General features: G+C 59.2%; 105 protein-coding genes and 2 pseudogenes (1 of these 107 only partly in view). 58 read left to right on the top strand and 49 right to left on the bottom strand.

What is annotated here, in order from left to right; genetic code table 11:
* The 4 genes from OSJ75_RS08980 to dld form a co-directional block, all read left to right on the top strand.
* On the top strand, positions 1–756 hold the 3' portion of the coding sequence (locus OSJ75_RS08980; RefSeq protein ID WP_267227649.1) for a sugar ABC transporter substrate-binding protein. The gene continues 327 nt to the left of window position 1, outside the view; 756 of the gene's 1083 nt are visible here — the last part of the coding sequence; the start codon falls outside the window, past its left edge; it ends in the stop codon at positions 754–756.
* An 81-nt stretch (positions 757–837) separates the two neighbouring features.
* Positions 838–2379, top strand: a complete 1542-nt coding sequence (locus OSJ75_RS08975) for a sugar ABC transporter ATP-binding protein (protein WP_250015809.1) — start codon at positions 838–840, stop codon at positions 2377–2379.
* A gap of 26 nt (positions 2380–2405) precedes the next feature.
* Positions 2406–3410: an ABC transporter permease gene (locus tag OSJ75_RS08970; RefSeq protein WP_267227648.1), complete on the top strand. Its 1005-nt coding sequence runs from the start codon at positions 2406–2408 to the stop codon at positions 3408–3410.
* A gap of 86 nt (positions 3411–3496) precedes the next feature.
* The gene (dld, locus tag OSJ75_RS08965; protein WP_267227647.1) at positions 3497–5191 is read left to right on the top strand and encodes a D-lactate dehydrogenase; all 1695 of its coding nucleotides are present in this window, start codon (positions 3497–3499) and stop codon (positions 5189–5191) included.
* A 151-nt stretch (positions 5192–5342) separates the two neighbouring features.
* Here dld and OSJ75_RS08960 read toward each other — a convergent pair whose 3' ends face one another.
* Positions 5343–6278: a LysR substrate-binding domain-containing protein gene (locus tag OSJ75_RS08960; protein ID WP_267227646.1), complete on the bottom strand. Its 936-nt coding sequence runs from the start codon at positions 6276–6278 to the stop codon at positions 5343–5345.
* A gap of 145 nt (positions 6279–6423) precedes the next feature.
* Here OSJ75_RS08960 and OSJ75_RS08955 point away from each other — a divergent pair, with 145 nt between their 5' ends.
* Positions 6424–7563 (top strand): epoxide hydrolase family protein, encoded by a 1140-nt coding sequence (locus tag OSJ75_RS08955; RefSeq protein WP_267227645.1) that lies wholly within the window; start codon positions 6424–6426, stop codon positions 7561–7563.
* A 265-nt stretch (positions 7564–7828) separates the two neighbouring features.
* On the top strand, positions 7829–8221 hold the full coding sequence (locus tag OSJ75_RS08950) for an ester cyclase (RefSeq protein WP_267227643.1): 393 nt from the start codon (positions 7829–7831) through the stop codon (positions 8219–8221).
* 280 nt (positions 8222–8501) lie between these two features.
* Here OSJ75_RS08950 and OSJ75_RS08945 read toward each other — a convergent pair whose 3' ends face one another.
* Positions 8502–9254, bottom strand: a complete 753-nt coding sequence (locus OSJ75_RS08945) for a helix-turn-helix transcriptional regulator (RefSeq protein WP_267227642.1) — start codon at positions 9252–9254, stop codon at positions 8502–8504.
* A 143-nt stretch (positions 9255–9397) separates the two neighbouring features.
* On the opposite strand from OSJ75_RS08945, the gene argE reads away from it, so the two are divergent.
* From argE to OSJ75_RS08930, 3 genes are all read left to right on the top strand, one after another.
* Positions 9398–10564, top strand: a complete 1167-nt coding sequence (argE, locus tag OSJ75_RS08940) for an acetylornithine deacetylase (RefSeq protein ID WP_267227641.1) — start codon at positions 9398–9400, stop codon at positions 10562–10564.
* A gap of 25 nt (positions 10565–10589) precedes the next feature.
* Positions 10590–11501, top strand: coding sequence for an amidohydrolase family protein (locus OSJ75_RS08935; RefSeq protein ID WP_267227640.1), 912 nt, complete (start codon positions 10590–10592; stop codon positions 11499–11501).
* Between the two features lie 289 nt (positions 11502–11790).
* A complete protein-coding gene (locus tag OSJ75_RS08930; protein ID WP_267227639.1) occupies positions 11791–13056 on the top strand; it encodes a mechanosensitive ion channel family protein in 1266 nt (421 codons plus the stop codon).
* Between the two features lie 109 nt (positions 13057–13165).
* Here the strand turns inward: OSJ75_RS08930 and OSJ75_RS08925 are convergent, their stop codons facing one another.
* The 3 genes and pseudogenes from OSJ75_RS08925 to OSJ75_RS08910 form a co-directional block, all read right to left on the bottom strand.
* Positions 13166–14806, bottom strand: coding sequence for a BCCT family transporter (locus OSJ75_RS08925; protein WP_267227638.1), 1641 nt, complete (start codon positions 14804–14806; stop codon positions 13166–13168).
* A 626-nt stretch (positions 14807–15432) separates the two neighbouring features.
* A pseudogene (locus tag OSJ75_RS08915) lies at positions 15433–15642 on the bottom strand (helix-turn-helix domain-containing protein); the annotation flags it as partial.
* Positions 15643–15791: 149 nt separating this feature from the next.
* The gene (locus OSJ75_RS08910) at positions 15792–16544 is read right to left on the bottom strand and encodes an ABC transporter substrate-binding protein (RefSeq protein WP_267227637.1); all 753 of its coding nucleotides are present in this window, start codon (positions 16542–16544) and stop codon (positions 15792–15794) included.
* Between the two features lie 245 nt (positions 16545–16789).
* Between OSJ75_RS08910 and OSJ75_RS08905 the strand changes: the two genes are divergently transcribed.
* Positions 16790–18337 carry a Fic family protein gene (locus OSJ75_RS08905; protein ID WP_267227636.1) on the top strand — a complete coding sequence of 516 codons (1548 nt, stop codon included), beginning with the start codon at positions 16790–16792 and terminating at the stop codon, positions 18335–18337.
* A gap of 235 nt (positions 18338–18572) precedes the next feature.
* On the opposite strand, the gene OSJ75_RS08900 is transcribed toward OSJ75_RS08905, so the two are convergent.
* Positions 18573–19586, bottom strand: coding sequence for an NADP-dependent oxidoreductase (locus OSJ75_RS08900; RefSeq protein ID WP_267227635.1), 1014 nt, complete (start codon positions 19584–19586; stop codon positions 18573–18575).
* A gap of 216 nt (positions 19587–19802) precedes the next feature.
* Here OSJ75_RS08900 and OSJ75_RS08895 point away from each other — a divergent pair, with 216 nt between their 5' ends.
* The 14 genes from OSJ75_RS08895 to OSJ75_RS08830 all read left to right on the top strand — a co-directional run bounded on the left by OSJ75_RS08895 (position 19803) and on the right by OSJ75_RS08830 (position 33411).
* Positions 19803–21149 carry an LLM class flavin-dependent oxidoreductase gene (locus OSJ75_RS08895; RefSeq protein WP_267227634.1) on the top strand — a complete coding sequence of 449 codons (1347 nt, stop codon included), beginning with the start codon at positions 19803–19805 and terminating at the stop codon, positions 21147–21149.
* Positions 21150–21161: 12 nt separating this feature from the next.
* Positions 21162–22007, top strand: coding sequence for an ABC transporter permease (locus OSJ75_RS08890; RefSeq protein WP_267227633.1), 846 nt, complete (start codon positions 21162–21164; stop codon positions 22005–22007).
* Positions 21983–22726 carry an ABC transporter ATP-binding protein gene (locus OSJ75_RS08885; protein ID WP_267227632.1) on the top strand — a complete coding sequence of 248 codons (744 nt, stop codon included), beginning with the start codon at positions 21983–21985 and terminating at the stop codon, positions 22724–22726. The genes OSJ75_RS08890 and OSJ75_RS08885 overlap by 25 nt, the downstream gene beginning before the upstream one ends.
* A gap of 9 nt (positions 22727–22735) precedes the next feature.
* Positions 22736–23776: an ABC transporter substrate-binding protein gene (locus OSJ75_RS08880; protein ID WP_267227631.1), complete on the top strand. Its 1041-nt coding sequence runs from the start codon at positions 22736–22738 to the stop codon at positions 23774–23776.
* 341 nt (positions 23777–24117) lie between these two features.
* A complete protein-coding gene (locus tag OSJ75_RS08875) occupies positions 24118–24966 on the top strand; it encodes a substrate-binding domain-containing protein (protein ID WP_416362547.1) in 849 nt (282 codons plus the stop codon).
* Positions 24967–25131: 165 nt separating this feature from the next.
* Positions 25132–26649, top strand: coding sequence for a sugar ABC transporter ATP-binding protein (locus OSJ75_RS08870; RefSeq protein ID WP_267227629.1), 1518 nt, complete (start codon positions 25132–25134; stop codon positions 26647–26649).
* Positions 26646–27608, top strand: a complete 963-nt coding sequence (locus OSJ75_RS08865; RefSeq protein WP_267227628.1) for an ABC transporter permease — start codon at positions 26646–26648, stop codon at positions 27606–27608. Before OSJ75_RS08870 ends, OSJ75_RS08865 begins: the two co-directional genes overlap by 4 nt.
* 18 nt (positions 27609–27626) lie before the next feature.
* Positions 27627–28571, top strand: coding sequence for a sugar kinase (locus tag OSJ75_RS08860; protein ID WP_267227627.1), 945 nt, complete (start codon positions 27627–27629; stop codon positions 28569–28571).
* A 1-nt stretch (position 28572) separates the two neighbouring features.
* On the top strand, positions 28573–29853 hold the full coding sequence (locus OSJ75_RS08855; protein ID WP_267227626.1) for a D-tagatose-bisphosphate aldolase, class II, non-catalytic subunit: 1281 nt from the start codon (positions 28573–28575) through the stop codon (positions 29851–29853).
* A 110-nt stretch (positions 29854–29963) separates the two neighbouring features.
* Positions 29964–30977: a LacI family DNA-binding transcriptional regulator gene (locus tag OSJ75_RS08850; protein WP_267228028.1), complete on the top strand. Its 1014-nt coding sequence runs from the start codon at positions 29964–29966 to the stop codon at positions 30975–30977.
* 233 nt (positions 30978–31210) lie between these two features.
* Complete coding sequence (locus tag OSJ75_RS08845; RefSeq protein ID WP_267227624.1) at positions 31211–31411, top strand: type II toxin-antitoxin system VapB family antitoxin; 201 nt, start codon at positions 31211–31213, stop codon at positions 31409–31411.
* Positions 31408–31791, top strand: a complete 384-nt coding sequence (locus OSJ75_RS08840; RefSeq protein ID WP_267227623.1) for a type II toxin-antitoxin system VapC family toxin — start codon at positions 31408–31410, stop codon at positions 31789–31791. Before OSJ75_RS08845 ends, OSJ75_RS08840 begins: the two co-directional genes overlap by 4 nt.
* A gap of 191 nt (positions 31792–31982) precedes the next feature.
* The gene (locus OSJ75_RS08835; protein ID WP_250015838.1) at positions 31983–32222 is read left to right on the top strand and encodes a DUF982 domain-containing protein; all 240 of its coding nucleotides are present in this window, start codon (positions 31983–31985) and stop codon (positions 32220–32222) included.
* A 202-nt stretch (positions 32223–32424) separates the two neighbouring features.
* A complete protein-coding gene (locus OSJ75_RS08830; RefSeq protein WP_267227622.1) occupies positions 32425–33411 on the top strand; it encodes an aldo/keto reductase in 987 nt (328 codons plus the stop codon).
* 21 nt (positions 33412–33432) lie between these two features.
* On the opposite strand, the gene OSJ75_RS08825 is transcribed toward OSJ75_RS08830, so the two are convergent.
* Both OSJ75_RS08825 and OSJ75_RS08820 read right to left on the bottom strand, forming a co-directional pair.
* Positions 33433–34443 (bottom strand): alpha/beta fold hydrolase, encoded by a 1011-nt coding sequence (locus tag OSJ75_RS08825; protein ID WP_267227621.1) that lies wholly within the window; start codon positions 34441–34443, stop codon positions 33433–33435.
* A gap of 566 nt (positions 34444–35009) precedes the next feature.
* Entirely contained in the window at positions 35010–35609 is a 600-nt protein-coding gene (locus OSJ75_RS08820; protein ID WP_267228027.1) for a TetR/AcrR family transcriptional regulator, read from the bottom strand.
* 79 nt (positions 35610–35688) lie between these two features.
* Here OSJ75_RS08820 and OSJ75_RS08815 point away from each other — a divergent pair, with 79 nt between their 5' ends.
* Positions 35689–36666: an alpha/beta fold hydrolase gene (locus OSJ75_RS08815; RefSeq protein ID WP_267227620.1), complete on the top strand. Its 978-nt coding sequence runs from the start codon at positions 35689–35691 to the stop codon at positions 36664–36666.
* Positions 36667–36764: 98 nt separating this feature from the next.
* On the opposite strand, the gene OSJ75_RS08810 is transcribed toward OSJ75_RS08815, so the two are convergent.
* The 5 genes from OSJ75_RS08810 to OSJ75_RS08790 form a co-directional block, all read right to left on the bottom strand.
* Positions 36765–37400, bottom strand: coding sequence for a phosphoribosyltransferase family protein (locus OSJ75_RS08810; RefSeq protein WP_267227619.1), 636 nt, complete (start codon positions 37398–37400; stop codon positions 36765–36767).
* Positions 37397–38071, bottom strand: coding sequence for an energy-coupling factor transporter transmembrane component T family protein (locus tag OSJ75_RS08805; RefSeq protein WP_267227618.1), 675 nt, complete (start codon positions 38069–38071; stop codon positions 37397–37399). Before OSJ75_RS08805 ends, OSJ75_RS08810 begins: the two co-directional genes overlap by 4 nt.
* Entirely contained in the window at positions 38068–39585 is a 1518-nt protein-coding gene (locus OSJ75_RS08800) for an ABC transporter ATP-binding protein (protein WP_267227617.1), read from the bottom strand. The genes OSJ75_RS08805 and OSJ75_RS08800 overlap by 4 nt, the downstream gene beginning before the upstream one ends.
* A gap of 81 nt (positions 39586–39666) precedes the next feature.
* The gene (locus tag OSJ75_RS08795) at positions 39667–40242 is read right to left on the bottom strand and encodes an aminotriazole resistance protein (protein ID WP_250015844.1); all 576 of its coding nucleotides are present in this window, start codon (positions 40240–40242) and stop codon (positions 39667–39669) included.
* Between the two features lie 294 nt (positions 40243–40536).
* Positions 40537–40941 carry a barstar family protein gene (locus OSJ75_RS08790; RefSeq protein ID WP_267227616.1) on the bottom strand — a complete coding sequence of 135 codons (405 nt, stop codon included), beginning with the start codon at positions 40939–40941 and terminating at the stop codon, positions 40537–40539.
* A 249-nt stretch (positions 40942–41190) separates the two neighbouring features.
* Here OSJ75_RS08790 and OSJ75_RS08785 point away from each other — a divergent pair, with 249 nt between their 5' ends.
* A complete protein-coding gene (locus OSJ75_RS08785) occupies positions 41191–45414 on the top strand; it encodes a DUF4781 domain-containing protein (RefSeq protein WP_267227615.1) in 4224 nt (1407 codons plus the stop codon).
* Between the two features lie 81 nt (positions 45415–45495).
* Here the strand turns inward: OSJ75_RS08785 and OSJ75_RS08780 are convergent, their stop codons facing one another.
* From OSJ75_RS08780 to OSJ75_RS08770, 3 genes and pseudogenes are all read right to left on the bottom strand, one after another.
* Positions 45496–45858, bottom strand: a complete 363-nt coding sequence (locus tag OSJ75_RS08780; protein ID WP_250016070.1) for a nuclear transport factor 2 family protein — start codon at positions 45856–45858, stop codon at positions 45496–45498.
* Positions 45859–45978: 120 nt separating this feature from the next.
* Positions 45979–46167: pseudogene (locus tag OSJ75_RS08775) on the bottom strand (putative quinol monooxygenase); the annotation flags it as partial.
* Between the two features lie 37 nt (positions 46168–46204).
* Positions 46205–46582: a nuclear transport factor 2 family protein gene (locus OSJ75_RS08770; RefSeq protein ID WP_250015848.1), complete on the bottom strand. Its 378-nt coding sequence runs from the start codon at positions 46580–46582 to the stop codon at positions 46205–46207.
* Positions 46583–46649: 67 nt separating this feature from the next.
* Here OSJ75_RS08770 and OSJ75_RS08765 point away from each other — a divergent pair, with 67 nt between their 5' ends.
* A complete protein-coding gene (locus tag OSJ75_RS08765; protein ID WP_267227614.1) occupies positions 46650–47228 on the top strand; it encodes a TetR/AcrR family transcriptional regulator in 579 nt (192 codons plus the stop codon).
* A gap of 101 nt (positions 47229–47329) precedes the next feature.
* Entirely contained in the window at positions 47330–47608 is a 279-nt protein-coding gene (locus OSJ75_RS08760; protein WP_267227613.1) for a helix-turn-helix domain-containing protein, read from the top strand.
* Positions 47609–47614: 6 nt separating this feature from the next.
* On the opposite strand, the gene OSJ75_RS08755 is transcribed toward OSJ75_RS08760, so the two are convergent.
* Positions 47615–48160 (bottom strand): NAD(P)H-dependent oxidoreductase, encoded by a 546-nt coding sequence (locus OSJ75_RS08755; protein ID WP_267227612.1) that lies wholly within the window; start codon positions 48158–48160, stop codon positions 47615–47617.
* A gap of 92 nt (positions 48161–48252) precedes the next feature.
* Between OSJ75_RS08755 and OSJ75_RS08750 the strand changes: the two genes are divergently transcribed.
* The gene (locus OSJ75_RS08750; RefSeq protein WP_267227611.1) at positions 48253–49146 is read left to right on the top strand and encodes a LysR family transcriptional regulator; all 894 of its coding nucleotides are present in this window, start codon (positions 48253–48255) and stop codon (positions 49144–49146) included.
* 632 nt (positions 49147–49778) lie between these two features.
* Here OSJ75_RS08750 and OSJ75_RS08745 read toward each other — a convergent pair.
* A complete protein-coding gene (locus tag OSJ75_RS08745) occupies positions 49779–51173 on the bottom strand; it encodes a S8 family serine peptidase (protein ID WP_267227610.1) in 1395 nt (464 codons plus the stop codon).
* Between the two features lie 204 nt (positions 51174–51377).
* Between OSJ75_RS08745 and OSJ75_RS08740 the strand changes: the two genes are divergently transcribed.
* The 6 genes from OSJ75_RS08740 (at position 51378) to OSJ75_RS08715 (ending at position 56796) form a co-directional block, all read left to right on the top strand.
* A complete protein-coding gene (locus OSJ75_RS08740) occupies positions 51378–51920 on the top strand; it encodes an RNA polymerase sigma factor (protein WP_267227609.1) in 543 nt (180 codons plus the stop codon).
* On the top strand, positions 51917–52645 hold the full coding sequence (locus OSJ75_RS08735; RefSeq protein WP_267227608.1) for an anti-sigma factor family protein: 729 nt from the start codon (positions 51917–51919) through the stop codon (positions 52643–52645). The genes OSJ75_RS08740 and OSJ75_RS08735 overlap by 4 nt, the downstream gene beginning before the upstream one ends.
* A gap of 76 nt (positions 52646–52721) precedes the next feature.
* Positions 52722–53438, top strand: a complete 717-nt coding sequence (locus OSJ75_RS08730; protein WP_267227607.1) for a DUF6065 family protein — start codon at positions 52722–52724, stop codon at positions 53436–53438.
* 181 nt (positions 53439–53619) lie between these two features.
* A complete protein-coding gene (locus tag OSJ75_RS08725) occupies positions 53620–53967 on the top strand; it encodes a hypothetical protein (protein WP_267227606.1) in 348 nt (115 codons plus the stop codon).
* A 30-nt stretch (positions 53968–53997) separates the two neighbouring features.
* Positions 53998–55476 carry an SLC13 family permease gene (locus OSJ75_RS08720; RefSeq protein ID WP_267227605.1) on the top strand — a complete coding sequence of 493 codons (1479 nt, stop codon included), beginning with the start codon at positions 53998–54000 and terminating at the stop codon, positions 55474–55476.
* 144 nt (positions 55477–55620) lie between these two features.
* Positions 55621–56796 (top strand): glycerate kinase, encoded by a 1176-nt coding sequence (locus tag OSJ75_RS08715; protein ID WP_267227604.1) that lies wholly within the window; start codon positions 55621–55623, stop codon positions 56794–56796.
* 33 nt (positions 56797–56829) lie between these two features.
* On the opposite strand, the gene OSJ75_RS08710 is transcribed toward OSJ75_RS08715, so the two are convergent.
* The 7 genes from OSJ75_RS08710 to OSJ75_RS08680 form a co-directional block, all read right to left on the bottom strand.
* Entirely contained in the window at positions 56830–57609 is a 780-nt protein-coding gene (locus OSJ75_RS08710; RefSeq protein WP_250015871.1) for an SDR family oxidoreductase, read from the bottom strand.
* A 10-nt stretch (positions 57610–57619) separates the two neighbouring features.
* Positions 57620–58768 carry a galactonate dehydratase gene (dgoD, locus tag OSJ75_RS08705; protein WP_267227603.1) on the bottom strand — a complete coding sequence of 383 codons (1149 nt, stop codon included), beginning with the start codon at positions 58766–58768 and terminating at the stop codon, positions 57620–57622.
* A gap of 13 nt (positions 58769–58781) precedes the next feature.
* Positions 58782–60407, bottom strand: coding sequence for a GMC family oxidoreductase (locus tag OSJ75_RS08700; protein ID WP_267227602.1), 1626 nt, complete (start codon positions 60405–60407; stop codon positions 58782–58784).
* Positions 60408–60415: 8 nt separating this feature from the next.
* A complete protein-coding gene (locus OSJ75_RS08695; protein ID WP_267227601.1) occupies positions 60416–61321 on the bottom strand; it encodes an aldose 1-epimerase in 906 nt (301 codons plus the stop codon).
* Positions 61322–61327: 6 nt separating this feature from the next.
* The gene (locus tag OSJ75_RS08690) at positions 61328–62335 is read right to left on the bottom strand and encodes an ABC transporter permease (RefSeq protein WP_267227600.1); all 1008 of its coding nucleotides are present in this window, start codon (positions 62333–62335) and stop codon (positions 61328–61330) included.
* Between the two features lie 12 nt (positions 62336–62347).
* Positions 62348–63871: a sugar ABC transporter ATP-binding protein gene (locus OSJ75_RS08685; RefSeq protein ID WP_267227599.1), complete on the bottom strand. Its 1524-nt coding sequence runs from the start codon at positions 63869–63871 to the stop codon at positions 62348–62350.
* 78 nt (positions 63872–63949) lie between these two features.
* A complete protein-coding gene (locus tag OSJ75_RS08680; RefSeq protein ID WP_267227598.1) occupies positions 63950–64921 on the bottom strand; it encodes a substrate-binding domain-containing protein in 972 nt (323 codons plus the stop codon).
* Positions 64922–65132: 211 nt separating this feature from the next.
* Here OSJ75_RS08680 and OSJ75_RS08675 point away from each other — a divergent pair, with 211 nt between their 5' ends.
* The 5 genes from OSJ75_RS08675 to OSJ75_RS08655 all read left to right on the top strand — a co-directional run bounded on the left by OSJ75_RS08675 (position 65133) and on the right by OSJ75_RS08655 (position 71839).
* Positions 65133–65903: a FadR/GntR family transcriptional regulator gene (locus OSJ75_RS08675; protein ID WP_250015885.1), complete on the top strand. Its 771-nt coding sequence runs from the start codon at positions 65133–65135 to the stop codon at positions 65901–65903.
* A gap of 104 nt (positions 65904–66007) precedes the next feature.
* Positions 66008–66988 (top strand): arabinose ABC transporter substrate-binding protein, encoded by a 981-nt coding sequence (locus tag OSJ75_RS08670; protein ID WP_250015886.1) that lies wholly within the window; start codon positions 66008–66010, stop codon positions 66986–66988.
* Positions 66989–67063: 75 nt separating this feature from the next.
* The gene (araG, locus tag OSJ75_RS08665) at positions 67064–68569 is read left to right on the top strand and encodes an L-arabinose ABC transporter ATP-binding protein AraG (RefSeq protein ID WP_267227597.1); all 1506 of its coding nucleotides are present in this window, start codon (positions 67064–67066) and stop codon (positions 68567–68569) included.
* Positions 68570–68585: 16 nt separating this feature from the next.
* Positions 68586–69539 (top strand): L-arabinose ABC transporter permease AraH, encoded by a 954-nt coding sequence (araH, locus tag OSJ75_RS08660; protein ID WP_267227596.1) that lies wholly within the window; start codon positions 68586–68588, stop codon positions 69537–69539.
* Between the two features lie 131 nt (positions 69540–69670).
* Positions 69671–71839: a TonB-dependent siderophore receptor gene (locus OSJ75_RS08655; RefSeq protein ID WP_267227595.1), complete on the top strand. Its 2169-nt coding sequence runs from the start codon at positions 69671–69673 to the stop codon at positions 71837–71839.
* Between the two features lie 143 nt (positions 71840–71982).
* On the opposite strand, the gene OSJ75_RS08650 is transcribed toward OSJ75_RS08655, so the two are convergent.
* The 4 genes from OSJ75_RS08650 to OSJ75_RS08635 all read right to left on the bottom strand — a co-directional run bounded on the left by OSJ75_RS08650 (position 71983) and on the right by OSJ75_RS08635 (position 75918).
* Positions 71983–72363, bottom strand: coding sequence for a hypothetical protein (locus tag OSJ75_RS08650; protein WP_267227594.1), 381 nt, complete (start codon positions 72361–72363; stop codon positions 71983–71985).
* Positions 72364–72528: 165 nt separating this feature from the next.
* Positions 72529–73518 carry a TRAP transporter substrate-binding protein gene (locus OSJ75_RS08645; protein ID WP_267227593.1) on the bottom strand — a complete coding sequence of 330 codons (990 nt, stop codon included), beginning with the start codon at positions 73516–73518 and terminating at the stop codon, positions 72529–72531.
* A 221-nt stretch (positions 73519–73739) separates the two neighbouring features.
* Positions 73740–74711 (bottom strand): cupin domain-containing protein, encoded by a 972-nt coding sequence (locus OSJ75_RS08640; RefSeq protein WP_250015894.1) that lies wholly within the window; start codon positions 74709–74711, stop codon positions 73740–73742.
* Between the two features lie 262 nt (positions 74712–74973).
* Positions 74974–75918 carry a 2-hydroxyacid dehydrogenase gene (locus OSJ75_RS08635; protein WP_323748359.1) on the bottom strand — a complete coding sequence of 315 codons (945 nt, stop codon included), beginning with the start codon at positions 75916–75918 and terminating at the stop codon, positions 74974–74976.
* A gap of 421 nt (positions 75919–76339) precedes the next feature.
* Here OSJ75_RS08635 and OSJ75_RS08630 point away from each other — a divergent pair, with 421 nt between their 5' ends.
* The gene (locus OSJ75_RS08630) at positions 76340–77467 is read left to right on the top strand and encodes an iron-containing alcohol dehydrogenase (RefSeq protein WP_267228025.1); all 1128 of its coding nucleotides are present in this window, start codon (positions 76340–76342) and stop codon (positions 77465–77467) included.
* A gap of 39 nt (positions 77468–77506) precedes the next feature.
* Positions 77507–78253, top strand: coding sequence for an SDR family oxidoreductase (locus OSJ75_RS08625; RefSeq protein ID WP_267227592.1), 747 nt, complete (start codon positions 77507–77509; stop codon positions 78251–78253).
* 91 nt (positions 78254–78344) lie between these two features.
* On the opposite strand, the gene OSJ75_RS08620 is transcribed toward OSJ75_RS08625, so the two are convergent.
* The 7 genes from OSJ75_RS08620 to OSJ75_RS08590 form a co-directional block, all read right to left on the bottom strand.
* Positions 78345–79157, bottom strand: coding sequence for a type II secretion system protein GspK (locus OSJ75_RS08620; protein ID WP_267227591.1), 813 nt, complete (start codon positions 79155–79157; stop codon positions 78345–78347).
* Positions 79158–79260: 103 nt separating this feature from the next.
* Positions 79261–79821, bottom strand: a complete 561-nt coding sequence (locus tag OSJ75_RS08615) for a prepilin peptidase (protein WP_250015898.1) — start codon at positions 79819–79821, stop codon at positions 79261–79263.
* Positions 79818–81899: a type II secretion system secretin GspD gene (gene gspD / locus OSJ75_RS08610; RefSeq protein ID WP_267227590.1), complete on the bottom strand. Its 2082-nt coding sequence runs from the start codon at positions 81897–81899 to the stop codon at positions 79818–79820. The genes OSJ75_RS08615 and gspD overlap by 4 nt, the downstream gene beginning before the upstream one ends.
* Positions 81900–82101: 202 nt before the next feature.
* Positions 82102–82353, bottom strand: a complete 252-nt coding sequence (locus OSJ75_RS08605; protein WP_267227589.1) for a DUF1007 family protein — start codon at positions 82351–82353, stop codon at positions 82102–82104.
* A gap of 13 nt (positions 82354–82366) precedes the next feature.
* Complete coding sequence (locus tag OSJ75_RS08600) at positions 82367–83644, bottom strand: TRAP transporter large permease (RefSeq protein WP_267227588.1); 1278 nt, start codon at positions 83642–83644, stop codon at positions 82367–82369.
* Complete coding sequence (locus OSJ75_RS08595; protein ID WP_250015902.1) at positions 83641–84186, bottom strand: TRAP transporter small permease; 546 nt, start codon at positions 84184–84186, stop codon at positions 83641–83643. Before OSJ75_RS08595 ends, OSJ75_RS08600 begins: the two co-directional genes overlap by 4 nt.
* Positions 84187–84398: 212 nt before the next feature.
* The gene (locus OSJ75_RS08590) at positions 84399–84689 is read right to left on the bottom strand and encodes a DUF1330 domain-containing protein (protein WP_250015903.1); all 291 of its coding nucleotides are present in this window, start codon (positions 84687–84689) and stop codon (positions 84399–84401) included.
* Between the two features lie 210 nt (positions 84690–84899).
* Here OSJ75_RS08590 and OSJ75_RS08585 point away from each other — a divergent pair, with 210 nt between their 5' ends.
* The 5 genes from OSJ75_RS08585 (at position 84900) to OSJ75_RS08565 (ending at position 89082) form a co-directional block, all read left to right on the top strand.
* Positions 84900–85709, top strand: coding sequence for an IclR family transcriptional regulator (locus OSJ75_RS08585; RefSeq protein WP_250015905.1), 810 nt, complete (start codon positions 84900–84902; stop codon positions 85707–85709).
* Between the two features lie 86 nt (positions 85710–85795).
* Positions 85796–86380, top strand: coding sequence for a DUF2796 domain-containing protein (locus tag OSJ75_RS08580; RefSeq protein ID WP_267227587.1), 585 nt, complete (start codon positions 85796–85798; stop codon positions 86378–86380).
* Between the two features lies 1 nt (position 86381).
* Positions 86382–87104: an ABC transporter ATP-binding protein gene (locus OSJ75_RS08575; RefSeq protein WP_267227586.1), complete on the top strand. Its 723-nt coding sequence runs from the start codon at positions 86382–86384 to the stop codon at positions 87102–87104.
* A complete protein-coding gene (locus OSJ75_RS08570; RefSeq protein ID WP_267227585.1) occupies positions 87101–88357 on the top strand; it encodes an ABC transporter permease in 1257 nt (418 codons plus the stop codon). The genes OSJ75_RS08575 and OSJ75_RS08570 overlap by 4 nt, the downstream gene beginning before the upstream one ends.
* Positions 88354–89082 (top strand): DUF3299 domain-containing protein, encoded by a 729-nt coding sequence (locus OSJ75_RS08565; RefSeq protein WP_267227584.1) that lies wholly within the window; start codon positions 88354–88356, stop codon positions 89080–89082. Before OSJ75_RS08570 ends, OSJ75_RS08565 begins: the two co-directional genes overlap by 4 nt.
* Before the next feature lie 121 nt (positions 89083–89203).
* On the opposite strand, the gene OSJ75_RS08560 is transcribed toward OSJ75_RS08565, so the two are convergent.
* The 4 genes from OSJ75_RS08560 to OSJ75_RS08545 all read right to left on the bottom strand — a co-directional run bounded on the left by OSJ75_RS08560 (position 89204) and on the right by OSJ75_RS08545 (position 93979).
* The gene (locus OSJ75_RS08560) at positions 89204–90889 is read right to left on the bottom strand and encodes a GspE/PulE family protein (RefSeq protein WP_267227583.1); all 1686 of its coding nucleotides are present in this window, start codon (positions 90887–90889) and stop codon (positions 89204–89206) included.
* Positions 90890–90970: 81 nt separating this feature from the next.
* Positions 90971–92371, bottom strand: coding sequence for an NAD(P)(+) transhydrogenase (Re/Si-specific) subunit beta (locus OSJ75_RS08555; RefSeq protein ID WP_267227582.1), 1401 nt, complete (start codon positions 92369–92371; stop codon positions 90971–90973).
* 10 nt (positions 92372–92381) lie between these two features.
* Positions 92382–92750, bottom strand: a complete 369-nt coding sequence (locus OSJ75_RS08550) for a proton-translocating transhydrogenase family protein (protein ID WP_267227581.1) — start codon at positions 92748–92750, stop codon at positions 92382–92384.
* Positions 92750–93979, bottom strand: coding sequence for a Re/Si-specific NAD(P)(+) transhydrogenase subunit alpha (locus OSJ75_RS08545; protein WP_267227580.1), 1230 nt, complete (start codon positions 93977–93979; stop codon positions 92750–92752). The genes OSJ75_RS08550 and OSJ75_RS08545 overlap by 1 nt, the downstream gene beginning before the upstream one ends.
* Positions 93980–94400: 421 nt before the next feature.
* Here OSJ75_RS08545 and OSJ75_RS08540 point away from each other — a divergent pair, with 421 nt between their 5' ends.
* The 11 genes from OSJ75_RS08540 (at position 94401) to OSJ75_RS08490 (ending at position 104500) form a co-directional block, all read left to right on the top strand.
* A complete protein-coding gene (locus tag OSJ75_RS08540) occupies positions 94401–95468 on the top strand; it encodes a PilN domain-containing protein (protein ID WP_267227579.1) in 1068 nt (355 codons plus the stop codon).
* A complete protein-coding gene (gspM, locus tag OSJ75_RS08535; protein WP_267227578.1) occupies positions 95465–96076 on the top strand; it encodes a type II secretion system protein GspM in 612 nt (203 codons plus the stop codon). The genes OSJ75_RS08540 and gspM overlap by 4 nt, the downstream gene beginning before the upstream one ends.
* Positions 96073–96567, top strand: a complete 495-nt coding sequence (locus tag OSJ75_RS08530) for a hypothetical protein (RefSeq protein ID WP_267227577.1) — start codon at positions 96073–96075, stop codon at positions 96565–96567. Before gspM ends, OSJ75_RS08530 begins: the two co-directional genes overlap by 4 nt.
* Before the next feature lie 2 nt (positions 96568–96569).
* Positions 96570–97778, top strand: a complete 1209-nt coding sequence (locus tag OSJ75_RS08525; protein WP_267227576.1) for a type II secretion system F family protein — start codon at positions 96570–96572, stop codon at positions 97776–97778.
* A gap of 44 nt (positions 97779–97822) precedes the next feature.
* Positions 97823–98230 carry a type II secretion system major pseudopilin GspG gene (gene gspG / locus OSJ75_RS08520; protein ID WP_267228024.1) on the top strand — a complete coding sequence of 136 codons (408 nt, stop codon included), beginning with the start codon at positions 97823–97825 and terminating at the stop codon, positions 98228–98230.
* On the top strand, positions 98211–98693 hold the full coding sequence (locus OSJ75_RS08515; protein WP_267227575.1) for a hypothetical protein: 483 nt from the start codon (positions 98211–98213) through the stop codon (positions 98691–98693). The genes gspG and OSJ75_RS08515 overlap by 20 nt, the downstream gene beginning before the upstream one ends.
* Positions 98690–99058 (top strand): PulJ/GspJ family protein, encoded by a 369-nt coding sequence (locus OSJ75_RS08510; protein WP_250015929.1) that lies wholly within the window; start codon positions 98690–98692, stop codon positions 99056–99058. Before OSJ75_RS08515 ends, OSJ75_RS08510 begins: the two co-directional genes overlap by 4 nt.
* On the top strand, positions 99055–99705 hold the full coding sequence (locus OSJ75_RS08505; RefSeq protein WP_267227574.1) for a PulJ/GspJ family protein: 651 nt from the start codon (positions 99055–99057) through the stop codon (positions 99703–99705). Before OSJ75_RS08510 ends, OSJ75_RS08505 begins: the two co-directional genes overlap by 4 nt.
* A 309-nt stretch (positions 99706–100014) precedes the next feature.
* Entirely contained in the window at positions 100015–101013 is a 999-nt protein-coding gene (gene araD1, locus OSJ75_RS08500) for an AraD1 family protein (RefSeq protein ID WP_267227573.1), read from the top strand.
* A gap of 566 nt (positions 101014–101579) precedes the next feature.
* A complete protein-coding gene (locus tag OSJ75_RS08495) occupies positions 101580–103319 on the top strand; it encodes an FAD-dependent oxidoreductase (RefSeq protein WP_250015935.1) in 1740 nt (579 codons plus the stop codon).
* Between the two features lie 254 nt (positions 103320–103573).
* Entirely contained in the window at positions 103574–104500 is a 927-nt protein-coding gene (locus OSJ75_RS08490; protein ID WP_250015937.1) for a LysR family transcriptional regulator, read from the top strand.
* 300 nt (positions 104501–104800) lie between these two features.
* Here the strand turns inward: OSJ75_RS08490 and OSJ75_RS08485 are convergent, their stop codons facing one another.
* The 9 genes from OSJ75_RS08485 to OSJ75_RS08445 form a co-directional block, all read right to left on the bottom strand.
* On the bottom strand, positions 104801–105718 hold the full coding sequence (locus tag OSJ75_RS08485) for a peptidoglycan DD-metalloendopeptidase family protein (protein WP_267227571.1): 918 nt from the start codon (positions 105716–105718) through the stop codon (positions 104801–104803).
* Between the two features lie 229 nt (positions 105719–105947).
* Positions 105948–106574: an FMN-binding negative transcriptional regulator gene (locus tag OSJ75_RS08480; protein WP_250015942.1), complete on the bottom strand. Its 627-nt coding sequence runs from the start codon at positions 106572–106574 to the stop codon at positions 105948–105950.
* Between the two features lie 16 nt (positions 106575–106590).
* On the bottom strand, positions 106591–108024 hold the full coding sequence (locus tag OSJ75_RS08475) for an amidase (protein ID WP_267227570.1): 1434 nt from the start codon (positions 108022–108024) through the stop codon (positions 106591–106593).
* 38 nt (positions 108025–108062) lie between these two features.
* Entirely contained in the window at positions 108063–109625 is a 1563-nt protein-coding gene (locus tag OSJ75_RS08470) for an ABC transporter substrate-binding protein (RefSeq protein ID WP_267227568.1), read from the bottom strand.
* A 37-nt stretch (positions 109626–109662) separates the two neighbouring features.
* Entirely contained in the window at positions 109663–110529 is an 867-nt protein-coding gene (locus OSJ75_RS08465; protein ID WP_267227567.1) for an alpha/beta hydrolase, read from the bottom strand.
* Positions 110516–112192 (bottom strand): ABC transporter ATP-binding protein, encoded by a 1677-nt coding sequence (locus tag OSJ75_RS08460; protein WP_267227566.1) that lies wholly within the window; start codon positions 112190–112192, stop codon positions 110516–110518. Before OSJ75_RS08460 ends, OSJ75_RS08465 begins: the two co-directional genes overlap by 14 nt.
* On the bottom strand, positions 112189–113007 hold the full coding sequence (locus OSJ75_RS08455) for an ABC transporter permease (RefSeq protein WP_267227565.1): 819 nt from the start codon (positions 113005–113007) through the stop codon (positions 112189–112191). Before OSJ75_RS08455 ends, OSJ75_RS08460 begins: the two co-directional genes overlap by 4 nt.
* Positions 113004–113948, bottom strand: a complete 945-nt coding sequence (locus tag OSJ75_RS08450; protein ID WP_267227564.1) for an ABC transporter permease — start codon at positions 113946–113948, stop codon at positions 113004–113006. The genes OSJ75_RS08455 and OSJ75_RS08450 overlap by 4 nt, the downstream gene beginning before the upstream one ends.
* A gap of 4 nt (positions 113949–113952) precedes the next feature.
* Positions 113953–115119: a C45 family autoproteolytic acyltransferase/hydolase gene (locus OSJ75_RS08445; RefSeq protein ID WP_267227562.1), complete on the bottom strand. Its 1167-nt coding sequence runs from the start codon at positions 115117–115119 to the stop codon at positions 113953–113955.
* Positions 115120–115343 lie beyond the last annotated feature (224 nt).

Here is a 115343-nt window from a genome sequence, read left to right as displayed (position 1 = left end):
CGCTACAATCAGAAGAAAATCCCGGTAGCCATCATAGACACGCCGGCCGATGGCGGCGACGTTGCCATCACTGTCAGCTTTGACAATCATCTCGGGGGTGTCATGGCGGCACGCGAGATCATAGATCGTCTGACGAAGAAACATGGCGCCCCGCGTGGCAAGGTGCTGAATTGCTTTGGCTCCCTGGCGAGCGTCGCGTGGCGTCAGCGCAAGGAAGGCATGGACGAAGAATTCGCCAAGTATCCTGATATTACCTATATCACCCGTCCGACCGAAGGTCAGCTCGACCTGATGTTATCCGTTACCTTGGCCACACTGTCGGAGCACCCGGATCTCGATGCTGTTCACGCGCCAAGCGACTCTCCCGCTCGCGGTATCGCCACGGCCCTTCAGCAGAAGGGGCGCTGGAAGAAGGTCGGAGAAGAAGGCCACGTAATCTTCGTGACGATCGACGGTGAGCCCGTTGCGGTAAAGCTGCTGCAGGAAGGCTACATGGATGCCTGCGTTTCGCAGGATCCGATCGCCTATGGCGAGATCGCTGTCGAGATGCTCGAGAAGCATTCCATGAAGGGCGAGGCGGTTCCGACCGGCACCTATGAAAACAAGAAGTATTTCTGGGAGAAGGGCGAAATCGTCGCGGGCACTACCGGCCCGACGCTGATCATTCCGCCATTCATCATCAATGGCGAAAACGCCTCTGACAAGCGCCACTGGGGCTATGTCGCTGAAAAGGAATGGGGCGTTCCTTACACGTGATATACGGCGGTTGCCTGGCCGCTCCGTTTTGGCGGCCGGGTTACCGTATCGAACGGTAGGAGATGTAGGGAGGAGGCCGAATTGAGAGTCGAAACGACCAAACACAGGACAATGGGCGCTGCAGCGAGCACTGCGCCTGACGCCGAGTTTGTCTTGCGTGTCGAAAATGTAAGCAAGGTGTACGGCCTCTTCTATGCACTCCGCTCCGTCAGTCTCAATATTCGCCGCAGCAGCATTCATGGCCTGCTCGGCGAAAACGGTGCAGGGAAAAGCACGCTGGTCGGGATTATCTCCGGCCAGAGAGCTCCCAGCAGCGGCGCCATTTACCTGGATGGCATCAATGTAGCCGACGCCGACGTGCGCGCCATGGAGCAGGCTGGTGTGTTCCTCGTCACGCAGGAGCCCATGATCATTGATCACATGTCCGCCGCGGAAAACCTCATGCTCGGCATCTGGCCAGCAAAAGGCGGCTTCGTACGCTGGAGCAAGCTGAAAGCGGACGCCGCGCGCATGCTCAAAGATTCGGGTATAGACCCTGACATTAACGCCGGTAGGCTGAATGCCGTTGCGCGCCGCAAGCTCAACATTCTGCGTGCCATGTTCTCAGGCGGCAAGGTCATCATTTTGGACGAACCAACGGCTGCTTTGACCGTTCCGGATCGCCGTCAGCTTTTCGATTTCATGCGTCAGCTGAAGAATGACGGCGTTACGTTCATTTTCATTTCCCACTACAACGACGAAATCCTCGAGATTTGCGATGCCGTATCGGTCTTGCGCGACGGTTCTCTTGCTGGTGGCAGCGAGGACATTGGGTCGATGACGTCGGCGCAACTTTCGGAACTTGTGCTTGGACGTGGTCTGGTTTTGTTCCAGCGAGAGCGGCGGAGCTTCGAAGCCGAACCTGTGGCCGTTAGTTTACACAACGTCGTTGCGGACGATGTCGATCTTGACCGTCTTGATATCAGGAAGGGAGAAATCGTCGGTTTCACTGGACTTCCCGGTGCTGGTGCGAAGGAGCTTGCCAAGGCCATCTTCGGCCTGAATCGTTCAAGATCCGGAAGCATCAGCTTCGAAGGGAAGGCCGGGCAGGGGTTGCCGAACCATCCGCAGGCAGCCTTCGACAACGGTATCGCCTATCTATCGGACGACCGACGCAGGGACGGTGTCGTGGGACATCTTTCCATCGCTGAGAATATTGCTCTTTCGTCGCTCCAGCGCCGCGCGCTATTCGGCTTCATACAGCGCGGCGAGGAAGCGAATCTCTGTGACGGCTATTTTTCCAGCATGGGGATCAAGGCGCCAAACGCTGCAGCCGTTGTGAACACGCTCAGCGGTGGCAATCAGCAGAAGGTTTGCCTGGGTCGTGTGCTGGCGACGGAGCCGCGGCTTCTGATACTTGACGAACCAACAAGAGGCATCGACGTCGGCGTCAAGCAGGATGTGCTGCGCATTATCGATGCATTGAGCAAGACCGGCGTCAGCGTCATCATCGTCTCGACCGATACGGACGAGCTGGTGCGCTCCGTCGATCGCGTCTGCGTATTTCGAAACGGCGCCATCTACGAAACCCTAACTGGCGATGACATTACAACCGAAAGTTTGCGCCGCCTCGCGCAGGTGTGATCAAGCAACGGTAGAGGAACAAGAGAATGAGCACTGTCACGACCACATCCATACCGAAGGAAGCAGCCGCCGAGAAAAATGCGGGGATGCACAAGATGATCGGCTGGATTCTGCATAACGTGGTCTGGATATGGTTGGTAGCACTTGTCATCGGCTTCGGCATGTTCAACGAATTTTTCCTGACCGTGCTGAACATGCAGAACATCACCGTGCAGGCGACAGTTCTCGGCATGCTTGGACTCGCCGTTGCCTTGCCCCTGCTGGTAGCCGAGATCGATCTTTCGATCCCGGCAAATTTGGGCTTTTCGTCTGCGATCGGTGCACTTGCCTACTCGGACCTGGGAATGCCCTGGTTCCTGGCAATGCTGGTTGGTGTGGGCGTCGCCACACTGGTCGGTTTCTTTAACGGGCTTTGCATCACCAAACTGCGCATGGTGTCGCTGATCCAGACACTGTCGATGATGATCATTCTACAGGGTGCGCTGCTCGCGCTGACGCAAGGCAAGACGTTAACTAACCTTTCCGACGGTTACGTCTGGATTGGCCAGGCTACGACGTTGGGCGGATGGCCGCTGATGCCGTTGATCCTGGTGATCGCACTTGCAGTTATTGGCATCATGTTGCGCATGACAATTCTCGGCCGGTCGATCTATGCGGTGGGCGGCAATCCGCTTGCCTCGAACTCGGCCGGCATACGCGTCAACCGCATCAAGATCATCACCTATACGATCGCCGGTTTCCTGGCGGGCGTGGCCGGCTTTCTCCTCGCATCCTGGCAAATGGCGATAACGTCCAACCAGGGTTCGAGCTATCTGCTCTACGCAATCGCCGCGCCCATCATCGGCGGTGTGAGTGTGTTTGGCGGACGCGGCAATGTTGTGGGCATTCTCGGTGGCGTGCTTCTTCTGACCGTGATCCAGGTTGGTCTCGCGATTACCAATGTGCCATCCTTCTATGTCGGCATGATCGGCGGCTTCATGATCTTCATCGCCGTGGCCATCGATGCCATCCGAGTACGTTACTTCGCCTGATACTCTCCCAAGCCAAATTGCGGAGCCGACCGTTGCGCACCTTCTGAAGGTCAATGGCGGACCGACCAATAGACCGAGCTGAGCACATGAACGATTTTCTTGAGCAACTTCGCGCGGTCGTCGGCCGCCGGCATGTCTTGACGAGCGATGCTGAGACGCGTCGGTTCCGGCTGGGCTATCGCTATGGAGGCGGCGACGCGCTGGCGGTTATCCGACCAGGAACGCTGGTGGAAATGTGGCGCGTCCTTCAGGCTTGCCACAAGGCGAAAATGATCATCATCTTCCAGGCTGCCAATACCGGCCTGACGGGCGGATCGACCCCAGCCACCGAAGGTTACGATCGTCCCGTCGTCATCATCAGCACGCTACGGCTTCGTCGGCTCGATCTATTGAAAGATGGTGCCCAAATTGTCTCGCAACCGGGCGTCACCCTCGATCAGCTTGAAAAGAGACTGCGTCCTATCGGGCGGGAGCCCCACTCGGTCATCGGTTCAAGTTGCATAGGTGCGTCGGTAGTCGGCGGTATCTGCAACAATTCAGGCGGTTCTCTCATAAGGCGCGGACCGGCGTTCACGCAATTTGCCCTGTTCGCCAGAATTGATGCCGCCGGAGAACTCAAACTGGTGAACAATCTGGGTATTGAATTGGGCGCCACGCCAGAAACTATCCTGGCCAGGCTGGACGAGGGGAGGATTTCTGACTCGGATATCGTCATGTCGGATCTCCATGCTTCGGATCATGAATATTGCAACCACGTGCGTGACATCTCGGCGAATACACCGGCGCGCTTCAACGCTGACCCGCGGCGGTTGTATGAAGCATCGGGTTCTGCCGGCAAAATTGCCGTGTTCGCGGTGCGGCTCGATACGTTTGCAACTGACGAGAAGAGTCAGGTTTTCTACATTGGCAGCAACGACCCCTCTGAACTCGAGGCAATCCGGCGGGACATCCTAAGCGGTTTCAACTCGCTTCCTATCGCGGGCGAATATATGCATCGCTCCGCCTATGATGCCAGCAAGCGCTATGGCAAGGACCTGTTTCTGTTCATCCAGGCTTTCGGTACGGACAAGGTTCCGCTCGCCTTTGCGCTGAAAAGCCGCTTCGACGGGATCAGCGAAAAGCTTGGCCTGGGTGGAGCGGTGAGCGACCGGATACTACAGCTCATCTCCGATGTGCTCCCAAATCACCTACCCCGACGTCTCAATGAATATCGCGACCGATACGAACATCACCTTCTGCTGAAAATGGGCAATGACGGCATCGATGAGGCCCGCAGCTACCTTGCATCTCGTTTTCCATCGCAACAGAGCGGCTATTTTGAGTGCACCCAAAAAGAGGGGCAGGCGGCTTTCCTGAATCGCTTCGCGGTTGGCGGCTCGATCGTACGCTACCGTGCCGTGCATCCAAGGACAGTCGAAGACATAGTCGCGCTCGATGTCGCACTTCCGCGCAACACCATCGACTGGTTCGAAAACTTGCCACCCGAAATCACGCAGAAGATCGACTTTACCATGTATTGCGGGCATTTTTTCTGCCACGTCCTGCATCAGGAGTATCTCGTCAAGAAGGGCGAAGATTGTGACACGGTCAAGGATGCGATCCTGTCGCTGCTTAAGGCGCGCGGCGCCGAATATCCGGCCGAGCACAATGTGGGCCACCAGTATGAAGCGACCGACAGTCTAAAGAGTTTCTATCGCCAGCTTGATCCAACCAATTCGTTCAATCCTGGGATCGGCAAGACTTCGCTGCGGCTCGATTGGAAAGATCCCAGCGAACGCTGACCCGGACAACAGAATTTTGCCATCTGGGTTGACACGCCCCTCCTTCGAACAAGGTAGCGGCATGCAGCCCCCGCCTCGATAAATCGGGAGCTCATAAGGAATGCGTGTGCAGAGGACCGGGAGTACGTTCATCCGTCAGCTTCGGAATTTGCTAGGTGGATTCGTCATCCGGACGCACAGGGCGCCCTGTGCCGAGCAGGCGAGAGTGTTCTACGAGGTAGTCGATAAAGCACCTGACGCGCGCCGGCGTGTGCGTGCCACCGACGAACACCGCATGGATTTCTTCGACGTCTCCGGGATTGAAATCCTCGAGAAGCGGCACGAGCTGCCCCGATCGGATCGCATTCTCCACCGTCTGGGTTCCCACACGCGTGATACCTACGCCGTCGGCGGCAAGTTGTCCTAGGGTCTCGCCGTTGTTTGCCTCCACGCTGCCTTTGATGGTCAGTGGATAGTCGCGCCCGTCTTTCCGAAACGGCCATGTCGGAGCAGCACGCTTGAAGTTGAAACCAAGGCAGTCGTGGTCATGCAGGTCCTCCGGCACTCTCGGTATGCCCCGACGCGCAAGGTATTCTGGCGAAGCGACAATCACTTTGCGAGTTTCGCCGAGCTTTCGCGCCGTCAGTGGCCCGTCTGCAAGCGGCCCAAAACGGATACCGACGTCCGCCTGCCCGGCAGCGATATCCACGACCGCGTCGGTAAGGTTGACGTCGAGCATGATGTCGGGATAACGCCGAATGAACTCGCCAAGGAGCGGAACCAGTGACAGCCTCCCAAACTGTATGGATGTTGTCACCCGCAGGCGCCCGCGCGGAGAACTCCGGTCCGAAATCATTTGCTCGGTTTCCCTGAGGTCCGCAAGGATTCTACGGGCAGCAGACAGATATGCCATGCCTTCCGGGGTAATCGTCAGCAGACGGGTGGTCCTCAGCAACAGGCGAACGCCGAGCCTTGCCTCGATGCGATCGACGATCCTCGCGATTGAAGAGGGCGCAAGACCAATGCGGCGGCCAGCAGCGGAAAAACTTCCCGCAGCGGCGACAAGCGTAAACACCTCGAGATCATCGATTACTTCCATCCCGGCCATTTGTGCGTCCTGTGCAAAAGTGTTTGATAGAAACAAGGCTTACATACGGCGGAAAAAATGTCCATCTTTGCATCTGACAGGTCAATGGAAATTACTTGCCCGCTGGGCTTTCCCGTCGGGCAATTGAATTGAAGCGGAAAATACGATGATCTCGCCCTTTACGATCCACATACCCGATGAACGATTGTCGGCCATCCGCACGAAGGTCGAGGCGTATGACTGGTCCCAGCTTACCGATGCAGGCGGCTGGTCGGCCGGCGTCGGGGTGAATGACCTCAAGCGCCTGGTGGCTTACTGGCTCGACACATATGACTGGCGCGAGGTCGAACAGCGTCTTAATCAACTTCCCAATTTCAAAACCAATGTCGAGGGCGAAGGGATACATTTCCTGCACGCCAGGGGCGACGGAACGAGGCCACCCCTCCTTCTCCTGCATGGGTGGCCGGGCTCCTACCTCGAATTCGAACGGCTTATCGATCCGCTCGTCGCGGACGGTCATGACGTCGTCGTTCCGTCCCTGCCTGGATTCGCATTCTCGCAGCCGATCACCGGCGTCATCGGACCGCGACGGGCAGCCGAACTAATGCATGTACTAATGACACGGCTGTTTCCGAGTCGCCGATACGTCGTCCAGGGAGGAGATTGGGGAGCAGGGATCGCGAGTTGGATGGCCTACAGCCAACCGGACGCGCTGCTCGGTTTTCATCTAAACATGGTCAGCGTCATTGCCAAGGACGCTGAACCGACGACTCCAGACGAGAAGGACCTGTTCAGGAGGCGCGCTGAAATACTCGACTGGGAGACAGGCTACAATCACGAGCAGGAAACCCGCCCGCAGACGCTGGGGGCAGCGCTCGCCGACAGCCCGGTCGGCACGGCGGGGTGGATACTGGAAAAGTTTGGCAAGTGGGCCGACCTGGGCACGACGACAAACGGCAGTCCGGATATCTGGAGCAAGTTCTCGGAAGATGAACTGCTCACAAACATCATGCTCTACCTGGCACCGTCCTCTGTCGTCACGTCGACCTGGATTTATCACGGCAAACGACTGGAAGGATCGCAGACCTTTCCAGAGGGTACGCGCATCAAGGTCCCGACGGGCGTAGCGGCGTTTCCCGATCCAGTATTCCTTCCACCGCCGAGGTCGTTCGCCGAGAAGACCTATAATATCGTTCATTGGAGCGACATGCAGAAGGGTGGCCATTTCGCGGCGCTCGAGCAACCGGAGTTGATGCTTGGGGACCTGCGCGCATTCATCGCCAAGATTGAGGGCGGTAGGCGTTGAGGGCGACATAAATGACTTCGACACGGACCGCGAATACCGAGACCTTGTCCGTCGCCTACCTCGAATATGGCGTGGCTGACGGATGGCCGGTGGTCCTTTTGCATGCGCGTTTGATGACGTCGCACCGATATTGGCGCAGGCCGGGGCGCGGGTACACCGCGTCGCTGACGCGGCTCACAACGTGCCGCAGGAGCGGCCCGAGGATTTCGCGAGCGTTGTCATCAGGGTCCGAGAGCAGATCACTTGAAGCAAGGGAAAAACCAAGATGACGATTGCACTTGCCGATTTGTACCAAGAATACATCGACTGTCTCAATACTCAGGACTGGGACAGCCTTGGAAAATATGTCGGCACTGAAGTTGCCTATAATGGAGAGACGGTCGGTCTTGCGGCCTACCGACAGGCCCGGATGAGGGAATTTCGCGAGATCCCCGACCTGCATTTCAAGGTGAGCATTCTGGTGTGCGATCAGAATACGTTGGCAAGCCGCCTCGAATTTGACATCAGTCCAAGCGGGGAGTTCCTCGGCCTTCCCGTCAACGGCAAGCGCGTGAAGTTTTGCGAAAACGTCTTCTATGAATATGAAGGCGGAAAGATAGTCAGAGTATGGTCAGTGCTCGACAAAGCGGCGATCGAGGCCCAGCTTTCGAACTGTTGAGAGAAGCCTAGTGTGAGTCTTCGGCATCAAATCGGCTAAGGGGCTGATATCATTCGAAACGTTTGCTAGCCGGATAGACATTTCCGATTTCGTATATGCCTTCCACGCGTTAGGCACGCCTGACTCATCGCTGAGAGGTGCCACATGCGAGCTTCCGGTAAAGTATTCGATATCCTCAGTGTACACCGCTATTCGTCCCGGTATATTACTTCCTTGTTATCAACTTTATATTTCTTTTTCAAACGGTTATCTATCCTCTGACGAGGACGATCGCGTCCGTTCAGATCAGTCCGCGCTTCATGGCGAGCGCAGCAGCATGAGCTTTATTCGCCGCTGCCATTTTCCTCATTGCCTTCTGCAGATGGTATTCGACCGTCGGTTTGCTGCGTCCGATGATCTGCGCGATTTCCCAGGCCGTCTTGCCCAGCGAGGTCCATTTCAGGCAGACCCGTTCGTGCTCGGTGAGCAACACATCGGGAGGTGTATCTTCCCGTCCAAACGTCAGGCTATATGCATGGACGAAGGGCGCGACCGTCATTAGACCTTGGTAGACGGAGCTCGAGGGATCGGCCAGTTCTGGCAGGCTTTCTTTGTTCGCCACGCTGAATAGTCCGAATTCACCCTGCGGTCCATGGACGGGGATGGTGAAGCCTTCGCCGATGCGGTGGTCGCGGGCCTCGATGAACAAGCGCCGTTCATTGGCCGATAGGCCGTCCAGATACTCCCTGCTTCCCCACCTGAACGGTAGCACGGCCCGGCTCCCCTGCGTCATCACAGGATCGATATGATGATAGGATTCCTGCCGGTAGAGCCGCTGCCAGCTCGGCGGGTAGTTGGTGATGACCAACCCTTCGGAGCCGCCGCTCCACGAGGGCATGGTGGCGTAGGAGAAATACTCGAAGCCCATGGCCTCAACGAATTCCGAAAGGTAGAGTTCGGCGGCGGTTTCGGCTCCGGCGACATGGCCGGTCAGGCCGGCAATCAGGGAGTGGACCGCCCCTTGCTGTGAAGATAGAGTATGAACGTCTTTCACCTGTGCCTTTCCTCACCTTGATGAGTCGCCCCACGGACTATCACATTCAATAGTATGCGAATTTCATCACTGCGTATAGCATCAGCGGGTGATCCATCAAGCTGGCCGGCGAAGCCGCCATTGTTTGCCGACGAGGTAGATTCTTGAGCACCAATTCCGCTCGTGCCGTCGAAATCCTGGAGCGACTGGTTGCCTTCAACACTGTCAGCCATCGTTCCAATCTGGAGCTGATCCACTATGTCCGCGACTATCTCGACAGTCACGGCATGAGTTCGACCATCATTCCCGACGCCTCGGGCCAGAAGGCGAATATCTTCGCCACTATCGGCGATCCCGCACAGGCTGGCTACGTCCTGAGCGGCCACACGGACGTCGTTCCGGTCGAGGGACAGGAGTGGCAGCGCGATCCTTTCAAGCTCACCCGCGAAGGCGGACGGCTCTACGGTCGCGGAACCACCGACATGAAGGGCTTTGTCGCCTGCGCGCTGGCGATGGCGCCAGCGTTGAAGACCGCGGGGCTGCGGACGCCGATCCATCTGGCCTTTTCCTATGACGAGGAAGTCGGCTGCCTTGGCGTCCACGGTCTGGTCGATCATTTGAACAAAGCCGTCGCCAGGCCTCGCGCCGTTTTCGTCGGCGAGCCGACCGCGATGCGCGTGGTGGACAGCCACAAGGGCAGCTGTGGCATGCTGACCAAGGTCACCGGCTTTGCTGCTCATTCCTCGCGCGTCGACCTTGGTACCAATGCTATATTCGCGGCGGCGACGATCATCGAGGAACTGCATCGCTGCGCCGACCAGCTGGCGAGTGAGCCCGAGCCCGGTTCCCGCTTCGTGGTGCCGTACAGCTCGGTCAGTGTCGGCGTCATCAATGGCGGTACAGCGCGCAACACGGTCGCCGGCGACTGTTCGTTCCAATGGGATATACGTGCAACCCGCCTCGGCCTGACCGACGAAGTGCAGGATCGCATCGCCGCCTTCGTCGATAGCTCGGTGCTGCCCGGCACGCGCGCACGCCACAAGGACGCGCGGGTGGACACCAGCGTGGCATACGACGTCCCGCCGCTTGTCGCGGCTCCCGGTTCGGAAGCGGAAGCCCTGGCCAAACGGTTCGCAGGCACGAACGAAACCATGGTCGTCGACTACGGGTCCGAAGCCGGCATTTTCCAGAAGGCCGGCATGGCCACGGTGCTTTGCGGCCCGGGACAGGATTCGGAAGCCCACATCACCGATGAATGGATCGCCCTCGAGCAGATCGATCGCTGCATGCGGTTCCTCGAAGTGCTGGCGGACCATGCCCGTGCCGGCTGACCTCTGAACCTGGACGGAGAAATGTATGATGGCAAAGCTCTATGACGGCCCGATCGTGGATGCCCATCATCACCTGTGGGACCTTTCCATGGGCAAGCACCCATGGCTGACACCCTCGGATTCGGCGGTCCCGCTTCCCGGCCTTGAGAACCTGATGCATAACTATCTCGTCGCCGATTATCTGCGCGACAGCGCAAGCCACGATGTCGTCGCCACCGTGCACATCGAAGCACTGTGGGATGCCGCCGATCCGGTTGGCGAGACGCGCTGGCTGGAAGCGCTGGACAAGTCCAGTTCGGTGGCCGCCCGCTACATTGCGGGCGCAGCGCTGGGCACTCCGGCGGCGGCAAGCCTGATCGCCGCGCAGGCCGCTTATGACCGCGTGATCGGTGTGCGCGGCATTCTCAGCTTCCATCCGCACGCGCCTGCGAAGTCCTTTGTTTCGCGGCCTGATCTAGCATATGATGCGGATTGGCGACGCGACGTCGGCCTCGTCGATGATGCTGGGTTGCATCTCGAACTCATGATGTATCCCTACCAGGCCGATGCAGTCTTCGACCTGGCCGGTGCCTTTCCTGATTTGCGGCTGGTCATCAACCATTGCGGCAGCCCGATCGACCGCGACGAAGCCGGAATGCAGCGGTGGCGCGACGGCCTGAAGCGGATCGCCGAACGACCGAACGTGCTTTTGAAAATCTCCAATCCCGGGGCCTACGATCCCGAATGGACCTTCGAAAGCGTCGAAGGCGTAGTGCTCGACTGCATTGCGGCATTCGGACCACAGCGCTGCATGTTCGGCACCGACTATCCCGTTGCCCGCCTGCAGATGAATTTTTCCGACATCTACGACAACTTCAAGCGATCGGTCGCCCATCTGCCATCTGCCGATCAGCGGGCACTTTTTCATGACAATGCCGTGCGGGTCTACCGCCTCTGACAAGGGCGAATGAGGATGTGATGGGGTTGCATCGCTGTCTCAGCTGCTGCGTTGTCCACATTGAAGGCTCGTTACGCGAAGCTCCATCATGCGGCGGATAATGTCGACCGCGAAGACAACCATGCACCCGGCAGCGTCGTTTCAACATCAGAATGCTTGACACCCCACGTGCGATTGGACAACTCCATCACATCCTGTGGTTCAAATGCAGTTCATTTTCAGGCTATAGTTGTTGTTTGCGACCTGCTCGCAATCTTTCCCCCATCGATCAAAGGAGAACACCGGAATAATGACGGAAACGCTGGAAGCATTCCTCGCCGCCTATCCGTGGATTTACACACTGATTGCTTTATCCGTATTGGTCCTTGCAGCCCTTTTTGCCAATTTTGTCCTCAAAAAGATTTTGCTGCGCGTCGTCAATCGCTTCCTTGGCCGCACCGCCTACGGGCGTGACGAAGAGTTGCGCCGATATGGCGTCATCGAACGCCTCGCCAACATCATGCCCGCTTTCGTGATTGCCTCCGGTATCGCGCTCGTGCCGCATCTGCCAGCCGCCGCCGTGACAGTGGTGCGCAACGTGTCAAACGCCTTTATCATCCTGACGCTTGCAATGGCGCTGGCCGCAGCCCTGAACGTGGTGGACACCATTTACCATCGAAGGCCGGAAGCGAAGCTGAAGCCGATCAGGAGCTATATCCAGATTGTCAAAATCGCCATTTATGCGATTGCCGCAATCCTGATGATCGCAACCCTCATCGACCGTTCGCCGCTCATTCTCCTGTCCGGCTTGGGCGCAATGGCGGCGGTCCTCATTCTGGTGTTTCAGGATACCTTGCTGTCGTTGGTGGCAGGCATTCAGATTTCGTCCACCGACATGGTGCGCGTGGGCGACTGGATTGAAATGCCCGCCCTGAATGCGGACGGCGATGTGATTGAGATCGCGCTGCATACGGTTCGCGTCCAGAATTGGGACAAGACCATTACGACGATCCCCATTCGCAAACTGGTAACGGAATCATTCAAGAACTGGCGCGGGATGCAGGAAGCAGGCGGGCGGCGCATCAAGCGCTCGATCTATCTCGACCAGACCAGCATTCGTTTCCTGACACAGGAAGAAATCGAAAAGCTGGGTCGTTTCCGCCTTCTGGAAAATTACCTGCAACGTAAGCAGGAAGAATTGAAGGAATGGAACGGCAAGCTGGGCGACAAGGGAAGCATCACCGCCAATACCCGCCGCATCACCAATATGGGCACGTTCCGCGCCTATGTGGAAGCCTATGTGCGGGCGCACTCGCAGGTTCACCAGAACATGACGATTCTGGTGCGCCAGCTTCAGCCGGGACCGGAGGGGCTGCCGTTGGAGATCTATTGCTTCACGAAAACCATTGCGTGGCACGATTACGAGGCGATCCAGTCCGACATTTTTGACCACCTGTTTGCGCTGCTGCCGGAATTCGGCCTGTCGGTGTTCCAGAACCCAAGCGGCGCGGATTTCAAGGCATGGCAGGTGAAACGGCCTGCCTTGCCCGCTCCGTCGCAGGGGATCGAAGCGTAATAGGCCCTACCAAATCGGTCGGTCATAAAGTCGCCTTTTTACAGGGGGCGGCTTTATATCACGATATGACGCTGTCAGAGTTACGGCAAAAGCCGCCGACGGCACCCTTCTATCGTGGTTCCGCCACAAGTCCTTTCACCAGCGCCACGCAGGCACCGAGAAGGACAATCGCGAACGGAAACCCCGTAGAAACGGCCATGGCCTGCAATGCGGCCAAGCCACCACCCAAAAGCAGGGCGATAGCCAGGAGTCCCTCGAAAGTGGCCCAGAATACGCGCTGCGGAGTGGGCGCATTTATCTTGCCGCCCGCGCTGATCGTGTCGATTACAAGGGAACCGGAATCGGATGAAGTCACGAAGAACACGACGACAAGAATGATGCCTATCAGCGACGTGATGGACGTAAGCGGCAATCCTGCTAGCATTTGGAACAGTTGCAGTTCAAGCGCCGCCGATTGTACCGCAGTCATACCCTGATCGACCACTTGGCTGATGGCAGTACCGCCAAGCGCTGTCATCCAAAGCGTTGACACGATGGAAGGTATGAGAAGCACGGCAATCACGAATTCGCGCACCGTACGGCCACGGCTGACGCGGGCGATGAACATTCCGACGAAAGGTGACCAGCTTATCCACCATGCCCAATAAAAGGCTGTCCAGCCATGGCGGAAATTATGATCCGTCCGCCCGACCGGATTGGACAGAGCCGGGAGATATTCCACATAAGCGAGCAGGTTCTTGAAGAAGCCCGTGAAAATCTGTTGCGTCGGGCCAACAAGAATAATGAAAACGAGAAGCAGGAGGGCCAGCGCCATATTGATTTCGGAAAGACGCTTGACCCCTTTATCCATCCCCGCAACGACTGATGCGGTCGCAATCGCGGTAATGAGAATAATCAGGATCACCATTTCGCCTTGGCTAGACGGAATATTGAATAGAAATTCCAGTCCGGCGCTCGCTTGCTGCGCGCCGATTCCGAGCGATGTGGACAATCCGAATATCGTAGCGAAGACGGCTAGAATGTCGATGATATGTCCCGGCCAACCCCAAACCCTTTCGCCGAAGATCGGGTAGAAGACAGAGCGCAAGGTCAAGGGCAATCCCTTGTTGAAGGTAAAGAGCGCCAGAGAAAGTGCGACAATGGCGTAGATGGCCCAAGGGTGCAGCGCCCAATGGAATATGGTCGCCGCCATCGCCAGACGCCGCGCCCCTTCTGCATCGCCAGCCATGCCATTCAAGGGCGACCAATCCGTGCGCAGGCCGTCAGGGCCTGTTACCGGCCCTTGCATGGCGGCGGTAAAATTACCGAGCGGCTCTGACACGCCATAAAACATCAGCCCGATGCCCATGCCAGCGGCAAACAGCATCGAGAACCACGACACATAGCCATAGTCCGGTGTGGCTCCAGGCCCGCCAAGGCGAATTTTACCTAATGGAAGCACGATCAGGGCAATGCAGAGCAAAACAAACACATTGCCCGCAGCAAGAAAGAACCAGTCGAGATTGGATGTCAGGAAATCTCGCAATTCCGCGAAAAATGAACCAAGCGTGTTCTGGAAGGCGAGTGTAAGAATCGTGAACGCAACGATACCAATGGCAGATACACTGAATACAATATTGTGAATATCGAGTTCAAAAACGAACCGACGCCGATAATTAATGTTGTCCTGACCGATTTCATAGTCAGTATCGATGATCTGGGTTGCGCCTTCCGGCTGAGGAATTGCCTCTGAATTGATTTCGTCTTGCACACTTGTTTCTGTCAATAATCCGCCCTCGGTCCCTCATGTTTTTGGCATTGCTGCCGGATTGAGATGGTGAGCTGCGCGACAATCTAGAGATTGCGTTGAACGGCAGCATGAATCCTTGAGAAACTAAAGAATTTTTCCAGAAGGCTCAACTGTGTGAGGAATTTCAAGTGGGACGGCTGATTGCCGCGAAGCACTTCACTTGATTCCGGTCCTTTCGCAGCGGGAATCACGGCAGAGCCGAGGAAGGTTGTGGTGCAATTTTTAGAATTGACGTGGTCTGCGAGCTTCTTGACGGAATTCACGCGACGATTGCCTCGAATTGCTCTTTCGGTGTCGGGGCACGATTGAAGGCAAAACGCCCTTGGCGCTGATCTGAACCTGTGGGTTCTATTTCAAATGCAACGGCGGGTAGGACAGGTTATTCCGGCAGCGATACAATTTCAACAAGCTGCTCCCTGAACACTTCCGTTGGTGTCCTGTAGCCGAGACACTTTCGAGGTGTCGTGTTCAGCCGCTCGCAGATCGATCGCACGCATTGATGGGGAAGGGACAGGAGATCGGTGTCGCGCGGCAGATAGCGTCTCACTCGTTTGGTTCATATTCTCTACAGAGCCTTTCTGCCAGGCTCGCGCCATGTCGTTCGCCGTTACACAATAGTATCCGTTGAGATCCGGTATCTGCGCATCGATGAAACGATTGCGCGTGAGCTCGCGGAAAATCGTCGAACGATGACGACCAAGCTTCTCGGCAATGATATCGACATTGACACCGGCTGTTCGCCAGCGCGCAATCTTGCGCCGTTCATCCATGTCAATCTGGGAGTAGGTGCGCTCCATGACGGGTTCCTTGCAAGTGATAAGCCATTGTTATCTATCGCAAGTCGCACTTCATCCTTGAACCCACCCACTCAGGCATCAAAGTCAGATAAGATAGGTTATGGAACCGACTAGCCATCCGGTGGCTTCACCGGATGGCTAGTCGCAGATCAATAGATATCGAACGGAAAATACTTCGCTACGATTTTCTTGTATGTTCCGTTGGCTACGACGGCGTCGATCGCCTTGTTAAACTTGGCACGGAGTTCGGCGTCGCCCTTGCGTATGCCGATACCGGCCTCCGTTTCTGTTCCCGCAACATCTCCAAGCATCTTGCAGCATTCCTTGCCGGCATTGTTGAGCCAATCGGCTACCACGAACTTGTCGGAAATCAGTGCATCGATCCGGCCATTCTGCATGTCGGCAGCCGCTTCGTCCTGCGTTGGATAAAGTTTCACGTCCGCGCCGTTCTTGCCGTAACTGTCGGTGGCGTAATTGCCTTGCGTCGTGGATGCCTGTGCGCCGACGACCTTGCCCTTCATGTCTTCCACGGATACGCCGGCAAGCGTGCTGTCCTTGGGAACCACAACCGCAAGTGGTGTCGTGTAGTACTTGTTGGTGAAGTCGATCTGCTGCTTGCGCTCTTCCGTGATGCTCATGGACGCGACGATCGCATCGTATTTCTTGGCCATCAGGCCCGGAATGATGCCGTCCCAATCTTGCGCGACTATGGTGCACGTCGCTTTCATTTCGGCACACAGCGCATTGGCAATGTCGACGTCGAACCCCTCGAGCGTACCATCGGCTTTAAGGGAATTAAACGGCGGGTAAGCACCCTCGGTTGCGATGCGGATCTCCTGAGCGCCAGCACATGATGCAAAAGCGACAGCGGCCAAAGCAGTTACCAATATTAGTTTCTTCATGTTCCATCCTCTTTTGGTGAAGCATCTTGTGCTTCCTCGCCAGCGTAGCGAAAGTCGCGGACTTGCCCAGAGATTTTTCAGATTTGTCCTGCTCCTCGGTCCGACCACCGGCGAGCGGCGGCGCGAGGACCCGGAGAATCAATATTCGTAAGTTCGTCCTTGTTGTCATCGAAATTCATTGCCAATGATCGATTTTCATGAGACCTTACGCCCAGACACAGTTTCCGAAGCAAATACCAGGATTCATGGAACAGGGACAAAAAAAGCCGTTTTCAGGCGCGGTCAGCATCTTTCACGGCCGCGGCATGCCAGAATCCGCCATCCCTGTCGGCTATGCCGCCCTGATTGATGCTTTTGAACTATCCGTACCAGTGCCAATGACCCTGTCAGCGATAGGCCCACGCCACAAAGTCTATCAGGCCGAGAATTGGAATATTTATACCCCGCGCCACCAACCGGACAACGGTCTCGTTGGGCATCTGACCTTCGCGTTGCGCTATGAAGGGCTGGACCTTGCGGTTCTGAAAGCTCTTTTCCGGGAAACAGGTCCTGAGCCAATCGCTGACCTGGTGCGCGCAGCGCCTACTGGCGCCTATGCGCGGCGGCTGTGGTTTCTTTACGAATGGCTGCTTGATACACCTCTCGATCTGCCCGACGCGGCACAGGGCACCTATGCCCTTGTCGTCGATCCAGATCGCCAATTCGCGGTAAGTGGAACGAATTCGACGAGACATCGGGTGAAGAACAATTTGCCCGGGACACCAGCCTTCTGCCCGATGATCTTCCGCACGCCCGCACTCGCGGCGTTCGTTGCGCGCGGGCTTGGTGACGAAGCGCGGCGGTTGATCGCCGAAGTGCCGGCAGACCTGCTTGCGCGCACCGCTGCATTCCTGCTGCTCAAGGATTCGCGCTCGAGCTTCCAGATCGAGGGAGAAACTCCGCCACAAGATCGCATCCAGCGTTGGGGCCAGGTGATCGGCGAAGCCGGCCGCCGGCCGATAGACCGTGCCGAACTGGAGCGGTTACAGCGTATTGTCATCGGCGATGCCCGCTTCGTCCATCTCGGCCTGCGTGTCGACGGTGGCTTCATTGGCGAGCACGATCGCCAGACGGGCGCGCCGATCCCCGATCATGTCAGCGCCCGACACGAAGATCTGCCCTCGCTGATCGACGGCCTGGCCTCTTTCGACAGCGGCGCGGCACAGCGGCTCGATCCTGTACTCGCCGCCGCAGCTATCGCCTTCGGCTTCGTCTACATCCACCCTTTCGAGGACGGAAACGGCCGATTGCACCGCTATCTGATCCATCATGTTCTCGCCGAGCGCGGGTTCAACCCTCCCGGTCTCGTCTTCCCGGTCTCGTCAGTCATCCTGGATCGCATCGATGCCTATCGAACCGCATTGGAAAGCTACTCAAGGCGCCTTTTGCCGCTTATTCGTTGGCAATCAACGGACCGTGGCAATGTCGCAGTGCTGAATGACACCGCCGACTTTTACCGCTATTTCGACGCAACGCCGCACGCCACGTTCCTGTTCGAATGCGTAGCCCAGACGATCGATGTGGACCTGCCGGCCGAAACGGCGTTCCTTCGCATCTATGACGCGTTCAAGCTTGAAGTACAGCAGATGATCGATATGCCCGATCGCTTGCTGGACCTGCTGTTCCGCTTCCTACGCCAGAACGGAGGGCACCTGTCAGGTCGGGCCCGCGATAGAGAGTTTTCGGCGCTCAGCGACGCAGAAGCCGCTCGGATAGAAACAATTTACGCTGAAATCCAGCGAGCAGAAGGGTGACGCAATGTCATCGACTACGGCTCATCGAAGACCCGGCGACTCAAGGTGTGTTTTCCGATCGCTGCGATATCAGATCCTCGTTTGTTGACGACGGTGGCCATCGGTGTCCATTCGGCAAAACCGAAGCTGGCTGGCGCTCTTCGAAGCCGAATTTGAGAGCATGTTGTCTGCAGCGCTGATCGCGCCACTTGTCCGGTTTGCGGCGGCTTGGCGCAAGCACTGCATACCTCGCAGCCTAGTCGGCGATCTTGACGATCAACTTGCCGAAGTTGCCTCCGGTCAGCATGCCGATGAAGGCTTCCGGGGCGTTCTCGAGCCCGTCGACGATATCTTCCCGGTACTTGATCTCGCCTGCCGCGAGGCGAGGTCCTACTTCACCCAGGAATTCGTCGAAATGGCTGGCAAACTCCGTCTGTATGAAGCCGCGGACGAGCAGGCTGCGGCGCAGGATCGCGGACATCGTCCCCGGCAGTCGGTCGGTCTCAGCCGATCCCGATCCATTGTAATGAGCGACCAGGCCGCAAACGGGGATACGAGCGAACTGGTTGAGCAGCGGCAGGACGGCGTCCCAGACATGCCCGCCGACATTCTCGAAATACACGTCTATACCATTCGGACATGCTGCCTCGAGACCCGAGGCAAATTCCTTCGATCGGTGATCGATGACCGCATCGAATCCGAGTTCGTCCTTCACGAAAGCGCATTTCTCGGGACCACCGGCTATGCCGACGGCTCTGGCGCCAGCCAGTTTCGCGAGCTGGCCGACCATGGAACCCACCGGACCGGACGCGGCGGCGACGACAACCGTTTCTCCTTCTTTAGGTTTCCCGATGAATTTCAGTCCGCTCCATGCGGTAAAGCCGGGCATTCCAAGAGCCCCGATCGCCGTCGTGATCGGCGCGCCGTGAGTTTCGACAGGCTTCAATACATCGCCGCTGACCACGGCGTGACTGCTCCATCCCGTTCGGCCGCGAACGATGTTGCCTGGTGCGAACTTTGTATGTCTGGATTTGACGACTTCCGAAATCGCCTCGCCTTCCATGACGCCGCCGACCGGAACCGGCGCCGCATAGGACTTCGCATCGCTCATGCGACCGCGCATGTAGGGATCGAGCGAGAGGTAAAGCGACCTTACGGTGACTTCTCCCTCGGCCGCTTCCGGCAATTCGAACGTCTCGAGACGAAAGTTTTCCGGACCGGGCTCCCCGGTTGGCCTGCTTGCAAGTGCGATACGACGGACCGATGTCATGGGCTTATTCCTTCAGAAGGTTCGTGCGATTTCGTCCAGACAGGGCGCCATTGCTCAGCGAGAAACGGCTGAAGCAATCGACTTCAAAGCTCCATTCAGCTCCAAACGCCCTGCCCTTTGGAGACATTTGCTCCCTGCATCGACCATAAGGAAAAAAATGTGCCTCGCAAAGTCTATCAACCAAGTCGAGTATAAAAAGATAGATTGGAGGAAGCCATGACCTACACTCGACAGCTCCACCTTAATGCGTTTCTTCGCAATGTCGGCCAGCACGAGGCCGCGTGGCGACTTCCGGAGACCCGCATCGCGTCTGTAACGGATATCGATCACTACCAGAACCTCGCCCGGATCGCCGAACGCGGAAAGCTCGACGCCATCTTCTTCGCCGACCACCCGGTTTTGAAGGATCGAGCCCAAGACAGGCCATGGGACTCGCTCGACCCGTTTACCCTCATCGCCGCATTGTCCGGCGTTACCGAGCGGATCGGTCTGGTCGCGACCGCATCGACCACTTACAACGATCCCTACGGCCTTGCCCGCAGGTTCGCCACCCTGGACCATGTCAGCAAGGGTCGGGCAGCGTGGAATGCCGTCACCACGGCAAACGCCGCCGCCGCCGCCAACTTCAGCCTGGGATATCATCCCGATCCGGACGCCAGGTATGAGAGGGCCGCCGAATTCCTCGAAATTGTCAACCGTCTCTGGGACAGCTGGGACGACGACGCGATCCTGGGAGACAAGGAGGGCGGCACCTTCGTCCAGCCAGACGGCATCCATCGCATCGATCATCACGGAAAGCACTTCGATGTTGCGGGCCCGCTCGAAGTTCCCCGCTCGCCGCAAGGTCGCCCGGTTGTCTTCCAGGCAGGCTCGTCGGAACCCGGGAAGGATCTCGCTGCTCGCTTCGCGGAAGCGATCTTCACCGCGCAGCCGGTACTCGACGAGGCGCAGGCGTTCTACGCCGACGTGAAATCCAGGGTGCGAACCTACGGTAGGGATCCGGACAAGGTCCACATTCTTCCCGGTCTCTCCTTCTTTATCGGCGGAACGGAAGAGGAGGCGAAGCGCCTGCAGGACAAGTTCGAGGATCTGACGCTCCCCACCTACGGGCTGGCACAGCTCAAGCGGATAACCGGTATCGACTATTCGAACCATGATCTCGACGACGTGGTCCGGATACCGCCGCGCGGGGAAATCGCCACTGACCAGAAAAGCCGCCACGATCTCGTGCATCACCTCACCTCCACCGAGACGGTCACGCTGCGGCAGCTGCTTCGCCGTCTGGCCGCAGGCCGCGGACATCGCATCGCGACCGGCACGCCAGACCAGGTCGCGGACACGATCCAGCATTGGTTCGAGAACGGGGCCGCCGACGGCTTCAATCTCATACCGCCGGCATTGCCCACGTCGCTGGCGGCCTTCGTCGACAACGTCGTGCCGATCCTCCAGAACCGCGGCCTGTTCCGTACCGAATATGAGGGGGCGACGCTGCGGGAACATCTCGGTCTCGATCGGCCAAATGTAACGCGGGCGTCGCGTGTCTTCGCCGTCGCGGCAGAATGAGTGAGGCGGAACATGACACTGGTATCGTTTTCTCCGCCGGAAGAGCGTCCCGATAGCGAGGTCGGCCGCGGCGCTCCCACGAGTGTCCGGCTGCTTCCGAAGCCGTCGATCCCCGGTCAGCGTATCCTGGGGCCGGTCCTTGTCATCCACCTATGGTACGTGGCATCCGCCCAGCAGTGGGTGTCGCCTGCCAAGTTGCCCGGGCCGGCCGCCGTCCTCACCGCCTTCAACGAAACGATCGCGACAGGCGTACTGGCGAACGATCTCCTGATGTCGTTGCAGCGTGCCGCATTGGGGCTCGGTATCGGCGTTTTGCTTGGTTTCGTGCTCGCCGTGCTCGCCGGGCTAAGCAGATTTGGCGATTCCGTCATCGACGGCAACGTCCAGGTGAAGCGAGCCATCCCGAACCTCGCGCTCATCCCGCTCTTCATCATCTGGCTTGGAATCGGTGAAACGATGAAAATCATGGTGATAGCGCTCGGCGTCATGGTGCCCATCTACATCAACACGCATGCCGCGCTGCGCAGCATCGATCGGCGTTACGTCGAACTCGGTCAGACCGTCGCGCTTACACGGAAGCGCTTCGTCCGCGACATCGTCATTCCCGCCTCCCTCCCCGGCTTCTTTACGGGTTTGAGGCTTGGCGTCACCGGGGCGTGGACCGCCCTCGTGGTTGTCGAAACCATCAATGCGACAAGCGGCATCGGCTACATGATCAGCCAGGCGCGAACCTATGGCCAGACCGAACTCGTGCTGCTCGGGCTCATCATATATGGCGTACTCGGCTTTTCGTCCGATGCTGCCGTCCGGATCATCGAAAGGAGGGTCCTGTCATGGCGTCAGTCGCTCGAGCAGTAGTCAAAGGGCTGACCCGACGTGAAGTCGCCGTGCGCGCACGGGGGCTCGTCCGTCGGTTCCACGGCAATACGGTCCTGCATGGCGTCAATCTTGAGATCCACAAGGGAGAGTTCGTGGCGCTGCTCGGCAAGAGCGGTTCCGGTAAAAGCACCATCCTGCGTGCGCTCGCCGGGTTGGACGAGGGCGTCGACGGGACGGGCACCATCGCCGTCCCCTCCCGGCGTTCCGTTCTGTTCCAGGACTCGAGGCTGCTACCCTGGAAGAAGGTCATCGACAATGTGACGCTCGGTCTGGACGATCCGGATGCCCGAGCGGCGGCGCTGAGGGCGCTGGAAGAAGTCGAACTCCAGCATCGCACCGATGCCTGGCCCAAAACGTTGTCGGGTGGCGAACAGCAGAGGGTGGCGCTGGCGCGTTCCCTCGTTCGAAGACCTGAGCTTATTCTTGCGGACGAGCCCTTCAGCGCACTCGATGCCCTGACGAGGATACGGATGCAGCGACTGCTTCTCGATCTTTGCAGCCGGCACCAGCCCGCCGTGCTCTTCGTGACGCATGACGTGGAAGAGTCGCTGCGGTTGGCGGATCGGGTTCTGATCATCACTGACGGGATAGTCTCCTATGACGAGAAGACCGAAGACGTCCGGGCATCCCCTACCCGTTTTGAAGCGTACCGAACCGAAATCCTTGAACATCTGGGCGTTCCCCAGCGACAGCACTGAGAGGCCGACATGCAAAGATCCTCGAAAGCATTCCTGGCGGGGATTGCCGCCATTTTCTCCGCATTGGTCGCTACATCGGCCCTGGCGGATGATCCGGCGCTTCCCACGAAAGTCCCGAGCGGCACCAAGATCGTTCTCGCCGACGATGCGAATAACGCCGCCAGCCTCCTGAAGCTCTCCGGCGAATACGACAAGCTCGCCGCCGACGTGTCCTTCGCCAATTTCACGAGCGGCCCTCTCCGCCTCGAAGCCATCCGTGCGGGCGCCGCGCAGGTAGGCGCCGTCGGTGATGTGCCGCCGATCCTGGCCCACTTCTCCGGCGCCGAGGTCGTCATCGTCGGCGTAGTGGTGACGGAAGGCCCCAGCACCATTATTGCGACGTCTCCCGAATCCGGTATCAACGAATTGAAGGACCTCAAGGGCAAGAAGGTCGGCATCAATCCCGGCACCGCCCAGCAGGCGATCGTCTTCAGGAACCTGCGCGCGAGCGGCCTGAAGCCTGAAGACATTCAGCCGGTCAATCTGGGCCTTGCCGAGTTCGCGGATGCTCTGCGTGCCGGCCAGATCGACGCCGCCGTTCTCAAGCAGCCCGATCGAGCGCGCTATCTGAAGTCCGTCGCCGGAACCGGAGCCCGCGAGATCGAAGACGCCGATGGCGGCAACAAGAACCTGAAGATTCTGTATGCCGCCAAGTCCGCGCTCGCCGATCCGGCGCAGGCGGCCGCGATCCGCGACCTCGTCGTCCATTGGTACCGCGCCCATCTCTGGAAGAACAGCAACGCGGAGACCTGGGCCCGGGACTACCTGGTCAAGGACCAGAGGCTGAGCGCCGAGGACGCCCAGGCCGTCATCCATGCCGAGAGCGGCGAAAGCTACATCCCGGACTGGAAATCCGAGATCATTCCGCGCCAGCAGGATACGATCGACTTGCTGAAGGCAGCCGGCACCTTCCAGGGCAAGGCGTTGAAGGCCGAGGATGAGTTCGACCATCGTTTCGATGACCTGAACGACAAAAGCAGATCGGCGGCCGAACTTCACACCGACGGCTGATCCCGATCCCTGATACTGACAGCGAAGAGCGAGCGCCTTGTCGGACGATGAGGCGCTCGTTTCGTTGATGCACCATGCCGTAGCCGCAACGGTCCAAATCCCTCACCCCGCGCCCAGCACCGTTCAGCCCCGTTCCTTCAAGCGGCATGGTTATCGGTCTGATATTTTACGTATGATTTAAAATTTCTTGACGCGCGTAAATTTTAAAGGATATGTTGGAAACATCCGCTGGCAGCTGGAGGCCCGCCCAGATGGATCGTCGCCGTAAACGGGCCTTATGGACTGGGAGGACTAAAATGACCTTTAAGACTATCGCCAACACACTTCTGGTTACCGCCAGCATGGCGTTTGCCGCGGCTGCAGCTCACGCCGAAGGCGTTGGCGCATCGCTGCTAACCCAGCAGCACCCATTTTATAACGAGCTCGCCAAGGCGATCACTGCCGAAGCCAAGGCCAAGAATGTTCCGGTGGAAATCGCGATCGCCAACCAGGACCTGAACAAGCAGCTCGCCGACATCGAAGACTTCATCGTCAAGGGCGTCGACGTCATCATCATGTCCCCGGTCGACAGCAAGGGCGCACTTGCAGCCGTTGCCCGCGCCCAGGCAGCCGGCATCAAGATCATCACGGTCGACGTTCCTGTCGAAGGCGTCAAGGTTTCCTCCTACATCGGCACCGACAACTATGCTGGTGGCGTCAAGGCCGGCGAATTGATGGCCGAGCAGCTCGGCGGAAAAGGCAATGTCGCCATCATTGACTACCCGCTCGTGCAGTCGGTGGTGAACCGCGTCAACGGCTTCAAGGACGCCATCGCCAAACACCCGGACATAAAGATCGTATCGGTCCAGACCGGCATTACCCGTGCAGAAGCGCTGGCCGTTGCCCAGAACATGCTGCAGGCCAACCCGGACATCGCTGGCATTTTCGGCTTCGGCGATGACGCCGCTCTCGCCGCCGCGGTCGCAGTCAAGTCCTCGGGCCTGACCGGCAAGGTCAAGGTCATCGGTTTCGACGGCATGCCGGAAGCCATAAAGGCCGTCGATAGTGATCCGGACATGGTCGGCGTCATCCAGCAGTTCCCGGACCAGATGGGCAAGCTTGCCGTCGATACGGCGCTGGACCTGCAGGCAGGCAAGGACGTCCCCGCCGAACAGCCGATCGTGCCGGGCGTCTACACGAAGAAGCAGTAATCTCCCAAAGGCGATCCATGCGAGGTTGACGCCTGCCGCATGGAGACCGCTTCCGTCCGCAGCCACGCCGATACTGTTTGGTTTTCGGCAGCGATGTGCAGGATCAGGAAGAAGAAGTGTCAGGCCGTTGCGAAACGGCCCGCCCTCTCGGTGAAAGGTGACGTCGTGACGATCTCGGACGACAATCTAATTCTTGAAATCAAGGACGTGACAAAGGTCTTCGGCGCTGTGACTGCGCTGAAAGACATGCAGCTTTCGGTGAAATCGGGTCGCGTTCATACCATTCTCGGTGAAAACGGCGCCGGCAAGTCGACGCTGATGAAGATCCTGGCCGGCGTCTACCAGCCGACCTCGGGTTCGATCCTGCTCGATGGCCAGCCTTACGCGCCGACCAGTCCGCAGGATGCTGCCAGGGCGGGCCTCACGATCGTCTTTCAGGAACTCAGTCTCTGCAACAACATGACGGTTGCTGAAAACATCCTGGCGACGCGCGAGCCTTCACGTGGTGGCTTCATCAACGACAAGGCTCTCGTTCGAAAAGCTGCCGAACTGGTGAAGGAGCTTGGTCTGCCGGTCTCCGTCACGACCAGGGTCGGCGACCTATCCATCGCTCAGCGCCAGTTGGTCGAGATCGCAAAAGGCCTCAGCATCGAGGCCAAGGTCGTCATTCTCGACGAGCCGACCTCCTCGCTCAGCGACAGCGAAGCCGAAATCCTGTTTGAGATCATCGCCCGTTTGAAGGCCCGTGGCGTCGCGGTCATCTACATTTCTCACCGCATGGAAGAAATCATGCGGCTGAGCGACGACATTACCGTCGTGCGCGACGGCAATTACATCACCACGCGCGACAAGACCGAAGTGACCATTGCCGAATTGATCGCCCTGATGGTGGGCCGCGACATGAACGAGATCTATCCGGCGCGTGAGGTTGCCGCACCAGCGACAACCAAGGGACCTGTGCTTGCCGTCAAGGGCCTGTCACGCGGCGACGAGTTCGAAAACGTGTCTTTTGAGGTTCGTTCCGGCGAAATCCTTGGCTTCTTCGGGTTGATCGGCTCCGGTCGCTCAGAGGTCATGAACACGCTGTTCGGCATTGCGCGCGCTTCCGCCGGTACGGTGGCCATCGACGGTAAGGAGGTGACGATTGCCTCGCCGGTCGATGCCATCAGCCGCGGCATCGGTTTTGCCACCGAAAACCGCAAGGAAGAAGGGCTGGTTCTCGGCCATAGTGTCGAAAGCAATATTTCGATGGTGGCGCTGAACCGTTTTTCGAGCCCGCTCGGATTCCTGAAACGCCGCAGCGAGCGTCAAGCCGCCAATGCAGAAGTTGACCGACTGGCCATCAAGACCGCATCGCTCGACATCAGCGCCGGCTCGCTGTCCGGCGGCAACCAGCAGAAGATCGTGCTGGCCAAATGGCTTCTGACCCAGCCGAAAATACTCATCCTCGACGAACCGACGCGCGGCGTCGACGTCGGCGCCAAATTCGAAATCTACAAGATCATCCGCCAGCTGGCGGCAGAAGGCACGGCAATCCTGCTGGTGTCGTCTGAACTTCCGGAAGTCATCGGCATGAGCGACCGCGTCGTCGTGATGAGCGAGGGCAAGGTCACGGCGATCGCCGATCCCGACCAGATGACGCCGGAAAAGATCATGAGCTTTGCCACAGGATTTACATCATGAGTGACAAGAGCGCAGCCAGCGCCGCTTTCAAACAGGTCATGAGACAATATGGCGGTATTTTTCTATCGCTGATCATATTGTGCGTGATCTTCTCCGTCGCCAACCAGCGTTTCATGTCGGTGGCGAACTTCCTGAACATCCTGCAACAGGTTTCGGTCATCGCGATTGCAGCCTTCGGCATGACCTGGGTCATCCTGCTTGGTGAAATCGACTTGTCGATCGGCTCGATCATCGCGGTCGCCGGCATGGTCGGCGCCCAGTGTTTCGCCTTCGGTCTCGGTTTCGCGCCGGCGCTGTTCCTGACACTGGTTGCGGGCGCGCTTCTCGGCCTCGTCAACGGCGTACTGACAGCGAAACTGCTATTGCCGTCTTTTATCGTGACCGTCGCCACGATGGGCATCTATCGCGGCATGGTCAGCCTGCCGACCAATGGCGCGCCGGCAATGATCATGGAACCCAGCTGGACCGCCATCGGCACCCAGAGTTTCATCGGCATCCCGATCGTCATCTGGGTCGTCGCCGTCCTGTTCCTGTTCAACCACATCCTGTTGAGCAAGACCAAGTTCGGCCGCCGCGCCTATCTCACCGGCGGCAACAAGGAGGCGGCGCATTATTCCGGGATCAAGGTCGACAGTTTGAAGATCGTCATCTTCATGATCTCCGGCGTCATGGCGGCGATCAGCGGCATCCTGCTCTCGTCGCGCCTGTTCTCGGCGCAAACCAATGCCGGCATGAGCTACGAACTCGACGCCATTGCCGCAGCCGTTCTCGGCGGCACCAGCCTTGCCGGCGGCGTCGGCACCATGATCGGCACGCTGATCGGTGCCTTGATCATCGGCGTCCTCAACAACGGCATGAACATGCTGTCGGTGCCGTACTTCTATCAGCTCATCGTCAAGGGCCTCGTCATCCTCATCGCCGTCTATCTCGACGTGCGCTCAAAGCGCGCCAAGCAGTAATCAGAGCAAGCAGCATCCATGTCGAAAATCCTCACCATCGGCGAAATTCTCGTTGAGATCATTGCCACTGATCGCGGCAACGGATTTCGCGAAGCCGTGCCGCTGATCGGCCCGTTTCCCTCCGGTGCACCAGCCATCTTCATCGATCAGGTCGGCAAGCTCGGCCAGGAGTGCGCCATCATCTCGCGCGTGGGCGATGACGATTTCGGCTGGGTCAATATCAACCGTCTGACCGAGGATGGCGTTGATGTCTCCGGCATCGAAGTGGCTCCGCTCGCTACGACCGGCAGCGCGTTCGTGCGTTACCGCGAGGATGGTGGACGCTCCTTCGTTTTCAACATCCGCCACAGCGCCTGCGGCACGATCGAACTGTCGGACAAGGCGCTCGCGCTGATAGATGCCTGCACGCACATGCACGTCATGGGCACCGCGCTATATTCCCCAAGCGTCGTCGCCAGCATCCTCACTGCCGTCGAACGCATCAAGGGCGCCGGCGGTACGGTGTCCTTCGACCCCAACCTGCGTGCCGAAATTCTCGATAGCCCCGGGATGCGCGAAGCCCTGCGGACCGTACTGTCGATGACAGACCTGTTTATGCCGAGTGGTGAGGAACTCTTTCTCTTCGCCGAGGCAGGCACGGAAAAGGAAGCCGTCGCCGAACTGCTTGCGAAGGGCATCAAGGCGATCGTCGTCAAGCGCGGCAACAAGGGCGCGAGCTATTTCGACAAGGACACGCAGGTCGACCTCGACAGCTACAAGGTCGAGGAGGTCGATCCTACCGGCGCCGGCGACTGTTTTGGCGCCACCTTCGTCACCTTCTGGCTGAAGGGCATGCCGCCAGCCGACGCGCTGCGCTACGCCAATGCTTCCGGCGCCCGCGCGGTCACCAGGGCCGGCCCCATGGAGGGCGCCTCCACCCGCGCCGAACTCGACGCACTCATTCAAGCGCAAGGAAATGTCTGAAATGCAGAAGAGCTATCTCACCGACATCGCCAATTGGCGGAGTGGTTCGGGCGTCAAGGGTATCCCCTCGATCTGCTCGGCCCACCCTATGGTCATCGAGGCGTCGATGCTGCATGCGCTGAAGCAGGATGCCTACCTGCTCGTCGAGGCCACCTGCAATCAGGTCAATCAGGACGGTGGCTACACCGGCATGACGCCTGCCGATTTCCGGGCCTTTGCCGAGAAGATCGCCAAGAAAGTCGGTTTCCCGCTGGAAAAGCTCATTCTCGGCGGCGATCATCTTGGTCCCAATCCATGGAAAGATCTGGCGGCTGAAGAGGCAATGGCCAAAGCCTGCACGATGATCGAGGCTTTTGTCCGCGCAGGTTTCACGAAACTGCACCTCGATACCAGCATGGGCTGCGCAGGCGAGCCTGTCGCCCTGCCGGACGCGCTGACGGCAGAACGCGCCGCGCGCCTGGCAGTGATTGCCGAGACGGCCGCGAAGGGTTCGGATGGCGTCAAGCCGGTCTATATCGTCGGTACCGAAGTGCCTATACCCGGTGGTGCGATGGAGGAGCTTGATGTGCTCGAAGTCACCAGGCCGGATTCAGCTCGAGAAACCATTGCCATCCACGCCAGGGCCTTCGCGACCGCCGGTGTATCGGAGGCATTTTCTCGCGTCGTCGGTGTCGTCGTGCAGCCGGGCGTGGAATTCGGCAACGAGAACGTCATCCCTTACGATCCGGCGAAGGCCAAGGCCCTCAGCGCCACGCTTTCCGATATGCCGGGCATGGTTTTCGAAGCCCATTCCACCGACTACCAGACTCGTGAGATGTTGCGCCAGCTGGTGTTGGATGGCTTTGCCATCCTGAAAGTTGGCCCGGGTCTTACCTTTGCGCTGCGCGAAGCATTGTACGGTCTGGATCAGATCGCCGAATTCCTGTTTGCCGGCAAGCGCTCCGAAATGCTGATCGCCACCGTCGAACGCGTGATGACCGCCGACCCGAAGAACTGGGACAAGTACTACCACGGCCCGGAAGCCGAAAAGCATATCCAGCGCCACTTCAGCTATAGCGACCGTATCCGCTATTACTGGCCGCATCCTGAAATCGATGCCGCGGTCGAGACGCTTTTCGACCTGCTGGATGGCGTCGAAATCCCTGAAATGCTGATCAGCCAGTATCTGGCCGGCGCCTATGTTTCGGTTCGTGACGGTAAGGTGGAGCGAAAGGCCCGCGCCCTGGCCCTCGCCGCCGTCGACCGCGTACTGGACGATTATTTCGAAGCCTGCCGCGCCTGACTGGTGCGGCTTGCGGGGACTCAGAAGTTTTGATTGAACTGTGTTAAACTGACCAGCAAAACGGGTGGACAGCATTGTCAGACAAACCCATCAATTCGCCCATCAAGACGATGGAGGACTTTTCCGAGTTTGTCGGATTGTCCCGCCCGACCGTATCCAAATATTTCAACGACCCGAACTCGGTACGCCCGAAAACCCGTGGGCTGATCGAGGTGGCGCTGAAGGACAGTGGTTTTCGGCCAAACATGTTTGCGGTCAATCTCAATCGCCGGCGCAGCAATATCATCGGCATCATCATTCCGAATTCCACTGATCCATTCTACATGGCCCTGACGCGCCGTGTCGAACTGATCGCCAATGCCGCCGGGTTTCTGGCCTTCGTGTTGTCTTCGGATGGCAATGCGGAGATCGAAGCGCGGGCGATCGAAACGCTGAAGTCGATGAACGTCGCCGGTGCCGTCATCGCTCCGCTCGGAGTACAGTCGCAACACGAAACGCTGAAGGCGCTCGGGAAATCCATCGCGCTGGTTTACGTCGACTCTCCGCTTGACGACACCTCGCCTTTCGTCGGCACCAATAACCGCCAGAGTTTTCAGCTCATCGTCGATTACCTCGTTCGCTCCGGCGAGCCGCCTTGCTATCTCGGCATGCCGCCGGTCAATACCAATGCCGCGACCCGCGAGACTGCCTATGTCGAGGCTATGCGGCAGCTGAAGATGGAGCCGGTCGTACTGGAGATCAGTCATGACGATGGCTGGGATTTCGAGCGGTTCGGCTATGAGGAAACGAAACGGGTTCTGAGGAGCAGTGGCTTCCCGACCAAGACTATTCTCTGCGCCAATGACCGCGTCGCTTTCGGGGCCATCGCCGCCGCCTATCAGCACGGGCTGAAGATCGGACACTCGGCCGCGAGCGATATCCGTATTGCTGGCCATGACGACCATCCGCTTTCGCTTTACGCATGCCCGCCAATCACCACGGTGGCGCAGAACTACAATGAAATCGGTCGTCTGGCGATGGATCTGCTGTTCCGCAAACTCGATGAGATCGAAGGTGCAGAGGCTGCGGACGGAAGCGAGCGTATCCTGCTCAACGCAGAAATCATGCTGCGAGATTCGGCCTGAGGGGTCTCGTTGGCAGGCAGCCATCATTGCGCTTGTTGCGGTCGATCAGGCTTACGGCATCAATCCAGGCGAGTTCCCCACAACAAGAATGTATGCCAGCGTTCGACAGAAACGGATCGCACGGAAACAGCTACGAACCGTGCGGTTGGCTATTTGTGATGGCACTGCTTCCGCCGGCGTGGATGTTATCACCAAATGGTGCTATTTTTGACGCTTCAAGTGAGGAGCTCATCATGCGGTCGACCATTAATCTCGACGATACACTCATCGAGAAGGCCAGATTCCTGACCGGTACAAAAGAAACTGCGGCCCTTGTGCGCCAGGCATTGGAAACTCTTGTCCGTGTGGAGTCCGGAAAGCGCCTCATCGCGCTCGGAGGAACGATGCCCGATGCCGAGGCAGCGCCGCGCCGCCGGAGCGCAAAGGCGAAGTGATACTCGCAGATACCTCGATCTGGATCGATCATTTTCGTCGCGTCGATGCGGAGCTGCGCAGGATTATCGAAGACGACCTTCTCCTTTGCCATCCAGCCGTGATCGGTGAGCTGGCGCTTGGCGGCCTCAGGGATCGCGGCAGCGTGATCGCTTTTCTGGCAGCGCAGCGCGCGGTCGCCGTCGCGACGCACGACGAAGTCATGACCATGATCGCGCGCCACAGTCTTTTCAGCATCGGCATTGGCTACACCGATGCTCATTTGCTGGCATCCGTCCTTCTTGCCCAGCAAGCGACCTTGTGGACGAGAGACAAGCGGCTGCGAACGGCCGCCGAAAAGGCGGGCGTTTCCCTGCACCTCCCCATAAATCGTCCCAACTAAAACCGTCTGCTCCCTGGACAACGAATTGGGCAGCCAATGCTTGAGCGAGATCGGCAGGATCGATAATCGAGCAAGAAGGCTTGGCTGGCTTCGACTTCCGATCCGCGCGACACGTGGGTCACGTTTGAATCACGGGAAACGTAAATAATTGAAATTCCGCCTGATTCGGTCCCCTCGAACTCGGAAGTGCAATGCCATTCGCATCGGTAACCGTGCTCAACGAACATACGCAAAAGCCTACAATCATCCATTCCATCGAAGAAGCCGCAGAATTCATTCTTTTTGACTGGCCCATAGTGCCAGGCGGCCTGATCACATCGGCCCGGCAAGCCTGTCTCGACGCCCTGCAAGGAAAAGTCGCGGACGAAATCGTGAGAGATTTGTTTATCGCTGCCGCCAGGGAAGCCGGCATACTCATAAGCACCGCATAGTTCAGCCACGGAATTCAGCTTGGGTCATGAAACATGGACCCAACTTGCAGTGATGATGTCGTTTCGTATCATCGAAAAGTCTTGGAAAACATCCGCGTCGTGACGCAAAATTCCAAACTCGCAGGCCATGTCCGGGTATATAACCCGGCAGGTGATCGAAGTTAACGGCGGCCAGTCAATGCCACAAGGAGAACGCCCTGTCATGCAATACAGAAAATTCGGCAATACGGAGCGCAAAGTATCGGAAATCGGCTTCGGTGCCTGGGCGATCGGCGGCTCCTGGGGCGAAGTCTCGGACGCCGGCGCGCGCGCTGCTCTCCATGCGGCACTCGATGCAGGCATGACCTTCATCGATACCGCGGACGTTTACGGAGATGGCCGATCGGAGCGCATCATCGCCGAGGTATTGCGGGAGCGCAGTGGCGACAGGCCCTTTGTTGCTACCAAGGCCGGGCGACGCCTGTCGCCCCATACGGCAAGCGGCTACACGCTGGAGAACCTGACCGCCTTCATCGAGCGTTCGCTGAAGAATCTTGCCACCGACTGCCTTGATCTGGTGCAGCTTCATTGCCCGCCGACCGAGGTTCTTTATCGCCCTGAGGTTTTCGAGGCCCTGGAGGAACTGAAGCGCGCGGGCAAGATCCGCAATTATGGGGTTTCGGTCGAAAAGGTCGAAGAAGGCCTGAAAGCGATCGAGTATCCGGGTATGGCCTCGGTGCAGATCATCTACAATATTTTCAGGCAGCGTCCCGGCAACCTGTTCTTCCGGGAGGCAAAGGCAAAGGGCGTGGCCGTCATTGCGCGCGTCCCTCTTGCCTCGGGCCTGCTGACCGGGAAGATGACCTCAACAACAAATTTTGCCGCCAATGACCACCGTGCGTTCAACCGGGACGGCTCGGCCTTCGACCGGGGGGAAACCTTCGCTGGCGTACCGTATGAGGTCGCGCTGGAGGTTGTCGAAGACATCCGAAAGCTGGTTCCGGACAACGTTTCCATGGCGCAGTTCGCACTGCGCTGGATACTCATGGAAGAGGCTGTCACCGTGGTGATCCCTGGCGCCAAGAACGCGGCACAGGCAGAAGCTAACGCTGCCGCCAGCAGCATCGCCGCGCTTTCGCCCGATACGATGGCTGCTCTGCGTGAAATCTACACGCAGCAGCTAGCTCCCCATGTCCACCAGCTCTGGTGACATCCTGCCGCCTTTCCTGACTTAACTTGATCGCAGCGACTCGAGCAGGGCGTCATGGAATCGATCGGGGTCCTGTATTTGCGGTGAATGGCCAAGATCCTCGAACTCCACGAGCTTGGCGTTGGGGATGGCCGCCGCGGCCGTTTTCCCCAGTTGCGTGTAGTCGCCCAGTTTCTTGGCAATGTCGTCCGGCGCGCGGTTGGCGCCGGGCGCCGTCTTGTCGGTCATGCCGATCATCATTACGGTCGGAACCTTGATCCGATTGAATTCGTGCACCACCGGCTGCGTGAATACCATGTCCGAAGTCAGCGCCTGGTTCCATGCTATAACGGCGCCACCGCTGCCTTGATACATACCGGCGCTCATACCGACCCAGCGGTCATATTCGGGCTTCCACTGACCGGAGTAATAGAATTTCTGCTGGTAGGATTTTATGCTGTCGAAGGTCGTTCTTTTCTCTGCCGCAAAGGCTGCGTCTATCGATTGGTACGGCACCCCCTGGGCTTTCCAGTCCTCGAGCCCGATCGGGTTGACCAGCACCATCCGTCCAGTCGATTCCGGATACATCAGCGCAAAACGCGCCCCCAGCATGCCCCCCATCGAATGGCCGATCACCGTGGCCTTCTCAATGCCCTGCTGCTTCAGCAATGCCTTGGTATTCTCCGCCAATTGATGAAAGCTGAACTGATACCTGTCCGGCTTGCTCGACTTGCAAAAACCGATCTGGTCCGGCGCGATGACCCGGTAACCGGCATCGTTCAGCACCTTGATCGTGGTCTCCCACGTCGCGCCGCAAAAGTTCTTTCCATGCAGCAACACGACTGTTTCGCCATTGGGCTTGTCGGCGGCAATATCCATGAACACCATCTCGAGTGGTTGTCCCTGCCCGGTAAAGCGAAACGTTTCCGTCTTGTAGGGATAATCAAAGCCTTCCAGCCGCGGCCCGTATTCTTGTCGTTCCTCAGCCATTGCGATCATTGAACTGCAGAACGTTAGGGTGCACATAAGGGCAACTAATTTCGTTGTCGGCATGGAGGCTCCTTGGGTTTGGCGGGTCATGTAGGTAGCGGCGACATAGGCGGCAGCGAGCATTGTTGCAACGGCGGATAACGCGTCTGTGAACGCCTCGTTGGCAGCGATCGATCGATTGAAAGAGTAGCCTGACGCTCGAGAGTGCCCGCGATTCCAATCTAAAGACGGTGGAAAAGGACACCGAACTGCGTATTCCGGACGGTGGGTACAGGCATCGACCTGCGGAGGGCTGCGATAAAGCCCGAATACGTTCTATCTCTCAATAGTATCGAAATCACGGGTTTGCAGATGTTTACGGTTGAGCACATCACTCTGGCCTTTGTCACCATGGTGGCGGCGTTCGTGCTTGGAGTGTTTGTCTATGTAAGCAGGGATAGAAATGGTCGACTTTCGATAGATCGCACCATGCTTGTGATGCTCCTGGTTCCCATTCTTTCGACAATGGCCATTTTCGCTATCGTGCTCTATGTGTTGGACTGATCTCATGGCTTGACGGCATAGCGATTGTCGTTGTTGCAAATGACCAATCCGGTAGATGCCCGCGTCCCGCGATGTGTCTCTCTTTTTCAAATCAGGAGGTCACGAGCCCTGATGCCGGCCACGACTTCGCCAGCAATCTGCCTAAGGTCTTCGCGGGAGGCGCCGTCGCATGCCTGGATTGAAAGGCCCTGCAGGACGGTGACAAGGTAGCGGGACAAGGAAGCGGCTCGATCCCGATTCAGCCAGCGTTCGAGTTTAAGGGCGATGGTGTCCCGCATCAAACCTCGGCGTTCCGCCAATTCACGTGCAAGGTCGGCATGGTCCTCGCTGCACTGGATCATGCCACCCGAAATCATGCAGCCGCGCTCCCCCTCTGGCGCCGTGACGGCATCGATGGCGCGCTCGAGGAGTGTTTCGACTGCTTCGCAAAGACTAGCCGGCTGCCCGAGATTGCTCACGGCTCTTGGCAGGCCAGTATATCGATCCAGCGCCTCGCGATAGAGGCCTGCCTTGCTGCCGAACGCTGAATAGAGGCTTGGCGGCGCAATCCCGATCGCCGCCGTCAGATCGTTAAGCGAGACTCCCTCATATCCATGGCGCCAAAACAGGCGCATGGCGGTATCGACCGCTTGGTCCCTATCGAAGGTCCGTGGTCCGCCCCGGCGTTTCTTCACTATCTTATCCATAGTGATCACTAAAGAGAGCTTGACAGAATAAAGCAAGTCTTTAGTTTGTAGTGATCGCTAAACATAAGGAATGCCTATTGTGAATTATCCGATATTGACGACACAGGGGAAGCCATCGCCTTCGGGGTTGAGCGGCAGCAAACCGACGCGTACCGGCCTTGCCTCGGTGCTGTTCGCATTATGGCTGGCAATATTGATCACGATCATGCCCTCGGTCACGATGGCTGGGCAAAAGGACTATATTGTAAGATCACCGGACGGTGTCGACATCGCGGTTCAGGAAGCGGGCAATCCTGCAGGTCCGCCCATCGTCTTCATCCATGGATTGCTCGGAAGCCATCTGAATTGGGAGAACCAGTTGGCCAGCCCCGATCTTTCGCATTACCGGCTGATTACTTTCGATCTACGTGGCCATGGGCTTTCGGGGAAGCCACGGGACGCACAGGCCTATAGAGATGGACGCCTCTGGGCCGACGATCTGCGTGCCGTGCTCGAGGCGACGAAGGCCGATAATCCGGTTCTTGTCGGCTGGTCGCTGGGTGGGGCGGTCGTTTCGAATTATATTGCAGCTTACGGAGATGACGGCATCGGCGGTCTGGTCTATGTCGGCGGCGTTGTTGAACTGAAGGCCGAGCTTATAACGTCGCACCCAGAGGTCTATGCGGGCCTTGCTTCGGACAAGCTGAAGGCTCATCTCGATGCAATGCGCGACTTTCTGGCGCTATGCTTTGCAACACCGCCAGACGAGGTGACGTTCGAGCGACTGTTGTCGAACGCGGCCATGGCATCATGGATGATGACCCGAACAGTGCCTTCCATGACGGTTTCTGCGGCAGACGGGCTACCCAAGATCACGGCCCCTGTGTTGATGCTCTACGGCGAGAAGGACGCCCTGGTCATGGTGCGACCGAGCCTCGAACGCGCGAAGGCACTCAACCCGGCAATTCGCCAGCAAATCTATGCCGATTCCGGGCATGCTCCATTCCTGGAGGAAGCGCAACGGTTCAATCGCGACTTGGCCGATTTCCGGGAACTGGCTACAACGCACCGACGGTAAACGGTGAGAACGCCATCGCCATTGTGGCGGGGTTACCGGCATCCTGGACCTTATATTCAAGGTCCAGGGTAGGATCAGATTATCTTGCGGGTCTCCAATCAGAGCGTTTCGGGAATCGGCTCCCAACCCATTGTGCCTTGTTTGAACTGGGGGATATGGGCAAGGCTGTGAACCAGATCGGCGTCGGCGCCGAGCACCGACTTCCATTCGTTCGCTTCCGTCAGGATTAGTCCGACACCAACGACATTGGCCCCGGCAGCGCGGGCCAATTGGATAGACCCCTTCAAACTTGATCCAGATGCAACAACGTCATCAACAACGACGGTCCTCCTACCCTCTAAAAGCGGTATGGACTGGCGATCGAGCAGCAGCTTTTGCTCGCCCTTTGATGTGATGGACGAAATAGGCTGAACGAGCGCATCGCCGAGATGGATTTTGGGTGACTTTTGAAGGATGACATATTGATCGAGACCCAAGGCCCGGCTCACTTCCATAGCCACCGGAATGCCGAGCGTCGCTGCACCGACAATGACTTCCGGTTGCAGCGGAGCCAGCCTTTCGGCGAGCTTTTTGCCGACATGTTCGCCGAACTTGATCCCAAGGTCGATCACCATCATCAAGGAGATCGCAAAATCCGGTTTGATCGCAACAATTGGTAGCTCTACGTCGAAACCTGAGACGTCGACCCGCCATTTTTTGCCGGTATGTGGTGATATCGATTCTGTTATTGTCATTTAGCCTTCTCCTGAAACGGCAATCGGGGCTCGACGCTCAGACCGACGTTTCGCCAGGTCGTTCGCTTCTGCCGCGTATCGAACCCATAAATGGCAAGCGCCAATGAAATTGCATGCGCCATTCTGATTGCCTGCACGAGCAATGGAACGCCGCGAGCCAAGGCAAAGCGCAGCCTTGTAAAGAACGGCACGTGATCAATCTCCATTCCCCTCGCCCGTTGTGCATCGCCGATACGCTCAAACTCTTCGCGCAACATGGGAATGATCCCGAACGTAAGCGATAGAACCAGTGTGACCATTGGCGGAAGCCGCGCCGCGCTGCATGCGGAAAGAATGGAACCGGGTGTGCTTGTTTCCATCACAAAGTAAAAGGCACCGGTTGTGGCGATCAGGCGGCATGCCATCTTGGTTGCAATTGGCAGGGCATCCATCCAGGACATTCCCTGCAGCATCAGGTTCAAGCACCAACTGATGATGACCAGGCCCGCCAGCAGTGCAGCCCCTTTCAGATAGCCGCGAAACCCGGGAACACGCGCAACCGCGAGAATTCCGATTACAACGACGACGAGAAGGAGGCTCATCGGCAGGTTCGGCGCCAGCCACGCCACGCCCATAATGGCGAATGCGACGAACACCTTGATAAAGAAATTCACATTGTTCAGCCAGGTCATGCGTGCTCCAAAACGGGCCTGGGTGGCATCCAACCAAGTTTCCGGAATGCGTCGGAGGTCCATACTTCGGACGTCTCGCCGTCAAATACCATTCTTCCCTCGTCCAGGATCAACGTGCGCTCTGCAATGTCATCTATCAATTCGAGATCATGTGAAATGATCAGTGCTGCCCTTCCCTGCTTCACGAGGTCATCAAGGAATATGTCCAGCATCCTGCGGCCTTCAATATCGCGTGCGAGGAGCGGCTCGTCCAGGATCGCAAGACTGCAGCCTGTCGATTCCACGCAAGCCAGGCCAAGCATTGCCTGCGCACGCGATGAAAGCGCGAACGGATTGTCTCCGGCATGGTCTGCCAGACCGTATTTCGCAAGGCTCAGCATGGCGTTGTCGATGACAGCCGCGTCCCGGTTCGGTTTGGTGCTGCCGGTGGCCGCAAAGATGACTTCATCGAGGACAGTCAGATTGAATAGAATGCGCCGCATGTTCTGCGGAAGATAACCCACACGTCGCGCACGTTGTGCAGGCGTCCAATGACCTGCATTCGCCCTATCGATATTGACTACGCCGTCCACGACCTTGCTAAGCCCAAGCACGGATTGGAAAAGCGTGGTTTTTCCAGCCCCATTGCGTCCTATCAATCCAACGATTTCGCCCGCTTGCAGCTGAAATGAAACATCCTGCAGGACATGCTTCCCATCGGACCTCGTCAGGCTCGACTTCAGCTTGGCGACCTCTATCAATGTCTCGCCCTTTGCCGCTGCATCTCGCCGCTTCTTCATGCGGCTCGGTGGCAAGACACCGGCGCTGAGCCAGCTTTCCGAGCCCCGCATCATTGACGCGCTCGAGAGCGGCTTCGATAGACGACCATCCTTCAGCAGGCCAATTCGGTCGGCAAGGGGCGCAAGCGAAACGGCGTCCTGGTCTGCGATAAGCAGCATGGGGATCTCGGTGCGAAGCTCCAATAGCGTTTCGACCAATCGGGAACGTGCCGAGGGGTCCAGGCCCGTTGTCGGTTCATCAAGCACCAGCAGCCGGGGCCTCGCCGCCATGGCTGCAGCGATTGCCGCCATACGGCGTTCACCGCCAGACAGGGTCAGAACTCTCCTTCCTCGAAGGCTGTCAAGCTGCAACTGGCCTGACAATTCACCGATCCGCTGCCTGATCTCGGACTTCTGAACCCCTCTGTTCTCCAGGGGGAATGCGATGAGATCTTCCACGCTCAGATCCCAGAGCTGATCCTCAACGTTTTGAAAAACGATGTTTACCGATGCGTATAATACCTTCTTGCCGACAGCTGAAAACGGTGTGCCGTTAAGCTCGATTTGGCCGCTGATGGTTCCAGGCCGGATCAGGTGCGGGATGATCCCCGCAGCCGCCGACAGCAGGGTGGTTTTCCCTGAACCCGCAGCGCCGCAAATGAGCACGCTTTCTCCGTCTGCAACATCAAGGGAGATGCCGGTGAGAACAGAAGGCTTCTCACCGAACCCTATCGTCAGTTCATTTATTTTGAGCACTACATCGCCTCAGGCGCATCCAAGCGAATAGGGAAGAAACAGCCGTGCCACCGGACAACACGTGGACGGCCTCTTCATGATTCAGAACCGGGTGAACCCGGAGCTGTGGGCGCTTTTCAGTATTTTCAATGCTGGAACGACCAACATAGGCGTTCCGATCAACATCGGCACAATGTCTGAAAGTCCAAGATAGAAAACCGCCCACCAGTAGGGAAATATGCCGAGATAAGCGAGGCTGGCAGAAACGATCGCGACCATGACGAGCCCGACAACCAGGCACACAAGCGCTATTTTTACGAGCGTTGCGCGGTTGAACTGGGTTCTGTCCGGATTGAACAAGAGACCGGGCACGAGCCCAGTCAACCCGACCATGATGCCATCGACAATCAGAGAATGAGCTGGAATGAACGTGCCCGCCAAGAGAGACCAGACGATCGTTCCCAAATAGCCACATATGAAGCCGCTTCGTGCCCCAAGGAGAATGCCGATCAACGGGGGCAGAAAAGCAAAGATCCGCCATTGAATGACACCGGGAACCAGTTGAATGGGATTGGCATAGGCCCACAAAACGCCGGTTGCCGCCGCAGCTACCAATGACAGCACTATCGGAAACAGGGTATTGCCGTCATCTGGCATTGCGGTAGTCGGTTGCATCATATCAACTCCTGGAAATTACGCTGATCTTATGCAAGCAAAAATCATGCCAGCCTCCGACCCAGGCGCCCATCGAGCTTTCTCGCCGACCGGGCCAATTCCGCATCGCCTACATTTTAGGCAATACCTCTCGCGCCTGCCCAGTTGTGCGTCAGTTACATCACTGTTGCGCGCCGCCGACTGGATGCTCTCCGGCGACGACATTGCCGCGCTGGAAGCTCTCGCCATCACCGCTGGTGTCAATGCACGCGGATGGCGGGAGAAAGAGATGCAGGTGCAGGATGGATAGTGGACACATCACTCCAGGACGAGTTTGACGTTGTCTCTGGCCTCGTCACCGCCGGCGCCATGGATTTGAATGATCTCAACAAGCCAATCGAATACGGTGGGCCCCTGCCCTTTTTGCGCTCGGCCTAGATCGGATTGCACAAGTTCCCGATTGCCGGGGTGACAGCGTGCCAGCCGTTTCTCCAACTGCCTTGCCGTTTCCGGATAGCCCAGATTTGCCCGAGATACCTCTGAATCGGCCCACCGAAGCACAAATCCCCCTGGGGGCGTGCCAAAGCCTCCGCGCAGGATGTCATTAAAGGCATCAAGACTTCTTCCCCAAGTTACACCCGGAACAAGTCGTTCGCTCACCTGATCGTAAAAAGCCTCAAGTGACGTGATCTTCGTGCCGTCGAGGATATATTCTTTGGTCATCGTTCAAAACTTAGCGCACATGGTTTCGTGTCGGCAACGGCTGAAGTAACTGTTCAGCCGGTGCGTCTATTCAGTGGACCGTTCCGGCCGGAGGAAGCATCGCCTGAAGCACCGTCAGCAGTAAGTCGGCAATCGTCTGTTCAGAATTGTTACAAAATGTCATTTGGCGTTACAGCCGGCAGCTATTCTTATTGGTCCTGAGCTCCGTCACGGATTAACTATAGTTTGCATCGCATTTTGGAGGACACGATGTTCCGGATCGATGAGAATGGCAAATTCCGTTACAACAAGACAGGGAATGTGGTCACCCCCGCAAATACCCAGCAGGAACGGGCGTTTACGAGCAGCATCAATCAAGCCCTGCAGGACAGGAAGAAAGCCGGCGGGTCCGGCAAAGTTGATCCTCTCGAAGAGAAAGTCGCGGTGGTCGAGGCTGGGGATGCGCCCGAGCGCATCGCACGCGACAACGGAATCACCCTCATTGAGCTTCAAAATGCCAACAAGGGTATTTTCGGTCCGAATGACGTGCTGCATCCCAACGAGGTCATCTTCATCCCGCAGCGCGATCCGGTTCTGACAGCCAGCAGCCCCAAGGACGTCAATGGCGTACCGGCGGACGAAAAAGCCTTCCTCAATGATTTGCGCGTGCGCGGTCGGGAAGTGCTGGAAGACAAGACATTGTCGCCCGAGCAGGCCGATGCGGAACGCCAGGATATTCAGAAGGATGTAAAAGCCTATCTCGATGCCCTCCCTCCCTCGGAGCGCCAGGCTGCGGCGAACCGCCTGCAGGCGGATGCGAGGACATGGAAGGACGCGGCTCCTGCCAGCACCGCGATCAGGAATGCAGCCGCTGACAGTTTCGGCGACGCACTCCATCTCAAGGGCAAAGAGGGCAAGAGCGGCGCGATTGCAACTGACGTGAAGTCCTATCTGGAAAGCCTTCCGCAGGGCGAGCGGGCGGCGCAACTGCAATATCTGTATGATCGCAACTGGCAGGATGCGGGATCGGCCCAGACGGAGATCGAGCAGGCCGCCAAGGATATGGGCATTCGACTGAGGGAAAGTGGCCATACCGGATCGGAAGCGGAAAACACGGCGCGCGGCATCATCGACAAGGCACGCGCCGCTGGAGGACCGGCCGATGTCAAGAAAACCTTCACGGATCTGTCGCAGGGCCAGCCGCCGGAGGTGCAGCTTGCGCTGAAGCAGAATCCCGAAGCGGTCCAGCTTGTGCGCGATGCCGAAAATCAGCAGAAGGTCGATACCTGGCTGGATGGCAAGGAGCTCAAATATACGGACGGCGTGGAAACGGTCATGAAAGCCCTCAAGGGCGAGGACGGTGATCTCGGCAAGCTGGATGAGCGCACGAAGAAATACCTCCTCGACAAGGTGCTTGCCAAACTCGACACGGATAGCGGTCTGTCGGACATCAGCTATCTCGCCGAGGCGGCGAGCCGGTCCGATGACCCGGCATTGCGAACCATCGTCAGTGAGCGGATGGCCGCGCGGGCGGCAACCCTTGCCGCACCAGAATCCGGCGGGCAACCCGGTCAGGAGGACAAGTTCAGAGCACGCTATTTTGCCAATCAGGCCGTCCGGGCAAGCACACCTGCGACGGTCGGCGAGGATGGCAAATACGATATGTCGTCGCTGCGAAGCGCAATTGAAGCGCTCGGCCCGGAAAAAGCTGCCGCTTTCATCCAGTCGATCGGCTTCAGGACGGAGGCCGACACTGGACAGACAACCATGGACCGCACGAATTCGCTGCAGGCGGTTCTCATGGCGGTGAATTCGGGGGGCCATACGCGCACTACAAGCGCGGTTGTCCAGAATGTCTTTGCGCTCTCCGATACCTATAGCCCGACCTTGCGCTCGAATCCCGAGGGTGGCCCGGGTGAAATGGCCACAGCCCTCGCCCGCGAGTGGTTCCCGGACGATGCCCGGACGCGCGATGCGGAGGCTCGTCGCCTTCAGTCCATTCTCGATACCGACCAAGGGCGCGAATTGCTGTTTCCGGGAACCGGTGACGACGTCTCGCTGTCCCTCGGGGCGCGTGCCAATGCGCTCGCCATCGTCCGTTCAGACAGGAACATCAATGCCGACACCCTGAAGAAGACCGATGATCCCTGGCAAAATCCGGTTTTTGTCAATCCGCCTGCGCAGGAGACCGCAGGTCAATATCTGGAACTGCGCGGCAATGCGCCCATGGTGCTCAAGGGCACGGACCTTGAAAACACCATCGGCACCGCCATGGGCTCGAAACCGGTCATTCCGGAGGGCATGTCGGATGAGGACATGCAGGCCAAGGTGGCCAATGGCGAGCTCTCGCTCTTTGGCGGTGAAGACAACAAGCCCGTGCAGACAATCGCCGACCAGATTCGCAGGACGGCCGGCGGAGGCGACATCGCCGTCACGGTGCTGCCGATCCAGTATTCCAGCAGCCAGACGGGCACAGTGACATTGCCATTGTTCCGGGTATCGACAGCCGGTGGCGACAAATTCGTCGATAATCTCGGTCGTGAATACAAGGATTTCAACGACTGGAAGGCCAATAATCAGCTGCCTCCCGGTGCAATGACCTATCCTGCCGATGGTCAGCTTACCCAGAATCCGGATGGATCGGTCAAATTGTCCGGTCCAGAGAACACGCCGAAAACCGTCGACACTTTCGGCGAGCATGTAACCGAGATCATCGACAAGGCCGCGCTGGTGGGCGGCATCATCGTGGGCGCGGCGGTCATCATCGGAACTGGCGGTGTCGCAACGCCCATCGTTGCCGGCGTCGGTGTTGCCGCCGCCGGCTGGGGGGCCTATCGCGCCGGGACCCAGCTTGCCGACCGCGCTGAACATGGCCAGTCGATCAATCCCATCACGGATGCCGACGCGCGCATGCTCTGGCTCGACGGCGTATCGAGCATCGCCGGAGCGGCGGCGTTCGGAAGCGCCGCGAAACTGGCGAACATCGCATCGAAAGGCGCGACGCTTACCCCGACAATGGCGCGTATTCTCGGGTACGGCACGGCCATTTCAAACACTGCGGATGCGGCGGCCATCGCCAATATGGCCCACTACAGCGCTACCAATTGGGGCTCCATGTCCGGCGAGGAAAAAGCATCCGCCATCCTCTCCATGGGCTTCTGGGGCACGACGATTGGCGTGAACATGTCACACGGTCCTTCGCCGACCCCGCGAAACATTGCAGGCATGTTCAACCCCGTCACGCAGACGCGGAATCTGCTTGCGGCCTATGAACCGACCGTCGTCAAGAATCCGCAGCTCCAGGGAAACGAGATTCGCATCGTCGATGACCCGTCCGGAAACGGCGGATTTGTCATCGAGGCCGGCCCTTCCGCCTCGCAGGCGGATATAGCCAATCACAGGCGCGTTGCCCGGCTGATGTATCAGAACAACGGGTTCCAGGGAAATCTGCGAAGCTTCCTCGGCGCCGACGTCGCAAAGCCCGGCACCAAGGCCTATCAGATCCAATTCGAACTGGAAAAATTGACCCCCAAGCTGCAGCAGTTGCGCCAGGATCTGCAGAAGCCGGGCCTGTCGGATTACGAAAAAGCCCAGATTTCAGCCGAGATCGGCGATTATACCGGCTATCTTTCGGGACTGCAGCGCATCGCCACCGATCCGAAAATCACCGACCCCTCGGTCATAAAGCAGCCCTCCACCGGCCGGGAAATTGCCCGCACGGACGGGCCGGACGGCGGCCTGAAAGGCTCGTCGCAAGAGGCATATGACGATTACATTGCTGCCAATAACCTCAACCCGTCAGACTATGTCTGGTACAGGCAGCCGGGCGTCAATGGCAAGCCGGACAGGCTTGCCCTGCGCCGCACCAATGCAAGCAGGCACCTGCCTGAACTTGAAGTCGTGACTGAACCTGGCAAGCCCCCGGTCGTCCAACCGAAACCGACCATCAAACCGCAGAATCAGAAAATCGGCGATGCTGCGGAAGATTTTGCCATCAAGGACTTCAAAAAACGGGGCTATACGACGATACTCACGGCCAAGAACCCGTCCGGCCACGGGGTCGATATCTTCATGTACAACCCCAAGACAAGGCAGTATATCGTAGCCGAGATCAAGGCCAACAGTTCGAAGCTCAGCGCCGACCAGCGTCTCGGCCCGACTTACGCTCTTGACCGCATGCTCGATGCCGCAGAAGGCAATGGAAGCTGGGCTGCGGCATCGCCGGCAGACAGGTTCCGAGCCGAGGAGGCACTCCAGACACTCACCTCCGGCGAGCCCATGGACAATGTCCGTTACCTCGTCATCCGCTATGACGTCGATCAGACCACATTTGCCGTTTCCAACCCGCGTCACGCCGACTGGGCATCGCCCGACGGCTCCGGAGCGCCCGACGACGGGCTGGCGGGCGATACATATGGCTATCTGCTCACCCAGGGCGGCCCGCCGGAATTTGCGGAAACGCCAGCCTGGCAGATGGGCGATGGCGTGCCCTGAGCGCAGTTCCATGGCGAGACACAAGCTGCTGGAGCCTCCGTCGATGCGACGCTGCCCTCAACCAGCAGCGTTGCATCGCGGCTATCCCTTCACATATCCTCGACCTTCAACGATCTGTCCGTCCTGAACGCGCATGATGTTTACCCCCCGAACCCGATCCGCCGCGCTCTCGCCCCAACGGAGCCGCCAGCGGATGATGCCGCGATCCTCGCTGGCCCAGATATCCTCGGCTTCGAAGACGAGGTTCGCCGAGGATGCGATCCCCTTCCAGAAGTCGAGGCAGGCCGCACGCCCTTCGTAGCGCGCGCCATCGGGTGCGGGCGTGGTATTCTCAAGGACACAGCCGTCACCAATCAGATCATCGAGATCTTCGGGGCGATGCTTTTCGAACGCATCATGGAAACGGTTGACGATTTCGAGGGTCGTCTTGCTGTCGGCATTCATCTTTTCACCTCCTGAAATCCGGGCCTGGAAGGGCTTTTCGGCTTTGTCGGTGCGATAGAGGCTTACTGCCACTTCCCGCGGCTTCGCTCGCGGTCCTCCTTTCGCGACCTTGCGCCAGGCGTCCAGCGTGGTTTGGTCGCGCCAGCATTCGAATAGATTGACGCGCTCCGGATCGACCGCATCCGCACTTATGGAGAAGTCGAGGCAGCCATCTTGCGCTCTCGCGCGTTGCACCATGCCCTTGAAGGCTTCCACGGCACGGTCCCGCTTCTCAACGTCGGTGCGAGTGTAGCCAGCGATGATAATCATGAGCTTTCCTCCTTGAAACGCTGATGGATTGTTGCTGTCACTCCGGCAGCGGCGTCGATAGGCCGGGGATTTTTGAGTACCCCAGCGCCTCGACGATCAGGCCGTCACGGACGTGCATCAGGTTGACGCCACGGACCGAGTCCCCGGCGCCAAAGTTGAAACGCCAGCGGATGATGGCGCGGTCGCCCATTGTGATCGTGTCTTCGACGTCGAAATGCGCAACCGGGTCATTGGCCAGGGCTTCCCAGAACGCGAGGCAGGCGTCATGGCCTTCGTATCGCGTTCCGTTCGGCGCCGGCTGAATAGACTCCATCACGCAGTCAGGGGCGATCAGGCCCCTGAGTGTCTCGGGCGTGTGATCGCGGAACGCCTGGTTGAATCGCCGCATGATCTCGGCTGTGTCGCTCGTCTGCATGATCTCCTCCTATCCAGACAGGTCTGTCTATTTGCAGCATACAGACCTGTCTGTTAGAGTCAAGTGCATGGACAAGACCGCTTCGCAGAACGACACCGGAGCAAGCGCCGCACGTCGCCGCCTGCTCGATACGGCCACCCGTCTCTTCTATACCGAGGGCATTCGCGCCGTCGGCATCGACCGCATCATCGCAGAGGCCGGCGTGGCCAAGGCGACCTTCTACAACCACTTCCCGTCAAAGGATGATCTCGTCCTGTCCTATATCAAGGAGCAGGACCGGCTTGGGCGGGATGCCGTTTCAGCGCTTCCCGAGCAACCGCCGCGAGCGATGATCTCGGCTGTCATGGGGCGGATCAGCGCGGCCGTGGTTGCCGGCGGCTGGCGTGGGTGCCCGTTTCTCAACGCGGCCGCCGAATATCCCGACCCGACAAGCGCTGTGCGGCAAGCCATCGATGCGCGCCGTACCTGGCATCACGATGTCCTGCGGGAACTTCTGCTGGCAGATGGCGATCCCACTCCATCCGTTACTGCCTCGCTGCTCGTCGCCCTGTCGGACGGCCTGCTCGAAGCAGCATATCTCGATGACCCGAAGGGCGTACCAGCCCTTGTCGCCGAAGCGCTGGAAAGATTGCTGGCCAGGCGTTGAATTACAGTTCCGTTGAATAGCGGCACCAGTCAACCCGGTTTCCGTTTTGACTGCGGCGGGGGATCTGCCTCGCTTCATCTCGGTGAGAAGGAGCAACAAGGGTGAAGAAAGAGCATATTGCGCTGCCTGCTGATCCGGCCGACGCCGACGATTTCGACGTGACGGCCGAAGCCATGGACCGGGGCCAGCGCGCCCGCCTGATCCGCAAGACGAGAACCGGGCTTGGCCTGTCGCAGCCCGAGTTCGCCAGCCGGTTTCCGGTTCCGGTCGGCACGCTACGCGATCGGGAGCAGGCGCGGGTAACCGCGCCAGATTTCGCTATCGCCTATCTGAAGGTGATCGGCCGGCATCCGGACATGGTGGCGAAGGCGGTTGCATAGCTGCTCTCACCGGCAGGCTTCGGCCAGCCGGTCAGCATAGCGATCCGCCTCGGCCCTTAGCGCCTCGGGTGGCAATTTGTCCGCCTTATATATGACGAAGGGCGGCGACCATTCAAGACCACAGCGATTGGCAGTGGCCCGAAGCGGCGCAAACAGTGCCTCGATCTCGAACATGTTGCGTCCGCCCGGCCGATAGGCTTCCGGCACATTGCCCGCAGTGGCCGCCACCATCAGTTGGGTCCCTTCCAGCACGCGGCCTTCCGTCTCATAGTTGACATAGAACATGCGCGTGAGCACGGCGTCCTGCCACGCTTTCAGCAAGGGCGGCGTCGAATACCATTGCACGGGAAACTGGAGCACGATGCGCCCGGCGGCGAGCAGGCGTGCCGCCTCGCTTTCACCGTCGCGGAACATATCGATGCCGTCGGGATAGGCAGATTGCATGTCGACGATTTCGACATCTGGCAGCCTCGCCGCTGCCGTAGCCATGGCGGCATTTGCCTTCGACCTTGAGAGGTCGGGATGGAACAGGAGGATGAGTGTCTTGCTCATGATCGCCTCTCTTTTGGGCTGAGATGGAGCGACGATTGCGCTGCACGAAAAATTACTCCAATCGATTTTTATTATAATCTATTATCGGTTCCATGAATTTAAGAACGCTCGACCTCAATCTTCTCGTCATACTCGACGCACTACTGGACGAGGCCCACGTCAGTCACGCCGCCGAAAGGGTCGGCCTGTCCCAGCCGGCAGCTTCGGCCGCGCTGCAACGCTGTCGCCTTCTGTTTCGCGACGAGCTTTTGGAACGCGGTCGCGGGACCATGCGCCTGACTCCGAAGGCCAAGGCGCTGCGCGCGCCGCTGAAATCGCTGTTGGCTGGTGTCGTGGATCTGGTCGACCCGCCGGAAGTGCCGCTGAGCGAGATACGCCAGACCCTGCGCGTTACGATGGCGGACTATCCGGCGTTGCTCGTCATCGCGCCCATGCAGCAGCAACTTCAACATTCTGCGCCGGGCATAGACCTTGTGGTCCAGCCTTGGCACGGAGCCGACGCCGCCCGTGTTCAATTGGTGGAAGGAACGACCGATCTGGCCATTTCCGTTTTCCCGCCTGCGGACGACGAACTTCATCGGGAGGAACTGCTCGTGGAGCACTATCTGGTCGCCATGCGTGAGGGCCATCCCATAGCCAGCGACTTCGAGCTCGATACCTGGCTGAGCTATCCGCACATCCTCGTCTCCGGCCGGGGCGACACGCGAACCCCGCTAGACGCCGAACTCACCAGGCGCGGGCTCGCCCGGCGCGTCGGTCTCGTCGTGCCAAACTTCCAGCTTGTCCCGTCGCTCCTTCAGGGCTCGGACATGATCTCCATGCTGCCTTCACGCGTTGTGGCGACCCAAGGCGGACTTGTCTCTTTTCCGCCGCCGATCCCAATCGCCGGCTTCCCCCTCCATCTCGCTTGGCACCACCGCCGGCACACGGATACCGCGCTTCGACACGTTGCCGCAATAATCGCATCGATCCTGCGGGAGAACTGACAGCACGGACACCGCGCCCGCAGCGGCTTGCAGGATCAGGCGCAGGCATTGAAGCTACCCCACAGGCAGTGGGTTGGTGGCAAGGCTGTGGGCCTTGAACGGGGGCACAACTGGCCCACGTGGTGGGATAGATTTTCGGCCTAAAAAAATATTTTGCCCTGCAAGCCGCTGATTTCGCTCATTCTTCGCCCCGGCACGCAAAAAAACTTATCCCACCTGTTTGAAGCCGGGTTATTCTGTGCAGGTCCTTTCCAGTGGGGGAGCAGCTTCCGGTGCTGTTTCGATTGCTGGGGAAGGATGGCGTTGCCGGAAGATCGGAAGTGACAACCCCGATCGGCCAGCAAACTGCAGAAGGAAACGGAGGTGGCGCTTCGTTTTCCGGGTTGTTGCGTCCGACAAACGCAACAATGGCAGGCAAAGACGTCGCGGGCGGTCTTCGGACCTCGACCCTGATACCACTACTGACGCGCTGAAGACCGCCCGTCTCCCCCCATTTTCAATGACCAGACGCGATTTTCGCGGGCGTGGTGCGGATTTTCCGTATCCAATCACCTTGCTCGTGGTGAACCCGCATCAGGCGCCAGCTGCGCCAGCCGGCCGCCTGACAGGTCAAGCGCTTCCCGTGCGCAAACTTACAGCGCCGATGGCCCCTGTTCGCTTCCGCTTTGACAAAGCCTCCTTGCATTGAGAAGCCCCCACCCGAATACAGGGTCTCTCCCGGGCTCTCCCATGTCATCGGTAAATTGTCGTATCCTTGCTTCCAGTCTCGCCGGCGACATATCCGTTTCACCGGCAATCAGCAGCGAGACCGCTGCCGTTACGAAGGGAGTGGCGAAGGATGTGCCGGTTTTCTGGCGTGCGCCGGTTATCGACGCCGCGGTCCAGACACCAACGCCGGGAGCGGCAATGTCCACATGGTCTCCACGCACCGCCCGACGATAAGGGTTGCGCGCCTTGTCGACCGCGGTAACCGCGATCACGTCATCATAGGCCGCAGGGTAGACGGGCTTTGCGTTCGGTCCATCATTGCCGGCGGCAGCCACCAGGATCATTCCCCGTTTGGTCGCCGCTTTCACCGCGCTCTCCAATAGGGTATTCGCCGGGCCGGTCAGGCTCAGGTTGACGACCCTGACATCACGCTGAACGAGCAGGTCCAGCGCGTGCACGAGGTCATAGATGCTGGCGATATCGGCAGACTTTCCGAACCGCCGAAAGGCATCGACAGCGACAAGCTCCGCCCCGGGCAGGAGGCCCGGAACACGGCTGTCGGACGTACCGACCAAAAGGGCGGCGACGGCAGTTCCATGCTGCGTGCCCGAACTTTTTTTCCCTTGGCCCTGATCAAGGCGGATGACTTCAAGCCGGGAATTGACCAATGTCATGTGGTCGGCATTGATCGCCGTGTCGATGAGACCGATACGGTGCGGCTTTGCGCATCCGGCGCCATCGCCCTTTGGCCATCCAACGATCTCACGCACAAGCGTGCAACCCTTGCCGGCGCAGCCTGACCTGCTTTCCGATTGCGGCCGATAGAAATGGTTCAGGTCGACGGTTGCCGTGGCATCGCGGGCAGCAACGGCAGCGCGCGCCGTTTCGAGCGTCATCCCTCGCGGCACGGTGAGCCGCACCATTTCGCCGCCGGCGAGCGACAGCTGGACACGATCGTCAACGGCAAACCCTTCCTGGACCAGCCCGGCGATTGCGTCTTCCTGCAGGCCTATCGCGACGAGCTCGTTCGGCGCCTGCGCCGGAACCGGGGCCGGGCGGCGTATGGGTGCACGGCGCACGGGTTCACGACGCTCGCGGGAAGGCCGACGAATGACCGGGCGCGGATCAGGCAGGACGTCGCGATAATACCGGGGACCGTCATCATCATCGTCGTCGTCATCATCGTCATCATCGTCGGCAAATGCCGCCGGAATGGTGAAGCCGGCCTCACTCAATGGCAGCGGCATCACCATCACCGCTCCCAGGGTGACTGCGGCAGTGAGGAGGCGCAATGGTTTCAGTTTCAAAATGAGCAGCACGGTCGGTCTCCTGTAGCGACATCCCAGTCCAGGTGCGCGGCCTTGGAAGCGCTTTCGATTAGGCTAACAAATATATACTCCTGGTCTGGTTCGGAATTGAAATCCGCTCCGTCCTTGCCGGCACAGTGAGACGTATTTCAATTCCACCACCCTCGTTATACGTTTGACTCGACAGCTTATTCCCCGGCGTGCAAAAAAAGCCGGATGATCGACGACATGCAGACAGTGCCGGAACGGCTGGTTGCCTTCCTGCCGAACCTCAGGCGTTTTGCAATTTCAATCTGCCATTCCCGGGAATTGGCGGATGATCTTGTGCAGACCGCCTGCGAGCGCGCCATCCTCGCGGCCGACAGCTTTGTGCCCGGTAGCCGGTTCGATGCCTGGATGTTTCGCATCCTGCGCAATCTGTGGATCGATCAATTGCGCCGGCAGAAAACCGCAGGGCCGCACGATGAGCTGGAGGACGCGTGCGACGTATCGGTTCCATCCGGCGAGGCCGCATCGCTTGCGCGCATGGATCTGCTCGAAGTCACCGCTGCCTTGCAGAAGCTGCCGGACGAGCAGCGCGAAGTGCTCGTGCTGGTCTGTGTCGAGGAACTCAGTTACCGCGATGCGGCCGAGGTTCTATCGATCCCGATCGGAACGGTGATGAGCCGCCTTGCCCGGGCACGGAAGAATCTTGCGGAAATGACAGGAATAAGTTTCGGGGAAAAACGTTCGTCCGATACGAAAAGGGGCGTTGCATGACCGGACACGATTTTGACGATGAGACGTTGATGGCTTTCGCCGACGGCGAACTGGAGGAAGCCCGAAGTCTTGCGCTGGAGGAGGCGCTTGCCCATGACGAGGCGCTGGCCCAACGGCTCGCCGTTTTCCTCGACAGCCGTCGTCTGGTGGGCGACACGCTGAAACCGCTGATCGATGAGCCGGTGCCGGAGGCACTGCGCGCTTCGGTGCACCGGATGGCGGAGGAGGCAAAGCGCCAGACGCCATCGCAGGACAGTATCGTTCCGTTCCGGCCGAAGCGGCAGCCGGCGACGTGGCGCTGGCTCATGCCGATCGCGGCTAGTCTCGTGGCCGTGGTGGCAGGTGTTGTCGGTTTTTCACTGGGCCGCATGGCTCCATCGACACCTGGCGTGGGCGCGGAGATCGCAACCGCCCTCGACAGGGAGGCTTCCGGCCGGGACGTAACGCTTGCCGCCTCGAACCTGGTGTTGCGTGTCGTCGCCTCGTTCCGCGACGAACGCGGCGAGCTTTGCCGCGAATACGAGCTGAAACAGCCGGAAAGCAGCACGCTCACCATCGCCTGCCGCCAGAACGGTGCCTGGGCGACGCGGCTGGCACTGACGACACCGCGGGCCGATGGCTACGTGCCTGCCTCATCGCAGGAAACGATAGATGCCTATCTCTCGTCGATCGAGGCCGGCGCGCCCCTGTCGCCCGAGGAGGAACGGGCAATCCTGGCACCCTGAACGAATATTTGGCTGCGGTGGGAATAAGTGTGTCCCCGCGCCGTTCTTCCCGCATCGGTTCACGCGGAGAACAGCCATGGAACTTGCACTTCTAAAGAAGCCACAGCCTCGACTGACCTTTCTTTGCCGCAAGGACGACGAGGGGGTTATTCCAGCGCCCGTACGCGCCAAGACAGCCCTGCCCGACTGGTTCCGCCAGCTGCCGCCCGTCGACGCAGCGCATGTTTCGCCCACCAATAGCGGACTGACGGTGAAACGTTGCATGCCCTTTCTCGACGCCATGGCGGCGGGCTGGGTCATCGGCCTTGCGGCAACGGTGCGCATGGAAATCTCCGACGGCGGAAAGACGGTGGATTGCGGCTGGGATTTCGACCGCACGCTCGTCAGCAATCATGCCAGCCATCAGGTTGCCGGCAATCCGCGGGAGCCGCTGCCGCCCTGCAAGTTTCACAATTATTGGACCATCCGCACACCTCCCGGCTGGAGCTGCCTGTTCGTTCCGCCGCTGAACCGTCCGAACGGCATATTTGAGATCGTGGCCGGCGTCGTCGACACCGATACCTACCAGTCGGAAATCCACTTCCCGTTCTTCGCGACCGGCGAGCCAGGCCTGCATGTTCTCGAACGCGGCATGCCGATCGCCCAGGTCATTCCCTTCCGCAGGGAGACATCGGACCTCGCCGCGGACATTCGCGCCGAGAGCCGGGCAGAGGGCAATATTCGCCAGACCATCCTGCGCAAGACATTGGCATCGGACGGCTGGTATCGCCGGTTCGCCCGCGCGCAGAGATGATCCTGACCGGATGGGTTCGTCGATCCGTCGCCACCGGTAGCGGCGGCGCTGACGCATGTCCCCTTAAGCTGCGTATGGGCTGCGTAATCGATTGAGAATGTTTTATTTTTCGGGAATAAGAAGCGCCCGCAGCCGTTTCTCCCCCGCAGCCAATGAGGCTGTCATTCGAAGGAGAAACGACATGAAAAAGTTCATCGCAATCCTGAGCGCATTTCTGGTCGCCGGCGCCGCGGCGCCCGTTCCCGCCGCCGCTGACGACGCGGTTCACCGCTTCCTGCAGAAGATGACCCGAAGCAACAAGGCTGGCGATGCTCGCTATAATCGCGATCGGCACGACGACAAGCGCGGCGGTTGGAGTTCCAGTCGCAATTCCAACAGTTCGTCGAATTCCTCCCGAAACTCGAGCTCGAATTCGAACTCGAACAGCAGCTCCAACTCGTCGAGCAATTCCAGCTCGAACAGCTCGTCCAATTCCTCGAGCAATTCAAGTTCGAATTCTTCCTCCAATTCATCGTCCGACGACGATTGAGACAACCGACAGACCGAAAGGAGGGCGATCGTGGCCCTATATTCAATCGCCCCAGTGGGACCCCACGCCGACCGGCGTGGGGAACCGTCCGCGCCACCTGAGCGCACGGTGTCGCTCGCCGGCGTCAAGCGGATCGTCGCAGCAATCATCCTCGCTTTCAGCGCCGTTCTGATCTTCCTCGCTATCGACGGGCTGACGATGAACATGCGGCTGACGCTGGCGGTTTTCGTCACGACGATCATCGCCTGGACCGTTCTCGACTTGCCGGATACGCCCGTGGCGCTTGCGGGGGCGGCTTTCCTGCCGGTTGTCGGTGCAATCGACGAGGAGGTGCTCTATCGCTCGCTCGGCAATGACATCGTCTGGCTGATGCTGGCTGCATTCGTCGTTGCGGGGGTGCTCCGGCAGGTCGGCGTCATCGAGCAGGTCATCCGCCAGCTTCTCGCCCGGATTGCCACCGTGCAGGGCCTTTTCTGGGCGCTGACACTGTTGATCTTCGCAACGGCCTTCGTCATTCCTTCGACCTCGGCGCGCGCCGCCATGATGGCTCCGGTCTATCTCGGCATTGCAGCCGCAATCGGCAATGCGCGGATCAACCGCGCGCTCGCATTGCTTTTCCCCTCGATTATCCTGCTTTCGGCGGGCGCGTCCCTGATCGGCGCCGGTGCTCACCTCGTCGCCGCCGGGACGATGGAGCGATTGCGCGGGCAAAGCCCCGACTTTCTGGGATGGATCGCACTTGCCGGCCCCTTCTCGCTCCTATGCTCGCTGCTCGCCTGCCATGTATTGCTGCGCTTTTTCCTCACCCGCGAGGAACGTTCGATCAAGATCGCAGAGCATAACCTCGACAAGACCCGGGTTCCGCTGACGCGTCAGCAATGGACCGTGCTCGCGATCACCGGTGCAATGATCCTGCTTTTTGCCGCGCAGCCGGTGCATGGCATCGGCATGCCGCTCATCGGCATTGCGGCCGCGCTTCTCCTGGCCAACCAGAAAGTCTCTGGCCTGCCGCTGAAAACGGCGCTCAAAAGCGTCGAATGGAACCTCCTGCTCTTCCTCGCAGGCACGCTGGTCATCGGCGAGGCACTGCTGGAGACGGGCACCGCGGAGCATCTGGCCCAACGGATGGTCGATCTTGCCGGCGGCAGCATCGCGGCGTGGCCGGTACTCATTGTTGCGTTCGCCGCAATCGTGGCAACGCTTTCTCATATCATCATCACGTCGCGCACGGCGCGGGCGACCGTCCTCATTCCCGCCCTTGCCTTGCCGCTTGCAGCCCTCGGGATCGATCCGCTCAACCTCGTTATGGTCGTCACGCTGGCAAGCGGTTTCTGCCAGACATTGATGGTATCCGCCAAGCCGGTGGCACTCTTCGGCACGATGGATCCGCAGCCGTTTGGGCAGGCCGACCTGTTCCGGCTCGCGGCTTACCTGATCCTGCCCTTCGTGGCGATGCTCGTCGTCTTTGCCACCCTCGTCTGGCCACTGCAGGGTTTGCCGCTGCGTTGAATGCAATGAAAACACAGATGAAAAGGCCACATCGAGTGGCCTTTTTTATTAGCCGCATAATTTATTTTTGATTTGTTGGAATAGGTTTCGAGCCATCCCGTTCCTCCCCTGTCACATTATTGTCATAGGTAAAGGAACACTCCCATGTCTTTCACGGTTCTCGTCGCACCCTCCGGTTTCAAGGAAAGCCTGTCGGCGGATCAGGCAGCGGATTGCATCGAAAGCGGCGTCCTGCGCGCCTATCCCGGCGCTACCGTCATCAAGGCGCCAATGGTCGATGGCGGTGAAGGTTTCACCAGGGCCCTGGTCAAGGCCACCAACGGCACGCTCTACAACCTGACAGTGACCGGCCCCGTCAACGATCCGGTCGAGGCACATTTCGGTTTCCTCGGCGGCAGCGATACGCCAACCGCCGTGATCGAGATGGCCGCTGCTGCCGGGCTCAGCCTCGTCCCGCGCGATCAGCGCAATCCCTGCCTGACGACGAGCTATGGCGTCGGCGAACTGGTGCGTGCCGCGCTGGACCGGGGTGCGCGCCGTATTCTTCTCGGTTGTGGCGATAGCGGCATCAATGACGGCGGCGCCGGTATGGCCGAAGCGCTCGGCATCCGGTTTCTTGACGGGTCGGGCGATCCCCTGCCTCGTGGCGGTGCAGCACTTGCCCGGCTCGGCACCATCGATATCAGCGGCTGCGACCCGCGCCTCGATGGCGTGCGCATCGATGCGGCCGTCAACTGGCATAATGTACTGCTTGGCGAGCGCGGCGTCGCCCGCATCTTCGGGCCACAAAAGGGCGCGACGCCGACGCAGGTGGAACTGCTTGTTGCAGCCATGGAGAGATATGCCGCGGCCATCCGCGACACGACAGGCATCGAAGTCGGCATGGCGCCCGGATCGGGCGCATCCGGGGGGCTGGGTGCTGCGGTACTCGGGCTCCTCGCCGGCAAGCTCCACCCGCGCTACGATATTGTCATGCAGTATCTTGAGCTGGATCGGTTCATTGCGCAGGCCGACCTTGTCATCACCGCGGAAGGGAGCCTTGACGGGCAAACGCCTTTCGGCAAGGTGCCTGCCGAAGTGGCGGCCCGGGCGAAAACTGCCGGCGTGCCGGTGATCGCGCTTGCCGGAACCATCGGCAAGGGCGTGCGCCTCAATTTCGAGCACGGCATTGACGCCTTTGCCTCGATCCTGAGCAGGCCCTGCTCGTTGGAGGACGCAATCTTCAGTGCCCCGAAACTACTCTCCAGGGCAGCCGAGGATGCAGCTCGCATGGTGATGGTCGGGATGAAACTCGGGGCAAGATGGCGCCGGGTTGCGTGACATGCTCTGGAATTATCGCGCTGCCCAGCCTGGTCAAGCTGGATGTTGCTGAACACTCAATCCGCCGTCGATGGTCAAGCAGGTCGCATTCATGAAGGGACATTCATCTGAAACCATGAAAACGGCCGCCATCGCGATCTCTTCGGGGGAAGCGATTCTTCCTCCTGGATGCAGCTTCATCGTTTCCGCCTTTGCCGCCTCGGGGTCTGGGAAGCTGTTCCAGTAGTCGATGACCTTCTGCGTCGAGACATAGCCGGGTGCCAGCGCATTGACGCGGATATTCTTCGAGGCGTATTCGAGGCCCAGCGACTTGGTCATGCCGAGCAATGCGTGTTTCGCCAGCGGGTACGGGAATGTATGCGGAATGATGGTGAAGGCGTGGGTGGAGGCAATGTTGAGGACGACGCCGCCGCCGGCCTCGATCATGCCCGGCAGCACCGCCTTGCAGCAGTTCCACGCGCCCTTGAGGTTGATGTCGAAGCAGCGGTTCCATTCCTCATCGCTGGTTTCGAGAGGTTCGGCAAACACATTCACGCCGGCATTGTTGACCAGCGCGTTGATTGGACCGATCTCTTCGGCGGCCCGGCGCACAGCGTCGGCCATTGCAGCAGCTCCGCCTATATCCGCCGCCATCCAGCCAAGCTTGCCGCCCGCCTCCCGGAGAGCGCGAGCCTCTTTCTCCAGAAGCTCACGATCGAGATCTATGAGATACAGGGACGCTCCTTCCCGTAGAAAGGCTTTGGCAATTGCGAGCCCAATTCCCTGAGCCGCCCCGGTCACAAATATCCGCTTTTTCGTCAGGCGTCCGGTCATCGTGTTCTCCTTACCATTCAGCAAAGCTACCGTCCGGGTGACGCCAGATCGGGTTGCGCCAGCGATGGCCCTCCTTCGCCCGCTCGATCACGTAGGCTTCGTCCACCTCGACCCCCAGCCCCGGCCCCTGGGGGATGCTGACGAAGCCGTCGGCGTAGTGAAACACGTCCTTGTTGGAGATGTAATCCAGGATGTCGTTGGACTCGTTATAGTGGATACCAAGGCTCTGTTCCTGGATGAAGGCATTGTAGGAAACGGCATCGATCTGAAGGCATGCGGCCAGTGCGATTGGACCGAGTGGGCAATGCGGTGCAAGTGCCACGTCATAGGCCTCGGCCATCGCCGCGATCTTGCGGCATTCGGTAATCCCGCCGGCATGGGACAGGTCAGGCTGGATAATGTCAACGAACCCTCCCTCGAAAACCGACTTGAAGTCCCAACGCGAATATAATCGCTCGCCAAGCGCTATCGGCGTCGAGGTGTGATTGGCGATTTCCTTCAGCGCTTCCTTGTTTTCGGAAAGAACCGGCTCCTCGATGAACATCAGCTTGTAGGGATCGAGCTCCTTGGCCAAGACCTTGGCCATCGGCTTGTGAACCCGGCCGTGGAAGTCGACGCCAATGCCGATATGCGGACCAACTGCTTCACGGACGATGGCAATCGTCTCGACTGCCTTCTCCACCTTTTCATTCGTATCGACGAACTGCATTTCCTGGCAGCCATTGAGCTTTATCGCCTTGAACCCGCGCGCGACCACCTCCTGCGCGTTGCGCGCGACGTCCGCCGGACGGTCGCCACCGATCCATGAATAGACCTTGATCCTATCCCTGAGCTGCCCGCCGAGCAGGGAATGCACCGGTTGGCCAAAAGCCTTGCCCTTGATGTCCCACAGGGCCTGGTCGATCCCCGCAAGCGCAGACATATGAACGGCGCCGCCGCGGTAGAACCCGCCACGATACAGGATCGTCCAGTGGTCTTCGATGAGGAACGGGTCTTTCCCGATCAGGTAGTCGGCCATCTCCTGAACCGCCGTTTCGACGGTCAGCGCCCGGCCTTCGACGACGGGCTCGCCCCATCCGCTCACACCTTCGTCGGTTTCGATCTTCAGGAACAGCCAGCGCGGCGGGACGATATACGTGGTAAGCTTGGTGATCTTCATAATCAGGTTCCGATCAGGCGAGGATGAGGTCGGCCGCTTTTCCGGCGGCTGCAAGAACGGCGGCATTGGTATTGCCGCTGACAATGGTGGGCATAAGGGAGGCATCGATCACGCGCAGGCCACGCGTGCCTCGTACTTTCAGGCTGGCGTCCAACACGGCTTCCGGATCGCCATCTTTCCCCATCTTGCACGTGCCGACAGGATGATAACCCGTCTTGACGGTACGCTTGCAGTGAGCGGCAATTGCTTCGTCGCTTACCACATCCGCACCCGGGAAGATCTCCTTGTCGATCAGGTCACGCATCGGCGACGCCGCCAGCACCGTGCGGGCGAAGCGAAAGCCTGCCATGGTGATACGCAGATCGTCTGGATGCCCGAAAATCCGAGTATCGATGACCGGATCTGCGAATGGATCACTTGAAGCGAGGGTGACCGATCCCCTCGCCTTCGGCCGCAACAACAACGAATTGATGGTGACGCCGTCGCCAGGCTCCGTCCCCATGACATCGCGGTCGAGGTAAACGGTCGGGACGCAGAACATCTGGATCGTCGGCCGTTCGTTGTTTCCATCTGGATCATAGAAGGCGCAGCTCTCGACGCCTGTGGTAGAAACGGGTCCTGACCTGAACATCAGGTACTGCAGCCCGGCCTTGACCATCGGCCAGCCGCGGTCCTGCTTGTAGTAACCGAAAGCCCCCTTCGTGGTCGCGACGACCGGGCATTCGTAATGATCCTGAAGGTTCTTGCCGACCCCGGGCAAGGCGACTTTCACCTTGATGCCGTGCTTGGATAGCTCGCTCTCCGGACCAATACCGGAGATCATCATCAACTTCGGAGTCTGATAGGCGCCCGCCGCCAGGATGACTTCAGCTCCTGCGAGCGCTGACCTCGGCGTGCCGTTGCGAACGTATTCGACGCCGACGGCACGATCCCCTTCGAGCTTTACCGCAGTGACCGTGGCCCCCGTTTCGATCGTCAGGAGCGGATTTTTCATCACCGGCGCAAGAAACGCATCGACAGCATTCGACCGTCTGCGCGTCTGCCAGTCGATCGTGTGCTGCATGAAGCCGACGCCGAACTGATCAGCGCCATTGAAATCCGGGTTATAGGGAATGCCCATCCCCTGCAGGGTCTTCAGGTAGGTACGGGTCATCGGGCTCGTGTGACCCAGATGGGAAATCTTCAGCGGCCCACCCACGCCGTGATATTCTCCGGCCAGATGGTCGTTGTCTTCCTGCGCCTTGAAGTAACGCAGGAGGTCCCGGTATGACCATGCTCCATCATTTGAGCCCGGGCCGGTCACGAGCTCGTTCCAGAGATCGAAGTCGGCCGCCTGGCCACGCATGTAGACCATCGCGTTGACGGTACTCCCACCGCCAAGCACCTTGCCCTGCGGCACGATCGGCCCGCGCCCGTCGAGCTGTGGCTGCGGCATCGTCTTGTGCATGGCGAGGTAGGTGTCCTTTGCCAGGAACTTCATGTAGCCGGCGGGGAAGTTCATGATCGGGTTCGGCTTTGCGGGGCCGCGCTCCAGAAGCAGCACGCGGGCCCGCCCTTCGGTCACAAGCCTTGCCGCTACAACGCAGGCGGAGCTGCCACCGCCAACGATGATGTAGTCGAAGCGGTTCGGATCAGACATGTGTTCTCCTAAAGGACATTCGTGTGCTCAATAGCCTGGGGACGCAAGCGGATGCTGCCGGAAAGCTGCTGCCCGGGCTGAAGGACCTGAAGCCCCCCGAGATCTGGCATGTTGTGGCCGTTGGCCAGATGGGACATCGGCTCGAAGCAGAAGTAGTCGCGCCTGAATTGCGGATCGAAGGCCGTATCCGAAACAAAGATGAAAGCGTGTCGGAACAGCGGATCTGCCGTCAGGTGAAGTTGCGTATCCCATTCCGGCCAGGAGATAACCGCCTCGCCAGACCAGTCCTGGAAACCGTTATTGACCCAGCGGTGAGGCAATGGTGACGGCTGGCGGAAATCGAGATCGGCGGGCAGCTCCGTCGCCTCCCCCGGCAGCCAGCCTTCCACCTCCGTCCAGAACGTGCGGGCGGGCGCAAGCAGTGTCGTCTGTGGCGTCATCGGGAAGTAAGGATGCCACCCCAGGCCAAAGGGCAAAGGCTTGCTGCCATCGTTCTGGACCGAAAGCTTCAGCTCCAGCGCGCCGTCTTTCAACGAGAACTGTTGCCTGGCGCGATAGTTGTATGGCGTACCTTCGCCCCGGTGGGAGAAGCCGAGGACAACATGCTCATCCGTCTGCTCTTCAACGGCCCACTCCGACTGCCAGCCTTCACCATGGAGGTAATGGGGGTCCCACGAGGTGTTGGCGCTAAAACGAAACTCCTGGCCCTCGAACTCGAAGCGGTTGTCCCTTACGCGGTTGCCGAAAGGCACCAAGGGATAACAGGAGGAAGATAACGCATCCGCATCGTCGGGCGCATCGCGCAGCAGCGATACGCGGTGCTTTCCGTCGTCCTTCCAGAAGCCGAGGATCGACCCGCCCATCGTGGAGAGCCGCAGAAACAGGGACCCGGATCTCAAATTGATGATCGACATCAGCGATCATCCCTTGTTGCGCGCGAGGCTGCGCTTGATCGCCTGGATGTTGGCCAACACCGCGATGACGATGATCAGGCCGCGCACGACCTGCTGGAAGAACGGGTTGATGCCGAGCAGCACCAGGCCATTGCCGATCAAGGTGATGACCAGAACGCCAAGAAGGGTGCCGAGCATGGAGCCGCGCCCGCCCGACAGAGCCGTGCCGCCCACGACAACCGCTGCGATAACGTCGAACTCAAGACCATTTGCGGCGGTCGCATTGCCGGAGCCCAGACGCGACACCAAGAGGATACCGGAGATCGCCGCCATCGCGCCGCCGACTGCAAACAGGGCCACCCGGATGCGAGCGACGCTGATGCCGCTGAGGAACGCGGCGTGGGCATTGCCGCCAATTGCAAAGACGGACCTGCCAAATGCTGTTTTCCTGCTGATGAAGGCGAAGACTCCGAACAGCACGAGCATGATAATCGCTGCGGGCGGAATCCCGAAGATGGAGCGGTCCAGCGCATCGAGCATGTCGTTGCGACCGATCGAGACCGGCAAGGCGTCCGTGACAAACAAGGCAGTTCCACGAAGCGCGCTCCACATGCCGAGCGTGCCGACGAAGGAGGGTACATCGAAATATGCGCGCAGGACTCCGGGGATCGCGCCAAGCAGCGCGCCGAGCGCTATGGCTAGAACGAAAGCCACCGGCGTGGGGATGCCCATCTGCAGGAGGAACGCGAGGATCACCGAGGTGAAGGCGACCATGGGACCGACGCTGACGTCGATCTCGCCGGCGATGATGATCAACGTGACCGCCCATGCGGCGATGCCGATCGTCGCGGCATCGCGAAGAATGTTGACCTGGTTGTTGAACGACATGAAGCCGGGTGCGGTCGCCGAGAAGATGACGTAGAGGACGACAATCGCAAAGAACAGGCTAAGCTCGTTCATATGCTGCGAGAACGTGAAGCCTGCTCTTGTGGCCTTGTCAGATGCGGCCGGTTTGGCAGCGTGATCGAGTGACATGGTCTGTCTCCCTCAATGTCCGGTAATGCAGGCTGCCATCAGGCTGTCCTGATCGATATTTGGTGATCTGAATTCTTCCTGCAGCGCCCCGTCTCTCAGGACGAGCACGCGGTCGCAGACCAGCGGCAGTTCCTCGATCTCGCTGGAGACGAAGATGATGCTGCGCCCCTCCTCCGCCAGTTGGCGAATGATCGCATAGATCTGCGCCTTCGCTTCGACGTCGACACCACGCGTCGGCTCGTCGAGCAGCAGGACGCGGCTTCCTGCATAGACCCAGCGTCCTATGACCACCTTCTGCTGGTTTCCGCCCGACAGGGTGCCGATTGGCGTGTCGGTCCTTGCGGTCTTGACATGCAGGCGGTCGACGATCTTGCGCGTCGCTTCCGCCATCCGGCGGGCCGACAGGATGCCATTGCTGCTGACGCCCGCAAAGTTGGTCGAGAGCGTGTTCTCATCGACGCCGAGCAACGGCACGATCCCTTCTTCCTTTCGGCTTTCAGGTGTGTAGCCGAAGCCGTTGCGGAGCATCCGCTTGTAGTCGGCATGCCTGACCGGACTGCCATCGACCAAGACATCGCCGGCATCGGGCCGCCGCACACCCATGATGGCTTGCAGCAACTCGGTGCGGCCCGATCCGAGCAGGCCAGCCACGCCAAGCACTTCTCCCTTGCGGAGGGCGAAGGAGACCGACGTAAGTTTGGGCGCAAGGCCGAGGTTCCTGACCTCCAGCACCACTTCAGCCTGGCTCCTGTCTTCCAGCGCAGCAGCCTGCGAGGCTTCCGAACCCAACATCAACCGTACGATTTCGCGGGTGTCGGCTCCCTTCACATCGACGGTGTCGATAATCTTGCCGTCCCGCATGATCGTTGCCGAGTGAGCGATCTGGCGGATCTCGTTCATCCGGTGGCTGACATATATAACGGCGATGCCCTGTGCCGCGACACGGGTGACGGCTGCCATCACCTTTTCTGCTTCCGCGGCAGCAAGCGAGCTGGTCGGCTCGTCAAGTATGATCAGCTTGGGTCGACCAAGCATGGCGCGCGCGATCTCAAGCAGTTGCTGTTCTGCAGGGCTCAAGCCCGCAACCAAACCGTCTGGCGCAAGATCAAGGCCAAGAAGCTTCATCGCCTGCGCTGCCTCGGCCTCCATCGTTCGGTATTGGATTACCCTGCGCTTGCGTGGCCAGCGCCCGAGGAAAAGGTTCTCGGCAAGCGTCATGCCCGGCACCAGGCTGAGCTCTTGATAAACGACGCGCACGCCTTTCTCAAAGGCCTCTTGGGCGCGACCCGACCCATTGTGTGTCAGTTCGGAGCCATCCAGCAGCACCCTGCCGCTGTCGGGTATCTCGGCTCCGGTCAGCATGCGGATGAGAGTGGATTTCCCCGCGCCATTCTTCCCGAGCAACGCCCTTACTTCACCGGGCGCTACCTCGAATGTCGCATTATCGAGAGCCAGCACGCCAGGATAGCGTCGGGTGCATCCCTGGATAGACGCTACGGGGGTCATATCGGCTTGTCGCATCTGCGTGGCAGTCATGGCAATCTTTCCGTTTGGATGCCGCCGGGATGTGCGGCGGCCCCGTCGGGTTGGGTCTCAGGTTAAGCCCGCTGGCGATCAGGGAATGCCGTCCGCATGGGCCTCAAGCCAGGCCTTGCCGTCTTCGGGCGATTTGTAGACATCGATATCGTAGGCAACTTTAATGCCTTCCGGCGGCTGGCCCTCGATCGACTTGATCGCTTGCGTGAGCGCCAGCTTGCCCAGTCCCTGTCCCGAGATGTCGACCACGGCCTTGATTACGGAGAAGTCGGCCAGTTCCTGGGCGATTTCGGTTGTCATATCTCCACCAAACACCACGACCTGGCCGGTCTTGCCCTGGCTCTTGATCGCGCGTGCCGCTCCGAGGGTGGCTCCACCTGCTTCGCCGAAGAAGGCATCGATCTCCGGGTTGGACGACAGCATCGTCCCGGCGACCGACACCGCTTTATCGAGGACGGCGCCCTCCTGGTTCGCAACGATCCGGGCGCCCGGCACCTTGGCCATCAGCGCTTTCTCGAAACCCTTGCGACGGGTGACGCAAACCTCGACAAACTCGCAATTCAGGACCGCGATCTTGGGGGCATCGTTCTTCTGGGCGATGAAGTAATCAGCGGCTGCGTCACCGAGCTTGTGTCCGAACTCGAAGGGATCGCCGACCGCATAGGCCGAGACGTATTCCTTCATGTCCGCTTCATTGAGGCAGGTGTTGTAGCAGACAACCGGAATTCCGGCGTCATGAGCGCGCCTGATGGCCCGATACGATCCATCGGCAGAAACGGGCGAGACGATGATTGCCTGCACCCCCGCCGAGATCAAAGAGTCGATGAACGACGACTCTTTGCTGACATCCCCTTGCGCGTTGGTTTCTACGATGTCCAGCTTGCGCCCGGCTTCGCCTGCACCGGTCTGGATGCCTTTGCGCACCCCGGCGTAGAAGCCTTGGGCGTCCATGTAGATCGCCCCTACCTTGAGATCTTCCTGTGCAGCGGCAGTTGTCACGCCTGCCAGCGCGACGGCTGCCAGCAGCGCTGCCTTCCCAAAGAGCTTCATCTGCTCCTCCCTCAGATACGGTTTCTCGGCCGGCTCGGCTCTCCACGACCGGTGGCGTCAAGGTAAAGGGGTAATGGGGAATGTCAACTTAAATATGATTTATTTTCCTATTTGATCAGACGCGGCTGTTCATTCATACTACCCATGGCCGTCTTGGCGAACGGAATGCTCTGGGGGAAAGATGGGGAACGAGAACTTGACAGCAGGATCGATGACAAAGGTACTGACCGAGCATGGGGCGCCGATCGCGCAGCGTGGCAAGCGTACCATTCGAGAAGCATTGCTGCACTGTCTCGTAGAGAAGATCGTTTCGGGGACCTTTCGCGAAAACTCGACCTTGCCGAATGAGGCGGAGCTGACAGAGCAATTCGGCGTCAGTCGCACCAGCCTGCGCGAGGCGATGCAATATCTTTCTGCACTTGGGATGGTTCGATCGCGCACGCGTGCCGGGACGACCATTCTCCCGCGCGAGAATTGGAACTACCTGGATCCCATCGTGCTGGACGTGATGCTGTCGGTGGGGCCGGACGACACGTTCTATTCCTCCCTAATCGACGCACGCCAGCTGCTTGAGCCTGCCGCCGCGGCGCAGGCGGCCGCCAATGCCAACGCTCGCCAGCTCTACCAGATATCGAAAGCGTTCGAAGACATGGTCGAGGCAAACTCACGTGATACCGAGGATTGGAGCCGCGCCGATCTGGAGTTCCACACGGCGATCATCGACGCCAGCGGCAATTGGGTTTACCGCCAATTTGCAAGCGCCATCCGGGCCGCGCTGCTCGCAAGCTTCCGGCTGACCAACCGCGCCAGCCAGTCGCACGAACAGGCAATTCTCACGCATCAGGATGTTCTCGAGGCCATCAGGATGCGCCGCCCTGAAGCAGCCCGACACGCGATGGAGCAGCTCATCGGCGTGGCGCGGAGCGAAATGACGGATGCACTGCGGCGTGCGCGTAAGAATGCCGAGGCTTCCACTCGATAGAATGCCACGCAAAAAATCATACATATATATTGACTGATATGATATTTAATGGATAGTTGTCGAGGGTCCGCGGGGAGGCACGCGGCAAGAGGGAGAGAATATCTATGCGTTCTTTGAAAGCACTGTTGCTGGCTGGTGCCGTCGTCCTGTCGGCAAGCGCGGCATGGGCGGCTGATGTCAAGATCGGGTTCGTGGTGAAGCAGGCCGAAGAGCCCTGGTTCCAGGACGAGTGGAAGTTCGCTGAGCAGGCGGCTCAGGAGAAGGGCTTCACCCTGGTCAAGATCGGCGCGGAAGATGGCGAGAAGGTCCAGTCGGCGATCGACAACCTTGGCGCACAAGGGGCACAGGGCTTCATCATCTGCGTGCCGGACGTCAAATTGGGTCCAGGTATCGTGGCCAAGGCGACAGCGAATGACCTCAAGTTGATGACGGTCGACGATCGCCTGGTTGGCGCTGACGGCAGCCCGCTTGAAGACGTCCCTCACATGGGCATTTCCGCAACCAAGATCGGCGAGACCGTGGGCCAGGCGATTGCCGACGAGATCAAGAAGCGCGGCTGGAACATGAAGGAGGTCGGCGCGATCCGCGTCTCCTATGATCAGCTTCCGACTGCTGTCGATCGCGTCGAAGGAGCCGTCTCGGTTCTCAAGGCCGCCGGCTTCCCCGCCGAGAACATCTACGACGCGCCGCAGGCCAAGACCGATACGGAGGCAGCTCTCAACGCCGCGACAACCGTCCTCAACAAGCATTCGAACATCAAGCACTGGGTGGCGTTCGGCCTCAACGACGAAGCCGTGCTCGGCGCTGTTCGAGCCTCGGAATCCGTCGGGATCAATGCCGAAAACATCATCGGGGTCGGGATCGGCGGCGCCGAGTCGGCGATCAACGAGTTCAAGAAGCCGACAGCCACCGGCTTCTTCGGTACGGTCATCATCTCGCCGAAGCGCCACGGTTACGAGACGGCGCTCAACATGTACGATTGGATCGCCAACGACAAGGAGCCGCCGATGCTGACGTTGACCTCCGGCTCACTGGCGCTGCGGAGCGATTATGAGCAGGTGCGCAAAGAGCTCGGCATCCAATAAACTGCCGCATTGAAAAGACCTCGTCCCGGCGACTCATGCTGCCGGGACCGCCTATTCACCTTCTCCGGGGCATTCATGTCGTTCCTTCAGTTCAGCGCCATCTCCAAGGGCTATCCCGGCGTCCAGGCGCTTTCCGACATCTCTTTCTCGGTCGAGAAAGGAGCCGTCCATGGACTGATGGGCGAGAACGGCGCGGGCAAGTCCACGCTCATCCGCATTCTGTCGGGCGACCAGTCCGCCGACAGCGGCAGCATCTTGATCGACGGCGAAGAGCAGGATTATCGCTCGGTGAGGGATTCCTTCCATGCCGGCGTCATCGTCATCCACCAGGAACTCCAACTGGTGCCGGAGTTGACGGTGGCGGAAAACCTCTGGCTGGGGCGTTTTCCGGGCCGGGCCGGCATTATCGACAGCCGCACCCTCATCGAGACCGTGCGCAACAGGCTGGACGAGATCGGCATCGACATCGATCCCGCCGCCAAGGTATCCACCCTGTCCATCGGCGCCCGCCAGATGGTGGAGATCGCCAAGGCGGTGATGCTCGAAGCGCGGGTGATCGCGCTCGATGAGCCGACCTCGTCTCTTTCCTCGCGCGAAAGCGAAATCCTGTTCCGGTTGATCGATCGGTTGCGGGCCAAGGGAACGGTCATACTTTACGTCTCGCACCGGTTGGACGAGATCTTCCGCCTTTGTGACAGCCTGACCGTCCTGCGCGACGGCCGCCTTGCCGCCCACCACCCGAAAATCTCTGACACGACCCGCGAGAAGATCATCACCGAGATGGTCGGACGCGAGATCAGCAACATCTGGGGTTGGCAGGAGCGCCCTCTCGGCGAGGCGCGGCTCGAGGTGAAGAACCTTTCCGGCGCCAGGCTGCGCACCCCGATAAGCTTCACGGTCCGCAAAGGGGAAATCCTGGGCTTCTTCGGCCTGATCGGCGCCGGTCGAAGCGAAATGGCGCGGTTGCTTTACGGGGCCGATCATCGGCAAACAGGAACGGTTTCCATCGATGGCGTCACGGTTTCACCCGACAATCCCAAGGCCGCGATCAATGCCGGCATGGTGCTTTGCCCGGAGGACCGAAAGTTCGATGGCATCGTGCAGGGCCGTTCGATCGAAGAGAACATCGCCATCTCTTCCAGAAGACATTTCTCGCCTTTCGGCATACTGAGCCCAAAGAAGGAAGCTGCGATCGCAGATCGCTTCATCGCCCGGCTGAAGGTGCGCACGCCGTCGCGCAAACAGGACATCATCAACCTGTCGGGCGGCAACCAGCAGAAAGTCATTCTGGGGCGGTGGCTTTCCGAGCAGGGCGTCAAGGTCCTCGTGATCGACGAACCTACCCGCGGCATCGATGTCGGCGCCAAGTCGGAAATCTACGAGATCCTCTACGAGTTGGCAGCGGACGGCATGGCCATCATCGTCATCTCCAGCGAACTGCCGGAGGTGATGGGCATATCGGACCGCATCATGGTCATGTGCCAGGGTCGCGTGGCCGCCAACATCGAACGCCCTGATTTCGAAGAGCGCAGCATACTGACCGCAGCCTTGCCCGACAAGAACGCAGCCCACACGATCTAATCCAGGAACGCAATCGATGAACTCGTTGAAAAAAATCCTTCTTGGCGAACAGGGGCTGGTGGTGATCTTCGCCATTGCCTTCGTGATCGTGTCGATCTTCGTTCCGAACTTCTTGACCGAGCGCAACATGCTCGGCCTCTTGCAATCGGTGGTCACGATCGGCATCGTCGCCTGCACCATGATGTTCTGCCTGGCGTCGCGCGATTTCGATCTATCGGTCGGCTCGACAGTCGCCTTTTCGGGCATGATCGCGGTCATGGTGTCCAACGCCTCCGGCTCGATCCTGCTGGGGCTCCTGGCCGCCCTTCTCGCCGGCAGCGCAGTCGGCCTCGTCAATGGCGTCGTGATCGCAAAATTCCGGATCAACGCGCTGATCACCACCCTTGCCACCATGCAGATCGTCCGCGGCCTGGCGCTGATCTCGTCCGAAGGCCGCGCCGTCGGCATCAATGATCCCAACTTCTACCAGCTGGCCTTGTCGCGCATCTTCACCATCCCGACGCCGATCTGGATCATGATCCTGCTGTTCATCCTCTTCGGCTTCATCCTCAATCGCACGGTGTTCGGCAAGAACACGCTGGCGATCGGCGGCAATCCCGAAGCCTCGCGGCTTGCTGGCGTCAACGTCGTGCGCATGCGGATATGGATCTTCGCCCTTCAGGGTCTCGTGTGCGGCATCGCCGGCATACTGCTCGCGTCCCGCATCACCTCTGGACAACCGAATGCTGCAACGGGCCTGGAACTTTCGGTCATTTCCGCCTGCGTTCTCGGCGGTGTTTCACTGGCCGGAGGACGTGCGGCCATGACCGGCGTTATTGTCGGCGTGCTGATCATGGGCATTGCCGAAAACGTCATGAACCTTCTCAACATCCAGGCCTTCTACCAGTATGTCGTGCGCGGTTTCATTCTCCTGATCGCAGTTCTGCTCGATAACATGCGATCTGCGGCGGCGGGCAGAGGCCGGGAATAAGGGGCCGTCGGGAGACATATGTGGCATTAATCCCACATATCCCGCAATTTACCGAAAGAGCTTGAAAAGGAAACTATTGTTCTCATGTTTTTCTGGCTACATGTCGGTCATTAATACCGACGGGTGGCCTGATGTCCTTTCATTATCAAAAGAAACTCAATCTCATAGCGCTCTCATTTTGCGGTCTGCTATATCAGGCACTTCCCGCCGCCGCTCAGGACGACCGCACTGCTTCCGGCACGATCAACCTGGAGCCCATCATTATCCAGAGCGGCAGAGAAGCGAGCGCCGCGGAAGAAGCACTGGTTGGAAGCGGCCCGGTGGACGGTTACGTGGCCACTGGCACAACCACCGGCTCCAAGACCACGACGCCGATCATCGAGATCCCGCAGTCGATCTCCATCATCACTCGCGACCAGCTTGATGATCGCAACGTCCAGACGCTTGGACAGGCCCTGGGCTATTCGGCTGGTGTCATTGCAGAGCCCTTCGGAAATGACGTACGTTATTTCAATCCGCTGATCCGCGGCTTCGAGGCCAAAGACAGCGTCTACCTCAACTCGTTCCGCTTTATCCGCGATTTCGGCGCGCTGGCCTTCGAACCTTACAGCCTCGAGCGCATCGAAGTCCTGCGTGGACCTTCTTCCGTGCTGTACGGCCAGGGTGAGCCGGGCGGCATGATCAATCTGATCTCCAAGCGGCCGACATTCACGGATTTCGTCGAAGTGGGCGGCGAGATCGGGACCGACAGTCGATATGTCGGCAAAGTGGATGCGGGTGGCACGTTCGGTGAGGATTTGGCCTGGCGCTTGAACTCTCTCGGGCGGCTTGCCGACGGTGACCAGGATTTCATCACGGACGACCGCTTCCATATTGCGCCGTCAGTGACCTGGGCGCCAACTGACGACACCGCCCTCACCATTCTTGGTAGCTTCCAGCGCGACACGGGAACCTCGCAGGTCGGTCTGCCGCAGGCCGGCACCCTGGACTTCAATCCCCACGGAACTGTTCCGATCAACCGTTACCTTGGGGAGCCCGATTTCAACGATAACGAAAGCACTCTCTGGACACTGGGCTACGAGTTTCGCCATCGGTTCGACGAAGTCTTCGAATTTCGCCAGAATGCGCAATATCTGTCTTTCGACGCAGACTTCAACGGCCTGTACTTCAACAGGCTGAATCCTGCAGACCTGCGCACAGTTACGCGCGGTGCAAGCGTTCAGTCGGAGGAACTCGACAGCTTTGGCATCGACAATCAACTGGAAGCTCAATTCGAAACTGGTCTATTGGAGCACAAAGCGGTTTTCGGGATCGACTATCGCAACACCAACCAGTGGCGCTCGTCTAATTTTACCGGCAGCCGCACGACGATCGACCTTTTCAATCCAGTCTATGGCACGCCGATCACCTATGATCCTGCCCGGGCCAGCATAAGCGACGTACGCCTGATGCAGACCGGTCTTTATGTTCAGGACCAAATTAAGATCGACCGACTTTCGTTCATGCTCGGCTTGCGCCAGGACTGGGCTGAGACGCGCAATCACGAAAGCGGAACAACCCAAAGGGACCATGCTCTCACTGGGCGGGCGGGCGCCGTCTACCTGTTCGACAACGGGCTTGCACCCTTTGTCAGCTATTCCACCTCGTTCGCTCCTCAAGCTGGCACGAATGACATCACCGGCGATCTCCTGCAACCCACCGAAGGCGAGCAGATCGAGGCCGGAATCAAGTACCAGCCTGCCGGCAAGAAGAGTTTCATCACTGCTAGCGTCTACAACCTCACCAAGACCAACATTGCCTCTGAGGAAATCAGGGCTGGCTTCCCAGGTGCGGTAACGACACAGATAGGCGAAGTGCGTTCGCGCGGCTTCGAAATCGAAGGCGTTGCGAGCCTTGCTGAAGGGCTGGATCTTCTGGCGAACTACACCTACACCGATGCCGAGATCACCCAAGGCGATATGACGGCCACGTCCACGACCGGCAACCGGCCCGCCAATATTCCGCGCCATGCAGCCTCTCTGTGGCTTGACTACACCTTTGCGGAAAGCACCGCACTGGCCGGTTTCTCGGTCGGCGGTGGCGTCCGCTATATCGGCTCGCGGTATGGCGAGAACGCCAACGCTATCTCCCTGCCTTCCGTCACCCTGTTCGACGCAGGTCTGCGATACGAGAAGAACAACTTCACTGCCGCGATCAATGTCCACAACATCGCGGATGAACGCTACGTTGCAAGCTGCAACTTCGGTTGTTTCTACGGTGAAGGTCGTTCGGTCATCGCATCCTTCAGCCATAAATGGTAACGCCTCCAGCGAAACTGGAAGCCAAACCTGCTGGATGGATTGCAAAATTCGGTCGGGACGAAGGTGGCTTGCCGCTGACGCGGTTGTGCCGTCAGTTCCGGTGTATTGCTGCCTGAGCGCACGCGGTAAATCCTGTCCTTCAATCACGGAAGGGATGCGTCATGATCGACGTATTCCACAATGGTCCCATCGGCATGCTTGAAGCGCGTTTTGCGCCCCACGGGCGTCTTTTGGACCGGCTCGAGTTGCTGGCCGCCATTGTTCAGCAGAATGGCGATTGCCGTCTCCAGTCGGTCAACCTTGATCGTCAACCGCGTCGCCTCAAATGGCGCACGTCGATCGGGTAGCCCAGCGACGATCAGCACGGACAGCGTCTTTGAAGTGACTGCCGCCAGTTCCAGCTCAGTTCCGGGGTCGGTGAAGCGCAGGCTGACCTCGCCCGATAGCAGCGAACGATAAAAATCGATCGTGCGGTCGATAGCGTCAGGATCGACAAAGACGCGGACGTAGCTCTCAAGAATCATCACAATAACCAGGTCGATAATCGTGTCACAGCGATTGCAACCCTATTGGTTCGGTATTGCTGCGTCCACCATCTGGCTGCACTTCAACCCGGACCAGACGCATTATGCTTCTGCAGATTGACGCCGGAGCAGGTGAACCGAGCCCCGGCGCCACGGAGGTGGATGTTACTTGGCACCCATAGCCGATCGCGCCTGCTCGACCAGATCGACGCCGATCTTATCGCTGTATTCCTTCACGACAGGCGCAACGCGCTCGCTCATGGCTGCAAGCGCTTCAGGCGTCGGGCGGGTGATCTTGAAGCCCTTCGCTTCGAGTTCCCCCTCCAGATCCTCTGCGGCCTTGCGAGAAAGTTGCCGCTGGAAGGTTGCCGATTCCTTCGCGGCTTCCATGACGATTGCCTTGTCTTCCTCGGAGAGGCTTCCAAACCACTTCTGGCTCGCGAGCAGAACGAACGGGGTATAGACATGGCCCGTCTTTGCCAGATGGCCCTGCACCTCATAGAATCTTGCGGTACTGATCAGAGCGTACGGCGTCTCCTGACCGTCGACTGCGCGATTTTCGAGGGCACTGTAGAGCTCAGGCCAGGGAAGCGGCGTCGGATTGGTCCCCAGAGCCGACCAGGTCGCAATGAACAACGGGTTGGGGATGACCCGGATATTGAGCCCGGCCATATCCTCCACCGTGTTGACGGGGCGAACTGCATTGGTCAGGTGGCGGAAGCCGTTGTCCCACCATGCCAGCCCGACAATGCCGGTCTTTTCCTTCAGCTGTGCAAACAGCTGCTCGCCGACCGCGCCGTCCATAACGGCATCGGCCGCCGCGAAGTCCTTGAAGAAGAACGGAAGGTCGAAGAGCATGAATTGCGGAACGACGCCGACCAGATTGGGAGTCGGGCCGACCATGATGTCGATGAAACCGGCCTGAACCGACGATTGCATTTCGGGCTCGCTGCCGAGCACGCCGTTGCCGAACGTATCGATCTTGATGCGACCACCGGTTTTCTCTTCCACCAGCTTCGCAAAATGGCGCGAGGCCTGTCCCACCGGATGATCTTCCGTGGGGACGTAGCCCAGGCGCGGATTCTGGGCCAATGCGGGAGCTGCAGCCAGAAGGCTTCCCAGCAGCGCCGCCGTCAGAAACAGTATTTTCTTCATAATTCAACCTCCCAAGAATTGGTTCACAGGAACCAGAATGCGAAAACTGCCACCACTCAGGAACAGGACCGGCGTCACGACAATGGCCCGTTCGGCCAAGAGTAACGATATTGCATCCCAGGTTCCTGAAGCGGCGGGTACGCTGCTCTGCTACGGCGCCGACGTATGCGATCCCCGAACCACACCGCCGGCGCCAAAGTCAGGTCAAGCCAACGGCACGATCAATCCAGCCATCCCCTGCCCGAGAGCGGGGGCATCGGGGGGTTGGGCTGGCTGGCAGTCGGCGGCCAGTTGTGCGTACCGGTCGGAAAGGGATTGATGGCAATCCGCGTGTCGAATCCCGGACAATAGTTCGCTGCCGAATGCCAGCGGCCGGCCGGGACATAGACGATATCGCCAGCTTCCGAGACGAAGCCAGGCAAGCCCTCGATGTTGTATTGAATCTGGCCCTCCATGATGAACCAGAATTCGCCATAGTTGATGTGCCGGTGTCCGAGCGCCGTTGGTGGCTGCATGTTGCAGTCGCGCGCGCTGCCGCGGATCGCGTTGAGGAACAAGCCGGGAGCGACTACGAATTGGAACGCAGCCGGGTCGGTCGTGAAATTCCTCGTAGTCACATTGCCCGTCCCAAGGGCTTCTTCGCCCGGATCCTGCCGGGTCAACGCCCAGGTCATTCCCTTCTGCGGCTTCGGCAAGGTTGCCGCCGCCTGCGGGTAAGTGATTTTGGCGTCCGCGGTGAAAACCTCGAAATGCAGGGACGGCACCGGGCCCACGTTCTTCATCTGGAACTGCGTGCGCGCGGGAACCTGAACCATAGAGCCCTTGGTCGCGGTAAACGGCGCCTGGCTCCCGACCGTGAACTCGATCGAACCCTCCCAGACAATGAAGGCCGCGCGGGTGTCCGATATGAACATGGCCGGCGACTGATCACCGACCGCCATTTGCACCCATGAAGCCTGCAGGTGCTTGTCGCTGACGACCTGCTCGTGCCAGGTCTTGGTCTGTTTCGGGCGGGGGATTCTAGCGCGTACGTCGGCAATCGTCGTCCGCGGCTTGTTCGGGTGCTTGTATGGCGCCAGCGCTACCGGCTTTGGCGTCCAAGTAAACACACTCTGTGCAAGAGCACCGGTAACCGTTACCCCCCCGATGGCCAGCGCGGCCACGAGGGCCAGTCCGCCTTTCCGTAAATTCATGACAGTCACTCCTCCTCTATCTGCTTGATCGATGGAGATCGTGAAACTGACCCAACTCCCCCAGGCATCGACCAATTCAGAAGTTCCACATAGTGGACATTTTGTCCAACATAGAATAATGGGCAGACTATTAGCGGATTGTCAACGCTTCATCTCCGCACTTCGGAGCCCACCGATCAGATGCTTGCCGATTGGATTGAACGTCGTAGCTGCTAACTTCAATTGAAGGTGTAGGAAGCATCGATAGCCGAACGGACGCGGTCTAGGGTACGGGCGTGATCGGCGCTCCACTCTGGAACCAGGCGATCACGTTCTGTGCCACGAGGTCCGCCATTGCGGTGCGCGTACTGACCGACGCGGACCCTATATGTGGCAGGATTGTCAGGTTATCGAGCGCCAGCAGCTCGTCGGAGACATTGGGTTCATCCGCGAGCACGTCGAGGCCGGCAGCCGCAATGGTTCCTGTGCGCAGGGCGCTGATCAGCGCATCCTCGTCCACGACGGTTCCGCGGCCCACATTGATGAACACGCCCTCGGGCCCGAGGGCGGACAGCACCTCCGCGTTCACGCTGTTTGCGGTCGATGGATCCCCCGGTACGATGGAGATGAGCACGTCGACGGCACTGGCAAGTTCCAGAAGTGAAGGAAAGTAGTCGTACGCGACTCCGTCCGCCCGGCGCCGGCTGTGATAGGCAATAGGAAGCCCAAATGCTTCAATTCGTCGGGCGATGCAGCGGCCGATTCGCCCCATTCCATAGATACCGACCCTCCGGCGCCGCAGCGTCAGACGGCTGAGCGGGTACTCCGATGCTTTCCACCGGCCCTCGCGGACGAACGCTGCCGCCTTGGGTATCTCGCGCACGACGCTGATAAGGAGCCCCAGGGTGAGATCGGCGACCTCCTCGTTCAGGACATCAGGGGTGTTCGTGACGACGATATTCTTGCTGCGTGCGTAGGCAGCATCTACCGCGTCGTAACCGACGCCGTAGCTGGCGATAATCTCCAGGTTGGGAAGGGCGTCGATGAACTGCCGATCGATTCTGGTGCGACAGGCCACGCCGCGAATTGAAGCCCGTACTTCCGGGGACAGATCGGCATGAATGTCACAGTCAGGGGTTTCGACCAGCGTGAAATGCGTTCCGAGCATGCGCCGGGCATGCTCGTGCATCCAGCCTGGTATCAACACGGTGGCGGCGGGTTTCGACAACGGTTTTCCTTTCGGTTCGGGGGTGCGCCGACGCCAATTGCTACAGGCATCGGTGATTGTCGCGTGGAAGGCCTTGCGCAATGTTTTGATCGTGAACGGCAGACTTGATGACGGCTCCATTCCCGAGATGATCGACGGTTGCCCTCTCGGTCCGCCATCAAATGTCCATATAGTGGTCAATCTGTCTACAAATCGGTAAAGCTCTGTACCCTTTTTGTCAAGACAGGGAGCACGTCGGCCAACACGAAGCAGAGCTTGACAATTGCAGAGTTCTGCCTAGTCTGTGGGCAATATGTCCACATGATGAACGATGTGGTTCTACGATGGTCGCGTGTTCGTATCCGCCGGCTGCACCAACTGTACCGCGTGGACGGTGGCTGCGGCGATGTATGAGGGCGGAATATCCAAGGAGTGTAGCAGTTTGAATAATATAAACTACCTTACAAGCATCAACTTCGGGCTTGGAGCAGCCGAGTCACTGGCAGAGACGTTGCGCGAACTCAGCGTATCGCGCCCTTTGGTGATCAGCGATCACGGCATCAAATCTGCTGGTCTGCTTGAACGCCCGGTTTTCGAGTTCCTGAAAACGGCGCCGGTGTTCCTGGACGTTCCCTCCAACCCAACCGAGAGCGCAGTTGCTGCTGGTCTCGCGCTGTACAGGCAAGGTAACTGCGATGGGGTAGTGGCCATTGGCGGCGGCTCACCGATCGACCTGGCCAAGGGCGTGGCGCTGCTCGCCACGCACGATGGTGAACTTGAGCATTATGCAGCGATATTGGGCGGGGTGGCGCGTATCACGGCGGCGGTAGCGCCGCTCGTGGCAATTCCGACAACGGCGGGGACTGGATCGGAAGTCGGGCGCGCGGCACTGATCACACTGGACGACGGCCGGAAGCTCGGATTCATCAGCCCGCACCTCATCCCGCGCAGGGCGATCTGTGACCCGGGTTTGACAATGGGGCTTCCCCCGGCTCTGACGGCATCGACAGGGCTCGACGCACTGTCACATTGTATCGAGACCTACCTTTCCCCCCGCTACAATCCGCCTGCAGAGGCAATTGCCACCGACGGCTTCAAACGCATCTGGAAGGCCTTGCCTGTTGCCTACGCGGATGGAGCAAACGCGGAGGCGCGGGCCGAACTCATGATGGGCGCCCTCGAGGGGGGCATGACGTTTCAGAAGGGGCTTGGAGCCGTCCATGCGCTTAGCCATGCATTGGGCGGTCTCAAGGAGGCGAAGCTTCATCACGGGACGCTCAACGCCATCTTGATGCCGACGGTCCTTCGGTGGAACGTGGAAGTTGAAGCAGTTGCCAGGAAGGTCAACTACCTCGAAAGCCTGGCTGGACTTGAAGGAGAAACCCTCGCAGACGCACTGGACGAGTTGAACAGTCGATTGGGCATCACACCCAGATTGTCCGAACTTGGGGTGCCCCGCCACGTCATCGATTGGGTGTGTGAGCGAGCCATCGCAGACCACTCTCACCCCACCAATCCACGTCCTCTGACCAAGGAAGACTACGCCGCGATCCTCGAGGCCGTTTTCTGAGCCGAGAACGTTCGTAGGCAAAATCGAGGAGTTGATTCCGTGAGACCTATTGTAATCGTGACGGGTGCGAGCCACGGCATCGGCGCCGCAACGGCTCGGCTATTCGCCGCCGAAGGCTATGATGTTTGCATAAACTATCTTTCGGACACCGCCGCAGCGTCCAAAGTCGTCGAGGCGTGCGAGGCCACTGGCGCCCGCGCCATCGCCGTGCAGGGAGACGTGGGCAAGAAGGAGGATATCCATGCGCTGTTCGGCGCCTGCGACGAAAAACTTGGGCGAGTGACCTGCCTGGTCAACAATGCCGGGATCATTGGCAAAGCCGGCAGGATAGAGGAACTCCAGCCTGCGGTGCTGGAATCCGCTTTCAGGATAAACGTCTTCGGCGTCATGTACTGTATACAGGAGGCCGTGAAGCGCATGTCCACTCGCCGGGGCGGCCAAGGCGGGACGATCGTGAACATGTCGTCGCTGGCCGCCTTCCTCGGCAGCCCCAACGAATATGTCCACTACGCTGCCACTAAAGGGGCAGTGGAATCCATCACCTTCGGCGCTGGCAAGGAGCTGGCACCCGAGGGCATCCGCGTCAACGCCATCCGTGTCGGGACCACCAACACGCGGATACACACGCAAGGCGGAAATCCCGACCGCCCAGCCAGGATTGCCGCGGCAACGCCCATGGGACGCATCGCGGAGCCCGAGGACATCGCGCGCGCCGCCCTGATGCTCGCATCTCCTGGCTCCGGCTTCATGACAGGAACCTTGATCACGGTGGCTGGGGGGCTCTGATGCTCCTGCGATCGGGAAATCTCACAGAGAAGTGCCGGGTTTACCCGGCACTGAAGCCGGGATGCCCGACCGCCGGCACCGCGCGAGCATTTCATTCCAGCTCGATTGCCGCGCGACGCCAGTCAAGCACTCTGTAGGGTGCCTCGTCCACGTTCGATACAAGTATCAATGCCTCGAAAGATTCGCTGTAGCCCGACTGCAGGGTCGTCTTGAGCTCGACGCGCCAGCTCGGTGCCTGCGCCGACGTGTTGAAGGTCACCCCCGCCAGCGACTGGTCGAGTTGGTCGCGCGACAGGCGGCCGGCGTGGAAATCCTTGATCGCCTTTAGCGCCGACGGCGGCAGGCCGGGAATGTCGCCCAGCAGGCCGTCATCGAGCGCTTCCAGGCGAACGCCGGGCAAGCCGGAGGAAACGGTGACATAGGGTTCGATGCCGATGGCGATGGCGGGTGTCATTCCCGGGAAGGCGGCGAGCTCGGAGACCGTCTGAAACAACTTTGTGTCGTTTCCGGCCTGCTGAGCGGAACCGGCCGGCTGTCCGTTCTGCGGTGTCGGCCCGGCGCGGCGGCCGATGATCCTTGTCGCCAGATCGTCCGCGATTCCGGGAGCGGCGCCCGCTGCTCGCAACGCGCCAACGATGAGCGGCCGCTCGGCGGTGTTGAGATCGATCCGCAACGCCTCATTTCTCACGGAGATGGATGCGATCCCCGCCGGCAGGGTGATCGTGGAAGATATCAGATCGTTCAACGTGCGCACGCCGTCGGGCGGGCCCGCGCGGATCTCGGCGGCTGCCTGCGACAGCCCGGCTTCCGCCAGAATGCGCGCCGATGCCTTGTCTTCCGTGATGCGCACACTGGCGACGACCCCGCTCATCTGCACGCGAAGGACAACAGCAAGGAATCCCAAGAAAATCAAAATCCACAGGACGCTGACGAGGATTGTACCCCGCCGGCTCGTTGACGAGTTCACGCCCACTGCCGCAAGGCCCTCCCCGGCTCAAACAATGTGGTCACCATACGATGGGCAGCCACGCCCACACGATCACCAGGGCCGGCGCGAGGAACGTTCCGAATGGAATCTTCGCAGCGGCCCGCAACGGTCTGCGCAAGCGCATCGCCCGCAGCGCGATGAAAATCAGCGCGGCCGATGCGGCAAGCATGATCTGAACGCCGGTCCCGGAAATCCCGACGAGCAGTGCCGATGCCCCAAGCAGCTTGATATCGCCCATCCCGAGCCCGGTCTGCCCGCGCAGGCGCTCGTAAAGCATACCGAACAGCCACAGCGCCCCTCCCAGCATCAGAGCGCCTTCGGCCCGAACGGTGAGCGCTTCGGGGTCTCCCGACGCGGCAAGCCACTCGGCAAACCCGACAAGGGGGATGCCCAGCGTGTAGTGGTCGGGAATGAGCATCGTCGCCAGGTCATGAACGGTGATCGCCGCCGCCAGCAGGCACAGCACGGCCCAAGCCGCCAACATATATGTGGTTCCCCCGACGATTGGCGGGAATGTCACTGCGGCGACGACGGACGCCACGATTGCGATGGCCCGCGGCCGCGCCACGAATATCTTCATTCGATCATTGTCTTGGCTGGCCGCCGTAGCGACATGTTCTTGGACGGCTCGTTCATCAGCCGCAACTCCGACCGCATCTGCTCAGCCACATGTTGCGCATCCAGGCTGTCGCGGATGACCTGCGTGCGGATCAGGATGATGAGTTCGGTGCGAGTCGCGGAATTCTGGTTGGATCGGAATGCGTCGCCGATCAGCGGAAGGTCGCCGAGCACTGGCACACCGTCGCGGCCGCGCTGCTGGCGCTCGTTGATCAGGCCGCCGAGCATAACGGTCTGCCCGCTTGTGACCGATACGGTCGAGCTGACCTTTCGTTGCGATATGGTCGGCGTCAGCGACTGCGCCTGGCTTCGCTGCACGGAGCTGATCTCCTGCTGAATGACCAGGTTGATCGTGCCGTTGCCCGTGATGCGCGGCAGAACGTTCAGGATGACGCCGGTATTGCGGAACTCGACATTGTTGACGACCGGCGCCTCCGGGTCGGTCACGGATTGCGCCGTGCGTGTGACGATAGGGATCTCGTCACCGACCTGTAGTACGGCCGGCTTGTTGTCGAGCACCACCACCGAGGGCGAGGAAAGCACCTTGACTTCGGCAACGCCGCGCAGGGCGTCGATGACGACGCGCGGCTCGGTTTCGGGGCCGAGCAGCAGGTTGAAGCCCGGGAGAGTCCTGGACAGCACAGCCTTGCCTGCTTCCTTGACCAAGCCCCCCGAGCCCTTGTCGCCGCCCAGGCCGAGATCGTTGGATTTCAGGAAGAACTGCACGCCATAGCGCAACTCGTTGGTCAGGGTCACCTCGGCGATCGTCGCCTCGATGGCAACCTGCTCCTGCGGGCGGTCGAGCGCGACGAGGGCCTGTTCGATGAGCCGCTGCTGGTCCGGCCTCGCATAGACGAGAATGGTATTGTTCTCCGGGTTCGCAGTGATGTGCACGCCGCCCTGGGACGAGTTCGTGTTGCCCGCCGCCGGAGCCGGCGTTTCGCCGCCTGTGTTCGGCAGTTCATCCGCCATGCGCTGATCCGGCGTCGCAACGGCCGGCTGCGAACCGGTTGCTCCCTGATTCTGGCCGTCGGCCTGTGAGCCAAGCGAAAACTGCGAGCCGGGCGGAAACTGCGAGGCCGGATCTTCCGAAGCCGACGATGCCGAGCCGCCGTTGAATATCTCGTTGACCATCGATGCAAGGCGCCGTGCCTGCAGGTGCTGGACCTTGTACACGCGCAAATTGGCGGCAGCCGCGTCGAGCCGGTCGAGCCGCTTGATCCAGCTCGCTGCGCGCTGCAACTGGTTGCGCGTCTTCGCCACCACCAGAATCGCGTTGCTGCGCTCGATCACCTGGACCCTGATCGTGTTGCGGCCGCGACCGCCCTCCCCGATGTCGAGCACGCGGTTCAGCTCGGGCATCATCGCCTCCGCGCTCGAATTGTTGACGGGGAAAATACCGACCGACTGGTCCGCCATCCAATCCTGATCGAAGGACCGTGCTGCCTCGATCGCCGCAGTCCGCTCCGTCGCCGTCCCCTGGAAGATCAGCGCGTTGCCGCCCGGATCCTCGCGCACCATGCCTGCACGGGCGACGAAGTTCTCGAGCAGCGGAAGGATCGTGCTGGCGGCAACGTGCTTCAGTGGCAGGACCGTTGCGCCATAGCCGGGCTGGATGGTGGTGCCCCGATCGAGCTCAGCTGCTCCGAGTGCTTCGTTCGCAGGCATCAACCGCAAACGGTCGCTTTCGCGCACCATGGCCACGCCGTTGCTGCGCAGCGCGGACTCGAACATGGTGAGGATTTCCGGGGCCGGCATAGGCTTCGACGTCGTGATCGAGACGCGCCCGGCTACCCTTGGATCAATGGTATAGCTGATGCCGAGCACTTCACCGAGAACGGTTCGCGCGGCCACCTTGATCTCGGCTTCGTCGAGATTGACCTCGAACTCGCCGCCGCTCAACCGCTCGAGCGACTTGCGCTCGCCGGCAGTCAGTTGCTGTGCGTAGCCATAGTAAACTTCACCCTGTCGGTTGTTCTGCGCACGGCCCAGGCCGAGCTTCGACAGAAAACCACCGCCGGAAGGCTTGCGGGCACTCAAATCTGCGTTAGCGACCTTGTCCAGGAGGTCTGGCCGCGCGGCAGTCTCTCCAAGATAATCACTCGTGGAGGTGCATGAGGTCACTAACGCCAAGGCGCATGCCGCCACGCCGCTGCGAATCCACACGAGGTAGCCATTTGAAGCGCCGCCTTGCCGACCTACCCTCACCTATACCCCCCACCCCAGCTTCGCGTCTGGCGCCTCAAAAAAGTTCCGTTCTATGAAGCGCTCGCAATTCGCGAAGCATGCTTTCTGCTTCCGCTTGGGCACCGCAAACCTCGTCGACGCCGGTCAGATCGAGGTAGGAGAAGGACGCGGACTTGTGCAGCAATTCGACATTGACCTGCGCCCGCGGCTGCAACTCCTTCCGCGTCAGGGTCCCGCCGCCGTCCCCGTCGAGGCCCCGTGTTGCATGAGCGGAAAAGCCGTCGTCGAATGTCCCGTCCAGCTCCACGACGCCCCGATCCTCAATGCAACCAGGACGCTGGCACTGTCACCAATGCCGGGAACAGAATCAGCAGCAAAATGAGGATCATCTGGGTCACGAGGTAAGGCATGGCACCCTTCGTAGCCGCCTCCATTGAAACTCCGCTGACTCCGCACACTGTGTTGAGCACCGTCCCGACAGGGGGCGTGATCAGGCCGACCGCGTTGACCATCATGAAGAGGACCCCGAAATAAACCGGGTCGATCCCGGCCGCATTGACGAGCGGTATGAGGATGGGCACCAGAATGGTGATGCAGGGTGCGAAATCGAGCGCCGTGCCGACCACGAAGACTGCCAGAACGATCATACCCATCAGCAGGATCGGCGAGTCGATGAACGGACCGAGGAGACTGACAAGCTGGGCGGGCAGATTGGAAATCGTCAGCATGAAGCCGGTGATCATGGAGGCTGCCACCAGCAGCATAATCACTGCTGTCAAGCGACCGGCGGCGAGCAGTGCGTCATAGAGCAGCCGCGGTGTCAGCTCCCGATAGACAAAGAGCCCCACGAACAGTGCATAGGCGGCGGCAACGACGCCGGCCTCCGTGGGAGTGAAGATGCCGAACCGCAGTCCGGCCAGGATAATCACCGGCATCATCAATGCCCAACCGGCGGTCATGATGGTTTTCGGGAGATCCCTGCGCGGCAGTTTGAGCCGAACCGTCGCTGTTTCCTTGTTGGAGAGGAACCACCAGACCACCATGAGGCTCAGCCCCATCATGAGCCCTGGCACGATTCCGGCGAAGAATAGGCCGGCGATGGAAATGTTGGCGGTAACGCCCAGGATGATGAATCCGACAGAAGGCGGGATAATAGGGGCGATAATGCCTGTCGCCGCCATCAAGCCCGAGGCTCGACCCATATGGTATCCCCCGTCCCGCATAAGGGGGACCAGCATGACGGCCAGCGTCGCTGTATCCGCGATTGCGGATCCGGAAACGCTGGCAAGCACTAGGCCCGTGCCGATGACCACGTAACCGAGGCCGCCACGTATGTGACCTACGAGCGCCAAGGCGACGTTCACGATACGGCGGGAGAGGCCGCCAGCGTTCATGAGTTCGCCGGCAAGGAGAAAGAATGGGATCGCCATCAGCGGATAGCTGTCCGCGCCATTGACCAGACGTTGTGCCAAAATCTGCGCATCCAGATTTCCCATCAGCATCATCATGGCGACCGCCGACAGCATAAGGGAGAAAGCGATAGGAACCCCGATGGCCATCGCACCGAGGAGGGAACCGATGAATACCAAGCTGGTCACGGGGTTTTCTCCGAAATTTGCGCGAGGGACACCTCCAGTTGAGACGCAGCAGACTCTGCTCCCGACCATGGGGCGGGCAGGATGCCGCGCAGCGCGCGCCACAGATCAAGTAGAAGAATCGCAGCCATCAAGACGGCGGCGACGAGCCCTGCGGCGAACGTGAGTCCGACGGGAATTCCCGACAGTGCAGCGACGTTGCCCCACTCGATGATGGTGAGTGACAAGCTGCCCTTTGCCATGAGCCAGCAGCACCAGAGCATCAGGCCGTATGAAACGAGAAAGCAGGCGAAGCGCGCCCTTTGAGGCAACCGGACGACCAACGACTCGACGCCGAGATGCGCTCCCTTGGCCAACGCCACCACTGATCCCATAAAGATGACCCAGACGAGGACCACACGGGAGACTTCAACAGCAAACGGAATGCCTGAACTGAAGCCGTACCGTAGCACGACATTGGTGAAGATTAAGATGCTTATGACGGCCATGCCGACGACTACGAAGACGTCAAAAACCTTGAAAAGCCACTGTAACGGTGTGGTCATAACTGCTCCCGAAAAAGTTGTGCGCGCATACATCGATCCTCGCGGCACACTGACGAGAATTCGCAGACCGTGAGCGGGGGGCCTCCAGCATGCTGGCCGGGCATAAATACCCAATCGCGTGATGATGGCCTGTCCTGCTCATCCGGTCGAACAGCGCAAGGGGTAATGCAACGATCCCTCCATCAGACAGGAGGTCTGGCGAGCTTCCGTGGTCAGACACCTTCGACCACGGCCAGATGTGCCTTGGCATGCTTCTCGCGGGCCTTGATCGCCGTCTGATACTCGGGAGAGTTGTAGCAGGCGAGAGCGGTCTCGTAGTCCTTGAACTCGATTACCGCTAGACGGTTCGCGTGCGGGCCCTCCATAACCTGGCTCGTTCCCGCACGAACGACAAAGGACGCCCCATACTTGTCGAACGCTGCCTTGTTCAAGGCAATGTATTCCTTGTACCCTTCTTGGTCTGCAATATCGACCATTGCAACCCAGTACCCTTTTTTGGACATTTGCTCTCTCTCCCTACAGAAACTCCCGCGCCCACTTGCAGAAGGTACAGACGGTCCGATACGTTCACTTTCGGTACACGAGTTTGCCGTTGATCCTCCTCGATCACACGGCTAGAAACGAAATCAGGAACGTTGACTACAATATGGACACCTTGTCCAATATTGTGTAGTATCACGATGTTCCGTTGTCAAGCTTGCAAGGAGATGCGCATGAGCCGCAGTGACAGTCAGGACGAAACCGATGCGAGTACCCCTACTCACGTGCAGGGAGCGGCTTCGTTCTCGAAGTTCATGACCGTGCTGCAGACCATCGCGGATGCCCCCGGAACACTGGACATCGCCCAGCTGACAAAGCGCGCGCGATTCCCCCGGGGGACGGTCTACCGCCTCGTTTCGGCGCTCATGGCGGAGGGGCTGATCATCCAGTCGGGAGATGGCGGAACGTTTCACCTGGGGCCGCGCCTCCTCCAGCTTGCTGCCAAGACCTGGGAGGATTCCGACTTGCGGACGATCGCAAGGGATTTTCTGGTATCGCTCCGCGACGCAACGGATGAGGCCGTGCACCTGGCTGTGCCCAGTAACAACAGGATGGTCTACATAGACAAGTTGGTAGGCTCCAACAGGGTCCAGATGAAAACCAGTATCGGTGGCCAGGTCGAGCTTCACTCCACATCCGTGGGTAAGGCGTGGCTGTCCGGCCTGCCGGACCAGCGCCTGCTGGAAGTCCTCAAGGGCCTGGATTTGAAGCGCCATACCGCCAAGACGTTCACGACACCCGAAGCGCTGTTCGACGAATTGAAGTTGACCCGCGAGCAAGGGTTCGCATTCGATGACGAGGAGAACGAACCAGATATCCGCTGTTTCGGCAGCCCGATCTTCAATCGTCTGCGGGAACCGATTGGAGCGGTAAGCATCAGTATGCCCGTATATCGGTACGACGAGCAGCGCCACGAGCTCTGCGGAAGGCTGGTGCGTGAGACGGCGAAACTGATCAGTACCGAATTGTCCAGGATGGTGTAGCGACCGGGGGTGGCAAGCGTATATCGCCACCAATCGCGTACTGATTGTCCTTGGCTGCTAGTGATCATGTAGATTTGGAGAGAGAGATGGGATCGCATCACCACGCCGGGATATTATTTGCCGCTGGCATATTTATTGTTGTTTCGGCTGCGCACGCGGAAGAAGAACGTCGAGAACTTGGTCCGCATGTCCATGGACACGGGACGTTGGCGATCGTCATCGAGGACAACAATGTTCAGATGGAGCTCTCCGCCCCCGGCATGGATATTGTCGGGTTTGAATACGAAGCCGAAACCGCCCGGGAGAAGAAAGCCGTGGAGGCCGCGCTCACCGACCTGAAGGAGCCGTTGAAGCTCGTCGTCCTGCCCGAACCTGCGGGGTGCACCGTCACCTCCGCCGACGTTAAAATCGTCGTGGAAGACCATAAGGTCCATGACGCTGTGGCGGAGTCTGACAAGACAGCGGAAACCGAAGAGCACGCGGGTCCTCACACGGAGTTCCGAGCAACTTACGCTCTCGCCTGCGCGGAGGCTGCCAGCATCACGTCGATCTACTTCCCTTTCTTCGATCGCTTCTCCGGATCCGAGAAACTCGACGTGACGGCCATCAATGCCAATGGGCAGACCGCCTACCAGGTGACGCGCGAGGTGCCCCGTCTGGAAGAAATGTGAGATGAACCTGGAAGGGGCGACAGACGCCGTGCGCTTGCGCGGCGTCGAATTCAAGTGGAACGCGCGAGAGGCGTTTGGTCTCTCAATCAGCGAGTTTCAGGTTCTCCGCGGCGAGCGTCTCCTGTTGCTTGGCGCATCCGGCAGCGGAAAATCGACGCTGCTCAGCCTGCTGACAGGCATCGCATTGGCGCAAGCCGGAAACGTGGAAACACTTGGTCAACGGCTTGATGAATTGGGTAGCAGTGAACGCGACCGGTTTCGGGCGGAGCATTTCGGCATCATCTTCCAGATGTTCAACCTCCTCCCCTATGGCGCCGTCATCGACAATGTGCTGCTGCCGCTCAGCTTTGCACCGCAACGTCGCGCACGCGCAACGGCCGCGGGCGGCAGCGACAGCGAAGCCCGGCGCCTCCTGTCGGCCCTGGGACTTCCGGCGGATATCGGGCGACAGACGGCGTCCACTTTGAGCGTCGGCCAGCAGCAACGCGTCGCGACGGCACGGGCGCTTATCGGCTCGCCCGAGATTATTGTCGCCGACGAGCCGACATCGGCTCTCGACGACGATCGGCAGCAGGACTTTCTCGACCTGCTGTTCCGTCAGATCGACGCCACGAATGCAACCCTGATCATGGTCAGTCACGACCGGCGCCTGGCGCAACATTTCACCAGGGTGGTCGAGGTCAACGACATTCTGAGAGCGTCGAAAAGCGGAGCCCGAGCATGATCGTCGCACGTCTCGCTCTGCAATCGCTGCGTAACCGCTGGGTTACCGTGACGCTCACAATTCTCGCAATCTCGGTCAGCGTCATGCTTCTGCTCGGTGTCGAGAAAGTGCGCAGTGGCGCGCGAGACAGCTTTGCCGGGACCGTGTCTGGTGCGGATCTGGTCATTGGCGCGCGGTCGGGTGCCATGCAACTCCTTCTCTACTCAGTGTTCCACATTGGCAACGCAACCAACAATGTCACCTGGCGCAGCTACGAAGACATCGTTTCGCGCCCGGAGGTAGCCTGGGCAATTCCGCTTGCCCTTGGCGACAGCCACCGTGGCTTTCGCGTTATCGGGACGACACCGGACTATTTCGCGCACCTTCAGTATCGCGGCGGCCAAACCCTGAAGTTTGCCGCCGGCGCAGCCTTTAATGACCTCTTCGATGTCGTCCTCGGCTCGGACGTCGCGAGCCGGCTTGACTATTCGATCGGCGACCAAATCACCGTAGCGCACGGCGTGGGCTCCCTTGGGCCGCAGCATGACGACCTCCCGTTTCGCGTGTCCGGCATTTTGGCGCATACCGGCACGCCGGTGGATAAATCACTCCATGTCAGTCTCAAGGCTATCGAGGCCATTCATGTCGACTGGCGATCTGGTTCGCGGATCCCGGGACTAGCGACGACGGCCGACCGTCTGCGGCAGATGCCGCTTCCTCCGAGGGCGATAACCGCGGCCATCATCGGCTTGAAGTCGCGCCTGCAGGTCATTGGATTTCAGCGTACTGTCAACGAGTACAGAGCCGAACCATTATCAGGCGTCATGCCCGGTGTGGCTTTGCAGGAGATGTGGGGACTGATCGGCACAGCCGAGACCGCATTGCTGGGCGTGTCGGCCATGGTCGTCGTGACCTCGATGCTCGGTTTGTCGGCGATGATCCTGTCGACGCTCAACGAGCGACGTCGTGAAATCGCAATATTGCGTTCGCTGGGGGCGAGACCCGGCATGGTCGCAGGACTTCTCGTCGGAGAGGCGACACTGCTGACGGTGGCGGGGATCGCAATCGGTACCGCCGCGCTTTATGCGGTCCTGGTGGTGGCCCGCCCCATTATTGACAGGCAGTTCGGCATCGACATCGGCGTTCAGCCTCCATCCACGTCCGATGCTCTGTTGCTATTGGCAATATTGATCGGCGGAATGGCCGCCGGTGTCCTGCCGGCATACGGCGCCTACAGGATGTCGCTCGCAAATGGCATGAGGATGAGAACATGATCACTTCCAGATTTTTCTTCCGCAATGCGAGATCGATGGTCCACTGCATCGCTCTCGTCCTGGCTGTTTCGGGTCTTGGCTGCGATGCGGCATTCAGTGAAGGCGCTACCCAGCTGAAATGGGAGATGCTGGTGCCGTCGACAGAGCCGCTGGCAAATTTTCCGCAAGAACTTCCGATTGAGCAGCAGGAGGCCTTGAGAAATGTCCTTTACTGGAAAGGTCACCCGTCGGGCGAATTGAGCGAAGAATTTGCCCTTCAGCGCGACGAGGCCAAAAAAAGGGTCGACGCCGACAGGGAGAAACTCGCAAAGCAAGGCGTCGATCTTGACGCGCTTTACGAACGATATGCGATCTGGGCTGGAGAAACCGAGAGGCGTGGAACCCTCACCGAGAAGAAGCATGACGGCAAGCGAGTAGCCATAGCCGGCTATCTTCTGCCCTTGGATTTTGATCCAAAGGGTACCACCGAGTTCCTGCTCGTCCCCTATTTCGGTGCTTGCATCCATGAGCCGCCGCCGCCGCCGAACCAGGTGATCTATCTGAAATCCTCCGCTCCATACGCACCCACGAGTCTGTTCGAAGGCGTGCTGATAACAGGAACAATGCGCGTACAATCTGCAAAGAAAGACCTCTCCTTCGTCGACGGTTCAAGCGAAGTTGCTTCGGGTTACGTCCTGGAGGGCGAAACCATCGAGCCCTATCAACACGAAGAAGGCGGGCAATAGTGGCCAGGTTCTGCAGGAGGTCTTAGCCGTCCGCGGTCAGAGGCTGGCACGAAGGTCGAGTTGATGGTGTATCCACTTTCGACGACGTTCAACCATCCCGCGCGTCGGTGGGTGGATGCGCTCAGCGAAACCCGGTGACCCTGAGCACCTCCGCCGGAGAGGTGAGACCTTGCCCAGCCTTCCTGGCAGCGTCATGGGCCATCGTGCTCATGCCCCGCTCCAGCGCGAGCGCTTCGATCCTGGAGTGATCTGCCCCTTGTGAAGCGAGTTCCGTGATCGCCTCGTCAAGGACGAGGATCTCGAACACGGCGATGCGGCCGCGATACCCTGTGCCGTTGCAGCGGCCGCAGCCCACCGCGTTGTACACTTTCTGGCCCGGCGAGAACCCGACAGCCTGGTAGCGCGTGTCGGAGGAGAAAGTGTCGGCCGAGAGAATTCCTTCCTGCTTGCAGTGATCGCACAGCCGCCGCAGCAGGCGCTGGGAGATGATGCCCCGTACGGCGCCGACCAGCAGATAGGTCTCGACACCCAGGTCGCGCATACGCGTGAAGGCCGCTGCCGCGGTGTTCGCGTGGACGGTAGTGAGTACGAGGTGTCCGGTGAGCGCTGCCTGGACTGCGGCCCGTGCGGTCTCGCCATCGCGTATCTCGCCGACCAGGATTACGTCGGGATCCTGACGCACGAACGTTCGGATCGCCGACGAGAAGGTGATGTCGATCGCCGAGTTGATCTGCGACTGCACGATGCCGGGGATCTGGTACTCGACGGGATCCTCGATGGTAACGATCTTGCGGCTCGGATCGTTGAGCTTTGAGAGCGCTGCGGCGAGCGTCGTCGTCTTGCCGCTGCCGGTCGGGCCCGCGACGGCGATCATTCCATGGGTATGCTCAAGCAGGCGGTTCAGCGTCTGTTGTTCCTCCTCGTCCAGGCCTACGCCCGCAAAATCCAGCAGGGCGCTGTCGCGGTGCAGGATGCGCATGACGACGGTCTCACCATGGATGGCGGAGAGGGTAGCAACACGCAGTTCGACTTCGCGGTCACCTATGGGAAGGCGCATCGCGCCATCCTGAGGCTTGCGGCGCTCGGTGATGTCGAGGCCGGCGAGAACCTTGATGCGCGACACGATCGCATCGCCCATTTCGTGCGGCGGTGAAGGCATGATCCGCAAGACACCGTCGATGCGGAAACGCATCACGAGCCGTCCGCGCATCGGTTCGAGATGGATGTCGGTTGCCCTCAGGTCGAGCGCGCGCCTGAAGATGTCGTCAACGATAACCACGACCGGCGCGCCGCTCGCAAGATCCCGCAGGCTTGCGATAGCCGCCTCGGAGGTTGCTCCTTCGCCGGTGACCTGGGCAACATCCTGGGTGCCGGAAAGGCGTTCCAGGCAGGATTCCAGATCGGGTGCGGGAACTACGCAGACCTCGACGTCACTATCCAGAACGGATCGCAGCGCCTCTATCGGATCTGCGTCTCCGGGATGGAGAACCCCTATGACGGCGCTCCCGTCAGGCGCCGTGAGCGGCGCGATCCAGTTCTCCACAAGAAATCGGTTTGAGAGGTTCTGCGCGGCGGGCCTGTAGTCGGCGAGTTGCTGCCGGTCGAGAAGCCGCACGCCATAATAGGAGGACAGGAAGCCTGCGAGGGCATCGGCATCGACGATCTGCGCTTCGATCAGGCGGTGCAGGTCGGAGGCTCGCGAGGCCGTACTTTCACCGAAAAGGCCCCGTGTTGCCTCGCGGCTCGCCAGTCCGGCATCGGCCATGGACGACAGGAGCGAGTGTGAGTCTGTATGTTGCAGGTTCATCGAACTTACCCGACTGCGCCGCGTTGGAATGAGCGGGCTTGGAGTGACTGGAACCTTTCCCGCTTCATCGCCTTGCCGAGCTCAGTGATCCATTGCCTTGACGATACCCTCGGTCATCTTCTTGGCGTCGCCAAGCAGCATCATCGTGCCGTCCTTGTAGAACAGTGTATTGTCGATGCCAGCATAGCCGGAGCCGAGCGAGCGTTTGACGAAAAGGCAAGTGCGAGCCTTGTCGACGTCGAGGATCGGCATGCCGTAGATCGGCGAGGTCTTGTCGTCGCGCGCCGACGGGTTGGTGACATCATTGGCGCCGATGACGTAAGCAACGTCGGCCTGCGCGAACTCGGAATTGATGTCCTCCAGCTCGAACACTTCGTCGTAGGGCACGTTGGCTTCGGCCAGCAGCACGTTCATGTGGCCAGGCATGCGGCCGGCGACCGGATGAATGGCGTATTTCACCTCGACGCCATTGGCCTTGAGCTTGTCGGCCATTTCGCGAAGCGCGTGCTGCGCCTGCGCCACCGCCATGCCGTAACCCGGCACGATGATAACCTTTTGCGCGTTCAACATCAGGTAGGCGGCGTCGTCTGCTGCGCCCTGTTTGACCGAACGCTCGATGCCGTCGTCGCCACCAGCCGCGGCCGCATCGCCGCCGAAACCGCCGAGAATGACCGAGATGAAGGAGCGGTTCATGCCCTTGCACATGATGTAGGACAGGATCGCGCCGGACGAACCGACCAGCGCGCCGGTGATGATCAGCGCGAGATTGCCAAGCGTGAAGCCCAGTGCCGCCGCGGCCCAACCCGAATAGGAATTGAGCATCGAGACCACGACCGGCATGTCCGCGCCACCGATCGGGATGATCAGGAGAATGCCGAGCAAGAGCGACAGGACAACGATCATCCAGAAGATCGTGGTCGACTGCGTAGTGACCATCAGGACGACGAGAACCACGAGCGCAATCGCGATGCCGGCGTTTAATACATGGCGCAACGGCAGCATGATCGGCTTGCCGGACATGCGCCCGTCGAGCTTGAGGAAGGCGATGATCGAGCCTGTGAAAGTCACCGCGCCGATAGCAACGCCGAGACTCATTTCGATGATCGCCTGGGTGTGGATGGCGCCGACAAGGCCGATGCCGAAGCTTTCGGGCGCGTAGACTGCTGCCGCTGCCACCAGAACGGCGGCAAGGCCGACAAGGCTGTGGAAGGCGGCGACGAGCTGCGGCATCGACGTCATGGCAATGCGGCGCGCAGTGATCGCGCCGATGCCACCACCGACCAGCAAGCCTAGCAGGATCAGCGCGAAGCCGGTTGGCGACGGAACTGCCAGAGCCAGCGTCGTCACGACGGCGATCGTCATGCCGACCATGCCGTAGACATTGCCCTGACGGCTGGTCGTGGGATGCGACAGGCCGCGCAGCGCCATAATGAACAGTACCCCGGAGACGAGGTAGAGGAAGGAGGCGACGTTCTGGCTCATGCGTTTTGCCTCACTTCTCTTTTTTCTTGTACATCGCCAGCATGCGCTGGGTAACGAGGAAGCCGCCGAAGATGTTCACCGATGCGAGGATGACCGCGACGAAGCCGAAGCCCGACGCAGCGCCTGACACGGAGATGCCGACGGCAAGGAGCGCACCCACGATGATGACTGACGAAATCGCGTTCGTGACCGCCATCAACGGCGTGTGCAGCGCGGGCGTGACGGACCAGACGACGTAGTAGCCGACAAAGATCGCCAGCACGAAGATGGCCAGGCGGAAGACGAAGGGATCGACCGCACCGCCGGTCGCGGTGTGAACCGCCGCACCTGCTGCATCGGCGATTGCCTGATCGAGGCTGTCGAGAGCGGATTTTTCCATCATGCCCCTCCTTTGGTCTTCGCCGTGCCTGCCTTCTTGGCAGCGGCGGGCCTGGGCGGCGATTTCTTCGGCGCGGCTTTCACTGGTGCCGGTGCCTTACCGGCAAAAATGGGGTGAATGACAGCGCCCTCATGCGTGAGCAGGGTTGCCTTCACCAGTTCATCGTCCGGCTTGATGGCAAGCGTTCTGGTGGTCTTGTCGACCAGCGTCTCAAGGAACGCATAAAGGTTCATGGCGTAGAGCTGCGAGGCGGAAGCAGCGAGGCGGCCGGCGACGTTGAGATGGCCGACTATCTTGACGCCGTTGGCCGTGGTGACGACCTTGCCAGCGACGGAGCCTTCGACATTGCCGCCGCGCTCGACCGCCAGATCGACGATGACCGAGCCTGGCTTCATCGAGGCAACCATCGCCGCCGAGATCAGCTTCGGAGCGGGGCGACCGGGGATCAGCGCGGTGGTGATGACGATGTCCTGCTTGGCGATATGGTCGGCGGTCAGCGCCGCCTGCTTGGCCTGATATTCCTTGGACATTTCCTTGGCGTAGCCGCCGGCTGTCTCCGCCGCCTTGAACTCGTCGTCCTCGACGGCGAGGAACTTCGCTCCCAGCGACGCAACCTGTTCCTTGGCGGCGGGACGGACGTCGGTCGCGGTGACCACGGCGCCCAGGCGCCGGGCAGTGGCAATCGCCTGAAGGCCGGCGACGCCAACACCCATGATGAATACCTTGGCGGCAGGAACAGTGCCGGCCGCCGTCATCATCATCGGGAGCGCACGATCATATTCGGCTGCTGCATCCACCACGGCCTGGTATCCCGCCAGATTGGCCTGGCTGGATAGGATGTCCATGGACTGGGCGCGCGTGATGCGCGGCATGAATTCCATTGCAAAGGCCGAGACACCGGCTGCCGCCATCGCGGCGACGGCGTCGTCATTGCCATACGGATCCATGGCGGCGATCACGGCGGCGCCGCGCTTATAGGATTTGAGCTCTGTCGCGTCAGGACGGCGAACCTTCAGAATGACATCCGCGCGGGCCGCATCGGATGCGGAACCAATAGTGGCACCGGACTTCGCGTAGTCTTCGTCGACGATGCGTGACAGTGTGCCCGCGCCGCTCTCAACCACCACGTCGAAACCAAGGGCGGCCATACGCTTCACCGTATCGGTGGACGCCGCGACACGGGGTTCGCCCGAGCCCCCCTCGGCGGGAATGAAGATGATCTGGCTCACGCTTGGCTACCCCTCCCCGGCACGCGGCGCATCTCCGCGCCTGCCATATCGTTCAGATTTTCACTACATTCCACAAAATGGGCACATTGTCCACATATTTTACCACGGGTACTTGTCCGACAATTGCCGATGCCATATCAATGGCTAAACAACAGTTCTGGGAGGTGTAGATTTCCAAGATCAATGGTGCGAAGCGGCTGCAATCACCTGAGTGGCTCGACAATCCCGGCATGACGGCGCTCTATCTCTGCAACTCCACCCGTCAGGATTGGTCGTCCCAGTCTGCGTTCAAGATCGGTGCCCGATGGGCGAATAGCTGTGATTGATCTGGAATGAGGCCCGAGGGTAAGCTATGACTATTTTGACGCGGCAGCGGATCTTTGGATCCTGTGCCGGCTTTCAGCTCTAAGGTTTGACCGGAATGGCTTCTCCTTTCACCGCGGTCATCCGCGGCATGGATGACTGGATCGCGGGACCGGCCTCCCTGCTGGATGAACTCGCGCGCGTCAAATCCAGCAGCCGCGTGGTCGCGCGGGTCGCGGACGACGAGAGCGCGCTTGAAATCGAGCCAGCGACCGGCCGAAAGCCGACAGCAGCCCTGTCGATACCGATTTCTCCAGACGGGCAGGCGCCGGCCGCATTACGCACCGCGGTGAACGGAAAGACGGTCCATCTCGGCATCCCGGCGAGTTGGATGATCGCGCGCCGGGTCGAACTGCCGATGGAGGCTGCCAGCCACGTCGAGGGCATCGTTACCTCGCGGATGGGTGCGCTTTCTCCATTGCCTGCTTCCGATATCTATTTCGGCCACAGGATCCTGGGGATCAGCCATGAGGCGCGGCAGATCACCGTCGCCGTCGCAATCGTCGCGAAGTCACGTGTCTCTGCCGCCTTGGCCTGCCTGAATGCGGCCGAGGCCCGCCAGGTCGTGATCTCGGCGCCATTTCCGGAAGGCGATGCCGTAAAAGTATTGACACAGCGGCAACGGATCGCCGGCACGCGCGGCCGGATAAAGTTTGTCCTTGCCGGAATTCTGGGGGCAAGCCTGGTCGCTGCCGTCATGGCATCGGCGGTGCGGCCGATGATCCAGAACAGCTATGCCGAGCGCCGCGCCGCCGTCGAGATGCGGGCCGAAAAGGCGCGACAGGCAATCGCGCTGGCGGCGACTCCGGACAAGGCCGATACAGCGCCAGAGCAGGAGGCGCTGAATATCAAGGACGACGCGATAAGCGCGCTCGGAGCATTGGACGACCTGGCTGCAGCCCTCCCGACACATTCATATGCCATTGAGGTGTCCTTCGCCAATGGCGGCATGCGCCTCTCGGGCCGCACCAGAGACGTCCCCGAGGTGTTGACCGCGCTGGAATCGTCGGGCCGCTTCGAAGACAGCAAGCTGGTCGGACCGGCCCTGCGCGGCGAGGATGGCGTCACCTCGGAGTTCGAGGTCGACACCCGCCCGCTCATCCGCACGGGGGGGCAGCTGCGATGACAACGACACCCCTGTGGCGCGACACGCGGCTTCAATCCCTGGCCGTCATGGCGCTGCTGGTTGTCGGAGCTCTTGTACTCGTCGCCGATACCCTGCTGTCCTGGCGCGCGGAGGCGGGCTCGCTGGCGCTCTATGAGGAACGTACCGCCTTGCTTGAAAGCAAGGCGTCAACTTCCCCGGTTCAGCAAGGCGCGAACCAGGCTCTGGATCCCGGCGAGGGCAAGATCCTTCTCGATGCACAAACCAGCGGGCTCGTCTCCGCCGAATTCCAGCGTCTGCTCTCCAACCGGGTGGAACGCGTGGGCGCCGTTATCCGTCGCGTCGATGTTCCCACGGACGGTCAGGCCGCCAATATAGGCGATCCTCAATTGGAGTCTTTGGAACGCATTCGTTTGACTGCCGATATCGAGGTCTTGGAGCAATCGCTGCCCGATCTCATGTATGCAATCGAAGCTGGTTCGCCCGTCATGGTGGTTGATAACTTCAAGCTTCGATTGAACCGAAAGGTCGATATGTTGGGAGGAGATCAGACCTCGGGTTCCATGGATCAGCCGTTGTCGCTCAACGTTACGCTGTCGGCCTTCCGCGAGAAGGAACCCCAATCGTGACGACCAGGCTGCGCGCGACAATGATGCTCGCCGCCATCGCGGCTTCGTCGAGCCTGTCGTTCGGCACGGAAAAACTATCGGTCAGGGAACGCCTGGTGAGCGATTATGCGGCGCTTCGGGATCGCCCCCTGTTCTCGCCGAGCCGGACTCCCCCGATGGCGTTCGGCGCCGCCGAGCCGGAACCGGTCATCGTGCAGCCCGAGCCGCCACCGCCGCCACCGCCGCCGGCCGCGGCGCCCGATTGGCAATTGGTTGGCATCGTACGGTCGTCGGGGCTCAACAGCGCGACCTTCACCTCCCCGGCCGAGACAGCGGCGTTCACGCTGCGGACCGGGGAAAGCCGCGAAGGTTGGACCCTGAAGGCAGTCGACCAGTTTGAAGTCAAGCTCGATGGAGCGGGAGGGCGCGCCTCGCTGCGCTTTTCGGATGAGCCGAGCGGTGAACAAATGATTCCTCCGGCGGAGCCACCGCCCACGCTTTCGGGGGGGTGACCATGGGCTCCACGGCATTCGCATACAAGGCTTTGAACGGCGAGGGTCGTATCGAACTCGGGCGAATCGATGCGTCCGATTCCGACGATGCCGTCCAGAAGCTCGGGGCGCGCGGGCTGATCCCGGTCAGTGTCGAACAAAGCAGGCCGTCTACATCGCGCGCACCACTGTTTTCGACCCGGATACCGGCGGCGCAGGTTACCCGGCTGCTCTCCGACCTGTCGATCATGCTGAATGCGGGAATCCGGATCGACGAAGCGCTGGCTATCATGGAAAAGGAATTCGACAGCGGCAGGCTTCAGCCCATTGTTGCCGGCATTCGCACCGACCTGGCGTCGGGCAAGCCATTTTCCAGCGCGCTGGAAGCCTGGCCTGCTCTGTTCCCGGCGTTCCAAGTCGCCATGGTTCGTGTCGCGGAGACCTCTGGCAAGTTGCCCACCCTCCTGTCGCGCATCGTGCAGGAGCGCCAGAATTTCGAGGCATTGCAGGCCAAGGTCAGCGAAGCGCTCCGATATCCTGCAGTGCTGTTTGCCGGCACGATCTGCGTACTGGTCTTCTTCCTGGTGGGTGTCGTTCCTCAGTTCGAACCGATGATCATGCAGAGCGGCAAGAAGGACACGCTGATGGTGGTGATGTTCGCGGTCTCGAATTTCCTGCGCGCCTACGGGCTGGTCCTTTTGCTTGCGGCTTCGATACTCGTATTGCTGGGATTTGTAGCGGCGCGGCGGGGCCTTCTCTCGGCATGGCTCTGGGCTTTCGCCAAAAAACTTCCGCTTATGTCGGAGATACCGGGGAGCTATCGGACAGGGCGCTTCGCTCGTCTCCTGGGCATCATGGTCGAAACGGGTGTCGCAGTTCCTGTGGCTTTCAAGCTCATCAGCGATACCATCGATCGCGGCGAGGCCGCCCGGGCACGCGCGCAGCAGGCATCCGACGCGCTGAGGCAGGGAAACAGGCTTGGCCATGCGCTTGAGATACTTCAGCTTCCCCCGCTGGCGGTACGCATGTTGAGGCTCGGCGAGCAAAGTGGCGAACTCGCGGGGCTGGCCTATCGTGTCGCCGACTTCTATGAAGTGCGGCTGGAGCGTTCGCTGTCCCGTATCGTCGGGCTTGTCGGCCCTGCGGCGGTGGCAACCATTAGTATCTTGATCGGTGGTATGATCGTGTCTATCATGTCCACTCTTATGTCCTTCAACGACATGGTCCGATAGGAGCCTGCTTGCAAAGCGTACATTTCGCAGTTGGTCCCGATCTCATGCAGCGCAGGCGTGCCCGGCGCCGCAGGGCGGGTTTTACGCTAATCGAGATGCTGGTTGTACTGGCCATCATCGGCCTGATCTCGGCGCTCGTCGGTCCTCGTGTTCTCGCGCAGTTGTCCGACTCGCGCGTACGCGCGGCAAAGCTTCAGATCGAGGCGTTTTCCAGCGCGCTCGACATCTTCTACATCGATGTCGGCCGTTATCCGGTGCAGGCAGAGGGCCTGGAAGCCCTGGTGCGCAAGCCCTCAACCATCCAGGTCTGGAACGGGCCATACCTTCGCGGCGGCACCGTTCCGCGTGATCCGTGGGGCAATGAATACAAATATGTGAGCGACGGAAAGACGTTTAACATCACCAACGACGGGCCCGGTGGGAGTGGCTCCAATGTGTCCGGCCAGCTCTAAGGGCAACAGTAACAGCAACGGCAAAGGGGCGCAGCGCGGTGTCGTTCTGCTCGACGTGGTCGTGGCGCTTGCGATCTTCGCCCTCGCTGCCTCCGTACTGATGCCCCGCCCGCGTTCAAGCGCCGGGGCTGCCGAGCTTTCTGCCGAGGCCGTTCGCATTAGCGGAGAATTCCGAAAAGGCAGGGCGAAAGCATTGACCACGGGCAGCGTCGCCGACGTGATGGTCGATACGGGAAACAAACTCATCCAGGTGGATGGCGCCAATCCGATCTCCATCAGGGAAGTGGTGGCGATGAACTGGGTCACGTCGGACCGGTGTCCCATACGAGACGGAATCAGAGCCTTGCGCTTCCTTGCCGACGGACGGTCCTGCGGGGGCGTCATGACATTGTCCGCCGGCGGCCGGGAGATCGAACTGCGCGTCGACTGGCTGACCGGCCGCGTGGAAATGAGGCCGAAATGATAGCGCGGCACAGACGCGGTTTCACCCTGATCGAGGTTCTAGCCTCGCTTGCCGTCGCCGTGCTGCTGATCATTCCGATCGCGCGTATGATCACGGGCACTGCAGGTGCGTTCGCGGGTCTGGAACGATCGACGGAACGCCGTGTCGGCATGCAGGCTGCCATGGCGGTCGCAATGACCCTTAACCCGTTGCGAACGGGCCGGAGCGTCATCGGAGATTTCACGGTCATCGTGGAACGGTACCGCTTCGAACGCGACGCTGCGTTGACGACGGCCGGATGGCAGCTCTATTCCGTCACCGTTCGCCGCACCGACGGATCGGATGGCGACGTGACGCAGACAGTACGTCTCGGCAAGCTGCAATGACGAGGAAACGCAAGGCTCGGGCCGGCTTCACGCTGATCGAGGCATTGGCTTCGCTGGTGCTTGCAACGATGCTGTTTGGTGGGCTGGCGCTCTACACAGGAACCTGGCTGCGCCAATGGCAGGGGATGATCGCCCGAGGCGGGCAGGAGGACACGGTGGCGGTGATTCTCGACCGGATGGTCGAGGATCTGGAGGCGGCACAGCCCAACTACTCCAACCCGGAAGGGGCCGCTGCGATCCGCTTCGCCGGCCATGCCGACGAGGTCACTTTCGTGCGCCCGGCGCTCGGCTACGAGCCGCGTGCGGGACTTGATGACATCACCTATTCGATGGGTCGGGTCGGGGCCGACGAGGCCCTCATTCGGGCCCGCCGCGATTACGCAACCGCCGGGGGCGGAGAAGATCTTCCGCTGGTGCACGGCGATCTGAAGCTTTCGTTCAGCTATGCCGGGCCGGACGGCGCGCTCAACCCCGAATGGACAAGCACCAACCGATTGCCGTCGCTCGTCCGCGTCGAGATAGCGGGCAGTTCTCCGCGTCCTTGGCGGCAATGGGCCTATGCGCGGTTGCGCGTCGAACTGCCCGCGCGTTGCGGCGCGGTCGAGGCGCTAGCGCTGTGTCTGCAGCGCTACGGCACCGGCTTGTGAACTCCGCAGGGCTGTTCGATTGGTGGCAGGGATCTTAATTTGATCGGAGATCGCCCTGGTGACATTGCTCGTGCCAAGATGGATTCCAGATTGGGGTAGCACCCTCTATTCTCATCGGTGATAGCAGTATCAGAGTTCGTCATTATACCCGGACAGCCTCATTGGCTATGGTTCGACTCGATGAGGTGAACTTTCCAAGCGAAACGACAGAAGCACAGCGCTGCGGATCACCCATGGCGGCGTTCGTCGCCGAAACCCGCTGGTCCTGACGCGATCGTCCGGGCGGCCCTTCCAGATGATGGAGTGATTATGCATCTGATTCAATTTGAAACCGATAGCCGGACACGAGCCGTCGGCATCGTCTCCGGCGACGAGATCAAAGAACTCAACGTCTATTTGACCACGCGTGAACTGGCGCTTGAAGCCATTCGCAAAGGTAAGAAGATCGCCGAACTCGTGAGCGAACTGGGAACCGGCAAGGCGCATTCCTACCAGGCCCTGCTGGACGAGGGGCGGGTGCTGCCGCCGCTCGATCATCCCGATCCTGCCCATTGCATCATCGCGGGGACGGGCCTCACCCATACCGGCAGTGCTGCCTCCCGTTCAAAGATGCATCAGACCGCAACGACAGCGGCGGAAGCCGACCTCAACGACTCCATGAAGATGTTCAAATGGGGCGTCGAAGGCGGCAAGCCTGCCGATGGCAAACCTGGTGTCCAGGCAGAGTGGTTCTACAAGGGCGACGGGTCTACCGTGGTGCGTCCCGGTGAGGACCTGCCGGTGCCCCAGTATGCTCAAGATATGGGCGAAGAACCCGAAGTGGTTGGACTTTACGTGATCGGCGACGATGGCCTCCCCTATCGTGTGGGCTTTGCTGTTGGCAACGAAGCCACGGACCACGTGATGGAGAAGCAGAATTATCTCTATCTCGCCCATGCCAAGTTGCGTCATTCCTCATTCGGACCAGAATTGAGGCTCGGCGACCTTCCGGCCCATGTCGAAGGCGTGGTTCGCATTCGCCGAAACGCGGAAGTGATCTGGGAAAAATCCTTCCCCACAGGCGAGGACAACATGTCCCATTCGATCGCCAACCTCGAGTATCACCATTTCAAGTACGATCAATTCCACCGGCCGGGCTATGTGCATGTCCAGTTCCTGGGGACGTCAGTTGCTTCTTTCGGCGACGGGATTGCGACCGAGGAGGGAGATATTTTCGAGATCGAAATTCCCGAATTCGGCAAGCCGCTCGTCAATGCCATCCGGCGGACCTCTACCCGCTTCACGATGGGAGCAGTCGCTTCCCTCTGATCTGTTTGGCCAGCAGGTAGGTCGTATCTTCAACAGTCTATCTTGCTGATGTCGAGTTCTGGCCGGGAAGCATTGCCGAGCTTCCCGGCCGTCTGGCGTGGTTGCAGATACGCGGGCCGCTGCTGGTTGCCGATCACGGATCGTCGTGGCAGGGATGGTCGATAAGATCGCGTCCTATCCGCCGCCACGCAACAATCGCCAGTCGAAGCCATTGCGCTCGATGTGCGCTCGATGGCGCTACCTCCCGCCCCGGCCGCGCATGATTCCGACGATATCCTCGCGCAGTTGCACGAGACCCGTCTGGATCAGCCGCGCATAGCGGATCACACAATGGCCGACGGCACTGGGCTCCAGGCCCGGTTGGTGCGAACGAACAGCGGCCGGCCATGCCTGGGTTGCGTAAATGTTATACCGAGATCACATCTTCTCAGTTGTCGCGCCAGCGAATGCTGCAATACTGCAGTCGACTAAATCTCACGGCTATCACGATTAATGAGTTTTGCTATTCAGGCCAAGATTCACACAAGCCCGAATGCGCTGGTCAAAAACTTCAGGAGGAGAACGTTATGACAGTCAGCCGACGATCATTGTTGAAGGGCGGTGCCGGAATGGCCGCCGCAGGGGTGGGCAGCAGCATTTTTCAGGTGAACATTGGCAATGCCGCGAGCGAGCGTGTAGCCGATGTCGTCGTTTTGGGTTGCGGATCGGCGGGCCTTGCCGCCGCAGTCGCCGCCGCAGAGGCAGGCGCGTCGGTTATTGTCCTCGAGGCGCAGCCGCATATCGGCGGACGTGGCATCGTCAGCTCAGGCAACATTCCGCTGGGAGGCGGAACCTCTGCCCAGCTAGCGGCCGGCATCGCGGACACGCCAGATCTCCTGTTTCGCGATCTGACTGACTGGTCCATCGTTCAGTCGAACGGCTTTCCAAGCTACCGCTATAACGATCGCGAGGTCATCCGGGCATTTGCCGATATCAACGTCACCATTTATGACTTTCTGGTCCGCCATGGCGTCGTGTGGACGACAGCCAGACCCGACAACGTCGGTGGCAACGAGGTCGGCAACTCCGTACACCGCATGATGCACTCGGCGATCATGGACTACCCCTCGGTCCGGACCGGCTTGCAGGTAGACCCGGCACGACGGCGGACGACGGCTCAAGGGCCCGGCTTCATATACCCGCTGGAGGCCGCAGCAAAGGCGCGTGGCGTGAAGATCCTGCTGAATCACCGTTTGGATTCACTGCACCGGACGAATAAAGGCGTGACCCAGGTCAGAGCCTCTTACCAAAACCGGATGGTCAACATTCTGGCACGCAGGGGCATCGTGATCGCGACCGGTGGCGGCAACGGGAACGTGGAATATCGCCGACAGTTCGACCCACGGCTCACCGCAGAGTACTGCGGCGTCGCTGGCGAGCCCTATTCCTTCCAGGACGCCAGTGGCATCCTCGCAGGGCTGAATGTCGGTGCGTCCCTCGCGGGCGCGTACAACCAGACCGGAGAATTCGGCACTAATATCACCAAGCCAACCGCCATCGGAACGCGGTACAACTACTCGTACCTGCAGTGGGGTCCCAACAGCCCGGTCTTCCACCTTGCGAAAGCTTCGGGACTAGCCAATGTCAACTTCCAGAACATTATCCATGTAAACATGATCGGAAAGCGGTTCTTCGACGAAACGGGAGGTCAATTTGGGACGAACAGTGCCGGCTCGGTCAACCCGTACACTCCCAATAGCTACCTGAACGCCAAGAACATTACCTACAACCCACAAAACTGGATCAACGCCGCCATGGCTGGAATCGGCGACGGACACAACGGCGGTGGCCCGATCTGGGCCATCTTCGATGCAGATGCCGTGGCCCGCCAGAATTGGAATCCGACGCCCCCAAATGTCGATCCTGACGGATTCTTCTTCCAGGCAAACACGCTGGCGGAGCTCGCAGCGAAGATCGTCATGCCGTATCAGCGGGTTCCCATGCCGGCGAGCAACCTGGTCCAGACGGTGGCACGGTATAACAGCTTTGTTGATGCGGGTGCCGACTCCGACTTCGGCAAACCGACACCCCGATACAAGATCCAACGGGGCCCCTTCTATGCCGCCTGGTCGACCCCGGTGATCCACGACCCCCGGTCCGGCCTGCGCATCAACGCCGCAAGCCAGGTCCTCGACTTTGCCGGTAAGGTAATTCCCGGCCTCTACGCCGCAGGCGAAGCTGCCGGCGGGTTCAGTCAGCACGGGAACGGTCGAGCTCTCGCTCAGGGCTACATCGCAGGAAAGCACGCAGCCCTCCGTTCGAGCTAGCAGGACCATAGCGCTCAACAATCATCCCGCCGGGCCTCTTGGTCTGGCGGGATATGCTTGGGCGAAATGACTTGCTTTTTTTGGCAGGCGCATCAGCAATCGCCTGGCAGCTTTGATGTTGCGCGGCTCTGGACGAACGCGTCGAGAACATAGCCATTCTGATCGAGGGGCTCTCTGCGGGCGGACCGCCAATGATCTTCACCTGAATCCTTGCGGCGGATGTGATCTTGGTATAACATTTATCTAACCCAGACATGACCCCACCACTCCACTCCATCATTTCCAGGCTCCACCTGAAACAGCTGCGGCTCCTAGTCGCGCTGGGTGAGCACGGCTCGCTCTTGAAGGCTTCGCAGCAGGTCGCGTTGACGCAACCGGGTGCGAGCAAGGCATTGCAGGAAATTGAGACGACCTTCGGCACGCCGCTGTTCGTTCGCACCAACCGGGGTCTGGAGCCTAATGCCGTCGGCCATTGCGTGATCCGCTATGCGCGGTTGATCCAGACGGATATTGCCCACCTGCGCGACGAGATCGTCGGAATCATGCGTGGCCAGGGCGGGCGGGTGGCGGCAGGCGTCATCATGGGCGCGGTGCCGCTGCTCACCGATGCTATCTCTGCGCTCGTTGCGCAGCAGGTCGACTTGTCCGTCGAGATAGTCGAGGACACCAGTGCCGCCCTGCTGGCCCAGCTCGACGCCGGCCGGCTCGACCTGGCGATCTGCCGCACGACCATCAGCCAGGCGCCGCAGGTCTACGACAGCGTGAAGCTCCAGGATGAAACGCTCGCGGTGATCGCGAATGTCGGCCATCCGTTGCGACATGCGAAGAAGCTCACCCTGCAGGAGCTGGCGCCATACCGATGGGTGGTATACCGCGCGAACATGCCGATGCGGCTCTTGCTCGAACGCGAATACCGCGATTGCGGGATCCAGTTCCCGCAGCACCTGCTGGAGACGACCTCGGCTTTTGCGACACTGGCGCTGCTGCAGGCCAACCCGTCCTTCGTGGCCCTGGTGTCGATCGAAGTCGCGCAGTTCTTCGCGCGCCGGCAGATGACGCGCATCCTGCCGCTGGCCCTGGCGTCGCGAAGCGAGGCCTATGAACTCGTCACCCGCAAGGGGGCGCGGGTACCGCCCGCCGCCAAACTGCTGATCGACGAATTGCTCCATCGCCAGTCCTGAGCATCAGGTCAGCGCTGTATCCGCCATGGCGTGCCAGATCGGATGTGCTGCAAAAATCGGTTAGGAGGGGGCTCAGCGTACCGCTGGACACAATCATGCAGTGAATTGGGCGAATTGCTGTTGGGTGAAAGCGCTTTCCTCCAGATTGCGCAGGCTCATGGTAAGCTAGGTACCTTGTCGAAGTGGCGGTCTTTAAAACATCGAAGACTCCCGGCTCTTAAAAGCCAGAATGCTATCACCTCAAGCATTGACGCAATGTTGCAACGGATCGTCCACCATCGTATCAGCCCACACATAGGTTTAATCGCCTAAAACCAAACATTGCGGGTTGGGAAATAGTTCTCTCCAGATTGGTCGAAGTGCATACTCCCCGACCCCTGGCATAAGTCTAAAATCATCAAATGGTATTGTCGAAAGTTGTAAATGGAGATGTGGCAGCCACCAGCCATTTTCTTCAAAGTCGCCCATTCTCGCCAGTTCTTTGCCCTCGAAAACAGTATCTCCCTTCGACCATCGTCGAACAGATTCATGCGACAAATGTCCCCACAAGGCCCAAATGGATGTCTTCAACTCAACTTCATGTCGAGTTACGAGAAACCCGCCATAATCCAGCCTCTCGTTAATGATGCCTGCCTGCACGATCTCTCCATCTGCAGGGGCAAAAAGCGATGTAAGTGCTGGTGCAAAAAGATCGTAGCCAAGGTGGCAATCACGTCGCTGTCCCGGCAATAGAAGCGAAAGATAATTATCCGTCGCATAAACACTGCGCTGCTCCATCCATGCACCGATTGCCAGTTTTGCATCGTGCCTGGCCATGAAAGCGTTATAAAGCGCACAAGCAGTTTCTCTATCCTGACGGGCTGAGGCTTCAGCAATTTGCCCGCCTGCTGTGCCAAAGCTTAAGTCAACGCGCTTCCATAGATTGGCTTCAGGGTTTAGTATGCCTTTCCAGCGGCCTCTATTTTCTTCTATCCACTTGATTGCATTCGTTGAGGAAGTTGCAGAAAGGCCAGCGCCATGGCGCAGAACCGCCTGCATGAGCTGCGGCGAAACCTGCGCAAAGCGTGAGCGAATTTCTTGATCGATCGCATGACGTTCGACGAGTTTCCACGCTTTTGTATCATCCCACTCCGACATTGCATCCACCAGAGCCGCGCCGGCTTCGATGAAGGAAGCAGACGGCCTGGACAAAACCTCTTTCAAAGATGGAATCGTCATGAATAGTCTTCCAACGCAGTTAATGATTGCTGTTCGTAGTTTAATATAATGATGTGATTGTTCCTGATAAGTATGTGCAATGATCGATTGTAAGTCATTGACGAATTCACACACTGCAATCGTGTTGTTATCGTGTTCATTGATGATTTTGTACTAAATTAAGACCTAACAAGATGAATGCGAGGAAATTGATATTCATGCAATCAACACAACTTCCTCTTTCAGTATTTTAAAGTTTGCAGTGTCGTGCCATCATCTCGGCAACATCATCCTGCCCTTCTTCTCGCAACTTTTTGATTGCTGCGCTCATGTCAGCCGATCTTTCATCCTGGCCGAGCTTGAACTTGATCTCCATTTTATCAATCGGCATTTCGTAGCCGACGATATTTGGCAAGCGTCGCTCAAGACCGCCGGGACCAAGTTCCTTCATCTGCCAGGGCTTGTCCCGCCCCTTTTCCATGTGTTTGACGAGCTCGTGGAGATGCCTGGCGGTTGCCGCTTCTGATAATATGTCGGGTGTTCCATGAATGTGGGCGACCATAAAACTCCATGTCGGTGCGCTGTCTCTTTCCGGGTAGCCTGGATACCAGGACGAAGACACATAATGTCCAGCATCCATCAGGATCGCGATGGAGGGCAATCCGCGCTTCAGAAACTCAACATGGTCGTTCGACGCGGCGACATGGGAGACCAGCGTGCCATTTCCACCTCTCGCCCGATCGATCATGAAAACGGGGTGTGAGATTGCGACACCCTCCTCATGGCTGGTAATCAAGGTGCCAAGCACCGTTCTGTCAACCAGGTCGAAAACCTCGCTCACATCAGTTGGCTGGAAATAGGGCTTTGTGTACAGCATCACTTTTCTCTTGATTTCACGCGTGAATTGCAGGCAGTCGATCAGACCACGGGCACATAGCTTCCAGCTGTCCAGCAAGTTCGAATAACAGGTTCTCACCTCCATAAGAGGTAATGAACTGGCTGCCGACCGGGAAGCCATCGGGCGTCTCGTAAAGCGGAACGCTCATTGCGGGTAAGCCGGCAGCGTTAATTGGATGGGTAAAAGTAGTCAGCGTCAAAAACTGCTGGACAAAATCTTCCCAATCAGGCGCGCGCGCATCAAGCATTCCAAGCGGAAATGATGCAACCGGCATAACGGGACTTAAAACCACATCGCATCCTTCAAACAGACGACCGAAACTGCGCGCCGTGCTGTTTGCAGTCAGGCGCGCCTGAATGACTTCTGTTGCGGACAAACCCTCGCCAAAGGCAGCCAAACCCAGATTGGATGGCTCAAAGTAGAGGTCATTCGCGGGTTTTCGGGTTGTCGCGGCAACATCAGCAACTTCGATTGCCGTGTACACGGCGATCAGTTTTTGCATGGCATTCGCCAACTCAATGCCGTCAAAATCCGGCGTTGCTGGCACAATGATATGCCCCAACTGTTCGCACAATCTGATCGTCTCTTCGAGTGCTGCAGCAGACTGCTCATCCAGATGCTCGCGAAGATCGGATCGCCGCCAAATGCCGATGCGAAGTTTGCGAGGAGTAGTTTTGACACTGTCGACGAATAGGCTCTTCTTTGCAGGCGCAGCATAAAGAGCGCCAGGTTCCAGCGTATCGGTTAGATCAAGCATCGCTGCGGAATCCCGAACGGAACGCGTCAATACGTGATGACTGACCATTCCCCCCCAATTCTCTGTCGAGACTGGGCCGCACGGCACACGCCCACGCGATGGACGCAGTCCAAATAGGCCGCCACAGGACGAAGGGATACGGATTGAGCCTGCTCCGTCATTACCATAGGCAACCGGCACCATACGAGCCGCAACCGCCGCCGCCGCACCGCCCGAGGAACCGCCAATGCTGCGCTTTACATCCCAAGGGTTGAGCGCTGGCCCATGAAGCGACGACTCTGTTGCAATGTTGCAGGAAAATTCAGGCAGGTTGGTCTTTCCCACCACAACCAGACCGGCCGATTTGTAGCGTTTGACCAATTCATGATCATGCTGCGAAATATTGCTCTGTGCTGCACGACATCCAAAGGACATCGCTGCCCCCGCATAGGACGGACAATCGTCCTTCAATAAAACCGGCACGCCACTTAATGGCCCCTCTGGCAATGTTTTAAGCTGCTCATCAGCTTGTTCACGCATTTCATAGATGACTGCATTGAGCTGCGGATTGCACCGTTCAATCGCAGCGAATGCTTCCTGAACGGCTTCCCGCGGTGACAGAATTCTATTTCGAATGGCCTCGCCCAGACCAACCGCGTCGCTCTGGGTATAATCAAACGATGTAGATGTCATGGACCTATCTCAATGTAGAACTTAATAAATGAAGCGTATTACCGGGTTTTACTAACCGTCCAGAAACGGTCAGTATCGCCAGCCCACCCCTTGTAATCATTCACTTTTGGACCCGTCGCCGTGATGGATGGCAAATTCACCAGACCAAGAATCGGCACCTGCTCTGCCATCAGCTTGTTGAGTTCGTTGAAGAGCTTTTTGCGTTCATCGACATCACTTGTCGCTGAAACCTGCTTGAGAAGCTCTTCCGCCTTTGCATCATCCCACTGACGCGCAGCATCGGCTTTCTTGTCGCCAATCATCGATTGGAACGACAACAGCGGATCGAGGCGCGCGGAATAGGCAAAGACTGCAAGTTCATATGCACCACGGCGATACTGGTCGAGCTGCGTTGCCCAATCACGCACTTCAAGCTGCGCGTTGATGCCAGATGCTGCAAGGAACGCCTGAATAATGGTGGCGACCTGTACGCGATTCTGACGGTTGGCAACCAGAAGACTGATTGGCTCGCCCTTGTATCCTGCCTTGGTAAGTAATTCTTGTGCCTTCGCGGGATCATAAGCAGGCCAGGCAGCTGCCTGATTGTCCGAATAGATCGTATTTGGTGCTACGACCGAAGGGTTCGGCGTGTACATGCCCTCGCCAATCGCCGCTGCCAGTTGGTCAAGGTCGATAGAATGCGCGATCGCTTGACGGAGCTGCGGATCTTTCAGCTTCGCCGAGTTTGACTGAATTTGCAGCACCATCCATGCAGGCGTCTGCTGGACATTGACCTTCATGCCTTTTGCTTCCAGATCCATGAGGCCAGTCGGTTCAACTTCATCGATGAAATCGATCTCGCCCGACAACAGACCATTGGTACGCGTGCTTGAATCAGGAACCGTCATAAACTCGATCGTTTTCACATGACCCTTTTTGTTCCCGGCCAAACCATCTGCCGCACCTGATAGCGCCGCGTAATCGTCAAAACGAGTTAGGTCCAGAAAACGGCCCCGTTCCCACTTGGAAAAGGCATAAGGACCAGTGCCAATAGGCTTTATGAATTTGCCATCAGCATCAACGGATTCCGGGCTCAAAATCCAGGGTGTGCACTGGATGGTTGCCATGGTAATGACGAAGTTTGGAGCAGGCGCCGCAAAGCTGAAGCGCACCGTGCCATCATCGACAGCCTCGACTGACTTCAATTTGGAATCCACTTTGCCATTGTAACGATTTACGCACTGAAACCCAGTTTCAGGCGTGAGATAGCGTTCGAAATTCCAAACCACATCTTTAGCTGTCAGGTCCTTTCCATTCTGGAATTTCACACCCTTGCGCAGTTTAAACTCATAGACCGTATGATCGGCATTCGCGGTCCAGCTTTCAGCCAGCATCGGTTTGATCGCCAGATCATCGCCATAGGCGACCAGACCTTCAGCAATGTGCGCGACGACCACATCGGAATTGGCGTCACGGTTGACGCCGGGATTGATGCTTGCGACATCGGAATGAAAAGCTACGCGTAATATCTCATCATCTGCGGCATGTACTTGAAAGGATGTAGCGCAGAGGCCAAGAAGCGCGATGCTAAATGCGGCGCGTATTGAAGTTGGATTGAACATTTGATTTCCCCTTTTTGTTTCTGATTTTGCGGCAATGTCAGCTTCGTGACTTCAGAACATCAGCGAAAAACGCTTTCACCGGCTCCAGCACATTGAAAGGTTCATGTGCTACGCCGGGCACCCGGTCTCTGCGAACTGCTATGCCATGCGTCTCGAAAGACCGCGCCAGTGCTTCAATGCGGTCAATCCGGCAATCGCCCTGCAAATCGGCACCATCCATCCAGAAGGCGCTGTCACGCGGAATGGCAATTTCCCAGGTGGCGGTGTCTTCTTCGCCAATAACCGTTTGCACCGTCACCGCTTTCATCGCTTCAGGATCGATGCGACAGCCAAAGCGGACCTCAACATCGCGCACGCCGACCCACCAGTCATAATCGGAATTAAGCAAGGTCACGACACCGGGCGCGCCAATAGAAACGGCTTTGAGCCGTTGTGGATGCAGCATGAAAAAGCGCTGGCAGAACTGCCCACCGCCCGAAAAGCCGTACATGATCGCGCGATTGCTCTTGAGGCGATATTTGGCTGCCACCTCGTCGATCATCGACAGAAGAATATGATCAAAGCGAATGCCATGAAACTCGATGCGTTTGTAATTGGCGAGATCGCCCTGCACGACGATGCCAGCAGGAAACAACGGTGCCAGTACGATGCAACGGTTCTTTTGCGCAAAACTTGCGAAGTGATCGCGATATTGTGCGGCGGTGCGACCAGTACCATGGACGATAACAATCAACTCGTGCGTTTCCGTGCCGTCTTCATCATAGTCTTCCGGCACGTAAAGGCAGTAGCTGAAGCGCTGATCGAACTGGCTCGCGAAAAAGGTGGTTGCACCAAAATCATAGAAGCTGAGCTTCTTGCCGTGACCCTGCCGTTTGGTTGCAGGCTGTTCTTCAATGATGGACATGACCGCCCTCCTCCCCGGATTTCGTATTTCCACCGTCGCCGCGCCATTTCAGTTTGACGCCACCCTCGCCCGTCAATTCGAGCATCGGAATGGCCGACAGCAGACGGCGGGTATAGTCGTTTTGCGGCGCGTCGAAGATTTCATCACGCGTCCCCTGCTCGATGATGCGTCCCTCATTCATGACGATCACACGGTCAGCAATTTGCTCCACCACGCCCAGATCATGGGTGATGAACAGGCAGCCAAAGCCATAGCTCTGCTGAAGTTTGGCAAAGAGATCGAGAACCTGCGCCCGTACAGTTACGTCGAGCGCCGAGACGGCTTCATCGGCAATCACAAAAGCTGGACGGCGCACAAGCGCACGGGCAATCGCCACACGCTGACGCTGGCCACCCGACATTTCATGCGCGTAACGATTGGCGTAGTCGCCACCGAGCCCCACATCGTCGAGCGTCTCACGAACCCGCTCGACCTTTTGGCTCGAAGAAAGTTCTTTTGAGAAGCGCAGCGCCTCACCAACCAACTCACCTACTTTCATGCGCGGATCAAGCGACGAGTAAGGGTCCTGAAACACCATCTGAGTGTGATAACGGTAGTCGGGGTAATGGGTTGAACGTCTTTCAACAGGCTGTCCCTTAAACAGCAGCTTGCCGCTACTTGGTTTGATCAATCCAGCCATAACGCGTGCGGCAGTGGTTTTGCCCGAGCCTGATCCGCCAACCACCGCGACGACCTCATTCGGCAAAACATCAATCGTCACGCCATGCAGTGCGCGTTTGCCGCCGGCTTTCTTGAACCAGCCGCCGCGCCCCTCAAAATCGACAACCAGATCGCGAACGCTGATCAGCGGCTCTGCCTGTGGCACCACGCGCGCAGTTCCCCGAACCGGCAATGTTGAAAGCAGCTTGCGGGTATAATCATGTTGCGGTTTGGCGAGAACATCAGCGGTATGACCCGTTTCAACCATCTCCCCTTGACGCATCACGACAATCCGATCGGAGTATCGCGCGATCATTGGAAGGTCATGGCTGATGAGCAAAACGGTCGTTCCACGTTCACGCGTGAGATCAACCAGCAACTCCATAACCTCGCGCTGGATGACCGCATCGAGCGCTGTGGTCGGCTCGTCCGCAATGAGCAGATCGGGCTTTATCAGCATGGCGCAAGCGATCATGATACGCTGGCGCATCCCACCGGAAAACTCATGTGGATACGCCTGTATTGCACGTTCAGGATCGGCGATGCCAACCCGCTGCAACATGGCTCTGATCCATTCGGCATGTTGAGCTTTTTCCGCGGGGAAATGGAGCTCCAGCCCTTCCTCAAGCTGGCGTCCAATGGTCAGCGACGGGGTGAGCGATGTCATAGGCTCCTGAAAGATCATAGCGATGCCATCACCACGAAGACCGCGCAATGCGGCTGGCGACATGGTGGAAATGTTCTGGCCTTTGAAACGGATCGCACCATGGCTGGTTTTGATCGATAACGGCGCCAGTCCCATGATCGCCCGCGCGAGCATCGTCTTGCCGGAACCAGATTCTCCAACAATGCCAAGGATTTCGCCACGCTTGAGGGAGAAGGAAGCACGCTTGACGATCTCCAGTGTGCTATCGCCAACACGCAGGCTTACATCGTCGATTTCGAGCAGTGGTGCGGAAGTCATGAGCGCTGCCTCATGCGTGGGTCGAGACGATCGCGCAATGCGTCGCCAAGCAGATTGATGCCAAGCAGCGAGAGCGAAATTGCAAGCCCGGGGAAAATGCCAAGCCAGACGGCTTGTTCGATGAAGTTACGGCTTCCGGCAAGCATATTGCCCCATGTCGGCGCCGGTGGCGGTACGCCCAGCCCCAGAAAGCTCAGTGCACTTTCAGCAAGGATTGCCCAGCCGCACATCGACGTTGCCATTACCAACACGGGTGCAAGGCAATTGGGCAGGATATGACGCACCATCGTATAGATTTCCGAGTTTCCCATGACGCGGGAAGCCTCGACAAACTCTCGCTCACGCAGGCTCAAGACCGTCCCACGAACCACGCGGATAACCGAAGACATATAGGCGAGAGCCAGTGCGAGGATGATGCCATTATTGTTTGCGCCAAAGACAGCCAGAAGACCAAGCGCCATCAATATGCCGGGAAAGGCCAGCAGCGCATCATTGATCATCATCAGAAACCGGTCGAACCAGCCACGTAAAAAGCCGCTGGTTGCACCAATCAGAACACCACCCAAGGTGGCAAGAAAGACTGTGAAAACGCTAATCGAAACGCTGGCGGACGCGCCTTTCATCAGGCGGCTCAATTGGTCGCGCCCAAATTCGTCTGTACCAAGCCAGTGCACTGCACTCGGCGGCGCAAGACGCGCGGCAAAATCAAGCGAAAGCGGATTGTAAGGTGTCCAGACGGAGCCAACGAGCGCCACTGTCAGTAGCGTCGCAGTCAAAGATCCGCCGATTAAGGCATTGAGAGAGATGTTCTTCATTTCGCCGTCACCTTCGGGTCGAAGAACGGATAAAAAAGGTCCACGATCAGATTGACCAGCACATAGACGCAAGCCGTAAACAGCAAGCAGCCCTGAATGACCGGGTAGTCGCGGGCAAAAATCGCATCGACCAGCAACCTGCCGAGACCCGGGATAGTGAAAACCGTCTCCACGACTGCAATACCGCCCAGCAGATTGCCAAGGATCAAACCGAGCAATGTCCAGGTAGGACCAAACGCATTGCGGAATGCATGGCGCCACATAACGGCTGCTTCCGACAGCCCCTTGGCGCGTGCGTGGGTGATGTAATCAAGGTTCAGCACTTCGAGCGTCGATGCTCGCGCCATACGCAGGATCACGCCAATTTCATGCAGAAACAGCGTCGTGACCGGCAATACCAGATAGAGAAGCGCCTTCCATGGATTTTCGCCGAAGCTGACATAACCAACAATCGGCAGCCATCCAAGCTTGAGACCAAATGCCAGCAGCAGCAGCAGACCCATCCAGAATGCCGGGATCGACAACAGTAAAGTGGCGCACGTCACAAGTGTGAGATCAGTCAGGCTGTTTTGTTTCCATGCAGCGACCATTCCGAGTGGAACCGCGACCAGCGTGGAAAGCACGACAGCAGACAGCACAATACGCGCGCTCACCAAAAACCGTTCCAGAACGAGGGAAAGCACAGGCTGCTGGTTTGCAATGGATACGCCAAGATCGCCATGCAGAACATTGCCGCCCCAGAGCAGAAACTGCGTCAGAATGCTATGATTGAGCCCTAGCTGTTCGCGCAAGGCAGCCAATGTTGCCGCATCCGCAGAATCGCCCAGCATCAGGGCTGCGGGATCGCCCGGTATGAACCGGACAATCACAAACACAGCCACCGCCACAATCAGCAATGTTGGAATGGCCATGCCTATTCTGGAGAGCGCAAAGCGCAGCATTTCTTCAGCCTTCGATAAATAGGGATTTCGCGCGTGGTGCGGCATCGGCAGGAAGCGGCGTGTAATCCTGCAGGCAGTAGGTCGCAAACTCGCGATTCAAGGCTGGCAAGGGCGCGATTTCCATCATGCCGAGAGCCGCCTCCATCACCACCATGGCGACCGTGGCCGTGATATTGTCGTGGTTGCCCGGACGTGGCGGACGGCACACGGCATAAGGCGTCAGGAAGTCATCAAACAGCGCTTCTTTGAGTTCCTTACGGCCAATTTTGCCGCCACTAGCTTCAAGGCATTGGCGCACACGCCAGTCGCGATAAAAGCTTTCCGGCACGTATGGAATGCCTGTGTCGCGCAGTTTCGCCAGCGCAATTGGACTGACCCAATGATTTGCATGAACGATAAGATCGTTCTCTGGCAGGATTGGGAAGGATTCATCCGGCGCACATTCAAAATCAATGCCAAAGCCAGCACTGGTGGCGATCATGATATTGTTTGAGCAGGACTTCGGCGTCGAAGCCACGGCTTTTATGGCTTTGGCAAAATGCTCCTGCTCCAGCACCTTACGACGCACGAGACCAAGCGGAACGCCAAGCTTCTTATAGTCGCGCTCACATTCAAGATAATTGGCGGTAATCGAGATACCGGCTTCATTAAAGCCGCTGCGCGCCAGACCTCCGGCTTCAACAAAAGTAATGAAATCAGGGCCATTATTGTTGCGGACGCGCAGTACGATACCAGTCTCCACGCATTCAGAACGCCAGTCCCAGTTCTGGCCATGCACCAGATTACCGGACGAGCTCTTCGCAGGCATGATGAGCGCGCCGGTACAGCCGTCATCCTGCTCTTCCGGATCGGGCGCGCCGGTTTCCAAACGTGCTACTGCCACGACCTCAGTGCGTGCGTTGATCATAACGATCTGCTCAAACGGAACTTCGGCGCCCTTGGCAATGCCACGCATTTCTTCGACGTAGGACGCGTCGAACTCCTCGATCTTTTGTGCAAATTCCTCGACAATGCGTTTCTTACGCGCAGGTGAAAAACCGAAAGCGTCAAGCGTACCCGCATAAAGACGGGCGCTGCACCTAATACGTTCTGCGGCCAGAATCCCATATTGACGACCACGCTCCGCTGGAGCGCCCGAAACCGTAATGAATGGAAAAGGAGAAACTGACATGGGCATCCGTATTTTGTATTTTATATTCGCTTAATACATTTTTGCATCCGTTATTTGCGGCGTCAATAGTTTTTTGTTACCATATGGAGCATTTTCCGCGTGCCATTTTCATGCACGATTGCCCGCCATTCCAATGGGGTAAGCGTTATGAAAATGACCACTTGTGAAACACGCGGTATTCTTTGATTTTATAAAAAATGGACATTCAAGGACACGGCACGTGA

It is taken from the genome of Phyllobacterium sp. 0TCS1.6A (assembly GCF_026420825.1).
GTDB lineage: Bacteria > Pseudomonadota > Alphaproteobacteria > Rhizobiales > Rhizobiaceae > Phyllobacterium.
Note: the sequence above shows the minus strand (reverse complement) of the source record. Positions and strands in the feature narration are given on the sequence as shown.

Bases quoted from the DNA above. Each gene is read 5' to 3' on its own strand.
- OSJ75_RS08970 (WP_267227648.1), top strand. From the start codon at position 2,406: ATGAGCACTGTCACGACCACATCCATACCGAAGGAAGCAGCCGCCGAG.
- dld (WP_267227647.1), top strand. From the start codon at position 3,497: ATGAACGATTTTCTTGAGCAACTTCGCGCGGTCGTCGGCCGCCGGCAT.
- OSJ75_RS08960 (WP_267227646.1), bottom strand. From the start codon at position 6,278: ATGGCCGGGATGGAAGTAATCGATGATCTCGAGGTGTTTACGCTTGTC.
- OSJ75_RS08955 (WP_267227645.1), top strand. From the start codon at position 6,424: ATGATCTCGCCCTTTACGATCCACATACCCGATGAACGATTGTCGGCC.
- OSJ75_RS08950 (WP_267227643.1), top strand. From the start codon at position 7,829: ATGACGATTGCACTTGCCGATTTGTACCAAGAATACATCGACTGTCTC.
- OSJ75_RS08935 (WP_267227640.1), top strand. From the start codon at position 10,590: ATGATGGCAAAGCTCTATGACGGCCCGATCGTGGATGCCCATCATCAC.
- OSJ75_RS08930 (WP_267227639.1), top strand. From the start codon at position 11,791: ATGACGGAAACGCTGGAAGCATTCCTCGCCGCCTATCCGTGGATTTAC.
- OSJ75_RS08910 (WP_267227637.1), bottom strand. From the start codon at position 16,544: ATGAAGAAACTAATATTGGTAACTGCTTTGGCCGCTGTCGCTTTTGCA.
- OSJ75_RS08905 (WP_267227636.1), top strand. From the start codon at position 16,790: ATGGAACAGGGACAAAAAAAGCCGTTTTCAGGCGCGGTCAGCATCTTT.
- OSJ75_RS08900 (WP_267227635.1), bottom strand. From the start codon at position 19,586: ATGACATCGGTCCGTCGTATCGCACTTGCAAGCAGGCCAACCGGGGAG.
- OSJ75_RS08895 (WP_267227634.1), top strand. From the start codon at position 19,803: ATGACCTACACTCGACAGCTCCACCTTAATGCGTTTCTTCGCAATGTC.
- OSJ75_RS08890 (WP_267227633.1), top strand. From the start codon at position 21,162: ATGACACTGGTATCGTTTTCTCCGCCGGAAGAGCGTCCCGATAGCGAG.
- OSJ75_RS08885 (WP_267227632.1), top strand. From the start codon at position 21,983: ATGGCGTCAGTCGCTCGAGCAGTAGTCAAAGGGCTGACCCGACGTGAA.
- OSJ75_RS08880 (WP_267227631.1), top strand. From the start codon at position 22,736: ATGCAAAGATCCTCGAAAGCATTCCTGGCGGGGATTGCCGCCATTTTC.
- OSJ75_RS08875 (WP_416362547.1), top strand. From the start codon at position 24,118: ATGGCGTTTGCCGCGGCTGCAGCTCACGCCGAAGGCGTTGGCGCATCG.
- OSJ75_RS08865 (WP_267227628.1), top strand. From the start codon at position 26,646: ATGAGTGACAAGAGCGCAGCCAGCGCCGCTTTCAAACAGGTCATGAGA.
- OSJ75_RS08860 (WP_267227627.1), top strand. From the start codon at position 27,627: ATGTCGAAAATCCTCACCATCGGCGAAATTCTCGTTGAGATCATTGCC.
- OSJ75_RS08855 (WP_267227626.1), top strand. From the start codon at position 28,573: ATGCAGAAGAGCTATCTCACCGACATCGCCAATTGGCGGAGTGGTTCG.
- OSJ75_RS08850 (WP_267228028.1), top strand. From the start codon at position 29,964: ATGGAGGACTTTTCCGAGTTTGTCGGATTGTCCCGCCCGACCGTATCC.
- OSJ75_RS08845 (WP_267227624.1), top strand. From the start codon at position 31,211: ATGCGGTCGACCATTAATCTCGACGATACACTCATCGAGAAGGCCAGA.
- OSJ75_RS08835 (WP_250015838.1), top strand. From the start codon at position 31,983: ATGCCATTCGCATCGGTAACCGTGCTCAACGAACATACGCAAAAGCCT.
- OSJ75_RS08830 (WP_267227622.1), top strand. From the start codon at position 32,425: ATGCAATACAGAAAATTCGGCAATACGGAGCGCAAAGTATCGGAAATC.
- OSJ75_RS08825 (WP_267227621.1), bottom strand. From the start codon at position 34,443: ATGCCGACAACGAAATTAGTTGCCCTTATGTGCACCCTAACGTTCTGC.
- OSJ75_RS08820 (WP_267228027.1), bottom strand. From the start codon at position 35,609: ATGGATAAGATAGTGAAGAAACGCCGGGGCGGACCACGGACCTTCGAT.
- OSJ75_RS08810 (WP_267227619.1), bottom strand. From the start codon at position 37,400: ATGACAATAACAGAATCGATATCACCACATACCGGCAAAAAATGGCGG.
- OSJ75_RS08805 (WP_267227618.1), bottom strand. From the start codon at position 38,071: ATGACCTGGCTGAACAATGTGAATTTCTTTATCAAGGTGTTCGTCGCA.
- OSJ75_RS08795 (WP_250015844.1), bottom strand. From the start codon at position 40,242: ATGATGCAACCGACTACCGCAATGCCAGATGACGGCAATACCCTGTTT.
- OSJ75_RS08790 (WP_267227616.1), bottom strand. From the start codon at position 40,941: ATGACCAAAGAATATATCCTCGACGGCACGAAGATCACGTCACTTGAG.
- OSJ75_RS08785 (WP_267227615.1), top strand. From the start codon at position 41,191: ATGTTCCGGATCGATGAGAATGGCAAATTCCGTTACAACAAGACAGGG.
- OSJ75_RS08780 (WP_250016070.1), bottom strand. From the start codon at position 45,858: ATGAATGCCGACAGCAAGACGACCCTCGAAATCGTCAACCGTTTCCAT.
- OSJ75_RS08770 (WP_250015848.1), bottom strand. From the start codon at position 46,582: ATGCAGACGAGCGACACAGCCGAGATCATGCGGCGATTCAACCAGGCG.
- OSJ75_RS08765 (WP_267227614.1), top strand. From the start codon at position 46,650: ATGGACAAGACCGCTTCGCAGAACGACACCGGAGCAAGCGCCGCACGT.
- OSJ75_RS08755 (WP_267227612.1), bottom strand. From the start codon at position 48,160: ATGAGCAAGACACTCATCCTCCTGTTCCATCCCGACCTCTCAAGGTCG.
- OSJ75_RS08750 (WP_267227611.1), top strand. From the start codon at position 48,253: ATGAATTTAAGAACGCTCGACCTCAATCTTCTCGTCATACTCGACGCA.
- OSJ75_RS08740 (WP_267227609.1), top strand. From the start codon at position 51,378: ATGATCGACGACATGCAGACAGTGCCGGAACGGCTGGTTGCCTTCCTG.
- OSJ75_RS08735 (WP_267227608.1), top strand. From the start codon at position 51,917: ATGACCGGACACGATTTTGACGATGAGACGTTGATGGCTTTCGCCGAC.
- OSJ75_RS08730 (WP_267227607.1), top strand. From the start codon at position 52,722: ATGGAACTTGCACTTCTAAAGAAGCCACAGCCTCGACTGACCTTTCTT.
- OSJ75_RS08725 (WP_267227606.1), top strand. From the start codon at position 53,620: ATGAAAAAGTTCATCGCAATCCTGAGCGCATTTCTGGTCGCCGGCGCC.
- OSJ75_RS08715 (WP_267227604.1), top strand. From the start codon at position 55,621: ATGTCTTTCACGGTTCTCGTCGCACCCTCCGGTTTCAAGGAAAGCCTG.
- OSJ75_RS08710 (WP_250015871.1), bottom strand. From the start codon at position 57,609: ATGACCGGACGCCTGACGAAAAAGCGGATATTTGTGACCGGGGCGGCT.
- dgoD (WP_267227603.1), bottom strand. From the start codon at position 58,768: ATGAAGATCACCAAGCTTACCACGTATATCGTCCCGCCGCGCTGGCTG.
- OSJ75_RS08700 (WP_267227602.1), bottom strand. From the start codon at position 60,407: ATGTCTGATCCGAACCGCTTCGACTACATCATCGTTGGCGGTGGCAGC.
- OSJ75_RS08695 (WP_267227601.1), bottom strand. From the start codon at position 61,321: ATGTCGATCATCAATTTGAGATCCGGGTCCCTGTTTCTGCGGCTCTCC.
- OSJ75_RS08690 (WP_267227600.1), bottom strand. From the start codon at position 62,335: ATGTCACTCGATCACGCTGCCAAACCGGCCGCATCTGACAAGGCCACA.
- OSJ75_RS08685 (WP_267227599.1), bottom strand. From the start codon at position 63,871: ATGACTGCCACGCAGATGCGACAAGCCGATATGACCCCCGTAGCGTCT.
- OSJ75_RS08680 (WP_267227598.1), bottom strand. From the start codon at position 64,921: ATGAAGCTCTTTGGGAAGGCAGCGCTGCTGGCAGCCGTCGCGCTGGCA.
- OSJ75_RS08675 (WP_250015885.1), top strand. From the start codon at position 65,133: ATGACAAAGGTACTGACCGAGCATGGGGCGCCGATCGCGCAGCGTGGC.
- OSJ75_RS08670 (WP_250015886.1), top strand. From the start codon at position 66,008: ATGCGTTCTTTGAAAGCACTGTTGCTGGCTGGTGCCGTCGTCCTGTCG.
- araG (WP_267227597.1), top strand. From the start codon at position 67,064: ATGTCGTTCCTTCAGTTCAGCGCCATCTCCAAGGGCTATCCCGGCGTC.
- araH (WP_267227596.1), top strand. From the start codon at position 68,586: ATGAACTCGTTGAAAAAAATCCTTCTTGGCGAACAGGGGCTGGTGGTG.
- OSJ75_RS08655 (WP_267227595.1), top strand. From the start codon at position 69,671: ATGTCCTTTCATTATCAAAAGAAACTCAATCTCATAGCGCTCTCATTT.
- OSJ75_RS08650 (WP_267227594.1), bottom strand. From the start codon at position 72,363: ATGATTCTTGAGAGCTACGTCCGCGTCTTTGTCGATCCTGACGCTATC.
- OSJ75_RS08645 (WP_267227593.1), bottom strand. From the start codon at position 73,518: ATGAAGAAAATACTGTTTCTGACGGCGGCGCTGCTGGGAAGCCTTCTG.
- OSJ75_RS08640 (WP_250015894.1), bottom strand. From the start codon at position 74,711: ATGAATTTACGGAAAGGCGGACTGGCCCTCGTGGCCGCGCTGGCCATC.
- OSJ75_RS08615 (WP_250015898.1), bottom strand. From the start codon at position 79,821: ATGAAGATATTCGTGGCGCGGCCGCGGGCCATCGCAATCGTGGCGTCC.
- OSJ75_RS08595 (WP_250015902.1), bottom strand. From the start codon at position 84,186: ATGACCACACCGTTACAGTGGCTTTTCAAGGTTTTTGACGTCTTCGTA.
- OSJ75_RS08590 (WP_250015903.1), bottom strand. From the start codon at position 84,689: ATGTCCAAAAAAGGGTACTGGGTTGCAATGGTCGATATTGCAGACCAA.
- OSJ75_RS08585 (WP_250015905.1), top strand. From the start codon at position 84,900: ATGAGCCGCAGTGACAGTCAGGACGAAACCGATGCGAGTACCCCTACT.
- OSJ75_RS08580 (WP_267227587.1), top strand. From the start codon at position 85,796: ATGGGATCGCATCACCACGCCGGGATATTATTTGCCGCTGGCATATTT.
- OSJ75_RS08575 (WP_267227586.1), top strand. From the start codon at position 86,382: ATGAACCTGGAAGGGGCGACAGACGCCGTGCGCTTGCGCGGCGTCGAA.
- OSJ75_RS08570 (WP_267227585.1), top strand. From the start codon at position 87,101: ATGATCGTCGCACGTCTCGCTCTGCAATCGCTGCGTAACCGCTGGGTT.
- OSJ75_RS08565 (WP_267227584.1), top strand. From the start codon at position 88,354: ATGATCACTTCCAGATTTTTCTTCCGCAATGCGAGATCGATGGTCCAC.
- OSJ75_RS08560 (WP_267227583.1), bottom strand. From the start codon at position 90,889: ATGAACCTGCAACATACAGACTCACACTCGCTCCTGTCGTCCATGGCC.
- OSJ75_RS08555 (WP_267227582.1), bottom strand. From the start codon at position 92,371: ATGAGCCAGAACGTCGCCTCCTTCCTCTACCTCGTCTCCGGGGTACTG.
- OSJ75_RS08550 (WP_267227581.1), bottom strand. From the start codon at position 92,750: ATGGAAAAATCCGCTCTCGACAGCCTCGATCAGGCAATCGCCGATGCA.
- OSJ75_RS08540 (WP_267227579.1), top strand. From the start codon at position 94,401: ATGGCTTCTCCTTTCACCGCGGTCATCCGCGGCATGGATGACTGGATC.
- gspM (WP_267227578.1), top strand. From the start codon at position 95,465: ATGACAACGACACCCCTGTGGCGCGACACGCGGCTTCAATCCCTGGCC.
- OSJ75_RS08525 (WP_267227576.1), top strand. From the start codon at position 96,570: ATGGGCTCCACGGCATTCGCATACAAGGCTTTGAACGGCGAGGGTCGT.
- gspG (WP_267228024.1), top strand. From the start codon at position 97,823: ATGCAGCGCAGGCGTGCCCGGCGCCGCAGGGCGGGTTTTACGCTAATC.
- OSJ75_RS08515 (WP_267227575.1), top strand. From the start codon at position 98,211: ATGTGTCCGGCCAGCTCTAAGGGCAACAGTAACAGCAACGGCAAAGGG.
- OSJ75_RS08510 (WP_250015929.1), top strand. From the start codon at position 98,690: ATGATAGCGCGGCACAGACGCGGTTTCACCCTGATCGAGGTTCTAGCC.
- OSJ75_RS08505 (WP_267227574.1), top strand. From the start codon at position 99,055: ATGACGAGGAAACGCAAGGCTCGGGCCGGCTTCACGCTGATCGAGGCA.
- araD1 (WP_267227573.1), top strand. From the start codon at position 100,015: ATGCATCTGATTCAATTTGAAACCGATAGCCGGACACGAGCCGTCGGC.
- OSJ75_RS08495 (WP_250015935.1), top strand. From the start codon at position 101,580: ATGACAGTCAGCCGACGATCATTGTTGAAGGGCGGTGCCGGAATGGCC.
- OSJ75_RS08490 (WP_250015937.1), top strand. From the start codon at position 103,574: ATGACCCCACCACTCCACTCCATCATTTCCAGGCTCCACCTGAAACAG.
- OSJ75_RS08485 (WP_267227571.1), bottom strand. From the start codon at position 105,718: ATGACGATTCCATCTTTGAAAGAGGTTTTGTCCAGGCCGTCTGCTTCC.
- OSJ75_RS08480 (WP_250015942.1), bottom strand. From the start codon at position 106,574: ATGCTGTACACAAAGCCCTATTTCCAGCCAACTGATGTGAGCGAGGTT.
- OSJ75_RS08475 (WP_267227570.1), bottom strand. From the start codon at position 108,024: ATGACATCTACATCGTTTGATTATACCCAGAGCGACGCGGTTGGTCTG.
- OSJ75_RS08470 (WP_267227568.1), bottom strand. From the start codon at position 109,625: ATGTTCAATCCAACTTCAATACGCGCCGCATTTAGCATCGCGCTTCTT.
- OSJ75_RS08465 (WP_267227567.1), bottom strand. From the start codon at position 110,529: ATGTCCATCATTGAAGAACAGCCTGCAACCAAACGGCAGGGTCACGGC.
- OSJ75_RS08460 (WP_267227566.1), bottom strand. From the start codon at position 112,192: ATGACTTCCGCACCACTGCTCGAAATCGACGATGTAAGCCTGCGTGTT.
- OSJ75_RS08455 (WP_267227565.1), bottom strand. From the start codon at position 113,007: ATGAAGAACATCTCTCTCAATGCCTTAATCGGCGGATCTTTGACTGCG.
- OSJ75_RS08450 (WP_267227564.1), bottom strand. From the start codon at position 113,948: ATGCTGCGCTTTGCGCTCTCCAGAATAGGCATGGCCATTCCAACATTG.
- OSJ75_RS08445 (WP_267227562.1), bottom strand. From the start codon at position 115,119: ATGTCAGTTTCTCCTTTTCCATTCATTACGGTTTCGGGCGCTCCAGCG.